General features: G+C 66.3%; 93 protein-coding genes, 1 other RNA gene and 2 riboswitches (2 of these 96 only partly in view). Of the genes, 29 read left to right on the forward strand and 65 right to left on the reverse strand.

Annotated features, from left to right (window positions below; all coding sequences use genetic code 11):
* The 5 genes from FHY18_RS10975 to FHY18_RS10995 form a co-directional block, all read left to right on the forward strand.
* Positions 1 to 276 carry the 3' portion of a TauD/TfdA family dioxygenase gene (locus tag FHY18_RS10975; protein WP_259154411.1) on the forward strand. 642 nt of this gene lie to the left of the window's left edge, so 276 of the gene's 918 nt are visible here — the last part of the coding sequence; the start codon falls outside the window, past its left edge; the stop codon is at positions 274 to 276.
* Positions 277 to 317: 41 nt separating this feature from the next.
* Entirely contained in the window at positions 318 to 1364 is a 1047-nt protein-coding gene (locus tag FHY18_RS10980) for an ABC transporter substrate-binding protein (RefSeq protein ID WP_259154414.1), read from the forward strand.
* Positions 1365 to 1367: 3 nt separating this feature from the next.
* The gene (locus FHY18_RS10985; protein ID WP_259154416.1) at positions 1368 to 2201 is read left to right on the forward strand and encodes an ABC transporter ATP-binding protein; all 834 of its coding nucleotides are present in this window, start codon (positions 1368 to 1370) and stop codon (positions 2199 to 2201) included.
* A complete protein-coding gene (locus FHY18_RS10990) occupies positions 2198 to 3082 on the forward strand; it encodes an ABC transporter permease (RefSeq protein ID WP_259154425.1) in 885 nt (294 codons plus the stop codon). Before FHY18_RS10985 ends, FHY18_RS10990 begins: the two co-directional genes overlap by 4 nt.
* Before the next feature lie 175 nt (positions 3083 to 3257).
* Positions 3258 to 3611: a DMT family protein gene (locus FHY18_RS10995; RefSeq protein WP_046962671.1), complete on the forward strand. Its 354-nt coding sequence runs from the start codon at positions 3258 to 3260 to the stop codon at positions 3609 to 3611.
* A 243-nt stretch (positions 3612 to 3854) separates the two neighbouring features.
* On the opposite strand, the gene FHY18_RS11000 is transcribed toward FHY18_RS10995, so the two are convergent.
* The 5 genes from FHY18_RS11000 to FHY18_RS11020 form a co-directional block, all read right to left on the reverse strand.
* Positions 3855 to 4784 carry a DUF6607 family protein gene (locus FHY18_RS11000; RefSeq protein WP_259154430.1) on the reverse strand — a complete coding sequence of 310 codons (930 nt, stop codon included), beginning with the start codon at positions 4782 to 4784 and terminating at the stop codon, positions 3855 to 3857.
* Between the two features lie 29 nt (positions 4785 to 4813).
* Positions 4814 to 5446 (reverse strand): Hemin transport protein, encoded by a 633-nt coding sequence (locus FHY18_RS11005; protein ID WP_259154438.1) that lies wholly within the window; start codon positions 5444 to 5446, stop codon positions 4814 to 4816.
* Positions 5447 to 5451: 5 nt separating this feature from the next.
* Positions 5452 to 7683 carry a TonB-dependent hemoglobin/transferrin/lactoferrin family receptor gene (locus tag FHY18_RS11010; RefSeq protein WP_259154441.1) on the reverse strand — a complete coding sequence of 744 codons (2232 nt, stop codon included), beginning with the start codon at positions 7681 to 7683 and terminating at the stop codon, positions 5452 to 5454.
* Positions 7684 to 7838: 155 nt separating this feature from the next.
* A complete protein-coding gene (locus tag FHY18_RS11015; protein WP_259155955.1) occupies positions 7839 to 8078 on the reverse strand; it encodes a hemin uptake protein HemP in 240 nt (79 codons plus the stop codon).
* Between the two features lie 262 nt (positions 8079 to 8340).
* Positions 8341 to 9324: an aldo/keto reductase gene (locus FHY18_RS11020; RefSeq protein ID WP_259155956.1), complete on the reverse strand. Its 984-nt coding sequence runs from the start codon at positions 9322 to 9324 to the stop codon at positions 8341 to 8343.
* A 153-nt stretch (positions 9325 to 9477) separates the two neighbouring features.
* Here FHY18_RS11020 and FHY18_RS11025 point away from each other — a divergent pair, with 153 nt between their 5' ends.
* The 4 genes from FHY18_RS11025 to dusB all read left to right on the forward strand — a co-directional run bounded on the left by FHY18_RS11025 (position 9478) and on the right by dusB (position 13653).
* On the forward strand, positions 9478 to 10776 hold the full coding sequence (locus FHY18_RS11025) for a nucleoside transporter C-terminal domain-containing protein (protein ID WP_259154444.1): 1299 nt from the start codon (positions 9478 to 9480) through the stop codon (positions 10774 to 10776).
* A gap of 80 nt (positions 10777 to 10856) precedes the next feature.
* The gene (locus tag FHY18_RS11030; RefSeq protein ID WP_259154446.1) at positions 10857 to 11810 is read left to right on the forward strand and encodes a ribokinase; all 954 of its coding nucleotides are present in this window, start codon (positions 10857 to 10859) and stop codon (positions 11808 to 11810) included.
* A gap of 99 nt (positions 11811 to 11909) precedes the next feature.
* A complete protein-coding gene (locus tag FHY18_RS11035) occupies positions 11910 to 12512 on the forward strand; it encodes a DUF4893 domain-containing protein (RefSeq protein ID WP_259154448.1) in 603 nt (200 codons plus the stop codon).
* Between the two features lie 142 nt (positions 12513 to 12654).
* Positions 12655 to 13653, forward strand: a complete 999-nt coding sequence (dusB, locus tag FHY18_RS11040) for a tRNA dihydrouridine synthase DusB (RefSeq protein ID WP_259154450.1) — start codon at positions 12655 to 12657, stop codon at positions 13651 to 13653.
* A gap of 209 nt (positions 13654 to 13862) precedes the next feature.
* Here the strand turns inward: dusB and FHY18_RS11045 are convergent, their stop codons facing one another.
* A complete protein-coding gene (locus tag FHY18_RS11045) occupies positions 13863 to 14951 on the reverse strand; it encodes a metal-dependent hydrolase (protein ID WP_259154452.1) in 1089 nt (362 codons plus the stop codon).
* Positions 14952 to 15426: 475 nt separating this feature from the next.
* Between FHY18_RS11045 and FHY18_RS11050 the strand changes: the two genes are divergently transcribed.
* Positions 15427 to 15912 (forward strand): OsmC family protein, encoded by a 486-nt coding sequence (locus FHY18_RS11050; RefSeq protein WP_259154454.1) that lies wholly within the window; start codon positions 15427 to 15429, stop codon positions 15910 to 15912.
* Positions 15913 to 16270: 358 nt separating this feature from the next.
* Complete coding sequence (gene metK, locus FHY18_RS11055; RefSeq protein ID WP_259154461.1) at positions 16271 to 17482, forward strand: methionine adenosyltransferase; 1212 nt, start codon at positions 16271 to 16273, stop codon at positions 17480 to 17482.
* A 751-nt stretch (positions 17483 to 18233) separates the two neighbouring features.
* On the opposite strand, the gene FHY18_RS11060 is transcribed toward metK, so the two are convergent.
* From FHY18_RS11060 to FHY18_RS11095, 8 genes are all read right to left on the reverse strand, one after another.
* Positions 18234 to 19730, reverse strand: coding sequence for a histidine-type phosphatase (locus FHY18_RS11060; RefSeq protein ID WP_259154464.1), 1497 nt, complete (start codon positions 19728 to 19730; stop codon positions 18234 to 18236).
* The gene (locus FHY18_RS11065) at positions 19720 to 22488 is read right to left on the reverse strand and encodes a TonB-dependent receptor (protein WP_259154466.1); all 2769 of its coding nucleotides are present in this window, start codon (positions 22486 to 22488) and stop codon (positions 19720 to 19722) included. The genes FHY18_RS11060 and FHY18_RS11065 overlap by 11 nt, the downstream gene beginning before the upstream one ends.
* Positions 22489 to 23038: 550 nt before the next feature.
* Positions 23039 to 24304 carry an OmpA family protein gene (locus FHY18_RS11070; protein ID WP_259154473.1) on the reverse strand — a complete coding sequence of 422 codons (1266 nt, stop codon included), beginning with the start codon at positions 24302 to 24304 and terminating at the stop codon, positions 23039 to 23041.
* 293 nt (positions 24305 to 24597) lie between these two features.
* Entirely contained in the window at positions 24598 to 26619 is a 2022-nt protein-coding gene (locus tag FHY18_RS11075; RefSeq protein WP_259155957.1) for an alpha/beta hydrolase, read from the reverse strand.
* A 2-nt stretch (positions 26620 to 26621) separates the two neighbouring features.
* Positions 26622 to 27659 carry a DUF4105 domain-containing protein gene (locus tag FHY18_RS11080; RefSeq protein WP_259154476.1) on the reverse strand — a complete coding sequence of 346 codons (1038 nt, stop codon included), beginning with the start codon at positions 27657 to 27659 and terminating at the stop codon, positions 26622 to 26624.
* Entirely contained in the window at positions 27656 to 28228 is a 573-nt protein-coding gene (locus FHY18_RS11085) for a TetR/AcrR family transcriptional regulator (protein WP_259154478.1), read from the reverse strand. The genes FHY18_RS11080 and FHY18_RS11085 overlap by 4 nt, the downstream gene beginning before the upstream one ends.
* Positions 28229 to 28308: 80 nt before the next feature.
* Positions 28309 to 31023 carry a phosphoenolpyruvate carboxylase gene (gene ppc / locus FHY18_RS11090; RefSeq protein ID WP_259154479.1) on the reverse strand — a complete coding sequence of 905 codons (2715 nt, stop codon included), beginning with the start codon at positions 31021 to 31023 and terminating at the stop codon, positions 28309 to 28311.
* A gap of 386 nt (positions 31024 to 31409) precedes the next feature.
* Positions 31410 to 33950, reverse strand: a complete 2541-nt coding sequence (locus tag FHY18_RS11095) for a prolyl oligopeptidase family serine peptidase (RefSeq protein ID WP_259154481.1) — start codon at positions 33948 to 33950, stop codon at positions 31410 to 31412.
* A gap of 137 nt (positions 33951 to 34087) precedes the next feature.
* Positions 34088 to 34202: riboswitch (S-adenosyl-L-homocysteine riboswitch) on the forward strand.
* A 31-nt stretch (positions 34203 to 34233) separates the two neighbouring features.
* Here FHY18_RS11095 and ahcY point away from each other — a divergent pair.
* Positions 34234 to 35676, forward strand: a complete 1443-nt coding sequence (ahcY, locus tag FHY18_RS11100; protein WP_259154483.1) for an adenosylhomocysteinase — start codon at positions 34234 to 34236, stop codon at positions 35674 to 35676.
* A gap of 302 nt (positions 35677 to 35978) precedes the next feature.
* A complete protein-coding gene (locus FHY18_RS11105; RefSeq protein WP_259154485.1) occupies positions 35979 to 36572 on the forward strand; it encodes a porin family protein in 594 nt (197 codons plus the stop codon).
* Positions 36573 to 36783: 211 nt separating this feature from the next.
* On the opposite strand, the gene FHY18_RS11110 is transcribed toward FHY18_RS11105, so the two are convergent.
* Positions 36784 to 37341 (reverse strand): DUF3228 family protein, encoded by a 558-nt coding sequence (locus FHY18_RS11110; RefSeq protein WP_259154492.1) that lies wholly within the window; start codon positions 37339 to 37341, stop codon positions 36784 to 36786.
* A 163-nt stretch (positions 37342 to 37504) separates the two neighbouring features.
* The gene (locus FHY18_RS11115) at positions 37505 to 38050 is read right to left on the reverse strand and encodes a DUF2058 domain-containing protein (RefSeq protein ID WP_259154495.1); all 546 of its coding nucleotides are present in this window, start codon (positions 38048 to 38050) and stop codon (positions 37505 to 37507) included.
* A gap of 169 nt (positions 38051 to 38219) precedes the next feature.
* Between FHY18_RS11115 and FHY18_RS11120 the strand changes: the two genes are divergently transcribed.
* The 3 genes from FHY18_RS11120 (at position 38220) to FHY18_RS11130 (ending at position 43091) form a co-directional block, all read left to right on the forward strand.
* Positions 38220 to 38858 (forward strand): hypothetical protein, encoded by a 639-nt coding sequence (locus tag FHY18_RS11120; protein ID WP_259154497.1) that lies wholly within the window; start codon positions 38220 to 38222, stop codon positions 38856 to 38858.
* A 575-nt stretch (positions 38859 to 39433) separates the two neighbouring features.
* On the forward strand, positions 39434 to 40804 hold the full coding sequence (locus FHY18_RS11125) for an alpha-amylase family protein (RefSeq protein WP_259155958.1): 1371 nt from the start codon (positions 39434 to 39436) through the stop codon (positions 40802 to 40804).
* 616 nt (positions 40805 to 41420) lie between these two features.
* The gene (locus FHY18_RS11130; RefSeq protein ID WP_259154498.1) at positions 41421 to 43091 is read left to right on the forward strand and encodes a histidine phosphatase family protein; all 1671 of its coding nucleotides are present in this window, start codon (positions 41421 to 41423) and stop codon (positions 43089 to 43091) included.
* A 142-nt stretch (positions 43092 to 43233) separates the two neighbouring features.
* On the opposite strand, the gene FHY18_RS11135 is transcribed toward FHY18_RS11130, so the two are convergent.
* Positions 43234 to 44169, reverse strand: a complete 936-nt coding sequence (locus FHY18_RS11135) for a Gfo/Idh/MocA family oxidoreductase (protein WP_259154499.1) — start codon at positions 44167 to 44169, stop codon at positions 43234 to 43236.
* A gap of 371 nt (positions 44170 to 44540) precedes the next feature.
* Here FHY18_RS11135 and FHY18_RS11140 point away from each other — a divergent pair, with 371 nt between their 5' ends.
* The gene (locus FHY18_RS11140; protein WP_259154505.1) at positions 44541 to 44939 is read left to right on the forward strand and encodes a VOC family protein; all 399 of its coding nucleotides are present in this window, start codon (positions 44541 to 44543) and stop codon (positions 44937 to 44939) included.
* Between the two features lie 91 nt (positions 44940 to 45030).
* On the opposite strand, the gene FHY18_RS11145 is transcribed toward FHY18_RS11140, so the two are convergent.
* Both FHY18_RS11145 and FHY18_RS11150 read right to left on the reverse strand, forming a co-directional pair.
* On the reverse strand, positions 45031 to 46008 hold the full coding sequence (locus FHY18_RS11145) for an NAD(P)H-quinone oxidoreductase (RefSeq protein WP_259154507.1): 978 nt from the start codon (positions 46006 to 46008) through the stop codon (positions 45031 to 45033).
* Between the two features lie 137 nt (positions 46009 to 46145).
* Entirely contained in the window at positions 46146 to 46274 is a 129-nt protein-coding gene (locus tag FHY18_RS11150) for a hypothetical protein (protein WP_259154513.1), read from the reverse strand.
* A gap of 310 nt (positions 46275 to 46584) precedes the next feature.
* Between FHY18_RS11150 and metF the strand changes: the two genes are divergently transcribed.
* Positions 46585 to 47412: a methylenetetrahydrofolate reductase [NAD(P)H] gene (gene metF / locus FHY18_RS11155; protein ID WP_259154521.1), complete on the forward strand. Its 828-nt coding sequence runs from the start codon at positions 46585 to 46587 to the stop codon at positions 47410 to 47412.
* A 53-nt stretch (positions 47413 to 47465) separates the two neighbouring features.
* The gene (locus tag FHY18_RS11160; RefSeq protein WP_259154523.1) at positions 47466 to 48143 is read left to right on the forward strand and encodes a hypothetical protein; all 678 of its coding nucleotides are present in this window, start codon (positions 47466 to 47468) and stop codon (positions 48141 to 48143) included.
* Between the two features lie 64 nt (positions 48144 to 48207).
* Here FHY18_RS11160 and FHY18_RS11165 read toward each other — a convergent pair whose 3' ends face one another.
* The 5 genes from FHY18_RS11165 to FHY18_RS11185 form a co-directional block, all read right to left on the reverse strand.
* On the reverse strand, positions 48208 to 48675 hold the full coding sequence (locus tag FHY18_RS11165; RefSeq protein WP_259154524.1) for a tetratricopeptide repeat protein: 468 nt from the start codon (positions 48673 to 48675) through the stop codon (positions 48208 to 48210).
* Between the two features lie 292 nt (positions 48676 to 48967).
* The gene (locus FHY18_RS11170; protein WP_259154525.1) at positions 48968 to 49915 is read right to left on the reverse strand and encodes a Nudix family hydrolase; all 948 of its coding nucleotides are present in this window, start codon (positions 49913 to 49915) and stop codon (positions 48968 to 48970) included.
* A 128-nt stretch (positions 49916 to 50043) separates the two neighbouring features.
* Complete coding sequence (locus FHY18_RS11175) at positions 50044 to 50412, reverse strand: VOC family protein (RefSeq protein ID WP_259154527.1); 369 nt, start codon at positions 50410 to 50412, stop codon at positions 50044 to 50046.
* 471 nt (positions 50413 to 50883) lie between these two features.
* Positions 50884 to 53622, reverse strand: coding sequence for a preprotein translocase subunit SecA (gene secA, locus FHY18_RS11180; RefSeq protein ID WP_259154529.1), 2739 nt, complete (start codon positions 53620 to 53622; stop codon positions 50884 to 50886).
* A gap of 165 nt (positions 53623 to 53787) precedes the next feature.
* The gene (locus FHY18_RS11185; RefSeq protein ID WP_259154531.1) at positions 53788 to 54732 is read right to left on the reverse strand and encodes a M23 family metallopeptidase; all 945 of its coding nucleotides are present in this window, start codon (positions 54730 to 54732) and stop codon (positions 53788 to 53790) included.
* Between FHY18_RS11185 and FHY18_RS11190 the strand changes: the two genes are divergently transcribed.
* Positions 54733 to 55179 carry a DUF721 domain-containing protein gene (locus FHY18_RS11190; RefSeq protein ID WP_259154532.1) on the forward strand — a complete coding sequence of 149 codons (447 nt, stop codon included), beginning with the start codon at positions 54733 to 54735 and terminating at the stop codon, positions 55177 to 55179. It begins immediately after the preceding gene.
* Between the two features lie 316 nt (positions 55180 to 55495).
* On the opposite strand, the gene lpxC is transcribed toward FHY18_RS11190, so the two are convergent.
* From lpxC to mraZ, 15 genes are all read right to left on the reverse strand, one after another.
* Positions 55496 to 56407 (reverse strand): UDP-3-O-acyl-N-acetylglucosamine deacetylase, encoded by a 912-nt coding sequence (gene lpxC / locus FHY18_RS11195; protein ID WP_259154535.1) that lies wholly within the window; start codon positions 56405 to 56407, stop codon positions 55496 to 55498.
* A gap of 230 nt (positions 56408 to 56637) precedes the next feature.
* Positions 56638 to 57873 (reverse strand): cell division protein FtsZ, encoded by a 1236-nt coding sequence (gene ftsZ / locus FHY18_RS11200; protein WP_259154542.1) that lies wholly within the window; start codon positions 57871 to 57873, stop codon positions 56638 to 56640.
* A 285-nt stretch (positions 57874 to 58158) separates the two neighbouring features.
* Positions 58159 to 59394 (reverse strand): cell division protein FtsA, encoded by a 1236-nt coding sequence (gene ftsA / locus FHY18_RS11205; RefSeq protein ID WP_003485272.1) that lies wholly within the window; start codon positions 59392 to 59394, stop codon positions 58159 to 58161.
* A complete protein-coding gene (locus FHY18_RS11210; RefSeq protein ID WP_259154618.1) occupies positions 59391 to 60227 on the reverse strand; it encodes a cell division protein FtsQ/DivIB in 837 nt (278 codons plus the stop codon). The genes ftsA and FHY18_RS11210 overlap by 4 nt, the downstream gene beginning before the upstream one ends.
* A 169-nt stretch (positions 60228 to 60396) precedes the next feature.
* The gene (locus tag FHY18_RS11215; RefSeq protein ID WP_259154621.1) at positions 60397 to 61353 is read right to left on the reverse strand and encodes a D-alanine--D-alanine ligase; all 957 of its coding nucleotides are present in this window, start codon (positions 61351 to 61353) and stop codon (positions 60397 to 60399) included.
* Complete coding sequence (gene murC, locus FHY18_RS11220; protein ID WP_259154622.1) at positions 61350 to 62783, reverse strand: UDP-N-acetylmuramate--L-alanine ligase; 1434 nt, start codon at positions 62781 to 62783, stop codon at positions 61350 to 61352. Before murC ends, FHY18_RS11215 begins: the two co-directional genes overlap by 4 nt.
* Complete coding sequence (gene murG, locus FHY18_RS11225) at positions 62780 to 64045, reverse strand: undecaprenyldiphospho-muramoylpentapeptide beta-N-acetylglucosaminyltransferase (RefSeq protein ID WP_259154623.1); 1266 nt, start codon at positions 64043 to 64045, stop codon at positions 62780 to 62782. The genes murC and murG overlap by 4 nt, the downstream gene beginning before the upstream one ends.
* The gene (ftsW, locus tag FHY18_RS11230) at positions 64042 to 65421 is read right to left on the reverse strand and encodes a putative lipid II flippase FtsW (protein ID WP_259154626.1); all 1380 of its coding nucleotides are present in this window, start codon (positions 65419 to 65421) and stop codon (positions 64042 to 64044) included. Before ftsW ends, murG begins: the two co-directional genes overlap by 4 nt.
* On the reverse strand, positions 65421 to 66506 hold the full coding sequence (gene mraY, locus FHY18_RS11235) for a phospho-N-acetylmuramoyl-pentapeptide-transferase (protein WP_259154630.1): 1086 nt from the start codon (positions 66504 to 66506) through the stop codon (positions 65421 to 65423). The genes ftsW and mraY overlap by 1 nt, the downstream gene beginning before the upstream one ends.
* Positions 66496 to 67989 (reverse strand): UDP-N-acetylmuramoyl-tripeptide--D-alanyl-D-alanine ligase, encoded by a 1494-nt coding sequence (gene murF / locus FHY18_RS11240; protein WP_259154631.1) that lies wholly within the window; start codon positions 67987 to 67989, stop codon positions 66496 to 66498. Before murF ends, mraY begins: the two co-directional genes overlap by 11 nt.
* On the reverse strand, positions 67986 to 69461 hold the full coding sequence (locus FHY18_RS11245) for a UDP-N-acetylmuramoyl-L-alanyl-D-glutamate--2,6-diaminopimelate ligase (RefSeq protein ID WP_259155959.1): 1476 nt from the start codon (positions 69459 to 69461) through the stop codon (positions 67986 to 67988). Before FHY18_RS11245 ends, murF begins: the two co-directional genes overlap by 4 nt.
* Positions 69462 to 69469: 8 nt before the next feature.
* Entirely contained in the window at positions 69470 to 71332 is a 1863-nt protein-coding gene (locus FHY18_RS11250) for a penicillin-binding protein 2 (protein WP_259154632.1), read from the reverse strand.
* A 67-nt stretch (positions 71333 to 71399) separates the two neighbouring features.
* Positions 71400 to 71663 (reverse strand): cell division protein FtsL, encoded by a 264-nt coding sequence (gene ftsL, locus FHY18_RS11255; RefSeq protein ID WP_005991913.1) that lies wholly within the window; start codon positions 71661 to 71663, stop codon positions 71400 to 71402.
* Positions 71660 to 72703, reverse strand: a complete 1044-nt coding sequence (gene rsmH, locus FHY18_RS11260) for a 16S rRNA (cytosine(1402)-N(4))-methyltransferase RsmH (protein WP_259155960.1) — start codon at positions 72701 to 72703, stop codon at positions 71660 to 71662. The genes ftsL and rsmH overlap by 4 nt, the downstream gene beginning before the upstream one ends.
* Before the next feature lie 14 nt (positions 72704 to 72717).
* Entirely contained in the window at positions 72718 to 73173 is a 456-nt protein-coding gene (gene mraZ / locus FHY18_RS11265; RefSeq protein ID WP_259154633.1) for a division/cell wall cluster transcriptional repressor MraZ, read from the reverse strand.
* A 314-nt stretch (positions 73174 to 73487) separates the two neighbouring features.
* Between mraZ and FHY18_RS11270 the strand changes: the two genes are divergently transcribed.
* Positions 73488 to 74255, forward strand: coding sequence for an NRDE family protein (locus FHY18_RS11270; protein WP_259154639.1), 768 nt, complete (start codon positions 73488 to 73490; stop codon positions 74253 to 74255).
* 672 nt (positions 74256 to 74927) lie between these two features.
* Here FHY18_RS11270 and rnpB read toward each other — a convergent pair.
* An RNA gene (gene rnpB / locus FHY18_RS11275) (RNase P RNA component class A) lies at positions 74928 to 75277 on the reverse strand.
* A 142-nt stretch (positions 75278 to 75419) separates the two neighbouring features.
* Positions 75420 to 76241 (reverse strand): 16S rRNA (cytidine(1402)-2'-O)-methyltransferase, encoded by an 822-nt coding sequence (gene rsmI / locus FHY18_RS11280; RefSeq protein WP_259154647.1) that lies wholly within the window; start codon positions 76239 to 76241, stop codon positions 75420 to 75422.
* Between the two features lie 82 nt (positions 76242 to 76323).
* Between rsmI and FHY18_RS11285 the strand changes: the two genes are divergently transcribed.
* Genes FHY18_RS11285 through FHY18_RS11300 form a run of 4 tightly spaced genes read left to right on the forward strand, consistent with a single transcriptional unit; the run spans position 76324 to position 80379 of the window.
* A complete protein-coding gene (locus FHY18_RS11285) occupies positions 76324 to 78054 on the forward strand; it encodes a penicillin-binding protein activator (protein WP_259154650.1) in 1731 nt (576 codons plus the stop codon).
* Positions 78055 to 78058: 4 nt separating this feature from the next.
* On the forward strand, positions 78059 to 78427 hold the full coding sequence (locus FHY18_RS11290) for a YraN family protein (protein ID WP_259154651.1): 369 nt from the start codon (positions 78059 to 78061) through the stop codon (positions 78425 to 78427).
* A 30-nt stretch (positions 78428 to 78457) separates the two neighbouring features.
* Entirely contained in the window at positions 78458 to 78997 is a 540-nt protein-coding gene (locus FHY18_RS11295) for a metal-dependent hydrolase (protein WP_259154652.1), read from the forward strand.
* Positions 78994 to 80379 (forward strand): FAD-linked oxidase C-terminal domain-containing protein, encoded by a 1386-nt coding sequence (locus FHY18_RS11300; RefSeq protein ID WP_259154663.1) that lies wholly within the window; start codon positions 78994 to 78996, stop codon positions 80377 to 80379. Before FHY18_RS11295 ends, FHY18_RS11300 begins: the two co-directional genes overlap by 4 nt.
* Before the next feature lie 13 nt (positions 80380 to 80392).
* On the opposite strand, the gene FHY18_RS11305 is transcribed toward FHY18_RS11300, so the two are convergent.
* The 12 genes from FHY18_RS11305 to FHY18_RS11360 form a co-directional block, all read right to left on the reverse strand.
* Positions 80393 to 81109 carry a response regulator transcription factor gene (locus FHY18_RS11305; RefSeq protein WP_259154665.1) on the reverse strand — a complete coding sequence of 239 codons (717 nt, stop codon included), beginning with the start codon at positions 81107 to 81109 and terminating at the stop codon, positions 80393 to 80395.
* Positions 81099 to 83759, reverse strand: a complete 2661-nt coding sequence (locus FHY18_RS11310; protein WP_259154666.1) for a sensor histidine kinase KdpD — start codon at positions 83757 to 83759, stop codon at positions 81099 to 81101. Before FHY18_RS11310 ends, FHY18_RS11305 begins: the two co-directional genes overlap by 11 nt.
* Positions 83760 to 83816: 57 nt before the next feature.
* Positions 83817 to 84446, reverse strand: a complete 630-nt coding sequence (kdpC, locus tag FHY18_RS11315; RefSeq protein ID WP_259154667.1) for a potassium-transporting ATPase subunit KdpC — start codon at positions 84444 to 84446, stop codon at positions 83817 to 83819.
* Positions 84447 to 84476: 30 nt separating this feature from the next.
* Entirely contained in the window at positions 84477 to 86525 is a 2049-nt protein-coding gene (gene kdpB / locus FHY18_RS11320; protein ID WP_259154694.1) for a potassium-transporting ATPase subunit KdpB, read from the reverse strand.
* A gap of 10 nt (positions 86526 to 86535) precedes the next feature.
* Positions 86536 to 88350, reverse strand: coding sequence for a potassium-transporting ATPase subunit KdpA (kdpA, locus tag FHY18_RS11325; protein ID WP_259154724.1), 1815 nt, complete (start codon positions 88348 to 88350; stop codon positions 86536 to 86538).
* A 15-nt stretch (positions 88351 to 88365) separates the two neighbouring features.
* Positions 88366 to 88458: a potassium-transporting ATPase subunit F gene (locus FHY18_RS11330; RefSeq protein ID WP_006452907.1), complete on the reverse strand. Its 93-nt coding sequence runs from the start codon at positions 88456 to 88458 to the stop codon at positions 88366 to 88368.
* A gap of 1045 nt (positions 88459 to 89503) precedes the next feature.
* The gene (locus tag FHY18_RS11335; RefSeq protein ID WP_259154796.1) at positions 89504 to 91084 is read right to left on the reverse strand and encodes a CocE/NonD family hydrolase; all 1581 of its coding nucleotides are present in this window, start codon (positions 91082 to 91084) and stop codon (positions 89504 to 89506) included.
* A gap of 605 nt (positions 91085 to 91689) precedes the next feature.
* Complete coding sequence (gene thiL / locus FHY18_RS11340; RefSeq protein ID WP_259154811.1) at positions 91690 to 92664, reverse strand: thiamine-phosphate kinase; 975 nt, start codon at positions 92662 to 92664, stop codon at positions 91690 to 91692.
* Between the two features lie 222 nt (positions 92665 to 92886).
* Positions 92887 to 93357 (reverse strand): transcription antitermination factor NusB, encoded by a 471-nt coding sequence (nusB, locus tag FHY18_RS11345; RefSeq protein WP_005997266.1) that lies wholly within the window; start codon positions 93355 to 93357, stop codon positions 92887 to 92889.
* Positions 93354 to 93818, reverse strand: coding sequence for a 6,7-dimethyl-8-ribityllumazine synthase (gene ribH, locus FHY18_RS11350; RefSeq protein ID WP_003490334.1), 465 nt, complete (start codon positions 93816 to 93818; stop codon positions 93354 to 93356). The genes nusB and ribH overlap by 4 nt, the downstream gene beginning before the upstream one ends.
* Before the next feature lie 243 nt (positions 93819 to 94061).
* Positions 94062 to 95201 (reverse strand): 3,4-dihydroxy-2-butanone-4-phosphate synthase, encoded by a 1140-nt coding sequence (ribB, locus tag FHY18_RS11355; protein WP_259154871.1) that lies wholly within the window; start codon positions 95199 to 95201, stop codon positions 94062 to 94064.
* Positions 95198 to 95800: a riboflavin synthase gene (locus FHY18_RS11360; protein ID WP_259154872.1), complete on the reverse strand. Its 603-nt coding sequence runs from the start codon at positions 95798 to 95800 to the stop codon at positions 95198 to 95200. The genes ribB and FHY18_RS11360 overlap by 4 nt, the downstream gene beginning before the upstream one ends.
* Positions 95801 to 95967: 167 nt before the next feature.
* A riboswitch (FMN riboswitch) is annotated at positions 95968 to 96141 on the reverse strand.
* A gap of 217 nt (positions 96142 to 96358) precedes the next feature.
* Between FHY18_RS11360 and FHY18_RS11365 the strand changes: the two genes are divergently transcribed.
* On the forward strand, positions 96359 to 96982 hold the full coding sequence (locus tag FHY18_RS11365; RefSeq protein WP_259154875.1) for a hypothetical protein: 624 nt from the start codon (positions 96359 to 96361) through the stop codon (positions 96980 to 96982).
* Positions 96983 to 97307: 325 nt separating this feature from the next.
* On the opposite strand, the gene FHY18_RS11370 is transcribed toward FHY18_RS11365, so the two are convergent.
* From FHY18_RS11370 to FHY18_RS11400, 7 genes are all read right to left on the reverse strand, one after another.
* Positions 97308 to 97814, reverse strand: coding sequence for an isoprenylcysteine carboxylmethyltransferase family protein (locus tag FHY18_RS11370; protein ID WP_326521209.1), 507 nt, complete (start codon positions 97812 to 97814; stop codon positions 97308 to 97310).
* A gap of 27 nt (positions 97815 to 97841) precedes the next feature.
* Complete coding sequence (locus FHY18_RS11375; protein WP_259154879.1) at positions 97842 to 98234, reverse strand: hypothetical protein; 393 nt, start codon at positions 98232 to 98234, stop codon at positions 97842 to 97844.
* Positions 98235 to 98463: 229 nt separating this feature from the next.
* A complete protein-coding gene (gene ribD, locus FHY18_RS11380) occupies positions 98464 to 99558 on the reverse strand; it encodes a bifunctional diaminohydroxyphosphoribosylaminopyrimidine deaminase/5-amino-6-(5-phosphoribosylamino)uracil reductase RibD (RefSeq protein WP_259154880.1) in 1095 nt (364 codons plus the stop codon).
* Positions 99555 to 100031: a GNAT family N-acetyltransferase gene (locus FHY18_RS11385; RefSeq protein ID WP_259154882.1), complete on the reverse strand. Its 477-nt coding sequence runs from the start codon at positions 100029 to 100031 to the stop codon at positions 99555 to 99557. The genes ribD and FHY18_RS11385 overlap by 4 nt, the downstream gene beginning before the upstream one ends.
* A gap of 4 nt (positions 100032 to 100035) precedes the next feature.
* Positions 100036 to 100560, reverse strand: coding sequence for a transcriptional regulator NrdR (gene nrdR / locus FHY18_RS11390; protein ID WP_005997276.1), 525 nt, complete (start codon positions 100558 to 100560; stop codon positions 100036 to 100038).
* A gap of 102 nt (positions 100561 to 100662) precedes the next feature.
* Positions 100663 to 101916, reverse strand: coding sequence for a serine hydroxymethyltransferase (gene glyA / locus FHY18_RS11395; RefSeq protein WP_259154887.1), 1254 nt, complete (start codon positions 101914 to 101916; stop codon positions 100663 to 100665).
* Positions 101917 to 102106: 190 nt separating this feature from the next.
* Complete coding sequence (locus FHY18_RS11400; RefSeq protein WP_259154888.1) at positions 102107 to 102616, reverse strand: RcnB family protein; 510 nt, start codon at positions 102614 to 102616, stop codon at positions 102107 to 102109.
* A gap of 225 nt (positions 102617 to 102841) precedes the next feature.
* On the opposite strand from FHY18_RS11400, the gene ettA reads away from it, so the two are divergent.
* Positions 102842 to 104503 carry an energy-dependent translational throttle protein EttA gene (gene ettA / locus FHY18_RS11405; protein ID WP_259154890.1) on the forward strand — a complete coding sequence of 554 codons (1662 nt, stop codon included), beginning with the start codon at positions 102842 to 102844 and terminating at the stop codon, positions 104501 to 104503.
* A gap of 106 nt (positions 104504 to 104609) precedes the next feature.
* On the opposite strand, the gene def is transcribed toward ettA, so the two are convergent.
* Positions 104610 to 105125, reverse strand: a complete 516-nt coding sequence (def, locus tag FHY18_RS11410) for a peptide deformylase (RefSeq protein ID WP_046963719.1) — start codon at positions 105123 to 105125, stop codon at positions 104610 to 104612.
* A gap of 338 nt (positions 105126 to 105463) precedes the next feature.
* Positions 105464 to 105886, reverse strand: coding sequence for an arsenate reductase (glutaredoxin) (gene arsC / locus FHY18_RS11415; RefSeq protein WP_259154891.1), 423 nt, complete (start codon positions 105884 to 105886; stop codon positions 105464 to 105466).
* 651 nt (positions 105887 to 106537) lie between these two features.
* Here arsC and FHY18_RS11420 point away from each other — a divergent pair.
* Entirely contained in the window at positions 106538 to 106951 is a 414-nt protein-coding gene (locus FHY18_RS11420) for a hypothetical protein (protein ID WP_259154894.1), read from the forward strand.
* Positions 106944 to 108602: a PA domain-containing protein gene (locus FHY18_RS11425; protein ID WP_259154895.1), complete on the forward strand. Its 1659-nt coding sequence runs from the start codon at positions 106944 to 106946 to the stop codon at positions 108600 to 108602. The genes FHY18_RS11420 and FHY18_RS11425 overlap by 8 nt, the downstream gene beginning before the upstream one ends.
* Positions 108603 to 108820: 218 nt before the next feature.
* Here FHY18_RS11425 and FHY18_RS11430 read toward each other — a convergent pair whose 3' ends face one another.
* The 3 genes in view from FHY18_RS11430 to bcsB are tightly spaced (each overlapping or abutting the next) and all read right to left on the reverse strand, a layout consistent with a single transcriptional unit that may run on beyond the window.
* Positions 108821 to 113350 (reverse strand): cellulose biosynthesis protein BcsC, encoded by a 4530-nt coding sequence (locus FHY18_RS11430; RefSeq protein WP_259154898.1) that lies wholly within the window; start codon positions 113348 to 113350, stop codon positions 108821 to 108823.
* Entirely contained in the window at positions 113332 to 114513 is a 1182-nt protein-coding gene (gene bcsZ, locus FHY18_RS11435) for a cellulose synthase complex periplasmic endoglucanase BcsZ (protein WP_259154899.1), read from the reverse strand. Before bcsZ ends, FHY18_RS11430 begins: the two co-directional genes overlap by 19 nt.
* On the reverse strand, positions 114510 to 115343 hold the 3' portion of the coding sequence (gene bcsB, locus FHY18_RS11440) for a cellulose biosynthesis cyclic di-GMP-binding regulatory protein BcsB (RefSeq protein WP_259154908.1). It continues 1482 nt past the right edge of the window; 834 of the gene's 2316 nt are visible here — the last part of the coding sequence; its start codon lies beyond the right edge, outside the window; the stop codon is at positions 114510 to 114512. The genes bcsZ and bcsB overlap by 4 nt, the downstream gene beginning before the upstream one ends.

Consider the following 115343-nt stretch of genomic DNA (forward strand, 5'->3'; position numbering starts at 1 on the left):
GTGCGGACGCACCCGGAAACCGGGCAAAAGGCGCTGTTTGTCAGCGAACACTTCACCACCCGTATTGTCGGGCTGCCCGAAGACGAAAGCCGTGCCCTGCTGCAGGTGTTGTTCGAACACAGCACGCGCGCGGCGCTGGTGTACCGGCATCAATGGCAGCCGTACGACATGGTGTTCTGGGACAACCGCTCGGTCATGCATCTGGCCGCCGGCACGCCCGATCACCTGCGCCGCCGGCTCAACCGCACCACCATCGAAGGCGATGCGCCGTTCTGAGCGCGCGCCTGTCCCTCCCCCTCTTTCGACTGGAGCGCCGCATGCGTTTGACCGTCACCTCTCACGCACCTTCCAGGCGCCGCACAGTCTCAAAGCGCGTCGCGGCATTGTTGCTGGCCGCAGTGCCATTGCTGCTGAGCGCCACTGCGCAGGCAGAAGGAAAGCTGCGCATCGCCAAGCAGTTCGGCATCGTCTACCTGCTGCTGGACGTGGCACAGGAGCAGAAGCTGATCGAGCAACAAGGCAAGGCCGCCGGCGTGGACATCGACGTGCAGTTCCTGCAGTTGTCCGGTGGCGCGGCGGTCAACGATGCCTTGCTCACCGGTTCTATCGATATCGCAGGTGCAGGGGTCGGGCCGTTGTTCACCATCTGGGACCGCACCCGTGGTCGGCAGAATGTGCGCGGCGTGGCCTCGCTGGGCAATTTCCCGTATTACCTGATCAGCAACAACCCGCGCATCAAGAGCATCGGCGACTTCACGCCGCAGGACCGTATTGCGGTGCCGGCCACCGGCGTGTCGGTGCAATCGCGGTTTCTGCAGCATGCCTCGCAACAGCGCTGGGGCGACAAGGGCACCCATCAGCTGGACCCGCTGCAGGTGGCATTGCCACACCCGGATGCCGCCGCGGCAATCATCCGTGGACGCAGCGAAATCACTGCGCATTTCGCCAGCCCACCGTTTCAGGAACAGGAACTGGCGCGCAACCCGGCCGCACATATCGTGACCAGTTCCTACGACATCGAAGGCGGCCCATCGTCGGCCACGGTGCTGTACGCCACCGAGAAGTTCCGCCGTGACAATCCCAAGACCTATCGCGCCTTTGTCGCCGCATTGGACCAGGCGGCGACATTCGTCACTGCACACCCGGAGCAGGCGGCGGACATCTTCTTGCGTCGTAACGGCTCGAGCATCGACCGCGCGCTGGTGCTGCAGATTCTCAAGGACCCCAAGGTGCAGTTCACCGTGGCGCCGCAGAACACGCTGAAGCTGGGCAAGTTCATGCAGCACAGTGGTGCGATCAAGCAGGCACCCGCCAAGGTGGGCGATTATTTCTTCGATGATCCGCTGATTGCGGGCGGGAGCTGAGCGATGCGTGTGCCGCTGCTGCAAGTCGATCATGTCAGCCTGGAATACGCCTCAGCGCAGCGCGTGGTGCGCGCCACGCACCGGGTGCGCTTCGATGTGCATGAAGCCGATCGCTTTGTGCTGCTGGGGCCGTCGGGTTGCGGCAAATCCACCCTGCTCAAGGCGGTGGCCGGCTTCGTCACCCCGCGCGAGGGGCAGATCCGTCTGGATGGCAACGCGGTCACCGGGCCGGGTCCGGATCGCGTCGTCGTATTCCAGGAATTCGACCAGCTGGCGCCCTGGAAGACCGTCCGCGAGAACGTGGTCTTCGGCCTGCGCGCAGCGCGCAAGCTCAGCCGCGCCGAAGCGCGCGAGCGTGCCGACGAAAGCCTGGCGCAGGTCGGGCTGAGCGCGTTTGCCGAGGCCTACCCGCACACCTTGTCCGGGGGCATGAAGCAGCGCGTCGCCATAGCACGCGCGCTGGCGATGCGTCCGCGGGTGCTGTTGATGGACGAGCCGTTCGCGGCGCTGGACGCGCTGACGCGCTCGCGCATGCAGGAGCAGGTACTGGAGCTGTGGGAGCAATTGCGCTTCACGCTGTTGTTTGTCACCCACTCCATCGAAGAAGCGCTGGTGGTCGGCAACCGTGTGTTGCTGCTGTCGCCGCATCCCGGCCAGGTGCGCGCCGAACTCAACGCGCACGCATTCGGCCCGCACAGCGCCGGCAGCGTGGCGTTTCAGCAAACCGCCCAGCGCATCCACCGTTTGCTGTTCGACCTGCCCGACGCCACGCTCGACGACGACAAGGTGGCGCCTTTGCGTCGTCCTGCCTTGCGTCAGCGCGAGGCGCTGCCATGAGCCGCAGCACTGCTGCCAGGCTGCCGCCGCTCCCGCCGGTGCGCGCCGAATACGAACTGGCCGTACAGCCCCTGGATCCTGCACTGGTCGCCACTGCAGTGCCCGCGCGCTGGCAGGCGCCGCCATGGCTGCGCAAGGCGCTGGTACTGGTGGCGCTGGTGGCGGTATGGGAGATCGCCGCGCGGGTGGTCGGTGACGATCTGATGCTGCCGAGCGCATGGCAGACCGCGCATGCGTTCTACGACGGGCTGCTGTCGGGCGAATTATTGCGCCGCGTGGGCGCCTCGCTGCGGGTGCTGGCGCAGGGCTATGTACTTGGCGTGGTGCTGGCTTTCGTGCTGACCGCACTGGCCGCGTCCACGCGCTGGGGCCGCGATGTGCTGGGCACGCTGACGGCGATGTTCAACCCGCTGCCGGCCATCGCGCTGCTGCCGCTGGCCCTGCTGTGGTTCGGGCTGGGCACCGGCAGCCTGGTGTTCGTGCTGGTGCATTCGGTGCTGTGGCCACTGGCGCTGACCACCTACGCCGGCTTCCAGGCGGTGCCGGAAACCCTGCGCATGGCCGGACGCAACTATGGCTTGCGTGGCCCACGCTACGTGGCACAGTTGCTGATCCCGGCCGCCCTGCCGGCGATCCTGTCCGGCCTGAAGATCGGCTGGGCGTTTGCCTGGCGCACCCTGATCGCGGCCGAGCTGGTGTTCGGCGCCACCTCCGGCCAGGGCGGCCTGGGCTGGTACATCTTCCAGAACCGCAATGAGCTCTACACCGACAAGGTGTTCGCCGGCCTGGCCATGGTGATCGTGCTGGGGCTGCTGGTGGAAGGCGTGGTATTCCAGGCCATCGAACGGCTCACCGTCAGGCGCTGGGGGATGCAGCGCTAGCGGGGTGGGCGCAGGCGCTGCGCTGCGTGGCCAAACGTTCTCCCTAGCCATGCCTCATGCGGGCGCTTCGCATCGGCTCGACGGCCTTAGCCCGCATGCCGGACTCATCGGCACGGTCGCGTGCGCTTAACGGCGCTGGCTTATGCTGCCGGCCCCTTTCCTGCCGTCCGCCGTCATGCCCACCGCCCCCTTCACTGCTTACCTGTACCCAATCCTGCTGCTGCTCGCCAGCAACGTCTTCATGACCTTCGCCTGGTACGGGCATCTGAAGTACAAGAGCACGCCGCTGATGATTGCGATCCTGGTCAGCTGGGGCATCGCGTTTTTCGAATACTGCCTGCAGGTGCCGGGCAACCGCCTGGGCAGCGCGGTGTATTCGGCACCGCAGCTCAAGGGCATGCAGGAAGTGATCACGCTGCTGGTGTTCGCAGGCTTCTCGACCTTTTACCTGGGCCAGGCACTGAAGTGGAATCACTGGGCCGCGTTCGGCCTGATCCTGGTGGCGGCGTTCTTGATGTTCAAGGAATAAACCGCTGCCTTGCCCGTAGGAGCGCACCCGGGCGCGGTGGGCATTTCCGGGAAAGCCACGTCGCGCCCGGGTGCGCTCCTACGACATCCGAGTGCGGCATTCGCCGGCGTGTCGCGCTTGTCCCTGGGCCAGGCGCTGAAAAGGACTAGGCAATTCCCTGTAGGAGCGCGCTGGCGCGCGATGGGGCGTTATCGGTAAGGCCTCATCGCGCGCAAGCGCGCTCCTACGCATCAGGGGATGTGTTTAATCTGCGCGCTCCACCCACTGCGCAAACACCGCGTCGATCTGCGCGTCCTTGACCCGCTTGCCCTTGTGCACGGTCTCGGCCTGTTCGAACATCGGCATGATCATCGCCATGCCATCGGGCTTGGTTTTCAGATGCAGGCCTGGCGGCGTGTCCAGGAATGCGGCCCAGCGGGTGCGTACCTTGGCCCAATAGCCTTGCGTGCCTTTCCAGTAGGCATAAGCCGGGGCGAAGTCGACCTCGGTGGTCTTGCGGTAATCGTTGAAGCCGAACTCGCGCGCGATGGCCTGCTGGCTGCCATCGGGTTTGCGCAACACCTTGGTGTTGAACTGTTCGTGGGTCCAGCCATTGGGTGTGAGCGTGTGGCGATTGATGACCGACAGCGCGTTGTAGTCGCTGCGCTTGGTGTATTCGCGGCGCGGCAAGGGACGCCAGCTCACGTCGCTGGTCCAGGTCGGGTGACCATCGGCGTAGTCCCAGCGTCCGGTGCCGCAATAGCGCGGCGCATCGCTTACCTCGAAGACGCATTGGGTCCAGGCACCGGCAGTCACCGCCGCCGGCACTGCGCGCACCTGCCAGGTCTGTTCGGAGCTGAATTCGAAGCGCTGCGGCGCTTCGTAGACCCAGTCCTGCCGCCAATGTTTGGTCACATGCTTGGTCTTTTCATCCACCAGCAGGTGCTGCAGCACGATCTTGCGTGGTGTGTCTTCCACCACGATCACCACCTCGTTGGCGCCGCTGCGCATCGCCGACGCGCGCTCGTAACCGGGCTTGAGCAACACGGTCTCGTCGAAGGCGAAATCCACAGCGTATTCGCCCTGCATCGCCAGGATGCTCTGGCGGTCGCGCTCGGGCTCTGCAGCCGCGGCGGCGACCGCCGGTAACAGGCTCAACATCACGGCAGGAAAATACGTAAACAATCGGCTCATCGGAACTCTCGGTCGTGGTCGTGGAAACGTCAGCGGCGCAGGCGCAGCAGCGACGTGGTCATGTCGGTGGGATCGGTACCGCGCGGGGCCGCCTGCGTGGCGCGCGCGGCGGCAGCGCGTGCGCAGCAGCAATCGTCCACGGCCACACGTCCGTCGATGCCTTCTTCGCGGGCCAGTCGTGCGGCAACCTCGGCGCCCAGCGCGGAAACGGTCGCAAGACTGGCGACCAGCGGCTGCTGGCGGTTGGCCGTGGACTGCAGGCGCAGCGCGCTCAACCGCCAGCTTTCACCGCGCATGCGTCCGGCCAGCCGGCGCCATAGGCGCTCGCCGATGCCCAGGCCGTGCGTTTCCGCCGGCAGTGGCGGCAAGCGCGAGACCAGGCGATCCCAACTCAAAAAATCGCTGTCCGGCAACAGGCACAGGCGCCAGCAGCATTGGCCGTCGGCACCGAAGAACCAGATGCTTTCGCGCACGCCATCGCTGTCCACCTGGCGCGAGGCGGCCGCATCGACCGCGTGCCGCCAGCCATCGAGTTCAGTGCCCAGCGCCGGACGATACAAGCACAGCACCGTACCCAGCGCCGACAGCTGCGCTGCGCGCGGCAACGCTGCGCGGTTGGCACGTGCACCCGAGGACAACGGCAGTGTGCGGGCGATGGGCATGGCCGCTACCAGCTCACCGCCAGGCTGACCGAGGCCGTGCGTCCGGCGCCGGTGAAGCGATCCAGCACCGTGCTGCTGGCCAGCGTGCCGTTGGGCAGCGCGTTCCAGTCCACATAGCGGCGGTCGGCCAGATTGAAGATGCCGGCGGTGACCTTGGCACCGGGCGCGAACTCCCAATGCCCCATCAGATCCAGCGTGGCGTAGCCGGCCGGGGTGTAGTAGCTGTCCAGCTGCGGGCGACGCTTGCGTGCGACAAAGGTGCCGATCAGTTCCGCACCCCAGCCATCGCTGTCGAAGGCCACGCCCAGCGTGCCGCGCAATGGGTCGACCGAATTCAGCGGCGTATCGTCGGTGAGGTTGTCGCCTTCCGAATAGGCCACCGCGCTGCTCAACGACCAGCCCTGCCAGCCGGCCAGCGCGCCAAGATCCAGCCCGCCACGCGCTTCGGCGCCCTTGATCACCACATCGTCGACATTGCGCGACTGGAACAGCATCAAGCCTTCCGCACTGACACCGGCCGGTGCGTAGGATTCGATGAAGTTGCGGTAGTCGGTGTAGTACACGCTCACGCCCAGATAGCCCACGGCATCGTTGAAGCGCAGCCCCAGCTCGCCGCCGCGACTGGTTTCCGATTTCAGATCCGGGTTGGCGATGGCGGTGTAGCGCGCCTGCAGATTGGTGAAGCCGATATTGACGTCGTTGTAAGGCGGCGCGCGGAAGCCGTGCGCATAGTTGGCATACGCCGACCAGGCTTGCGAGAACCGCCACACCGCGCCGAATTTGGGCGACACCTGGGCCTGGTCGATGGTTTCGACCGCCACACCCGGGTTGTCTTCGCGGAAGATGTCGTCCACCTGCGGCGACAGCCGGAAATAATCCACGCGCACGCCTGGCGTCAGCGACAGCCTCCCATCCAACAAGCCGATCTCGTCCTGCGCATACACCCCGAGCTTGGTGGTTTCGCTCTTCGGGAAATCGCGCACCGGAAACACGTCCTGCCCCACACGATTGGTGATCGCGCCATTGGCCAGGTTGACAGAGTAGCCATCGCGCTTGGCGCGGGTGTCGGTCCAGGTGCCGTCCAGGCCATAGGTGATGTCGTGATTGAGCGTGCCGGTGTCGATGGACTTGTGCGCGTTGACCAGCAAGCCGTAGACGCGCTGATCGAAGTTGTGTTCGTTATGACGGCGCGTGTTGTTGCCACGCAATTCGTCGGTGCGTTGCAGGCTTTCGCTGTCCTGGCGATAGAGCTGCCATTGCAGGTCGTCGGCCAGCGCCGCGTCCAGTGCGTCCAGCTCATGCCGCAGCGACACCCGCGTACGGGTCTGATGATCGCGGCCGTCCTGCGACAGGATGCGCAACGATGGCGTTGCCACGCGCGGGTCGATGCCGGTCAACGCCTCGATGCTGCCGTAGTCTTCGTTGCCCTCCACGGTAAGCTTGAAGCGCTGCTGCGTGCTCGGCGCGTACACCAGTTTGGTCAGCACGCTGCGGCCATCGATACGCTGCGGGTTGGCCGCGGTGCGGGTGAAATCGCGACTGCGGTTGTCGCCCTGGTTCTGCGCTTCCTGGCCCTGGCGATGCGCCACGGCCACCATGCCGCTCCAGCGATCGCCGCCGAATGCCGCAGTGGCACCGGCAAACAAGCCGTTCCAGTCGCCTTCGTACCCGAACTTCAGGCCGACATAGCTGCGCTTGTCGGCGCTCAGGTAATCGGCAGGGTCCTTGGTGACGAAAGCCACCACGCCACCCAGCGCATCGGAGCCATACAGCGAGCTGGCCGGCCCACGCACGACCTCCACTCGCTTGAGCGTTTCAAGATCGACGAAATTTCGGTTGGCATTGAGATAGCTGCCGAACGCGAAGGTGTCCGACACCGGTACGTTATCCACCAGGATCGCGACGCGGTTGCCGTCCAGCCCGCGGATGCGGATGCCGCTGTCGCCGGCAAAGCGGCCGCTGTTGCTGGTCACCGACACGCCGGGCGTGTAGCGGAACAGATCCCTGAGTTCGCGTACAAGCTGGTTGTCCAGTTGTTCGCGGTCGATGACATCCACCGTGCCCGGCACGTCGATCAATGCACGCTGGGTGCGCGTGGCGGTGACCTGCATACGATCGAAGTCGTGTACCTCACGCGCAGCATCGCCGCCAGCGTCTGATTCGGCAGCGTGGGCACACAACGGAACAGCAGGCAGCGCAAGCGACAGCGCGACCACCAGCGGATGCAGGCGAATCATCGGGAACCTTTGAGGGGAAGTTCCCGGCAGCACCTGCTGCAGACAAGGCCGACACCGGCCGCCGGGGAAAGAGCGTGGGAAGCGCGGACGGCGGCGGCAACGCCCGCGACAGACGGCCCGAGCCCCGCGCCAATGCGCGGGTCGGAGGGTGGAACTTACTTGGTCAGGATGAGCTTGTCGTTGCTGGTATGGCGCAGGCGGTAGACGCGGTCGCCGTGCTGGATCAGCACTTCGCGACGGCCCTTGAGCAGCGCCTCGCTGCTGATCAGGTCTTCGGCAGGAACGACACGTGGGACGGCGCGGTCGCGCAGGTTGACCGGTTCGGAGCGGAGCAGCACGGGATGAGCGGTCATGGTCTGGATCTCCAGTCGGTTGGCCAGACAAATAATAACCATTCTCATTTAATGATCAAGAGCCATTCTCATCTTCGCGACGCGAGCTTTGCATGGGTTTAACTATTTCGATTCACTAAATCTATCGAAAAAGTCCCTGTGGGGATTTCCGCAATGCAGTGGACAAACCGGGGGACCGCCGCGAGAGACGGCAGCGCCATGTAGGGAATCGGACCGGCGTGCACCAGCCAGTTGCGGCGTCTCGTTGGGTACAAGCGCCCGCCAAACCCGCGCAGCCACCCGTGCCCACCGCACTCGGCTGCCCTCAGCGGGTCGCGTCCTCCACCCGTGCCCAACCGGCGGCATCGACCTTGGTCAAGGTCTCCAGGGCGCCGAGATTTTCTTCCAGCTGCGCCACGCGGCTCGCACCCAGAATCACCGTGGACACGTGCGGGTTGCGCAGGCACCAGGCGATGGCCAGCCGGGCCGGCGACTGCCCGAGCTCGGCAGCCACTGCGCAGAACGCGCGGGCCCGTTCGAGACGGCGCGACTCCTGGGTGCCCAGCACTTCGTCCTGCAGCCAGTGATTATCCGGTTGGCCGAGGCGGCTATCGGCGTCTACACCGGCGTTGTACTTGCCGGTCAGCAGGCCCGACGCCAGCGGCGACCAGATGGTGGTACCGAGCCCGCCCTCGCACAGGGGCGCGTATTCGCGCTCCAGCCGGTCGCGGTGCAACAGGTTGTACTGCGGTTGCTCCATCGAAGGAGCGTGCAGGTGCTCCTGCCCGGCGATGGCGATGGCCGTCCGCAACTGCTCGGCGCTCCATTCGGAGGTGCCCCAGTACAGCACCTTGCCCTGGCGGATCAGCGCGTCCATCGCACGCACGGTTTCCAGGATCGGCGTGTCCGGGTCGGGCCGGTGGCAGAGATACAGATCCAGATAATCCACGCGCAGGCGCTTGAGCGCCGCATGGCAGGCGTCGGTGACATGCTTGCGCGAGAGCCCGCGCTGGGTCGGGCGCGGGCTGTCCACCGCACCGAAGAACACCTTGCTCGACACGCAGTAGCCATCGCGCGGCAGGCGCAGGTCGGCGATCACATCGCCCATCACCTCTTCGGCGCGGCCGCGTGCGTAGACCTCGGCGTTGTCGAAGAAATTGATGCCGTTGTCCCAGGCTGCGGCAATCAGGTTGCGCGCTTCGCCGCGCCCGATCTGCTTGCCGAAGGTCACCCAGGCCCCGAACGACAAGGCCGACAATTGCAGCCCGGTGGAACCCAGACGACGGTAAAGCATGGCGATCTCCTGCAACCTCCAGGGCACCTGCCCCGGACCGGCTTGCGCAGTTTACCGAGCTGGAGGCCTGCGCAAGCCTGCGACGGCCTTCTGAATGCCGTTCGCCTTGCCCGCCGACACCCCCTGCTCTAGGCTTCCCGTTTTGCCGTTGGCAGCCCGGGGATTGGAATGGTCGAAGGTTTGGGAAGGATCGGTTTCGGCCTGTTCGGTCTGGCGGTGCTCATCGGCATCACCTGGCTGTTTTCGACCAACCGCCGCGCGATCGACTGGAAGCTGGTCGCCACCGGCCTGTTGCTGCAGATCTCGTTCGCCTCGCTGGTGCTGCTGGTACCGGGCGGGCGCGACGTGTTCGATTCGCTGGGCAAGGGCTTTGTGAAGGTGCTGAGCTTCGTCAATGAAGGTTCCACCTTCATTTTCGGCAGCCTGATGAACATCGAAAGCTACGGCTTCATCTTTGCGTTTCAGGTGCTGCCCACCATCATCTTCTTCTCTGCGCTGATGGGCGTGCTGTACCACCTGGGCGTGATGCAACTGGTGGTGCGCGCGATGGCCTGGGCGATCACCAAGGTGATGCGCGTGTCCGGCGCGGAAACCACCAGCGTGTGCGCCAGCGTCTTCATCGGCCAGACCGAGGCGCCGCTGACGGTGCGCCCGTACATCCCCAAGATGACCCAGTCCGAATTGCTGACGATGATGATCGGCGGCATGGCGCATATCGCCGGCGGCGTGCTGGCTGCGTATGTGGGCATGCTCGGCGGCAGCGACCCTGCGCAGCAGGCGTTCTACGCCAAGCATCTGCTGGCCGCCAGCATCATGGCCGCACCTGCCACGCTGGTGGTGGCCAAGCTGCTGGTACCGGAGACCGGCACGCCGTTGACCCGCGGCACGGTCAAGATGGAAGTGGAAAAGACCACCAGCAACATCATCGATGCGGCCGCGGCCGGTGCCGGCGATGGCCTGCGCCTGGCGCTGAACATCGGCGCGATGCTGCTGGCCTTCATCGCGCTGATCGCCTTGATCAACGCCCCGCTGACCTGGCTGGGCGAAGTGACCGGCGCGGCAGCGGCGCTGGGCCGGCCGACCAACCTGTCGACGATCTTCGGCTACGTGCTGGCACCGGTGGCATGGGTGATCGGCACGCCGTGGGCGGACGCGACCACGGTGGGTTCGCTGATCGGCCAGAAGGTGGTGATCAACGAATTCGTCGCCTACACCGAGCTGTCGCAGATCGTGAAGGGCCAGGTCGCCGGCGTGAGCCTGAGCGAAGAAGGCCGCCTGATCGCCACGTATGCCCTGTGCGGCTTCGCCAACTTCAGCTCGATCGCGATCCAGATCGGCGGCATCGGCGGGCTGGCGCCGGAACGTCGTCACGATCTGGCCAAGTTCGGCCTGCGTGCGGTGCTCGGCGGTTCGATCGCCACCTTCATGACCGCTACCATTGCCGGCGTACTCTCGCACTTCGGTTGAGGCGGCGCGGGTTCATCGGTGTCGCGGTCTAATCGCCGGACGCCACGTTTCATTCAAGTCATTCAAGCAAGCAGGTATTTATGAGTTCGGTCGTCGTTGTCGGGTCTTTCAATGTCGATCACGTGTGGCGCTGCGATGTGCTGCCTGCGCCGGGTGCCACCATCGCCGGCCGCTACAGCACCGGCCCGGGTGGCAAGGGATTCAATCAGGCGGTCGCGGCCGCACGTGCCGGCGCCAAGACGCACTTCCTGTGCGCGCTGGGCGACGATGCCGGCGGCGCGCTGGCGCGCTCGCTGGCCGCGCACGACGGTTTTGCGCTGATCGCCGAGCCGAGCAATGAACCGACCGGCACCGGCGGCATCTATGTCGACGGCCACGGCCGCAACACCATCGTAATCGGTGCCGGCGCCAACTCGGTGCTGAGCACCGGTTTCGTCGAGAACCAGCGCGCGCTGGTTGCCTCGGCCCGCGTGCTGCTGGCACAGCTGGAATCGCCGGCCGAAACCATCGAGTCGGCACTGACCCTGGCGCACGAATGCGGCGTACTGACCGTGCTCAACGCCGCACCGGCCAACGCACCGACCTCGATCGGCCTGCTCAAGCTGTCGGATGTGCTGACCCCGAACGAAACCGAGTTCGCCGCCCTGCTCGGCCGCCACGTCGGCGAGCGCATCAATGCCGACGATGTGGCCGCACTGGATGGCAATACGCTGCATTCGCTATGCCGCAAGCTGCTGCCGGGCGGCACCGTCGTGGTGACGCTGGGCGCGGTAGGCGCCTTCATTTCGCATGCCGACGAGCAGTTGCGCGGCGATAGTGCGGCGCATTACCGCGTGGGCGCAGAAAGCGCGCAGACGGTGGACACCACCGGTGCCGGCGACGCCTTCAACGGCGCGCTGGTGGCCTCGCTGGCGCAGTCGCCGGGCGCTAGCTTCATCACCCATGTCCGCTTTGCCACCCGCTACGCCGCCCGCTCCACCGAAGTGGAAGGCGCCGCGGCATCGATGCCACGGCTGCTGCCGGACGCCGGCTAACCGCCTGCGCCGATGGCGACATCGGCTGGCATTCACTCGGGCCACCGCACTTCACCGCCCGTCGCCGCGACGGGCCTGCATCACGACAAGGAGTTCTCGATGCGTCATTTTTCCCTGATCCGGTTCGTTGCGCTGTGCGCCTGGCTTGTCCCGCTGTCGGCCGCTGCGCAGCGTTGCGACTGGAACGGCACTGCCAGCGATGCCGACCGCGCTGCGGTAACCGTGTCTGCGGACAGCCTGCAACAGGCGATCGCAGCGCATTACGACGATACCGACCAGGAAGACGGCGCCGCGCTGGCGCGCACGCTGCTGCAGCGCGCTGGGTCGCCGCAGGTGCCAGGCAAGCTGGACGGCCGCTGGCAGGTGCGCTCGATCCAGGTCGACCAGCGGTTCGCCTATGCCTACCCCTATTTCAAGGCCGAGATCAGCCGCAATGCCTGCGGCTATCGCTTCCGCAAGGTCAGCGGCTCGCAGCGTCGCAGCGGCACGTTGTATCCACTGGCCAAGGACAGCCGCGAGTTTGCCTTCCTCGGCGCCAGCACGGTCAACGACGAACCGGAAGGCCGCTACGCGCCCGGCAACATCTCCGACGGCACCAACGGCAACAGCGTCGGCCGGCTGGTCGCTCTGGGGCCGGACGAACTGCTGCTGATCCTGGACGGTGGCGCCAAGGGTTTCGAGCTGTACCAGCTGATCCGCTGACCTGCAGATCCCGGGTCCGGTCGCGTCGGTGCGATCCGGCCGGCGCGTGCTGGCCTGGCCCAGCACCGGTCCGCGCCTGTCGCCGCGCCCCTGTGGCGGCGCCCGAGTTGGCAGCAGCAGCAACCCCAGCGACAATGCGCGCATGCAGATCGGCCCTTACACCATTGCCCCCAAGGTGATTCTCGCCCCGATGGCGGGCGTCACCGACAAGCCGTTCCGGCTGCTGTGCAAGCGGCTGGGCGCCGGGCTGGCGGTATCGGAGATGACCATCTCCGATCCGCGTTTCTGGGGCACGCGCAAATCGCTGCACCGCATGGACCATGCCGGCGAGCCGGATCCGATCAGCGTGCAGATTGCCGGCACCGAGCCGCAGCAGCTGGCCGAGGCGGCGCGCTACAACGTGGACCATGGCGCGCAGCTGATCGATATCAACATGGGCTGCCCGGCCAAGAAGGTCTGCAATGCCTGGGCCGGCTCGGCGTTGATGCGCGACGAGGAACTGGTGGCGCGGATCTTGCGCGCGGTGGTGCAGGCAGTGGATGTGCCAGTGACCCTGAAGATCCGCACCGGCTGGGACTGCGACCACCGCAACGGCCCGGTCATCGCGCGCATCGCGCAGGATTGCGGCATCGCTGCGCTGGCGGTGCATGGGCGTACCCGCGACCAGCATTACACCGGCACTGCCGAGTACGCCACCATCGGCGAGATCAAGGCGGCGCTGCAGATCCCGGTGATCGCCAACGGCGACATCGATTCGCCGCAGAAGGCCGCGCAGGTGCTGCGCGCCACCGGTGTGGATGCGGTGATGATCGGGCGCGCGGCGCAGGGGCGGCCATGGATCTTTGGCGAAGTGGCGCATTACCTGGCCAGCGGCACGCTGTTGCCGCCACCGACGCTGGCCTTCGTGCGCGACACCCTGCTCGGTCATCTGGACGCGCTGCATGCGTTCTACGGCCAACCGCAGGGCGTGCGCATCGCGCGCAAACACCTGGGCTGGTACGCGAAGGATCACCCGCAGAGCGCCGACTTCCGCGCCGTGGTCAATCGCGCCGAAACGCCCGAAGCGCAGCTGGCGCTGACCCGCGATTATTTCGACGCCTTGATTGCCGGCGTGGCACCACCGCTGCCGAACGCCGCCTGAGGCATCTGGACGGCACCCGAACACGCGCAGCTGCGCTGCGCTGCGTGCTGGCATCCGCTGCGCACCATGGCCTGGCATGGCTCACGACACCTTGCAAGCAGCCGTCAGGCACGGCGCGCTGCGAACGCAAATGAAGTGCGCCTGGTGGATGCCGCACCGAGCACGGGCCGCGCCTAGCTGGCGGCGGCACGGTCGGATTGTTGGCGGCTCTAGTGTGTCGACGTCGCCGGCGTGTTGACCTGCTCCAGATCGCCGGTGAGCGCCGTGCCGGCGGGCGCATGCCAGATGCGGTGCCACATCTGCGCCAGCACTGCGCCGATCTGGTCGCGGGCCACCGGCGCGCGATAGGCCGCCTGGACCTGACGCGGCACGATCGGCTGCCATTGCCCGCCGTCGCGATGCGCGACGACGAAATTGAAGTTGTAGTCCGGCTCCAGGCCCATGCGCAGATCGCTGAGCATCAAGTCGTCATCGACCAGGCGTGCGCGCATGAAGCCGCGGTTGAACCAGGTCAGCCGACGCACCGAATCGAACGCGGCCACTTCGCCCAGCGCCTGGGTGTTGCTGGAAAAGCCGCGAAACTGCATCGGCCCGGTGTCGGCCACCAGCGAGCGCTCGCCGATCACATAGCCGCCGGGCGTCATCGCCACCACCCGCCATAGCAAGGTGTTGAGCGGCATCGGCACCGAGAAGCGCGGCGCATCGGCCAGCCCCATCGCTGCCAGCGCGCGGTCGGCTTCCTGATCGACCAGATGCTTGGCGATCAACGACCAGCCCAGATAGGCCGAACTTGCCACCAGCCCGATCACCAGCACGCGCTGGGCGAGTGGGCGCGCGCGCGCGAACCAGGCGATCGCGCAGGCCAGCAGCAGCCACAGCGTGTAGGCCGGGTCGACGATGAAAACGCTGGACCACATGGTCGGATGCGGCTGCAGCGGCCACCACAGCTGGGTGCCGTACACGGTGAAGGCGTCCAGCAGTGGATGGGTGATCAAGGCCAGCTGGATCGCCCAGAACCAGCGCCTGGGCGCGCTGGCCACCCGTCCATTGCCGTAGCGCCGGAACAGCCACCAGATCAGCCAGCCCAGCAGCGGCAGCACGAACAGCGAGTGGCTGACGCTGCGGTGCACCGTCATCAGGGTAACGGGGTCGTCGGTCAGTGGCAGCAAGGCCAGTGAATCGAGGTCGGGCAAGGTGCCCAGTGCCGCGCCGGCGAGCAAGGCGGCACGCCGCTGTCCGGGCGGCGCGATGGCGGCAGCGATGGCACCGCCAAGAACGATCTGGGTGAGGGAATCCATCGCCCGATGCTAGCAGGCCCCACATGCACGGACGGGCATCGCCCCACGCGCTTTCAGTCGGCACACAGCTGCGCTGGCGCGGAGCTGCAGTGAAGATCCGCGCCAGGGCGACCAGCGGCGCATTGCAGCGGCCGGCACGCTGCGCGGGTGCAGCGGATAGTGAGGCGCAAGCGCAGCCTTGACGAGCGGTCGCCGTACGTGTGGAACGCTACGCACCTGTCGCGGCTCGGACACAAGAAGACTCGCGACCGGCTGCATGGCAACGCTGCGCAAGTGACCTTTTGTTGTTTGAAGCAAACCGGGAAAGCGCCGCCTCTGCGTCACGGCCGGCGCAACAGCAACCGATGCGAAAAGACCTGGCACGGATGTTTCACCGCTGGGAAGCGCCTACCCCGGTGGAGGCCTAGGCAGTGGAGTCCCTTGCCAGCCCGGTCTGAAGGACGCATGGTGTGCGCCCAAGGCAAGGAGTGCGGGAATGCCAGACCAACAGCACCAGTACAGCGTCAGGGTCACCTGGACCGGCAACCAGGGCAGCGGCACCTCGGGATATCGCGCCTACAGCCGTGACCACCGTATCGAGGCGGAGGGCAAGGCCAGCGTGATCGACGGCTCGTCAGATCCAGGCTTCCGCGGCGACCCGGCACGCTGGAACCCCGAAGACCTGTTGGTCGCCTCGCTGTCGGCCTGTCACAAGCTCTGGTACCTTGGGTTGTGCGCCAATGCCGGCATTATCGTGCAGGCCTACGAGGACAACGCCGAAGGCGCCATGCTGGAGCAGGCCGATGGCGCCGGGCAATTCACCTCGGTGGTGCTGCGCCCGCTGGTGACCTTGGCACCGGGCAGCGACCTCGAGCAAGCCAGAGCGCTGCACCACACCGCGCATGAAAAATGCTTCATCGCCCGCTCGATGAATTTCCCGGTCAGCCACGAGCCCCGGCTGCAACTGGCCGAATCGAACTGAACGGCGGGTTGCTCGAGGCTGTGGCAAGTCCTGTCGTGGGTAGATGCCCAACGCCGACCACAGCGTTTGCAGCTCGAACCCAGTGTCGGCCAGGTGTTGGAGCAGCTCAGGCAGTGGCAGACGGCCCCATTGCATGCCGCGCCTTGGCAGGTACGGCGCTGGGCTGTGGGGATCGGCCCGCCTCGCTCACGCATGGCCGCCTTTGCCGCGATGCGGACACCTCATTGCCGGCTGCCGGAGCGCCTTGTCGGTCGCGCTTAACCCCACGGCATCGCGTTCAGGCGCACAATGCAACCGACACACGGGGCGTGTATCATCCGCACCCATCTTTTCATCCGAATTAAGGGATATAAGCCTGATGTCCAGCTACCTGTTCACCTCCGAATCGGTCTCCGAAGGCCATCCGGACAAGATCGCCGACCAGATCTCCGACGCCGTGCTGGATGCCATCCTGGCCCAGGACAAGCGTGCCCGCGTGGCGTGCGAGACCATGGTCAAGACCGGTGTGGCGATCGTTGCCGGCGAAGTGACCACCAGCGCCTGGATCGACCTGGAAGCCCTCACCCGCAAGGTGATCCTGGACATCGGCTATAACAGCTCCGACGTCGGCTTCGACGGCGAGACCTGTGGCGTGCTCAACCTGATCGGCAAGCAGTCGCCGGACATCAACCAGGGCGTGGACCGCAAGAAGCCCGAAGAACAGGGCGCCGGCGACCAGGGCCTGATGTTCGGCTATGCCACCAACGAGACCGACAGCTTCATGCCGGCGGCGATCCACCTGTCGCACCGCCTGGTCGAGCAGCAGGCGAAGATCCGCAAGAAGAAGAACTCGGCGCTGTCCTGGCTGCGTCCGGACGCCAAGTCGCAGGTCACCCTGCGCTATGAAGACGGCGTGGCGACCGCGATCGACGCGGTGGTGCTGTCGACCCAGCACGACCCGGGCATCAAGCAGAAGGACCTGATCGAAGCGGTGCGCGAGGAAATCCTCAAGCCGGTGCTGCCGGCCAAGTGGCTGCACAAGGGCACCAAGTTCCACATCAACCCGACCGGCAAGTTCGTGATCGGCGGCCCGGTGGGCGATTGCGGCCTGACCGGCCGCAAGATCATCGTCGACACCTACGGCGGCTGGGCCCGTCACGGCGGCGGCGCGTTCTCCGGCAAGGATCCGTCCAAGGTCGACCGTTCGGCCGCCTATGCCGCGCGCTATGTGGCCAAGAACGTCGTGGCTGCCGGCCTGGCCGACCGTTGCGAAGTGCAGGTTTCCTACGCCATCGGCGTGGCCGAGCCGACCTCGATCTCGGTCACCACCTTCGGCACCGGCAAGATCGCCGACGAGCAGATCGAAAAGCTGATCCGCAAGCATTTCGACCTGCGTCCGTTCGGCATCATCCAGATGCTCGACCTGATCCACCCGATGTACCAGCAGACTGCCTCCTACGGTCACTTCGGCCGCAAGCCGAAGGACTTCAGCTACACCGACGGTGCCGGCACGCAGCATTCCGCTACCTCGTTCTCGTGGGAAAAGACCGACCGCGCCGACGCCCTGCGCGCCGATGCAAAGCTGAAGTAAGCACGCCGCTCCTGCAGGAGCGAGCGCGATGCACGACGACCGGGCCGCTGATGCGGCCCGGTTTCGTTTTGAGGTCTGTCGGTGGGTTGTCCAACTCCAGGAAGTGGCAGGTTACGAAGGCTTCGGCTTACGGCGGACCCACACGCGGATGGGCGTGGCGAAATAGAGCCCCTTTCTCCGCAGGAGAGGGGTTGGGGTGAGGGTTCGGGCGAAGCCGCTCACCTGCCGAATAGCACGTGGCTGCGGACGTACCCTCATCCGCCCCTACGGGGCACCTTCTCCCGCCTTGCGGGAGAAGGAACAACGACGCCAACCGCTGCTCAAGCCCTTCTCCTGAGGAAGAGGGGTTGGGGTGAGGGTTCGGACGAAGCCGCTCAGAAGCCGCTCACCTGCCGAATAGCACGTGGCTGCGCACGTACCCTCATCCACCCCTATGGGGCACCTTCTCCCGCCTTGCGGGAGAAGGGACAACGACGCCAACCGCTGCTCAAGCCCCTCTCCTGCGGGAGAGGGGTTGGGGTAAGGGTTCGGGCGAAGCCGCTCAGAAGCCGCTCACCTGCCGAATAGCACGTAGCTGCGCACGTACCCTCATCTACCCCTATGGGCACCTTCTCCCGCCTTGCGGGAGAAGGGACAACGACGCCAACCGCTGCTCAAGCCCCTCTCCTGCGGGAGAGGGGTTGGGGTGAGGGTGCGGGGCGAAGCCACACGCCATGCAGACCACCGCAGGACAGCTGTCGCGATCGCGAAACTACCGATCGAGCTGCAACTGCTGTTCGAGCGCCGTAGCAAAGTCCGCCAACGGGCAGGCCATGCGTTGCTCCGGAGCGCACAAGCCCAGTGACAGCTCCTGCTGCAGCGGCGGATGGGCAAGATCCAGTGGTGCCAGCGTGCGCAGTTGATCCAGCGATTGCGCCAGGTAGAGGGCGCGCACAACCTTCGTGCCGTCTTGCTCGCGCCACAAGCCGAGCACCAACGCGCCCCCCGGCGGCGGGTCGTCGGCGCCGTAGCCGGGTAAGTGGAAATGCACGCCCAGCAGCCCGCTCAATGCAGCGATGTGCGTATCGCTGCCGACAAACAACGAGACCTTCGGCGCCTGCACATCGCCGAACCGCTGCAGCACCTCGCGTGCCAGCGGTGCGCCGGAGCGCTGCGCCATGTAGTGCGGGCGCGCGTAGATATCGAACAACAGCGCGTGCAGGCGCGAGACCTGCGCCAGTCGTTCGGGTGTGGCGCGGCCCCAGCCGACCTGCGACAGCGGCAGGCCGTCGGCGTACTGCAGCAACAGCACTTCGCCGGTGCCGGAGGTCAGATCGATCGGCCCGCCCAAGGCCAGTCCACGCCCATTGGCCGATGGCGCCAACGTCGAGGGCATGCGCGCAAAGTCGCAAGGCGTGCGCGTGCAACCCAGGATCTGCTGCATCGCCTGCAACTCGTCCGCATGGCCTTGCAGCACTGCGGCAGGGCCACCGGTCTGCCGCTGGATCGATGCCACCGCGGCTGCCGCATCGAACGCCACCACGCCCGCCTCGATCGGCCGGAACAGCGGGTCGTTACTGCCCGCCTCGCGGTGCCCGGCGACGATGCCGCAGCCCGGCGCCAGTGCGTCGGCCAGCAAGGCACCGCTGTCGATGGTGCGCTGATCGGTATTGGCCCAGACCGACACGCTCCCCGGTGCCGGGCATCCGGTGCGCGGCAGCAGCGCCTGCTGGGCCAACCACTGACGCAGATACTCGCCGCTCAATCGCACTGCCTTGCGGCCGCGCGGAGTGAGCAGGCTGGCCGGGGTGGACCACTGCGGCCAGGCTTGGTCGGCGTAGCGCGCGGCAGCCGCCTCGCCCTGCAGCGGCGCACGCACACCGTGGCGGAACACCACCACCACGCGCTCCAGCTGCTCGGTTTGCCGGTCTGCGCCACCAGCGTCGTGGTCGCGATCATTCGCACGACCATGCGATGCGCTGCGCGAGGGCAATGCACAGCCGCCCAACAGCGCGGCAAGCGCCATCAGCAGGCAGGCAGCGGCGATCGCAGGCGCGATTCCGCGCCGCCGCACTTGCGCTGCGCGTAGCGGAGGCGACGCGATCCCCATCGCATCGCCTCCGGCCCCTTTGCATCGCCCAGACTGCGGCGGCTCCCCACCGCCAGTGAGTGCCCCGCACTGCGATGCGCCCTGCTCCGCAGCCTTGCGGTTGCGCTGCTGCACACCTGCCGACACGCCCCACCCTGCACAATCCGACTCAGAACACATATTTGGCGGTCACCAGGCTGGTCATGCCCGAATCGACGATGTCGGAAATGGCCGTGGTGTCGTGCCCCACATGCGCCCAATAGCTGTGCTGCCTGGTGAGATTGGCAACCGACAGATCCACACGCAGGTGATCGCCCGGCGCATAGCCCAGATGCAGATCGACGCGGGTGATCGGCTTGATCCACAGGTTGTCCCAGCGCGCGCCCTGGTTGAGATAGTCGTAGACCGACACGTATTCGCCGGAATAGTGGTAGCTCAGGTTGATCGACCACGGCCCCTTTTCGTAGAACACTTCCGCGTTGGCGAGCAGGTTCGGTGCATTCTGGATGCGTTCGTGCGCAAAGCCTGCTTCGCCCAGATCCACGCGTGTGGTCTGGCGGGTGACATTGGCGCCGATGCCGACGCCATCCAGCGGCGCAGGCAAGCCCTGGAAGGTCTGCCGCACGGCGGCCTCCAGGCCCAGCACGCGGCCGTCGCCACCATTTTGCGGACGCACGAAGCGGGTGCTGGCGGTGCCGCTCTGCCCGGCGTTGGCCGCCTCCGATCCACTCTCGTAGATGTAGTCGGTCAGGCGCTTGTAATAACCGGCCAGCATCGCGTGGCCGCCAGCGTCGTTCTGCCATTCGCCCGACAGATCCACGTTGAGCGACTTGATCGGTTTCAGATCCGGATTGCCTTCGGTGATGATGGTCTGGCCATCGCTGGAAATATCCGTGGAGCGGCCACCTCCCAGTTGCACGAATGCCGGGCGTGTGTAGCTGGTCCACACCGAGCCGCGATACACCGCGCTGTCGCCGGCGGGCCGGTAGTTCACGAAGACGCTTGGCAAGACCACGTTGTAACGGGTGCGATTGTTGGCGAATGCACCGACCTGCTCGGCCCCGTTGACGGCCGCCGGCTGCGCCCAGAAGGTGTTGGTGATGGCGGTATGTTCCAGGCGCACGCCCGGCAGGATTTCCCAATCGCCGCTATGCAATGTCGCCATCGCATAGGCAGCGCTGACCGCTTCGGTGGCGCGCATGGTATTGCAGTTGAGGTTATTGATCGCCAGTTTTCCGCAGCTGTCGAAACTGGCTGGCGTCAGCGTGCGTGCGATCAGGTCGTTGAGCGCGGCATTGCTCAGCCGCACCGTGGGCAGTGCGTATTGCCCCGGATAGACAGCGTCGTAGCGCTGCGCGATCAGCCCGGTGTCGCGCAGCAAGGTGCCGTCGGTGTACTTGGCATTGGTCCAGTCGCGATCGGTGAAGCTGCGCGAGCTGTCGACATACTTCACGCCGAACGCGATGCGGCTGAGCAGGCCGTCATCGAAATCGTAGCCCACATCGAATTTGCCGCCGCCCTTGTCCTGGCCGCTGTACTGCCTGGAAAGCTGCCCGGTACGTCGCGCGAACAGGCTGCCCACATCGGAGGCCTGTGCCTGCATCGCAGAAGTCAGCAGCGGGATGGGAAAGCCGTCGCCGTCGTAACTGATGAAGTGGTTCGCGCCGTAGGCGAAGTTGCTCGAGGTGTATTGATCGTTGCGCGCGGAAATTTCCACGTGGTCCGGGCGATCGTTGTTGCCGGTGCCGTAAAAGATGTTCGGCGCAAACGTCCAATGGCCGAGCTGTTTTTCCGCACCGAACTGGAGGGTGGCAAGGTCGGCCTGCTCGGGGTTGGTTTCGTACCAGTAGCGCACCGCGATGCGATTGATCTGCGGCTGGTACACGCCACTGCTGCCGATCTGGGTGAAGCTGACATTGGCCGGCACGAACTGCGTGTAGCCGGTGTTCTGCTCGGTCTTGGCGAAGGCGTAGGTCATGCGCGCATAGAGATGCAGACTGGGGTCCACACGCCAATCGAACGCCGCATTGCCGCCGTAGCGGCGGGTGTCGCCTTGCGAATACCCGATGTTGACGCCAGTGCTCTGCAGCACCTGTTGCGGGTCGCTGCCTGCAGCCAGATTGCCGCCGGCATCGGCGCGCGCAAACTCCCACGAACCATCGTTGCGCGCGGCCGACGCGCCGGCCACTTCGCTGTTCACGAAATGGCGTTCGTCGTAATACGCGCTGACCGCCACGCCGAGCTGCCCGGCGTCGCCAAAGCGTGCATGCCAATCGCCGGCTGCGCCGCTTCCCAGCCCGGAATCGCCGTAATCGCGCGCACGACTCTCCATGCGTCCGCTCAAGGTCACGCTGCCGCCCTGGCGATCGGGCGAATCGAAGGCGCTGGGCGTGCGGTAGTCGATGGTGCCGCCGATCGCATCGCCATCCATATCGGCGGTGGACGTCTTGTTCAACACGATGGTCTGCAGGCCCGAGGGCGGCAGCAGGCTCAATTGCACACCACGGCTGTACGGCATGCCCTGCGCGACGTTGATGCCGTTGATCAGGTTGACGTTGTACTCGGCATTGAGGCCGCGCACCGACGAAAACATGCCTTCGCCGCGCGCGGCGCCATCGATGCCGCCGAAGTACGATTGCCCGGTATTGATGACATTGACGCCCGGCATCAGCCCCAATGCTTCGGCCACGTTGTGCACGGCGGTGGTCTTGAGGTCGTCGGCCGACAACACGTTGACGGTGTTGGTCGCGGCCATCTGCATGTCAGTCGCGTTGTAACGGGTGGCGGCGACGGTGACCTTGTCCAAGGTCGCCATCTCGCCTTGCGCAGGCGTTGCTGCGGCAGACTGCGCGGCTGCATGGCCGCACACGATCGACAACGACACGCACAAGGCCTGCGACAGGCGCGAAGGACGCGACAACGTACAACGAACGATCATGATCAAATCCGATGCGTGCAGCAACGCGCCATGGACTCATGCCACGGCGGCGCCACGGTGATGTGTGGGAGAGCGACGCGGCCTGCAGCGGCGGACCTGCGTCACACCTGCAAGCAGGCGCCGCGCATGGTGGTGACGGCATATTTCAATGCCGTGACGCGAGCTGCCGACATGACAAATGCGCGCAGCGAGCGCGCAAGTCGGCATAGTCGCTGGCGTATGGAAGCGCGGATCGCTGCCGGCATGCGCATACGGCCGCTTGCGCGGGTGCGCACGCATCTTCGCAGGGCGCGACACGACCACGCATGACGCGGTGGCGTCATGGTTCCAGCCGTGTGTCTCGCAGCAAAGCGGCCCCTTCTGCGAAGAAGATGCCCACAGCGCGCTTGAAGGTCCGACGTACGCGACGACGCGTCGTGACGCATCGCGACTCGCGAGGCGACAATCCGCTCGCGACAGCGCCCAAGGCCTGCGTCAGCGTGATCGAGATCTGTGCCGACGCAGCACGCAGCTGCAGCCGATCGCGCTCACCCCATCCTGCGTATCCCACTCATGTGCGCAGGAAGATCTCGACGCGGCGATTGAGTTGACGACCGCCCGGATTGTCCTGGCCGTTGACCGTGTTGGGCGCCACCGGTTGCGATTCGCCATAGCCTTTTGCGCCGGCGGCCTGTGCGGCGCCGCGTGTGAGCAATGCGGCCAGCACCGCGTTGGCGCGGCGCTCGGACAGGGACTGGTTGTAGGCGTCGTCGCCCTTTGCATCGGTGTGCCCGCGCACTTCCAGCTGCTTGGTGGTCACCTTGCCCAGCGCGGCAGCCAGCGTGTCGAGGACGCGTGCGGCATCGGTGCGGATGTCGGACTTGTCGAAGTCGAACAGGATGCGGTCGTTCAAGCTGATCAAATAGCCACAAGGCGCCCCGGGCGGAGCGAACTTCTGCAACGGCGGGAAGCGGCCGGCCGGCGGTACCTTCGGCAGCGGCGGCATGCGCACTTCGCGCGGCGGGATGCCGACCGTGCCGGTCCCGTCGCCGCGGTTCTGCACCAGGCCATCCGGCCCGTTCCAGGTGCCGGAACCATCGGCATTGACGGTGACCAACCCGCGCGGCCCATTCCAGGTGCCGCTGCCATCGCCGTGATTGTCGATCAGGCCGCTCTTGTCGCTGTTCCAGGTGCCTGCGCCCTTGCCGTTCAAACTGATCAAGCCGGCCGGGCCGTTGTAGGTGCCGCCCCCGTTGGATTGCACATCGATGAGGGCATCGTCGCCGCCCTGCCCGGATGCGTTGATGGTGCCGCTGCCATCGGCGTTGACGTTGACCAGGCCGCCCTCGAAGTTGGCGGTGCCGCTGCCGTCGGCCTTGAGGTTGAACAGGCCGTCGCCGCCGTTGCGCAGCAGGTTGCCGTCGGCGTCGACGCTGGTGATGCCGGCATCGTTGATCAACGCGCCGCCATCGCCGCAGCGCGCAGGTGCGACGCTGACGCCTTCGATCGGGTCGAGGATGTCCTGCAGCGAGGCTTCCAGCGCGCGTTGGGCCGGGGTAACGCCGACGATCTCGGGGATGACGATGGTGGGGATGGCCGGAAATTCCGGCACGGTTTCATCCGCTGCTGCGGACGCGTCCGGCGCGCCGTTGGCCTGCGCCGCCTGCGCTGCTGCGGGCGCTGGATCGGCAGCCGCCGCTGCATCCTTCGCACCTTCGCCACGTCCGCAACCGACCAGCAACAGCGGGACCCACAGCACTGCCGACAGCTTGCGCATCGCCTCTTCCTTGTTCGAGCCTGTACGAGAGCTGCCTGATAGCACGCGCACGGTAAACAAGGCGCTAAGGGCCGGTCCGGATGCTTGCCGACGGCACTGCCGGCGCTAACGGCAACGTGCTTGCAGATGACGGCTGCGCGTCGAGAAACAGACCGATCGAGCAGGGTACGGCAGCGTGGCACGCGGCAACACGAGGATGCCGTCAGCGGGCAACCTGCTGGATGCAAGGCGAGCCGCGCCCCCCATGCGCGCGGCGCGGCCGTCACCAGGCGCGGCGCGCGTATCTGCATGCCAGCTCCGCCGCGCTTTCCGGCAATCGTCCTCGGCATCCAGCGATCGCGCGGGCCGCAGCCTCACAACATCGCGGGCGTCGCCGCAGCCGCGGGCGCGGCACCCTGCGCAGGTGCCTGCCCGGCCTCGGCCTGCAATTGCGCATGCAGGATGCGGCGGATCTCCAGGATCGCCTGCGGGGTTTCCTGCACGCTGTGCCAGGAGGTCACCACCAGCTCGGAGGCGGCACCGTCCAGATGCGCGCTACGATACGGCACCAGGCCGTCGTCGGAATCGGCCAGCGGCACCTGCGGCTTTTCGCGGCCGACGATGGTGTGGTACCGCACCTGCGGCGAGATCGGCAGATCCATCGTGGCACGCACGAACGGGTCGGTATCGCGCAGGTTGTCGATGCTGGTGGGCGGCAGCAGGCGCCCCTTGCGCCGGTAGTCACCGCCGTGCCCCTCGCGCTCGCTGTTGGCGAGATCCTGCAGAACGTCGCCGAAGCGATCCAGCAAGGCCACCGGCAGCCGCACCAGGCGGCCGACGAAGCGCCCGAGCCCACCTTCGGCCAGTGGCGTGCCGCGGTGCGGTGCGGCGATGAAGATGGCGCGGTCGATTTGCGGCATTGGCGAAAAATGCAGCAATGGCGACAACGTCGCACGCACCCGTGCGCCGCGCTCGCCGTCCAGCCGATAGTCCTGCAGCAGCGCGTTCCACAGCTGTTCGCCGGACGCAGACACCAACAGGCGCCCGATCACCCCGCCCATGCTGTGGCCGATCAACACCATGTCCTGCGAGGCGATCGCCGTGCCGGATGGGTCGAAGTGGCGCAGGCTGCGCTCCACCAATGCCTGGATTTCCGCACGATTGACCGCAATCGGCGCATTGGTGGGGTAATACACTTGCCAGATCTGATACCGCTGACGCAGGGTTTCGTCGCCCATCACTTCATTGGCCACGTTGACCCAGGCTTCCGGGCTGCTGGCCAGCCCGTGCAGCATCAGCAGCACGCGGCGGTTGGGGTCGTAGGGCTGCATCAGATACAGATGCGGGCGATCGATGCCGCGCGCGCTGCCCAGCATCGAGCGCAGCGATTGCGCGGCAAAGCCCGACTTGGCCAGCCACAGCCCGTAGGCGGCGGTGAAGTTGGCTGCCAGCGGTACACGCTGACCATGCAGCACCACCTCGTTCTGGCGATACGGGTCGTACGGCACCACGGTGACCACATCGGTCCGCAGCACCGCATCCAGGGTATCGCCATCGAAACGCAGCAGCAGCGTTGCCGGTGCGTACGGCATCTCGCTGAAGGTCGGTATCGGGCGCTGTGGCGGCGCACTTGCGGCGGCGGCTTGCTGCAGGGCCAGCCCGGCCGGGTCGCCGACCACCTGCGGGTCCACTTCGGCCACCAGTTCGGCACCGAAGCCATCGCGTCGATAGGTGCTGCGCAATCCATTGAAGCGTAGCGCCGAGGCGGCAAAGATCGCGCGCGGCGTGTTGCCGCCACCCGGCAGCCGATACGCGGACATGTCGATGGCCACCTGCCAGCGGCCCACCTGCGTCGGCGTAGGCACCGTGTCGCCGGCCTGTTGCGCGCGCGCGAACAGCCGTTCGACCACCTGCTGCACGGCATAGTTGTAGTAGTCGCGCACCTGCGTCTGGCGGTTTTCGAACGCGCGCGCACTCGGGGCCCGCGCGGTGAAAAACAGATAGGCATAGGCGTGCCGCGCGGCCTCCAGCCAGGCCTGCACCGCCGCGTCGCTCATCTGTGCCGGGTTGCGGCCGCTCAGGTCGGTCGCGTGTGCCGTCCACAGCTCGGCTTGCGTGGCCAGGCGGCGCTCATCGCCGACGCCTGCCACCGTGGTGAGCTGCTGCGCGCACGGCAACGGCTGCTTGCGGCAGGCCTTGGGGTGCAGCCCGGCCACCTGCAAGGTCTCGCTGCCGGCCTGGCTGAGCGCACCGGTGCTGAGCACATCGCCACGCGTGCGCGCGATGTAGTCGCCGCTGTTGCGCGCTTGCACCGTGACCATCGCGCAGCCGCTCAGCCACGTGCAGGCGAGCAGCGCCGCCAAGACCACGGTGACGCGACGCGGATGCCCGTGCATCATCACCGTGATGCGCTCGTCGATACGCCGGGCGCAGGCGCCTGCGGCATGCCGGCGCGGATGCGTTCGGAGAAGTCGGCCGCGGTGTCGGCGGCGATGGCTCGCGCGGTGAAGTGCCCGCGCTGCTTCAAGGTCGCAAAGTCATAGCCCGGCATCAGGCCATGATGGTCGTACGCGTACTGATCGGCGTAGCCGGACAGCAGCAAGCGGTGATCCAGCGGCAAGCTGGGCTGCAGCTGGCGCACCAGGGCATACACGATCGTGGTGCAGTTGCTGGTCAGCGTGTTGTAGAAGGCCGGCTTGCGATTCAAGTCGTTGGCCAGCGCCACGTAGCCCATGAACATGCGCCGCAGACCCGCCCTGGGAATGGCCAGGCGATACAGGTACATGTCTTCGCCACGCACGTTGGTGCGCACGCGCAGGATGTCGCGCTCGTCGGCGGCCACCAGGGTTTCTTCGAAGCTGCGGAAGAAGCCGCCCACCGCAGAAAACGATTCGCCGCGTTCCTTGCGGATTTCCAGCGAGAACACCACGTGCGAGCCATCGTCGAAGCCGAACGACACCAGCGTGTGCGCAATCGCCGGGCCCATCCAGTACGACAGGGCCAGATCGGCGCTGACCAGGCGATCCAGATCGTACTGGCGGGTCTCCCAGCGTGGGACGTAGTTGGTTTCGCTACGCCAATCGAAGTTGCGCACGTTGTGCAGGGTGACGATGTTGCCGCGCACCTGCGGCTGCAGGCGCTGGGCGACATCGTCGGCCCAGTCGCGGTCCTGGCTGGGCTGCATCAACCCCCACGACACCGCCAGCGCCACGAACGCGGCACCGAAGATGCCCACCAGGGCCCAGTTCTCGCGGCCACGGCGCAAGCCCCATAGCGCGGCCAACGCCATCGCGCACCACGAGGCCACCCAACCGCCACGCACCAGGGCGTTGCCGGTGAGCGCGAAATAGATCGCCAGGCCGCCCCACAGCGCCGCCAGCACCAGCAGCGCGCGCAGCGCCCAGCGGCCGATCGCCGCGCGGGTGGCTGGTGTCATCGCGTGCCGCCTTGCGGCACCTGCATGCCCAGCGCGTGCATCAACAGGTCCGCCGAGCGATGCGCCAGGCGCTTGCGCTCCGCTTCGTCGTTACCGCGCAGGCAACTGCCCAGCATGTCGATCACCAGCAGCAGTTGCTCGTCGTCGACATCGGCCCGGCACAGGCCGGCATCGCGGGCGCGGTGCACGAACGGCAAGAAGATCGCCACAACCCGCCGGTCGGCCGCTTCCACCGCCGGATTTGCGCGTTCCATCGAGCGCCAGAAATCCACCAGCGGCGCAGACTGGGCGATGTGCTCGGCCACGTCGTGCAGCAGCACGGCCAGGCCGTCCGCTCGGTCGGCCAGATCGGCGGCCAGCCGCTCCAGGCCATCCAGACCACGCGCCATCAGCGCGGTCATCAACGCCACCCGATCCGGAAAATTGCGGTACAGGGTGGCGCGGCCGAGGCCGGCACGTTCCACCACCAGTTCCAACGGGGCATTGACGCCGTGTTCGCTGAACACTTCGTCGGCGGCATCGAGAATCTGCCGGCGGCGTAGCGCGGCATCGGGGCGGGGAGTCGTCATGCCGGCATTATCGGACAGATTTGTCCGCTAATGCCAGAGTCCGCTTGCCGCTTGCGCGCCCTCTCCGACCAACGGTCGGATCAGCCGGTGTTCTGCACGCCTTGCGAGACGCCGTTGACGCAGGCGACCAGCGCACGCAGCAGGTCCTCGTCTTCGCCACCGGTGGCGCGCCAACGTTGCAGCAGGTCGACCTGCAATACGCTGATCGGGTCGATGTAAGGGTTGCGCAGGCGGATCGACAACGCCAGGCGCGGGTCGTGCTGCAGCAACGATTGCTGTTGCAGCAGCGCCTTGACCCAGTGCTTGGTCAGCGCCAGTTCGTCGCGAATCTGCGGAAAAAACCGCGCATGCAGGTCGCCCGACAAGCGCGAGAACAGCTCGGCGATGTTGAGGTCGCCCTTGGACAGCACCATGGCGATGTCGTCCAGGAAGGTGCGGAAGAACGGCCAGTCCTGCGCCATCTCGCGCAGGCTGTCCTCATGCCCGGCCTCCACCGCCGCCTGCAAGCCGCTGCCCACGCCGAACCAGCCCGGAATCACCGCGCGCGCCTGGCTCCATGCAAACACCCACGGGATCGCGCGCAGATTCGACAGCGCCGCGTCCTGGCCCAGCCGACGCGAGGGGCGCGAGCCCAGCGTCATGCGTTCGATCACATCGATCGGCGTGGCCAGGCGGAAGTACTGCATGAAATCCGGTGCACCGACGAAGGCGCGATAGGCCACGCTGCTGCGTTCGGCAACCAGATCCATCACCGGACGCCAGGTGTCCTCGCGCGGCTCGGGCATACGCGGGCGCAGGCTGGACAGCAATACCGCGCCGGTCATCTGCTCCAGCGAGCGCAAGGCCAGTGCGCGAATGCCGTACTTGCGATGGATCACCTCGCCCTGCTCGGTGACGCGCAAGCGGCCGTCGACGCTGCCGCGCGGCGCCGCATCCAGCGCGCGGCTGGTCTTGCCGCCGCCGCGGGCGATCGAGCCGCCGCGCCCGTGGAAAAAGGTCAGCCGCACGCCGAGTTCGGCGGCCGCTTCCAGCAGTTCCACCTGCGCGCGCTGCAGGCCCCAGCGCGACGCCGCGATGCCGCCGTCCTTGCCGCTGTCCGAATAACCCAGCATCACCATCTGCGTATCGCCGCGCGCCGCCAGATGCTGGCGATACACCGGGTCGGCCAGCAAGTCCTGCACGGTGCCGGTGCCGCCGCGCAGATCGTCCACGGTTTCGAACAGCGGCACGATATCCAGCGGTACGGCACCAGCGTCATCGACCAGGCCACCGCGCCGCGCCAGGGCGAGCACGGTGAGCACGTCGGCGCGGTTATGCGCCATCGAAATGATGTAACTGCCCAGCGCATCGGCGCCGTGGCGCGTGCGTGCATCGGCAAGTGCGGCGAACACCGCGTCCAGCCGCGCATTGCCGTCGTCCTGCACACGCGGCAACGCCTGCTCGCCAGACGCGTACGGGCCCAGCAGCGCGGCGCGCTGGGTGGCGTCCTGCGCGTCCCAGTCGCCCTGTTCCAACGCATCGGCAACCGCGCGCGCATGCACGCTCGATTCCTGACGCACATCCAGACGCGCCAGATGGAACCCGAAGCTGCGCACGCGCCACAACAGCCGACGCACCGCAAACCAACCGGCATGCAGCCCCTTGTTGGCCTGCAGGCTGTCCAGGATCACCTGCAGATCGTGCTCCAGCTCCGACGGTGCGCTGTAAGCGCCATCGGCATCGTCCAGCGTGGCCTGCAGCCGTGCACGCATCAGGTCGTTGAGCAGCCGGTACGGCATGTCGCCGTGGCGCGGGCGCGAGCGCGCGGCTGCGTCCGGCAGCAATGCGCGGTAGCGCTCCAGTTGCGCATTCAATGCCGGGCTCGCCGCCACCAGCGTGGTCGACTGGCTGAGCAGGCTGGCCAGTTGCCAGAGTTCCTTCTGGTAGCGGTCCAGCACCGCACGGCGCTGCGCATCCAGGGTGCCGGCGATGGTGGTGGCATCCACGTTGGGATTGCCGTCCATGTCGCCGCCCACCCAGGTGCCGAAGCGCAGCAGCCGCGGCAGGGTCGGCACGCTGCCGTAGGTTTCTTCGATGGCGTGTTCGAGGGTTTCGTACATCACCGGGATGACGCGATAGAGCACCTGGGTGAGATAGAACCCCACGTGTTCGCGTTCGTCGTCCACTGTGGGACGCACCGGCGAGGAATCGGCGGTCTGCCAGGACGCGGTCAGGGCCATGCGGAAGCGCGCCGCATCGCTGGCGCGCTCGTTGGGGGTGCGCATGCCGTCGAGGTTGTCGACCAGGCTGGCGACCATCAGCTGTTCTTTTTCCAGCAGCGCGCGGCGCACCGCTTCGGTGGGGTGCGCGGTGAACACCGGCTCCACGTCGATGCGCGGCAACCACTGGCTGAGTTCTTCCAGGCTCACGCCCTGCGCCTTGAGCCGGCGCAGGGCATCGTGCAGGCCATCGGGCTGCGGCGTATCGGTACCGCTGCGCTGGTACTCGCGGCGGCGGCGGATGCGATGCACGCGCTCGGCGATGTTGACCACCTGGAAATAGGTGCTGAAGGCACGCACCAGCGATTCGGCATCGCGCGGCTCACGGCCGGTCAGCTGCTCGCTCAACGTGGAAGGCGGCGCATCGCTCTCGCGACGCGCAATGGCGGTGGTACGGACGCGTTCGATTTCGTCGAGGAATTCTGCAGACACCTGCTCGGCGAGCAGATCGCCGACCAGTGCACCCAGGCGACGCACATCGTCGCGCAAGGGAAGATCGGGGGTAGCGAACACAAGACTGCTGCGGTACTCGTTCATCGGAAACGCACACCCTCATCAAGCGCAAAGTCGTCGAAGACTAACCCAAAAGGATTAGATGATCGCGACCATCACGACGGTTTCAACACCAACCATCGTGTGCGCCTACCGACGACCTGTAGGAGCGGGCTTGCCCGCGATGGGCGTTGCCGGCAACGCCCATCGCGGGCAAGCCCGCTCCTACGCGACGTGGCTTCCCTGGCAAGGCCCTCGCGGGCAAGCCCGCTCCTACGGGTGATCGCGCAACCATCCACGCGGCTCAGCAGACGTTGCCGGCAGCGCAACAGCCGCATCCGCTGTAGGAGCGCACCAGGGCGCGACGAAGCTTCACCGGTAACGCCGCATCGCGCGCAAGCGCGCTCCTACCGGTGCCAGCGCACCATCGATCAACGCGCGCGTGTCGCACCGGTCTCCTTCACCGGCTCGCCAAGATTGCTCTTCAACCACTGTTCGCTCTCGGCCAGCATCTGCAGGATCGATTGCCGCGCGCGATACGCATGCGATTCGTTGGGCAGCATCACCAGCTTCGCGGTGCCGCCCAGACCCTTGATCGCGGCGAACATGCGCTCGCTCTGGATCGGGAAGGTGCCGGTGTTGTTGTCGTCCTGGCCGTGGATCAGCAGCAGCGGGTCCTTGATCTTGTCGGCGTAGTTGAACGGTGACATCGCCTGATACACCGATTGCGCCTGCCAGTAGTTGCGTTCCTCGGCCTGGAAGCCGAACGGCGTGAGCGTGCGGTTGTAGGCGCCGCTGCGTGCGATGCCGGCCTTGAACAGCCGCGTGTGCGCGAGCAGGTTGGCCGTCATGAACGCACCGTACGAATGCCCGCCGATGGCGATGTGCTCGCGGTCGGTGACCCCGCGCCGTACCACTTCATCCACCGCCGCCTGTGCGTCGGCGATCAGCTGCGGCACATAGGTGTCGTTGGGTTCGGCATCGCCTTCGCCGACGATCGGCATGGTCGGGTTGTTGAGCACCACATAGCCGATTGCCAGGAACGCCTGCGGCCCCCAGTAGCTGATCGCATTGAAGCGATACGGCGAGTCGGTGACCTGGCTGGCGGTGTCGGCACTCTTGAACTCGCCCGGATAGGCCCACATCAGCAGCGGGCGTGGGCCGTCGCGTTTGGGGTCGTACCCCGGCGGCAGCAACAGCGTGGCGGTGAGGTCCACGCCATCGGCGCGCTTGTAGCGGATCTGCTCCTTCTGCACGCCGCGCAACTGTGGCAACGGGTGCGCGAACTGCGTCAGCGCACGCGGTGCCGGCGCCGCATCGCCCAGCGACTGCACGAAATAATTGGCGGGTTCTTCAGGCGATTCGCGGCTGAGCAGCAACTGCGTGCCCTGCGCATCCAGCAATGCCAGCGGCGCGGAATAGGTAGGCGCCTGCGAATGGAACAGCCGTGTGACGCGCTTGCTCTGCAGATCGAAGCGATCCACGAACGGGCGGTCGCCTTCCGGCGAAGCACCCTTGCCGAGCAGGAACAGGCTGCTGCCATCGGCACCGGTCTGCAGCAACGCGCGGCCCTTGCCATCGGCCACCGTCGCCGGCGTGCCGGGATCGTTATAGCGGTCCTGCGAGGAACGATCCCACAGCAGTTCCGGCGCGCGCTGCGGCTGGTCTGGCGCAATGCGCCACTGCTTGGTGCGCCGGGTCTTCCACCAGCTCTCGCTGAGGATGGCCAGATCGCCGCGGCCCCACTGGATGCCCTCGAACCGGCTGCCCAGCTGCGCCAGCGTCACCGGCCCACGCGCGAATGGCGCCGCCTGCATCCGGACCACATCGCGCACCTTGCTCTCGCGTGCCGGGTCGCCGCCATCCTGCGCCTCGGCCCAGACCAGGGTGGCCGGCGCATCGTGCCGCCAGGCGATGTCACGCACGCCGGTGGGCACGGCGTCGTTGCCGGTCGGCAAGCCTTCCACCAATGGCAACTGGGCAATCTGGCGCACCAGCTTGCCCTGCAGGTCCAGCACCTCGATGCGGCGCGCGAAATTGTCTACCGGCACCAGGTAGGAAAACGGCCGCTCGCTGCGTTCGCTCAGGATGTAGCGCCCATCCGGGGACACCGACAGGTTGAGGTAGATGCCGGGCGTGGCGATCGGGCGCACCTGCCCGGTGACGCTGACGATGACCGGCTGGCCGGTGGCGTAGTACTCGAACACGCGCGCATCGGCCTCGTTGCGCAGCAGGTCCTGATAGGTCGGCAGCGAGCGCACGCCGGCGGCGGCACTGGTCTGCTGGGTCGCCGGGCCGTCCGGCACCGCGTCGCGGGGCGGCGGCGCGCCCTGCCCTGCCACTTGCTGTTGCAACAGCAGGCCGCTGCCGTCGGGCAACCAGTGCAACTCGTCGTCGACGCTGGTATTCAAGCCAGCGACCAGGCGCCTGGCCTGCCCGGCCGCCACGTCCACCAGCCACAGCTCGTTGGCACCGCTGGTCGCGTCCTCGCGCCGGAACGCCAGGTAGCGCTGGTCCGGCGACCAGCTCAGCGTGGCCAGCGACAACGGCGTCGGCAGCCCGGCGATCTGCCGCTCGCTGCCATCGGCTACCGACAGCAGCCACAGCCTGCCGGCGAAGGCAAACCGGCTGCTGGCGAAGGTCTTGGGATGAATGCGCAGGCCGGCCAGCTTGAGCTCGGGCTGGGCCACCTCGGCGATGTCCGGCAATGCCGGCAACTGCAGCATCGCAGCCAGATCGCGTTTGGGCGAGAGGTGCAGCAGCGGCGCGCGCGGTGCGTCGACCACTGCCTGCAGCGCCTTGGAGGGCAGTTGATACCCGCTACTTGCTGCCGCGGCGGTGGGTGTCGCTGGTGAGCTGGCCGCCGATGCCAGCAACGGCGCGCTCAACCCCAGCGCTCCTGCGCCTGCCCACGCCAACGCCACCGCCCATGTGTGCTGCCGCCAGCCTTGCGCATTCCGTTTCGCCTGCATTGTCCACTCCCGGTCTCGATCAACCCTGGACCTTAGCAGCCGCTCGTCGGCGACTCCCCTGCCGTTGGTTGGGGGTCGTGCCACTTCATGCCGGCCAATTCATGCCGGAGGGGGGTGCTGCCGATATACTCGGCGCTCTCGTCGAGGGGCGCTGCGACCGGTATGGCGGACTGATCCGCCAACTACACCAAAAGGTGCAGGAAATACGGCCAGGCTCGACAAGCACCCATCGTTCAACGGCGCCCGGAATTGCAGACATCGATCTGCCTACCGGAGCTATTGCATGAACGCTGTCACGAAAATCGCCCCACACAACGACTACAAGGTCGCCGACCTCTCCCTGGCCGATTGGGGCCGCAAGGAGCTGGACATCGCCGAGCACGAGATGCCGGGCCTGATGTCGATCCGCCGCAAGCATGCGCAGAGCAAGCCGCTCAAGGACGTGCGCATCACCGGCTCGCTGCACATGACCATCCAGACCGCCGTGCTGATCGAAACGCTCAAGGACATCGGCGCCAACGTGCGCTGGGCCTCGTGCAACATCTTCTCGACCCAGGATCACGCCGCAGCCGCCATCGCGGTCAGCGGTACGCCGGTGTTCGCCTGGAAGGGTGAGACGCTGGAAGAGTATTGGGACTGCACCCTGGACGCGCTGACCTTCACCCTGGCCGACGGCACCCAGACCGGCCCGGAGCTGGTGGTGGACGACGGCGGCGACGTCACCCTGCTGATCCACAAGGGCTATGAGCTCGAAAACGGCAGCACCTGGGTCGACGAGCCGGCCTCCTCGCACGAAGAAGGCGTGATCAAGGCGCTGCTCAAGCGCGTGGCCGTCGAGCGTCCGGGTTACTGGACCCGCGTGGTCAAGGACTGGAAGGGCGTCTCCGAAGAGACCACCACCGGCGTGCACCGCCTGTACCAGATCGCCGAAGCCGGCAAGCTGCTGATCCCGGCCATCAACGTCAACGACTCGGTCACCAAGAGCAAGTTCGATAACCTCTACGGCTGCCGCGAGTCGCTGGCCGATGGCCTCAAGCGCGCGATGGACGTGATGCTGGCCGGCAAGGTTGCCGTGGTCTGCGGCTATGGCGACGTCGGCAAGGGCAGTGCCGCCTCGCTGCGCGCCTACGGCGCCCGCGTGATCGTCACCGAGATCGACCCGATCTGCGCCCTGCAGGCGTCGATGGAAGGCTTCGAGGTCAACACCATCGAATCCACCCTGGGCCGCGGCGACATCTATGTCACCACCACCGGCAACAAGGACATCATCACCGTCGAGCACCTGCAGGCGATGAAGGACCAGGCCATCGTGTGCAACATCGGCCACTTCGACAACGAGATCCAGGTCGATGCGCTGAATGCACTCAAGGGCGTGGAGAAGATCAACATCAAGCCGCAGGTGGACAAGTATGTGTTCGCCAACGGCAACGCGATCTTCCTGCTGGCCGACGGCCGCCTGGTGAACCTGGGCTGCGCCACCGGCCACCCGAGCTTCGTGATGTCCAACTCGTTCGCCAACCAGACCCTGGCGCAGATCGACCTGTGGGAAAAGCGCGACAGCTACGAGAAGAAGGTCTACATCCTGCCCAAGCACCTGGACGAGGAAGTGGCCCGTCTGCACCTGGAAAAGATCGGCGTCAAGCTGACCACGCTGACCAAGGACCAGGCCGAGTATCTGGGCGTGGACGTGGCTGGTCCGTACAAGCCGGATCATTACCGCTACTGATCCATCGGGCGAGCCATCGCCCAGGCAAGGACGTGCAGAGAAAACGGGCGCCGCAAGGCGCCCGTTTTGCATGCGATCGGCGAACCGAACGCGCCTTGATGGTGCTGGCTGCAACGCTGTCTTGCGTCGAGGGAGTACCGCACCACCAGTGCAGTGCCGCGCTTGGGAAGATCGGGTGCTGCACACGTCTGCGGCTAACAACTTTCCAAACTCCGCCGACCAACATGGCGCGCAACGCTTGCGCCGCTCATGGCGTGCGTTGGTGATTCCTCGCCGCATTCGCACTTTCAAGAGAACTCGTCATGAACAAATGCATGCTCACGTTGGCGCTTTCGGCGCTGGTACTGGCGGCTGCACCCGATGTCTTCGCGCAGTCCGCATCCGGCGACGGTGCGGGTTGGTTCGTCAACGGCGGGGTCGGCCGCACTTCGCTCAAGAGCGGGCCTTACGATGGCAGCGATACCGGCCACAACGTCTCCGCCGGGTATCGCTGGAACGCGCTGTTTCCGTGGCTATCGATTGGCCTGGAAGCTGGATACAACGATCTTGGCAATATCCAGGCGAAAAACCTGTTCAGCGGTGATGCGGTCGTGGAAGACGAGAGCCAGCTACGTGGATGGACGGTCGGGGTGAGCCAGCGCTTCGCACTGGGCGACAAGTGGTACGCAAGCATGCGTGGCGGGCTGTATGGCTGGAAGGGCCAGGGCCTGCGCAATGACACCGTGTCGGACCGCTCCGACCTGGACAAGCTCTCGTGGTACGCGGGCGCCGGCGTGGGCTACAACCTGGGCGAGCACTTCAGCATCGGCGCCAACTACGACCATTACAACGCCAAGAAATTCGATGTCGATCTGAGCACCGACATGGCATCGGTGAATGCCGAGTACCGGTTCTGACAGTCATCGGAATGTCGAGCTGCGGTGCGTTCGGAAAACCGCAGACGCAGCTCGGCTCTACAGCCGCACGTGCAATCCGTTCAGGCCAGGCGAAAGGATGCGCTTGCGGTGGCGCAGCGATGCTGCGCCGCCGACACGCATGAGTTCACGCGCGGCGCTTCTGCTTGCCCGCGCGAACGAATCGCACGATACGCCCGCGGCTAGCTGCCTGCTACGGCCGCCAATTCGCATTGTGTTCCCAGAACGCAACGCTGCGCCGGTAGGCCTCGCGGTCCAGTGGCACGCCGGAGCCGCCCTCTTCCACGCCCAGCGCATTGCGCAACATCGTGATCGGTGCCATCGGGATGTCGTCGGGCTCGGCGGTGTACAGGCAGCCCACCACGCCCCAGTCCGCATCGATCGGCGCGCCTTCCTTGGCCAGCTGATCGCGGCTGTACAGGATCGGCACCATGTACTGCGCAACCGGCGACTCGACGCCTTCGAACCAGCGCACCAGAACGGGAAGCTCCTGCGTGTTGCGCGCCTCATAGCCCGAGCGCAGCAGATGCCGGTTGTCGGCAGTGATCGGCACCGTCAGGCAGCGCGTGCTGGTCCAGTTGCGGTGTACATGCAGCTGGCAGAACGGGGCGTAGCCTTCGATCACGCGCAACGGCGGGGTGTCATTGAGATGCTGGATGAACTGCTCGGGCGTGCAGTCCTGGATGGCATTGCGCCGGCCATCGCGTGGAAACAGACGGGGGCGGGCAAACGCAGTAAGAACGATGGACATGGCAGTGCGGGCAGCGGCTAGGCCCTCAAGGGTAACCTCTGTCTGCGGCCGTTACCCGCAGGCCTATGCTGACGAGCAAGCGGCATTGCACGGCATGCGTCACTGCTGTTGACGCACCGCTGCGGGCAGCGAGCAACAGGCAGCGACAGCGCCCGTCGCGGCCTCACCAGATCAGATCGTCCGGCACCTTGAACTGGCTGTAGTAGTCATCGTCGCCATCGCTGGCGGCCGGTGCCGTGCTACGGCCGTGATCCAGCACCACGGTCGCTGCGTCGCGGCTGTAGACCTTCTCGGCCGCAGCGCGCGGGATCAGCTCGAATCCCTCGCCATGCCGCACGATCACCAGCGCGCCGCTGGCCAGCTGGCTGCGCAAGATGGAATTGACCAATACGCTGCGAATGACGCTGCCATCGTTGAACCGATAGTCGATCTCGCCTTCCCGCTTGACCTTGCTGGTCTCCACGATCTGCCGCACCTGCGCCAGCACTTCCTGCTTGCGCAGCTGCGCGTTGCGCTCCTCGGCCAGCGCACGATCGCGCTCGGCACGCTCGGCCTGCAGCCGCGCCGCATCCACCTTGTCGGCATCGGCAGGCGTTACCGCCCCGCCCTTGGCGTGCCGCTGCTTGACCTGCTCGCGCGCAATCTTGTCCACCTGGGCTTTTTTGACCAGGCCAGCCTTGAGCAGCTGTTCTTGCAGTGGATTACGCATGGGAGACATCGGCAGTGGACCAGCGTCTAGTTTAACGCGACAGCCGCCAGGCACCTTTGCCGCCGGTCCGGGCCGCCGCGCATCCGTCGCCGCGGAGCGCCCGGGTAGGTGCGCCACCGGCCACGCAGCGCTTATGATGCGCCACTTCCATACAGTTCAAGGACGAATGATGATCATCTGGGGATCGGGCGGCGACGCCATCGCACTCGGAGCCGCCGACGGCGCGCAGTGCGACCAATGCGCGCAACAGCGCAGTTTTCGCAATGTCCTGCATTACCGCTATGCGCACCTTTGGTACATCTTCAGCTGGGTCACCAAGAAGCAGTATCTGCGCGTGTGCGACGGCTGCAACCACAGCACCCCGCTGGACACCAAAACCTTCGAAGCGTCCCGGGGCAAGCCGCCGATTCCTGCCTACCGCCGGTTTGGCGGCCTGGTGCTGCTGGGGCTGATTGCGCTGCTGGTGCTGTTTGGCGCCTATAGCGCATCGCAGGCATCCAAGCAGGACAACGCGCTGCTGGCGCAGCCTGCGGCAGGAGACCTGTACACCGTGGACCTGCAGACGTTAGCGCCCGGCGCCTACGATGGGCATGCCTACGGTGTGGTGCGGGTACACAGCGTCAATGGCGACACCATCAGCTTGGCGCTGCCGCAAAAGGGCTTCAGCAAGTGGAAAGGCGCCGAGCGCGATGCCGGCGGCAGCGCCGCCAAGCAGCCGGCGTACTACACCGACGAGCACATCGACCTAGCGCTGACCAAGCTGCAGGAATTGCATACCCGCGATGAGCTCCGCCACGCGTATCGTTGAGCGCTGGCGGCCAGCCGGTGCGGCGTAGGCTGCACCGGCGCAGTGCGTGGCAGCCGCTGTTGCCTGCGACGTTTCTCCTTGAGGCTGGTGCATAGACCGCTCAAGGCAGCTTCAAAACGCGTAGCAACGTCGAGCGCGCGCTCGTTGCATGGCGAACATCGACAGGGCGCTGCCTGCCGCATTCCAGTCCTGCCACGGCCCCCGTCGATGGCAATACGTCGCTGACCACGCGCGTTAGCCGCCCAAACGCGCCAGCCCGATGCCCTGCGCTCCAGCCGCAGCGGATGCGGCGCAAGTTGTGCGACCGATCGCGCTGTTGCCGTCGAACCCCGCACGCAGTTTGGCGGTCCGCCGCATTGAATACGTATGCACAACACCGATGTTGCGGCGCGATACGCGCTTAGCATCGCCACGCGCTGCACGCCGTGCGCGCGCTTTCCGGAACAGGGGCCGGAGGCCTTGATGCGGGCATCGCGGACTGCGCGGATGCTCGCGCTTACCGACTGGAGAATCATCCGATGCATAGCACGCCTGCTCATGCTCCACCCTCGCTTACGCAGCGATACGGCCGCCTGCTGCTGACGGCGGCGGTCTTGCTGCTTGCCACCGCCAACGTGCAGGCCGATGTCATCCTGCATGCCTTCAACTGGCCCTATGCCACCGTGGAAGCACGCGCCAAGCAGATCGCCGATGCCGGCTATCGCAAGGTTCTGGTGGCGCCGGCCACTCGTTCGCAAGGCAGCGCGTGGTGGGCACGCTATCAACCGCAGGATTTGCGCGTGATCGACGGCCCGCTTGGCGATACGGCCGCGTTCTCGCGCATGATGCAGGCACTGGCCAACAACGGCGTGGAAACCTATGCCGACGTGGTGCTCAACCACATGGCCAACGAAGCGGCGACCCGCCCGGACCTCAACTACCCAGGCAGTGCGGTATTGTCGCAGTACGCAGCCAACCCGGGACGTTACGATTCGCTGCGCCTGTTCGGCACCTTGCAGTCGAACTTCCTGAGCGCCAGCGACTTCGGCCCGGCGCAGTGCATCACCAACTACAACGACGCCTTCCAGGTGCGCAATTATCGTATCTGCGGCGGCGGCAGCGACCCGGGCTTGCCGGATCTGGTCGGTAACGACTGGGTGGTGCAACAGCAGCGCGCCTATCTGCAGGCGCTCAAGGGTCTGGGCGTGACCGGCTTCCGCGTGGATGCGGCCAAGCACATGACCTTCGATCATCTGAACCGCGTCTTCGATGCCGGCATCCGCTCCGGTGTCTATGTGTTCGGCGAAGTGATCACCGGCGGCGGCACCGGCAATGGCGATTACGACCAGTTCCTTGCGCCGTATCTGCAATCCACGCCGCATGCTGCATACGATTTTCCGTTGTTCAACGCAGTGCGCAACGCCTTTGCCGTGGGTGCCAGCATGCAGCAGCTGGTGGACCCGGCCAGTACCGGGCAGGCGTTGCCAGGCAATCGCGCGGTGACCTTCGCCATCACGCACGATATCCCCAACAACGCCGGCTTCCGCTACGCCATTCTCGACCCGGTCGACGAAACCCTGGCCTATGCCTATCTAATCGGTCGAAACGGCGGCATGCCGATGGTCTATACCGACAATAACGAGAGCGGCGACAACCGCTGGGTCAACGCCTACCAGCGCGACGACCTGCGCCGCATGATCGGCTTCCACAACGGCGTGCAGGGCACCGACATGCAGGTGCTGTCGTCCAGTTCCTGCCACATCCTGTTCCGTCGCGGCAGCCTGGGCATCGTGGGCATCAACAAATGCGGCAACCCGGTCACCACCACCGTGGGAATGAACAACAGTGTGCTGTACTGGAACGCAGACTACGTGGACGCGCTGGGCTCGGGCAACGTGGTGCGCATCACCAGCGGCTCTTACACGTTCACCCTGCCGGCACGTGGCACGCGGATGTGGCGGCGCTGATCCCGAGCGCAGCAATGCACCCCATCGGCACTGACAGCATGAGCAGGTAATGTAAATCGCACCTGCACACCAGGCAGTGCCCGGATCTCGCACGCACGCCGCCAACACCACACCGGCGTGATCGCCACGCGTGTTGACCGCATCAGTCAACGCCTGCGCCGCATGTAGCGTGCGCAGGCGTTGTGCGTGTGCGCGCGGCGAAATCGCCGCGCTTGATCCAACCACACGGTGCGCATGCGATCACGCACGGACATGATGCACCCGGATGCGATCGATACATTCTTGGCCCGCGAATGAATCGATCGACAGAAACAGCGCGCGCGTCGCAACGAAATGCTCGGTTTGCCGGACCTACTGGCAACCGGCTGCATGCGGGTCCATTTTCCTGGCATGCAGCCGGCTGACCGCGAGCCGATGGCATCGCCGCCTGAGCAATGATCGACCCAACGTCGCGCGCAACCGTCCAGCGGGATGACGGGGCGAGGCACCGACGGATCCGCGGCCCATACCGCATCCATCGGTGCTCGCCTGACAGCTGCGCAGGCGCCGTGTCGGCAACTCGTGTTGCGGCGCTGTCGGTCTCACCGACCAGTGGTGCATTACCGGAGCACAGCCGATGCCTTTGTACTTCGTCCGTCATGGCGAGTCGCTCGCAAACGAACAGAACTATTTTGCAGGCGCGCAGAATTCGCCACTCACTGCGCTGGGCCGTCGCCAGGCGCGTCAGGCAGCCGACTACGTCCGCCAACGCGGGCTGCACTTCGATCAGGTCCACGTGTCCACGCTCGAACGGGCGCAGGCAACCGCAGCCATCATCCTGGAAGGCGTCACCGCAACACCGCAGATGATCTCCAGCGCCGCATTGGTGGAACGCGATTTCGGCATCTTCGCCGGCAAGAACAAAACGCTGATCAAGAAGTCGATCGGCCATCGCCTCTACGACGCCTGCTTCCACGATGCCGACGGCGCACCACCCGATGGCGAACACTGGATGGACATGTACGCCCGCTGCAAGCATTACTACGACACCGTGCTTGCGCCGCTGGACCGGCAAGGCAAGCAGGTACTGGTGGTGGCGCACAAATACATCGTCGAGGTATTTGCGCTGATCGCCTCCGGCCTGCCACCTGCCGACTATATCGACTTCCGGCTGCCCAATTCCCGGCCGCTGTCGTGGGACGAGCTCAGGCAGATGACGGCGCGCAGTTCCTCGCGCATGAACTACCTGGGCGAGCAGACCGAAATCCATCTCCTGCAATGGATGCTGATCGCCGCGCTAGGCGGCTTCGCGCTGGCGTGCGCGGGCGTGCGCTTGCCGCATATTGCCAGCACCACGGCCATCGTCGTATTGCTGGCAGTCAATGCGTTCTTCCTGTCGGTACGCATCGAGGCCGGCGCCTTGCGCCTGACCCAGGGGCCGGAAAACATTGCGCTGTGCGTGATCAGCGTGGCACGCGCGTTCTGCGCCATGCTGTTGCTCACACAGTTCCAGAACGAATGGATCCACGTGATCGGCCTGTTGCTGATCGTGCCGCCGGCATTGTCGGTGCCGACCTTGTCGCTCGCGCGCGGCGGCGATTATTTCTTCGCAGCGCGCTACACACTCGTCTTGTCGGTGCTATTGCCGCTGCTCCTGCTGGCGTTGTTTGTGGATCACCGCGCGCTGCTGGGAAGCGCGCATGCGTTGGAGCGGTTCTTCGTGGTGCTGCTGCTTGCATTGGCGCTGCCCTCGCTGGCCGCACAGGGGTGGCGGCGGGCGCGCCCGATCGCGGCTGGCAAGCTCGCGACCAACTGGGGCTGGGTGGGCGCATTGACGATGGTGCCGATGGCCTTGCTGGTCGGGCTACGCACCGAAGGAACCGCGCTCGTCCACGCGTTGACGCATGGCGGTTGGCAGGCCTGGGGAGCGCTGCTGCTGCCGTTCACGCTGCTGCTGGCTTGCCGCGTGGGCAGCGCCGTGTACTTACGCGCACACCAGAGCGTGACCGGCAAGCGTATCGATGCCGGCATCGCGGCGGACATTCACCTGCTGCAGACCTCGCCCAACATCTTCCTGTGGCTCAGTCTGTTGTTGCCGGGCACGTTCACGCATGCGCCCACACTGGTCGCCGGCACCTTGCTGGGCTTCTTCGTGTTTGCCCTGCTCGATGAGACGTGGGTGGTCAGGCGCTTCCGCGCGCAGATCGCCCCAGCGTTGCGCAGGCCGGCGAATGCAAACATGCCGGCGAAGGATGTGCGCAATGCCGAAAACATCGAGCAAGACGACGAGGCACTGGAAAGCCGTTGATCGGCATCGTCGGCAGCCAGGCTGCCGACGAACGTGTAACGCCATGGCGGATGCGGCAACCGTGCAGACACGCGATTGCGGCAAGACAACACCGACCGATGGCTGGTGTTCGTCATCCCGGCTGCCGGGATAGTGCCATCGATTACCAGGCGAACGGTGCGGTGACCGTGCGTGCCCCGAGCAGGAACGCATCGGCCACATGCACGAACGGAGCGACATCCACCTCCGATTCGCCGGCACGCACCAGCCGTACAAACCGCCGGTACAGGCCATCGTACTCGCTGGACGCGGGCACGGTCTGCGCCTGCCCGTCGATATGCAGCTTGGCGCCGCCTTCGCTGAGCATGAGCACGCCCTGGGTGGTTTCCACTTCGATATCCCAGCGCTGATGGCCGGTCTGCAGGAAGTCGAATTCGGCCGTCACCGGCACGCCGGCGGTATCGACAAACGCAAGCCTGGCGTACAGCGGCGCCTGGCGGTTTTGCGGCGTGTGCAGCTCGGCCTCGCGCAGTGCGAAGCTGCGCGGCAGCAGGTGGGTGGCAATGGACAACGCATTGATGCCGGGATCAAACACGCCCATGCCGCCGGGTTCGAGAATCCAGTCCTGTCCCGGATGCCAATGGCGGATGTCTTCCTTCCAGGTGATATGCGCACGCATGACCTGCTTGTCGGCCAACCATGCGCGCGCGGGCTCCACACCGGCCGCGCAACGCGAATGCCAACTGGTGAACAGGCTGCGCTGCGCGTGCTGCGCCACCTTGCGCAGGTCGTCGATCTCGGCAAGCGTGGCGGCTGGAGGCTTTTCCAGAAAGACATGCCGGCCAGCGTTCAATGCCGCCTGTGCCAATGCATGCCGCCCCACCGGTGGCGTGCACAGCGCGACGGCTTCAAGCTCCGGATGCGCGGCGAACGCCTCATCCAGGGTGTGATACGCCGGGACGCCGTCGACCGTGCCATGCCGGCTCACCGTGGCCACCAACTGCACGTCCGCACGCGCGGCGATGGTCGGCACGTGCTGGTCGCGGGCGATCTTGCCGATACCGACAAGGGCAATGCGCAATGCGTCTGGATGCTTCATCGAAACCTTCGTGCTGGTGAGGAGGGGCGTGCCCGCCGCGCTGCGCTGCCTGCGGCAAAGGCGTCGGGCCGACGCAACGTGTAGCCAGACCTGCGACCACACACCTGCGACGGCGCAGTGTACGGTCAGGCCATGGCCCGCTGCGAGACATCGCTCCTGCTTGTTTTGCTATACCTGCACGGGTGCCATGCAGCGGTTCCGCCAGCGCTGCGCAGCTGCAATGCTTGCCGGCCGCTGCGATACAGGCCGCCACGCCGATTGCGACGCGCGTCTTGACCGGCCGCGCCCACGGCAACGATTGACGCACGGCATGCGCACGGCCCAGGATCGCCGGCCGGCACGCAAGTGCCCCTCGTCGCAGGACTGCATCGATGCTGCATCACGTATCCATTGGCGTTGGCAACATCGCGGCCTCGGCCGCGTTTTACGACGCCGTGCTTGGCGCACTCGGCTATGTGCGGGTGTGGTCGGACCTGGAACCGGGCACGCACGATCAGGCCGTCGGCTACGGCCACCCCGGCGGCGAAGACTGCCTGGCACTGAAACAGCAACAGGCGACGCAATGCGCACCCGGCCGCGGATTCCATCTAGCATTCGCAGCCAGCACTGCTGCAGCAGTGGACGCCTTTCATCTGGCTGCACTGCAGCACGGCGGTCGCAGCAACGGCGCGCCCGGTTTACGACCCGACTACGGCGATGGGTATTACGCCGCATTCGTCATCGACCCCGACGGCCACCACATCGAAGCGGTGCTCGACCCTACGGCATGAACACCTGCAGGTGATATCGGCCCGCGTCGCCCTGCCGCCGCGTTCGGTAATCGTGGGTCCGCACAGATCGCAGCGACGATCAACCGGACGCTCACATTTCCAGCACCACCTTGCCCAGATGGCTGCCCTGCTCCAGATAGCGATGCGCCGCAGCCGCCTCGCCAAGCGGGAAGCGTCTGTCGATCAGCACGCGAATCCGGCCTTGTTCAATCCATGGCCACACCACGCGCTCGACTTCTGCAGCAAGGCGGGCCTTCTCGTCGGCAGTGCGCGGACGCAACGTCGATCCGGTCAGGATGGCCTGCTTGCGCATCAGCTGCGGAATCGGTACCTCGATGGTCGAACCGGCCTGCGAGGCGATATAGACGATGCGCCCGCGCGGGTTGAGCGCTTCCAGCGTATCGGCAAACACCGCGCCGCCCACCATGTCGAGCGCCACGTCCACGCCGCCATGCGCCTTGGCCACGTCCACAAACGATTCGCTGGTGGAATCGATCGCCACATCGGCGCCCAGCTCGCGCGCCTGCGCCGCCTTGCCGGCCGAGCGCGCAGTGGCCAAGACATGTGCACCGGCCGCCTTGGCCATCTGGATCGCGGTGACGCCAATCCCTGAAGTTGCCCCATGCAGCAGCAGCCACTCACCGGCCGCCAATCGGCCATGCTCGAACAGATTGGTGTAGGCAGTGAAGAGGGTTTCCGGCAATGCGGCTGCATGCACCAGGTCCATGCCGGCGGGAATCGGCAGCACATGCCGCGCATCGACCGCGGCATATTGCGCATAGCCACCACCGCCAAGTAGCGCGCATACACGGTCGCCCACCTTCCAGCGACCGGCCGGCTCCACGATCTCGCCTGCCACTTCCAGACCCAGCGTTTCCGGCGCGCCGGGCGGCGGTGGGTAATGCCCGGCGCGCTGCAGCAGATCCGGGCGATTGATGCCCGCCGCATGTACGCGGATCAGCACCTGCCCGGGCGCCGGACGCGGGCGCGGTTGCTCGGTGGCATACAGCGCATCGGCATCGCCCTTGCCATCGCGGATGGCGATGGCGGTCATCGTGGTATCGGACATCAAGGCGCTCCGTCAAAGGGGCGCCCAGTGTAGGCAGGCGGATGTAAATGCCCGGCGTAGGGCGCGCGATGCCACTGCCGCTGCACGCCATGCCTGCATCATGCGCGCCTGCATGCAGCAGACACGCTTGGCAATGCTCACTCCTGCTCGGAAGCGACGCCCTGGTCGATGCACGGGCGGATCGCTTCGAACACCTTGGAGGTGCCATCGTCCTGGCGCGATCGCAGCCGAGCCGCAAAGTCGCCCAGCAACTTGCTGCCATCCACGCCGGGCTGTTCGGCCAGGGCAACAGCCAGATCGCCGACACTCGCGCCAACGCAACCCGGATGCGGCCCAACGATTCGGCGATGACATCCATTTCCTGCGCTTGCATGACGCGCTCCGGTCAAGTGGCGCGGAGTGGCCGAGCTTGGCGCGCACGCCGCGCCGCGCTGCGGGCGCATGCAAGCAGCCCCGGCCATGCGGTCGTGCCTGCACGCTGGCATCGCCCGCAATCGATCGGCACACCCGCAACCAAATATGCATTCATCGCGATGAAGCGATATTATGCGGAAACGATCCGCCGGACCCGCCGCGATGACGCATCTCAGCTTCGAGTTTTACCCGCCCAAGACCGACGACCAGCGTGCGCAGCTGGACCGCACCGCGACCCGGCTGAAGGGCTATGCGCCCGAATATGTGTCGTGCACCTTCGGCGCCGGCGGCTCCACGCTCAGCTACACCTCCGAGACAGTGCGCCATCTCAAGCAGAAGCACGGCTTCGAGGCCGCGCCGCACCTGTCCTGTGTCGGAGGCAGCCGCGAGGAGATCCGCGAACTGCTCAAGCTGTATCGCGCCATAGGCTGCACCCGCATCGTTGCGCTGCGTGGCGACCTGCCCTCGGGCATGGGACACCCGGGCGACCTGCGCTATGCCTCGGACCTGATCGCCTTCATCCGCGCCGAGCACGGCGACGCCTTCCGGATCGAGGTCGGCGCGTATCCGGAAACCCATCCGCAAGCGGTCGATGCCTTGAGCGACCTGCGCTATTTCAAGGCAAAGGTCGATGCCGGTGCCGATGCGGCGATCACCCAGTATTTCTACAACGCCGATGCCTACTTCCATTTTCGCGATGCGGTGCAGCGCATGGGCGTGGAGGTGCCGATCGTTCCCGGCATCATGCCGATCTCCAATTTCTCGCAGCTGCGGCGTTTTTCCGAGCAATGCGGCGCAGAGATCCCGCGCTGGATCGGCAAGAAGATGCAGTCCTACGGCGACGACGCCGACGCGGTGCGCGCCTTCGGTGCAGAAGTGGTGGCCAGCCTGTGCGAGCGCCTGATCGCCGGCGGCGCACCGGCCCTGCACTTCTACACGCTCAACCTGGCCAAGCCGACCACGCAGGTGCTGCAGCTGCTCGGGCGCTGAGCGCGGCCACAGGCTCGGCCCACTTGCGGCAACCTGCCGGTACACACGATTCAATGCACGCGGGTGCACCCGGCCACACCACGTACGCGCGCGCGACCCTCACGTTTCTCGCCAGCTCACGCGTGCCCGGCTACGCTGCGCCGATGTTTCGCTTCCTGCCAATGATGGTGTTGCTGCTCTGCCTGCCTGCTGCCAATCGCGTGCAGGCACAGGAGATCCGTCGCTGCGTCACGCCGGACGGCCAGACCATGTTCACCGACCGCCGTTGCGAAGACGTGGGCGCCGCAATGCGCGCGCCACCGGCCCCGCGCACGCAAGGCAATACCGGGCTGCACCGCTATGGCTGCCCGCGCCGGCTGAGCGAATTGGTGTCGCTGCTGCAAAGCGCCGTGGAGAGTCGCGACGTCAATCGACTGTCCAGCCTGTACCTGTGGAGCGGGCAATCCGACGCGGCGGCCAACCAGGTACTGAGCCGGCTGGAAGCCATCGTGCAACGCCCGCTGCTGGACATCGCACCGATGTATCCGCAGACCGAGACACCTACCTGGGATGCAGACACCGCCGCGGCAACTCCATCGCTGGACGGCAGCGCGATCGATGCGCCATTGCCCGCGCCCACACGCCCGCGCCCATGGGGCCTGCGCCTGGAACAGAACCTTGCCAGCGGCACCCCCGCGCGCAGCGTGTTGCGCCTGCGCCGGCAATACAACTGCTTTTGGGTGACGTTTTAAGCCCGACCGAGGCCTGCGGTGGGCCGCTCCCCGAAACGGCATCGGCGTGAGGGATGGCGAGCACTCACTTCCAGAACTTCCAGCTGGATGTCTTGCGAGGCAATTCAATCCCGTTTGCACGCGTCCTCAGGAACTCCAGATGCTTGGGATCCTCGCTGGCGAAAACGTCAGGACCGTCCCCCATGTAAGCCCGCATGAGCTCATCTGCCGAGCGATCAAGATTGCCAGGCTCAAGCTGGCACTGCCCAAGTCGCAGATGGATGAACGGGTTCCCAAGTGCGCCAGGGCACTGCATGGCATGTGACAGGTTGTCGCGACCTGCCGTGAAATCTCCACTGCGAAAATTGGCATCGCCGACCGCAGCGAGTATCCACGTCGCCGCCCGCCAGTCCTGCTTGGGATCGGGCAACACGTTCCAGGCCGACCAATACGCCTCCAGCGCCGAAGGAAAATCGCCCGCTTCGGCATGCCGATCGCCCAGCGCGCACAGACGGTCGAGTTCCGCGCTCGTTTCCAGCGAGAGTTCAAGCACCTGGTGATCTCCGGTCGGCCCTGACAACACTCAGGTGGGGCAACACTGTTTCACTGCAAGGCGGGCCTAGCCGATGTCGGGGGATCGGTATGCCCACCCTGACTCCACCGTTCCATCAGCACTGCCCGCACCCTCCGATGGCTGCTCAGCGCGTTTGTCGGCCGCTCCTGGCGCAGAGTCACTGCGATGACGGCAGTCGCCCACACACCACGTGAGGTCATTGTCCAGCCGATGCGACTGCTTTCGACAATGTCATCAAGCGATAGACGCTAGCGCGCGGATGCTGACACGCTCACTGCGGCCAAAGCGAGCGAATTGCCGCAATGCCTTGCGCGCCATGCGAGCGTGCTTCGCGCAGATCGGCCACCTGCATGCCGCCGAGTGCGTAGATCGGCAACGACACCTGCTCGCGCAGGGTTTCGAAGCCGTCCCATCCCAGCGGAGTCGCATCCGGATGCGATGCGGTGGCCTGCACCGGGCCCAGCACCGCAAAATCGCAGCCCAGCCGCTGCGCATGACGCAAGTCCTCCAACCCATGGCAAGAAGCGGCCACCGGTTGTTCTGCGGGCAGCGGACGTTCCTGCAAACCGGCCAACTGCTCCGATCCCAGATGCACGCCGATTCCAAGTTCCGCGGCCAGTGCGACATCGCGATTGAGCAACAGCTGTGCGCGTGCACGGCCGCGCAGGGTCAGCACCTGATGCAACAACGCCTGCCAACGCGCCGGCGCGACCTGGCGCCCGCGCAGCTGGATGCGGGTCACACCGTCCTGCAGCGCGCGCTCCAGGCCCTCCAGCCAGCGCGCATCGTCGTCGGGCTCGGGCGTGATCAGATAGCGGTCGGGCTGACGCAGCACACCCACTACCGGCACATCGGCCGGCGGCATCGAATAGCGGGTGAGCTTGTCGGCGGCCACCCAGGTCATCGCCTGGCCCTCGCGCCCGCGCGGGCTGCCTTTCCAGGACGTGATGTGACGCACCTCCAGGCGCAGGCGCTTGTCCGGATACAGCTGCGGCACGTCCATGATCCATTCGCCGACCTGGGCCTCGATGCCGAGTTCTTCATTGAGCTCGCGCACCAGCGCCTGCTCGGAGGTTTCGCCGGGCTCGCGCTTGCCGCCAGGGAATTCCCACAGGCCGGGCATGTCGCGGGTTTCGGTACGACGCGTCAGCAGGATCCGGCCGCGCGGGTCGGTGATCACGCCGGCGACGACGTGGATGGAGCGAAGGGAATCGGGCATGCAACAAGAGTGCCGCGAGTGAGCGGTTCAACGCAATCGCTTGGGGGCTGGGATTGGGGAGTGGGGATTCGGGATTGGTCAAAGCGCAGCACGTGTGCTTCTGCCAATCCCCAATCCCCAATCCCGCCCTACAGCGGCTGCCCGATCCGCCACAGCACGCCACTGGGATCGTGCAGGGTGAAATCGCGCGCGCCCCAGGGCCGGTCTTCCGGCGCGCTAAAGCTCACACCGAACTGCTCATCCAACCCCAGGTCATGCACGTGCTGCCACCACCCATCGGCATCGTCCACCCACAGATGCAGCATCAGGTTTTCGGCCAGCTCACGCACATAGAAATCCTGCAGCAGGAACGCGCAGTGCGCACCGTGCCGAAAGCAGGTCACGTTGCCCACCTCGTCCTCCTGCACGAAGCCCAGCGCACGATAGAACCGCTGCGACAGCGCGTAATCGCGCGCAGGCACGAACACTTTCAATTGCTGGCTGGACAGCAGCGTCATGACCGCACTCCCCGCAGGATATGGATCGAGCATACGCCCCGCGGTGGCGCAGGCGGGGAAGCTTGCATGCAGCGGGGCGCAGTTGGCACCCGTGCGCGATGGACAAGCGGGTAACGAACCTGCCAGGCCGAGGCGCACCGGGACAGAACTCATCGAGCTGCTCGAACTCTTCTGGCGTCTGTGCCGTGGTTTCCAGGCATGACCTGGCAACGATGCAGGCCACGCCGTTGGCAAAGAGGCCGTTGGCAGAAATTTGGCCAAAGGCACGAAACCTGAGTGTGGCCTCGGATCCGGCCTGCGACATCCCCTTTCCTGCTTCAAGCGCCCCCAGGGATCCCATCCGTAAGCAGAGCCCCTTTGGTAAGGGGGCGCGCCAACGGCGCGGGGATCGGAAGCAAGGACCGTGCACCCAGCGTCCGCGCAGCGGACGCTGGGTGTGCAGCCCGCCAAGCGGGCTGCACCACGGTCAGCTCAGCTGAGCTGACCGTGGCAGTGCTTGTACTTCTTGCCGCTGCCGCAGGGGCACGGATCGTTCCGGCCCACCTTGGGCTCGTCGCGGGTGACCTGCGACACCGGCACCGGTGCGTTGCCGCCCTGCATCTGCTCCACTTCCTCGTCGGCGCCGTAGCCGCCGGCATCCTGGTGCTGGAACTGCGAGGCCATCAGGCGTGCTTGCGCCTGCAGACGCTCCTGTTCTTCGAGCTCGGCCACTTCCTCTTCGCTACGGATGCGCACGCGTGCCAGCAGGTTCACCACTTCGCGCTTGACGTTCTCCAGCATCTCGGAGAACAGCTCGAAGGCTTCCTTCTTGTATTCCTGCTTGGGCTGCTTCTGCGCGTAACCACGCAGATAGATGCCCTGGCGCAGGTAATCCATCTTGGCCAGATGCTCCTTCCAGCCCTGATCGAGCACGGTCAGCATCACGTGCTTTTCCAGCGCGCGCATGGTGTCGTTGCCCACCGCCGCTTCCTTCTCAGCGAAGTGCGCATCCACCGCCGCCTGTACCTTGGCGGCGATCTGCTCGGCGTCCAGTTCTTCCTGCGTGCGCGCCATTTCGCGCAACGCCATCGGCATGCCCAGCTCCGATTCCAGCGTGGCTTCCAGCCCCTGCAGGTCCCACTGCTCGTCCACCGAATTGGGCGGCACGAAGCGGGCGACCAGGTCATAGATCACATCGCCGCGGATGCCATCGACGTTGTCCTTCACCGACTCGGCATCCAGCAACTCGTCGCGCTGCGCGTAGATCACCTTGCGCTGATCGTTGTTGACGTCGTCGAAGTCCAGCAGGTTCTTGCGGATGTCGAAGTTATGCGCTTCCACCTTGCGCTGGGCCTTCTCGATCTGCCGGCTGACCAGGCGATCTTCGATGACGTCGTCTTCCTTCATGCCCATCATGCGCATCGCCTTCTGGACCCAGTCCGAGGCGAAGATGCGCATCAGGTTGTCTTCCAGCGACAGATAGAAGCGCGACGAACCCGGGTCGCCCTGACGGCCGGCGCGGCCGCGCAACTGGTTGTCGATACGCCGCGATTCGTGACGCTCGGTACCGATGATGTGCAGGCCGCCGGCCGCCTTGACCGCGTCATGCCGACGCTGCCAATCGGTCTTGATCGTGAAGCGCGCGTCCTCGGTCGCATCCTCGCCCAGCGCGTGATACTCCGACTCCAGCGAACCGCCCAGCACGATGTCGGTACCGCGACCGGCCATGTTGGTGGCGATGGTCACCGCACCCGGCTGGCCGGCGTTGGCCACGATGGTCGCTTCGCGCTCGTGCTGCTTGGCGTTGAGCACTTCGTGCTTCACGCCGGCCTTGCGCAGATGCTCGGACAGCATCTCCGAGGTCTCGATCGAGGTGGTACCCACCAGCACCGGCTGGCCGCGCTTGGCGCAGTCTTCGATGTCGGCCAGCACCGCATTGAACTTGCCCTTGCGGTTGAGGAAGACCTGGTCCGGATGGTCCTTGCGCACGGTCGGGCGGTTGGTCGGGATCACCACCACTTCCAGGCCGTAGATGCTCTGGAATTCGTAGGCTTCGGTGTCGGCCGTACCGGTCATGCCGGACAGCTTCTTGTACATGCGGAACAGGTTCTGGAAGGTGATGCTGGCCAGCGTCTGGTTCTCGCGCTGTACCGGCACGCCCTCCTTCGCTTCGACCGCCTGGTGCAGGCCGTCGGACCAGCGACGCCCGGACAGGGTGCGGCCGGTGAATTCGTCCACGATCACCACTTCGCCATCGCGCACGATGTAATCCACGTCGCGCTGGTAGATCGCATGCGCACGCAGTGCGGCGTTGAGGTGATGCACCACGCTCAGGTTCTGCGCGGCGTACAGGCCGTCTTCGGCGTTTTCCAGGATGCCGGCCTGCATCAGCAGTTCTTCGGCGTGGCCCATGCCCGCCTCTGACAGATGCACCTGCTTGCCCTTCTCGTCGATCCAGTAATCGCCCTCGCCTTCTTCGCTTTCCTGCTTGGTCAGCTGCGGCACGATGCGGTTGACGCGGATGTACAGCTCCGGCGATTCGTCGGCCGGGCCGGAAATGATCAACGGGGTGCGCGCTTCGTCGATCAGGATCGAGTCGACTTCGTCGACGATCGCGTAGTGCAGATTGCGCTGGTAGCGATCGGCGCGCGACAGCGCCATGTTGTCACGCAGGTAGTCGAAGCCGAATTCGTTGTTGGTGCCGTAGGTGATGTCGCTGCCATAGGCCTCGCGCTTGTCACTATGCGGCATGCCCGGATACACCACGCCCACGCTCAGGCCCAGCCAGTTGTACAACTTGCCCATCTGCGCGGCGTCGCGGCGCGCCAGGTAGTCGTTGACCGTGACCACATGCACGCCTTCGCCCTGCAGCGCGTTGAGGTACACCGGCAGGGTCGCCACCAGGGTCTTGCCTTCGCCGGTGCGCATCTCGGCAATCTTGCCCAGATGCAGCACCATGCCGCCGATCAGCTGCACGTCGTAGTGGCGCATGCCCAGCACGCGACGGCTGGCCTCGCGGCACACCGCAAAGGCTTCGGGAAGAATCTTGTCCAGGGACTGCCCGGTGGCAAGCCGCTGCTTGAACTCCGGGGTCTTGGCTTGCAGCTCGGCGTCGGAGAGCTTCTCGATCGTCGGCTCCAGCGCATTGATCTGGGCGACGAGGCGGGTGAGCTGGCGCAGCTGGCGTTCGTTACGACTGCCAAAGACACGGGTAAGCAGACTGTTGATCATTGAAGAAACCGGTTGAAAAGGAACGGTTTGACCGACGCCGGTCCCAAGACCCGACCGCCGTAAACGAAACAGGGCGCACTGCGCCCTGTCATGGCAACACCCTATTGTAGCTTGGGGCGAGCCTTCACGAATCAAGCACCTCCGCCGGAGCGTGCCGTGCCTTCGTCAACCGCGCCCTCGGCGCCCTACCGGCGTGTTGGTGTCGCCCAGGAACTTGCGCGGATTGACCACGCGACCATCGGCCCAGACCTCGAAGTGCACGTGCGCACCGGTGGAACGACCACTGGAACCGGCCCTGGCCACCTGCTGCCCGGCGCGCACCAGATCGCCTACCTTCACCACCAGGCGCGAGTTGTGCGCGTAGCGGGTCACGTAGCCGTTGCCATGGTCCACTTCCACCACGTTGCCGTAGCCGCCACGCACACCGGCGTAGCTGACCACGCCATCGGCGACCGACATCACCGGATCGCCCACGTTGGCGTGGAAGTCCACACCCTTGTGGAAGGCCGAGCCGCCGTCGAACGGATCGGCGCGGCCACCAAAGCCCGAGGTGATATAGGTGTTGCGGATCGGCATCCGCGAGGGCACCGAATTCTGCTCGAGCTGATGATCGAACATCAGCGAAGCCAGCACGTTCAGTTGCTGGCCGGAGGCGGAGAACTGCTGTTCGACCTGCCCCAGCGTCTGCTTGAGCGTTTCCACCGGCATGTCGCTGACCGGCTCGTCGCCGCCACCGACGCCGACCGGCGCGTCAAAGTCGAACTCGCCATCCTTCAACTTGCCCATTTCGGTCAGCCGCTCGCCCAACGCGTTGAGGCGGGTGGCCTGCGCCTGCAGCTCGCCCATGCGTGCGGCCAGTGCATTGACCTGCGCCTGCGAGGCGCGCTGCGCCTGGGCCAGCTCGGCCTGTTGCTGCGCGACCTTGGCCTGCAGCGCGGAATTGGTCACCATGCCGGTGGCGGTGCTTGCGCCGACGCCAATCAACATGCCCAGCCCAAGCACGGCGCCGAGGACGACCATCGGTCGATCCGCGGCAAAGCCCTGGAACTGTCGGGCTACACGCTGTACCCGGGTTTCGCGAGATTTGATTACAACTTTCTTCAACGCCATATGAGTGTCATGTCCAAGCCCAAGTCCAACGCACGCAACCCTTCCGCTCCGCAGCAGGCCATCGAGGCCGCGCTGGGTGAAAAGGCTGGCGACCCCTTGCGTCGAGCCTTGTGGCTCGATGCGCTGGACCGGCAGTTGCGCCCCCTGTTACCGCCCCATCTGGCGACCCGTTGCCGGTTGGCCAATGTCCGAGGCGAACAGCTCGTTTTTCTGGTTGATTCACCGATCTGGCATGCCAAGGTGCGGCTCGCCGAGACCCAACTTCTTGATGCCGCCCGATCCATCGGGTTGAAGGCCACCGCAGTGACCGTCAAGACGGCAAGCACTCCGCTGCATTCCCCAACACAGCAGAACCGCGACCGTCCACGGCCGGTGTCCGAAGCCACGCACAAGGGTCTGCGCGAGGCACTGGCATCCTTGCAGGACGTCTTGCCGACCAAGCGGTGACATCCTTGCCGTCGTCTCCGGGCGGCCAGCAGCGCGTGAAAAGATTGCGAAGACCACGCACGACCCGACGCATCCTAGCGGTCATGGCGCCCGCAGGAGTTAGAGAAGTCTTAAATAAAAGTTAAGCCGCGGGACGAAATTCGAGCGGGTTCACACTTTTGATGCCAATTGCGGCATTCCCTGACACATCGTCAGGCAGTGAGCGCAGTCGGCGAGCGGTCGTCAGGCAAGTGCAGGGGTTGGCCGAACGCAGGCGGGGCCAGCGCCGCCTGGCAGGGCCGCACCAACCCGAAAGCGACGCGGCAGGGTGGCGTTCTCAGGCGTAGACGGGGCTGGCGTAGGTCACCGGCGGTTGCTCGGTGCCTTCGGGGAAGCTGACCCATTCCCAGGCGGCCTGATCCGCCAGCAACGCGCGCACCAGCTTGTTGTTGAGCGCATGGCCGGATTTGAAACCTTCATAGGCGCCCAGGATGGCGCCGCCAGCCAGATACAGGTCGCCGATGGCATCCAGGATCTTGTGGCGCACGAATTCGTTGGTGTAGCGCAGGCCATCCTCGTTGAGCACGCGGAACTCGTCCAGCACGATGGCGTTGTCCATCGAACCGCCCAGGCCCAGATTGCGCTCGCGCATGTACTCAAGGTCGCGCATGAAACCGAAGGTCCGGGCGCGCGAGATTTCCTTGACGTAGGCCGAGGTGGAGAATTCGATTTCCTGGCGCGATTGCTTGGCCGGGATCATCGGGTGATTGAATTCGATGGTGAAGCCCAACTTGTAGCCGTCGTACGGCTCGAAACGCGCAACCTTGTCGCCCTCTCGCACTTCCACCGTCTGCTTGATGCGGATGAAGCGCTTGGCCTTGTTCTGCTCGACGATCCCTGCAGACTGCAGCAGGAACACGAACGGGCCGGACGAACCGTCCATGATCGGCAACTCGGCCGAGGACAGTTCGACGATGACGTTGTCCACACCCAGGCCGGCCAGTGCCGACATCAGGTGTTCGACGGTCTGGATCTTGGCGCCGTTGCAGGTCAGGCCTGTGCACAGCGTGGTCTCGGTGACCAGCTCGGCATCGGCGGGGACTTCGACGACCGGTTCCAGGTCCACACGCCGGAACACCACGCCATGATCGACCGGGGCCGGTCGTAGCGTCATGTACACCTTGTCGCCGCTATGCAGGCCGACGCCGGTGGCGCGAATGGTGTTCTTGAGAGTGCGTTGCTGGGTCATGTGCGAAGTCTGGGGGAACGATGCAGACAGACGCTGAACAGACTGTCTAATCCAGTGAGATTATCCGAATTTTAACAAGTTGCGCGTGAGGAAAGGTGTCATACCGCTGTCTTGCCACTGCAAAAGCTGCCGGATCGTGACCGATCCGGCAGAAAAGGACATGACATGGCAGCCCCGACAGCTGTCGGGTCGGACGGGCTACGCCGCCGTAGCGACGTAGCCGACGCCCATCAGTCGGCCTGGCGGCGCAGGAACGCCGGGATATCCAGGTAATCGTTGGGCAGGTCTGCAGCCGGCGGTGCGGCATTGCCGGCACTGTGGCTGCTGCCGACCGAGTCGCTGCTCGGACGGCGCAGGCCCAGGCCCATGCTGCCGCCGACGGCCTTGGACACCGCGTCGCCGCTGGTGGTGTCGAAGTCGCCGAATTCCGGCTGGCCGGTGGTGGCGTTGCGCACCAGCTTGATCGGCGCGCGCTGGTCCGGACGCTGGGTCTGGCGGGCGACGGCACGGTTCAGGCCGGTGGCCACCACGGTCACGCGCACTTCGTCCTGCATGTCCGGGTCGAGCACGGTGCCGACGACCACGGTGGCATCTTCGGATGCGAAGGCTTCGATGGTGCGGCCGATCTCGTCGAACTCGGACATGGTGAAGTCCGGGCCGGCGGTGATGTTGACCAGGATGCCGTTGGCACCGGCCAGGTTGACGTCGTCCAGCAGCGGGTTCTGGATGGCGGCTTCGGCAGCGGCCTGTGCGCGATCGTCGCCGCGAGCCGAACCGGTGCCCATCATGGCCAGGCCCATTTCCGACATCACGGTGCGCACGTCGGCGAAGTCGACGTTGATCAGGCCCGGACGCACGATCAGGTCGGCGATGCCCTGCACGGCGCCCTGCAGCACGTCGTTGGCAGCGCGGAAGGCCTGGATCATGGTGGCGTTGCGGCCGAGCACGGTGATCAGCTTTTCATTGGGGATGGTGATCAGCGAGTCGCAATGCTGGCTCAGTTCCTCGATGCCCTTCAGCGCGACCTGCATGCGGCGACGGCCTTCGAACGGGAACGGCTTGGTGACCACGGCCACGGTCAGGATGCCCATTTCCTTGGCCAGCTGCGCAACGACCGGTGCAGCACCGGTGCCGGTGCCGCCGCCCATGCCGGCGGTGATGAACACCATGTCCGCGCCCTGCAGCGCGTCCATGATGCGCTCGCGATCTTCCAGCGCGGCCTGGCGGCCGACCTCCGGATTGGCGCCGGCGCCCAGGCCCTTGGTGACGTTGGTGCCGAGCTGCAGCTGCAACTTGGCGCCGCAGTTCTTGATCGCCTGCGAGTCGGTGTTGGCGGTGATGAATTCCACGCCATCGACATTGGTGTTGACCATGTGCGCAACCGCGTTGCCGCCGCCGCCGCCTACGCCAACGACCTTGATGACCGCGTTGGGAGCCATCTTTTCGATCAGTTCAAAATGTGCCATGTCAGTGTCCTCTTGAGCCGGGATTGGGGAGTGGGGAGTGGGGATTCGCAAAAGCGAGGCTCCCTGCCCACTCCGCATCACGGCGAGTGTTGTTGTTTGAAAGTCGGGATTCGTGTGCCTGGGCCATGGATGCGCTGTTGCGCTCCACGACTCACCGCACCTACTCCTCGACGCAATGCCTGCAAAAAAGTTTACCGCCTACCCGCTCACCGCTCTCCACTTATCTTCGCCGCTGCCCTGCTTTTCTTTCGCTCTTGCCAATCCCAAATCCCGAATCCCGGCTCCTCAGAATTCGCCGCGATACCAGTTCTTCAATTTCTTGAACAAGCTGCCCGCGCGTCCGGTCGGGATCGACGGGCGACGCGGGTGTTCGATCTGACTGCCCATCAGCAGCAGGCCCACGCCTGAGGCGTGCACCGGGTTGCCGACGACCTCACCCAGGCCGGTGACGTGCTGCGGAATGCCCACGCGCACCGGCATCTGCAGCATTTCTTCGGCCAGTTCGACCACGCCTTCCATCTTCGAGGCGCCGCCGGTGAGCACCATGCCGGCGCGCACCATTTCCTCGAAGCCGGAACGGCGCAGTTCGGCCTGCACCATCTCGAAGATTTCTTCGTAACGGCCCTGCACTGCCTGCGCCAGCGCATGCCGCGGCATGCGTCGCGGCGGGCGGTCGCCCACCGACGGCACCTGGATGCTTTCTTCAGCGGTGGCCAGCTGCGCCAGTGCGCAGGCGTAACGCACCTTGATCTGCTCGGCTTCCGGCGTGGGCGTGCGCAGCATGTGCGCGATGTCGTTGGTGACGTGGTCGCCGGCGATCGGCAGCGAGGCGGTATGGCAGATCGCGCCCTGCACGTAGACCGCCAGGTCGGTGGTGCCAGCGCCGATATCCACCAGCACCACGCCCAGTTCGCGTTCGTCGGCGGTCAATACCGCCACGCTGGAAGCCAGCGACGACAGCACCAGGTCGTCCACCTGCAGGCCGCACTTCTGCACGCACTTGGTGATGTTGGCCGCGGCCGACTGCGCGCACACCACCAGATGCGCGTGCACCTCCAGGCGCACGCCGGTCATGCCGACCGGATTGCGGATGCCTTCCTGCGAATCGTCCAGCACGTATTCGCGCGGGATCGCATGCAGGATGCGCTGGTCGGCGGGAATGGCCACGGCCTTGGCCGCATCCAGCACGCGCTCCAGATCGCTCCAGGTCACTTCGCCGTCGCGGATCGGCACGATGCCGGGCGAGTTCTTGCACTGCACGTGGTTGCCGGAAATCGACGCATACACCGAACGGATCTCGCAGCCGGCCATCAGCTCGGCCTCTTCGACCGCACGCTGGATCGACTGCACGGTGGATTCGATATCCACCACCACGCCGCGCTTGAGACCGCGCGATTCATGCGAACCGATGCCGATCACTTCGATCGGATTGCCGGGCGAGTACTCGCCGACCAGCGCGACGACCTTGGAGGTGCCGATATCCAGTCCAACGATGAGGGATTTGTCGCCTTTGCGGTTCATGTCTTAAAGCCGGGATTCGGGATTTGGGATTCGGGATTGGAGAAAAGCGGGGTATGGGTGCGAGGGAGTTGCAGCACGACCGTGTGGTGTGCGGCGGGCGTGGCCGGCGGAGGTTTTTTCTTGGTCTCGGGCGCCGCGTTTTCCATATTCCGTTCGACCGTGAAGCCGTTGGTGTAACGCAGGTCGGCGCGCGCGATCGGGCGCTGCGGGTCGGCCAGCTGCGGCAGCACGCGGGCGAACCGCTGCAGGCGCGCGCGCGCATCGTCGCGGCCGATCACGATCTGCACGCCGTTGCTCAGGCCCAGCGACCAGCTGCCGCGCGCGTCCATCTCCAGGCGATCCACATCCAGCCCGGTCGGCGCAAACAACGCGCGCGACTCGTTGTACAGCGCAACCACATCCTGGGTCTTGCTGTCCGGGCCGCCGAGTTGCGGCAACTTGAAATCCTTCAACAACGGCGGGGTGCGGAACAGCCGGCCCTGCTCGGACAGCATGCGGTCGGTACCCCAGCGCGCGAACGGCTTGTGCTCGGTCACGCGTACTTCCAGCACGTCCGGCCAACGCTTGCGCACCTGCGCGCTTTCCACCCACGGCAGCCGCGCGATGGCGTCTTGTGCGTTCTGCAACTTCACTGCGAAAAAGCCCGAGCGCGCATACGGCAACACCACCGCGCGCAATTCTTCGGCCGGCACCCGCTTGAAATCGCCGGACACCCGCAACTTCGCCAACGGCCACCGCTCCGCACCCACCCACCCGTTGAGCACGGCCACCACCGGCAACGCGACCAGCGCTACCGCGATCAACCAGGCCAGGATGCGCAGGGTGGCGTTCATGGGTGTGCTCCGCACACGGGATTCGGCATTGGGGATTGGGGATTCGCAACGGCGCGCGCTGCGCTCGCGGGATTGGAAATTCGGGATTGGGGATTCGCCACAGCAACGGCAACGGCGCGCGTGGCGTCGCTGTTGGCCAATCCCCAATCCCGAATCCCCAATCCCGGCTTCACAGCGTCTGCTCCAGCACGCGCCAGACCAGTTCTTCGAAATCGATGCCGAGCTGGCGGGCGGCCTTGGGCACCAGCGAGTGGCTGGTCATGCCGGGAGCGGTGTTCACTTCCAGCAGGTAGAGCTGGCCGCTGTTGCGATCGCGCATGACGTCCACGCGGCCCCAGCCGCGGCAGCCGGCAGCACGGAAGGCGTCGAGGGCGAGCTGGCGGATCTGCGCTTCGGCCTCGCCGTCCAGCCCCGGGCACAGATACTGGGTGTCGTCGGCCAGGTACTTGGCGTTGTAGTCGTACCACTGGCCCTTGGGCACGATGCGGATCGACGGCAGCGCAGTCTCGCCCAGAATGGCCACGGTCAGCTCGTCGCCTTCGATCAGTTGTTCCATCAACAGTGCGCCGTCGTAGCGCGCGGCCAGCAGCACGGCTTCTTCGAGCTGCGCCTGATCGAACACGCGGCTGACGCCGACGCTGGAGCCTTCGTTGGCCGGCTTGACGATCACCGGCAACCCGATCTGCCGTGCAGCGGCGTGAATCTGGTCTGCGCTGGCGCCGGCAGCCAGACGCGCGTAACGCGGCGTCGACAGACCCAGCGACAACCACACCTGCTTGGTGCGGATCTTGTCCATGCTCAACGCCGAGCCAAGCACGTCCGAGCCGGTGTACGGGACGCCGAAGGCTTCCATCAGGCCCTGCACGATGCCGTCTTCGCCGCCGCCGTTATGGCCGTGCAACACGTTGAACACGCGATCGAAGCGCTGCGCGACCAGCGCCTGCGCCAATGCGGGAATGCCGTCGACCGGCTGCGCATCGACCCCACGCGCGCGCAGTGCGTCCAGCACGTTGCTGCCGGAATTCAACGACACTTCGCGCTCGGACGAGGTGCCGCCAAGCAGCACTGCGACGCGTCCGAACGCGGCCGGATCGTTGCTGCGTGCAGCGGCGATCGGCGCGCTCATGCCTGCTCTCCGACAAAACCGTGATTGATGATGTGCTGGGCGACGTACCCGATATCGCCGGCGCCCATCATCAACAACAGGTCGCCGTCCTGCAGCACGTCCGGCAGCACTTCGGCCAGGCCGGCGATCTGGCCGACCACCACCGGCTCGCTGCGGCCGCGCGCACGGATGGCACGCGCCAGTGCGCGCGAATCGGCGCCGGGAATCGGCGCTTCACCGGCCGGGTAGACCTCGCTCAACACCAATGCATCGACAGTGCTCAGCACGGCGGCGAAGGCATCGAACTGATCGCGGGTACGGCTGTAACGGTGCGGCTGGAAGGCCACCACCAGACGCTTGTCCGGCCAGCCGCCGCGGGCGGCAGCGAACACCGCTTCCAGCTCGCGCGGATGGTGGCCGTAGTCGTCGACCACGCGCACACGCGCGCCATTGCTGGTGGTGACTTCGCCCAGGTCGTTGAAACGGCGACCGATGCCGGCGAAGTTTTCCAGCGCGCGCGCAATGGTCTGCGGCTCCACGCCGAGCTGCCAGCCGATCGCGGCGGCAGCCAGTGCGTTGAGCACGTTGTGCCGGCCCGGCAAGGCCAACGTCACCGGGGTGGTGGTGCCTTCGGGCAGGCGCAGCGTAAAGCGCATCCGCGGGCCGTCCTGCACCACGTCTTCGGCGCGCACGTCGGCGTTTTCGCTCATGCCGTAGCTCATCACGTGGCGCGGCGTCTTGCCGGCCAGTGCAGCCACTTCCGGGTCGTCGATGCACAGCAGGGCCAGCCCGTAGAACGGCAGGCGCTGCAGGAATTCGGCAAAGGCGGCCTGCACGCGGGCGAAGTCGTTGCCGTAGTTTTCCAGGTGATCCGCATCGATGTTGGTGATCACCGCCATCAACGGATTCAGGCGCAGGAAGCTGCCATCGCTTTCGTCGGCTTCGGCCACCAGCCACTGCCCGCCACCGAGCTTGGCATTGGCGCCGGCCGCCAGCAGTTGCCCGCCGATGACGAAGGTCGGGTCCAGCCCACCTTCGCTCAACACGGCCGCAGCCAGGCTGGTGGTGGTGGTCTTGCCGTGCGTGCCGGCCACCGCGATGCCGCGACGGAAGCGCATCAGCTCGGCCAGCATCGCCGCACGCGGCATGATCGGAATGCGCTGGCTGCGCGCTTCCATCAGCTCGGGGTTGTCTTCGCGGATCGCGCTGGACACCACCACGCAATCGGTACCCAGCACATTGGCCGCCGAATGCCCGCGCATCACGCGTGCACCGAGTTTGGCCAGGCGGCGCGTGGCCGCATTGTCGGCGTTGTCCGAACCGGAGACCTCATAGCCCAGCGTCAGCATGACCTCGGCAATGCCGCTCATGCCGGTGCCGCCGATGCCGACGAAATGCACGCGCGGAAACGCGCGCACCAGATCGCCGCTGTCCTGCAGACGGCGGATCACGCTGCACCTCCTGCGGAGGTGCCGGGATTGGGGATTCGGGATTGGGGATTGGTGGCGATCAACTGTGCCGAAGGGTCGCCATTTACGGATGTCTGCATGCTGTCCTGCTTGTGCGTTTGCTTGTTACGAATCCCCAATCCCGAATCCCCACTCCCGGCTTCCTGAAGAATGATGTCGGCGATACGCTCGGCGGCATCCGGCTTGGCCAGGGTGCGGGCGGCTTGCGCCATCGACAGGCGGCGTGCCGGGTCGGTCAGCAAGGTCTGCAAGACCTGCTGCAGGCGCACGGCCAACGTGTCGTCCTGCTTGAGCAGCACGGCGGCGTCGGCGCCGACCAGGTATTCGGCATTGCGGGTCTGGTGATCGTCGACGGCGGCGGCGAAGGGCACCAGCACGCTGCCGATACCGGCGGCGCACAGCTCCGCCAGCGTCGAGGCACCGGCGCGGCACACCACCAGGTCGGCCCAGGCGTAGGCGGCGGCCATGTCGGCAATGAACGGTTCGACGCTGGCATTCACCCCGGCCTGCGCATAGGAAGCCTCGGCTTCGCCGCGCAGCTTCTCGCCGCACTGATGGCGCAGCTCGACATCCGGATGCCCGAGCGCCGCCAGTGCCGCGGGCACTGCCTGATTCAAGACGCGTGCGCCCTGGCTGCCGCCAAGCACCAGGACGCGCACCGGCCCACCACGCCCGACCAGGCGTGCGGCCGGTGCAGGAAGCGCGGCGATTTCCGCACGCACCGGGTTACCCACCGCTTCCTCGCCAGCGAAGCTGCCTGGAAAACCGGTCAGCACACGCCGCGCAAAACGCGACAGCACCTTGTTGGTCATGCCGGGCGCGCGATTTTGTTCGTGGACGAGCAACGGCACGCCGAGCAGGCGTGCAGCCAGGCCGCCGGGGCCTGCCGCAAAGCCGCCAAAGCTGATCACCGCGCGCGGCTGCCGCTTGCGCAATACGAAGCCGGCAGCGCGCACGGCGCGCATCACTCGCACCGGTGCACCAAGCAACTTGATGACACCCTTGCCACGCAGACCGCTGATGGCCAGCGTGTCGATCTGGAGATCGTGCTGCGGCACCAGCCGCGTTTCCATCGCACCGTCGGCGCCCAGCCAGGTCACCGGCACGCCGCGCGCGCGCAGCACCTTGGCCACGGCCAGGCCCGGGAAAATATGCCCACCGGTGCCGCCAGCCAGGATCATCACGGGGCGGCTGCCCGCAGATGGCCTGGCCGAGGCTTGCGAGGGAGCCGTCTGCACGCTCATGCGATTCTCCCGAAGGTCGGTTCCACACGCGGCTGCATCCGGCTGGTGCCGCGCAGGATGGCCGATGCCGGCGCCACCGAAGGCGGCGCAGCTGGCGTCGCTGCCACCGGTGCCGGTGCTGCAGCGGTCTCGCGCTGCGGCTTGCGCCCCGCTGCATACGCCGGCGGTACGGGTTCGACCACCGGCTCGGCCGGCTCCGACGCTGCGGTGCCCGCACCCTGCGGCGACAACTTGCTGCGCAGGCGCTCGGCGCGATCCATTTCGTAGGACACGCGCAGCAGCAGGCCCATGGCCATGCAGGTCATCAGCACCGACGAACCGCCGGAGGAAATCAGCGGCAGGGTCAGGCCCTTGGTGGGCAGAATCCCCAGGTTCACGCCGATCGACACGAAGCTCTGCATCGCCACCCACAGCCCGATACCGAAGGCCACGTAGCCGGAGAAGTGACGCTTCATTTCCACGCAGCGCATGCCCACCCAGAACGCACGGCCGACCAGCAGCGCGTAAAGGCACACGACACCGCAGACGCCGATGAAGCCCAGCTCTTCGGCGATCACCGAGAAAATGAAGTCGGTATGCGCTTCCGGCAGGTAGTTGAGCTTCTGCACCGAGGCACCCAGGCCCACCCCGATCCACTCGCCACGGCCGATGGCCATGAGCGCATTGGACAGCTGGTACCCCGAGCCAAGCTGATCGACCCACGGGTCCATGAAGGAGGTCACGCGCCGCATGCGATACGGCTCGAAGATCACCAGCGCCACCAGCGCCGGCAGCAGCAGCAGGATCGGCAGGATGATGCGTCCGATCGGGGCGCCACCGAGCACCAGCATGCAGGCAGTGACACCCAACAGCAGCATCGACGAGCCGAAGTCCGGCTGCAGCAACAGCAGCGCCACCAGAAAGCCGACCACAAACACCGGCTTAAGCATCGCCTGCCAGGTCGCGTTGACCTCGTCGCGAAATCGCACCAGGTAACTGGCCAGCCAGATGATGTAGAGCACCTTGACCGCTTCGACGACCTGGAACCGCGACACGCCCAGGTTGATCCAGCGCCTGGCGCCATTGACGGTGCTGCCCAGGCCAGGCACGAACACCACGATGAGCAGCAGGAAACAGGCCAGCAGCAGCATCTGGTTGTGCTGCTCGATGGTCTTGAGCTCGGTGCGCATCGCCCAGAACGCCAGCCCGATGCCGACACCCAGGAACAGCAGGTGGCGGGTCAGGTAATAAAAAGGGCTGGCTTCCAGCTCGATCGAACTGGACGCCACCATCACCACGCCCAACGAGGCGAGCGTGACCGCCGCACCGAGCAGCCACGGGTCGTAACGGCCGCCGATGGCGTCCAGTCGTGTGGCCTGTCGGGACATGTCGTTCATCAGCGCACCTTCAACGTGGCAAGGCCGATCAGCACTAGCACCACCGAAATGATCCAGAAGCGCACGATCACGCGCGGCTCCGGCCAACCCTTGAGTTCGAAGTGGTGATGGATCGGCGCCATGCGGAACACGCGCTTGCCGGTGAGCTTGAAGCTGGCGACCTGGATCATCACCGACAGCGTCTCGATCACGAACACGCCGCCCATGATCACCAGCACCAGCTCCTGGCGCACGATCACCGCGATGGTGCCCAGCACCGCACCCAGCGACAGCGCGCCGATGTCGCCCATGAACACCATGGCCGGATAGGTGTTGAACCACAGAAAGCCCAAGCCTGCCCCGGCGATCGCCGAGCAGATGATGATCAGTTCGCCGGCGCCCGGAATCAGCGGGATTTTCAGGTATTCGGCAAACACCACGTTGCCCGAGGCATAGGCGAACACGCCCAGTGCGCACGCCACCAGCACGGTGGGCATGATCGCCAGGCCGTCCAGGCCGTCGGTGAGGTTCACCGCGTTGGAGAAACCGACGATCCAGAAGTAGGCGATCACCACGAAGCTCACCCCGGCCAACGGCAGCGCGATCGATTTGAACATCGGGATGTAGAAGGTGATCGCCGCCGGTACGTCGGCGGTGTAGTACAGGAACAGACCGGCGGCCAGGCCGAAGATCGACTGCAACAGATATTTCCAGCGCGACTTCAAACCGTTGGGATCGCGGCGCACGATCTTGATCCAGTCGTCGTACCAGCCGATCGCGCCGAAACAGAGCATCACCGCCAGCACCAGCCACACGTAGCGATTGCGCAGGTCGCCCCACAGCAGCACCGACAAGGTCACCGTCAACAGGATCAGCGAGCCGCCCATGGTCGGCGTACCGGCCTTGGAAAAATGCGTCTGCGGGCCGTCCTGGCGGATCGGCTGGCCGCCCTTGAACTGGGCCAGCTTGCGGATCACCGCAGGGCCCATCCACAACGACAGGAACAACGACGTCAGCGCCGCCAGGATGCCGCGGAAGGTCAGATAGTTGAACAGCCCGAACAGGCTCTCCAGTTGCTGCAGCCAACGCGCCAACTCAAGCAGCATGGGATGCGCCCTCCGCCGGTGCGAGCAGCGCGGTGACGATGCGGTCCATGGCGCTGCCGCGGGAGCCTTTTACCAGCAGCGTGGGCGGGGTGTGCGCCGTGGTGGCGGCAGTCTGCGCCGCCGCACCGGTGTGTTCGTACATCGAAGAAGATTCCTGCGTTGGAGTCTGCGAAACGGCGAGCTGCGCCAGATCCGCCTGCAAGGCCGCGATCAACGCGGCATGGGTGGCGAACACGCGGCCGCCCTCGCCGAATGCCTGCGCGGCGGCGGCACTGAGTTCGCCCAGCGCGTACAGGCGCTGCAGCTTGGCCGCGCGTGCGCGACGGCCGGCGGCGGCATGCAGGGCCGCGCCTTCCGGACCGAGTTCGCGCATGTCGCCCAGAACCAGCCAGCCATCGCCCGGCGCGGCGGCCAATGCATCGATGGCCGCATCCAGCGAGCCGGGGTTGGCGTTGTAGCTGTCGTCGATCAGCACCGCGCCATCGGGCAGGCGATGGGCGATCTGCCGGCCGGCTACCGCACGCGCCTTAGCCAGGCCAGCGGCAATGATCGGCAGTGCGATCCCGGCGCCCAGTGCCAATCCGGTGGCAGCCAGTGCATTGAGGACGTTGTGGCGACCCGGCAATGGCAGCGCAACCTGCGCCTCGCCCTGCGGTGTCACCAACGTGAACTGTGCGCCATCGGCCTGCAGTCGCAGCTGACGGGCACGGATGTCGGCGCTGGCCTGCAAGCCGTAGCGCAACACCCGACGGCCCTGTACCGGCTGCGCATGCAGTTGCTGCTCGAACCAGGCGCCGAACGCATCGTCGGCATTGATCACCGCCACGCCATCGGACGGCAGCGCGGTGTAGATCGCGCCCTTGGTCTGCGCGACGCCGAGCAGGCTGCCCAGACGCTCCAGATGCGCCGGCGCGATGTTGTTGACCAGCGCAACATGCGGCCGCGCGATGTCGGTGAGGTAGGCGATGTCGCCCGGCTTGCCGGCACCCATTTCATAGATCGCGACATCCGCGTCGTCGGGCGCTGCGATCACCGCCAGCGGCAAGCCGATTTCGTTGTTGCGGTTGCCCGGGGTGGCGTAGACGGTCGTACCGTCGACCCGCCCTACTTCGGTCAGGATGGCCAGCAGCAGCGCCTTGACGCTGGTCTTGCCGTTGGAACCGGTCAAGGCGATCACGCGGGTGGCGCGATCGCGCTGCATGCCGGCGGCAATGCGCGCCAGCGCCAGCTCGGTGTTGTGCACCAGCACCTGCGGCACGCCCAACGTCGGCAACAGGCGGTCCACCAGCAAACCGCTGGCGCCTTGTGCGAGCGCATCGGCAGCGAAGTCGTGCCCATCGAAACGCTCGCCGCGCAGCGCCACATACAGGCTGCCGTGGGACAACGTACGCGTATCGTTGCCGACCGCATCGATCATGGCATCGTCGCCATGCAGCTCGCCGCCGGCCCAATGCGCAATCAACGACAACGGGGTGAGCTTCATGCGCGCACTCCCAGCACGGTGCGCGGCAGCAAGGCCTGCGCCGCTACTGCTGCATCGTCGAAGGCGTGCTGCACGCCGGCCACTTCCTGGTACGCCTCGTGGCCCTTGCCGGCGATCAGCACGATATCCGACGCGCTGGCCATGGCGATGGCCTGATGGATCGCCGCGGCGCGGTCGCGCTGCACGATGGCAGCATCCGGGCGCGCAAAGCCGCGCACGATATCGGCAACGATGACATCACCATCTTCGCCGCGCGGGTTGTCGTCGGTGACGATCGCCACATCGGCATTGAGTTCGGCGATGGCGGCCATCTGCGGGCGCTTGCCGGTGTCGCGTTCGCCACCGCAACCGAACACGCAGATCAGCCGGTCCTGCGCGTGCGAGCGCAGGCTGGTCAGCGCCTGTTCCAGCGCGTCGGGCGTGTGTGCGTAGTCGACCACCACCAGCGGTGCGCCATGCGCGCCGCCGAGACGATTCATGCGGCCGTGGATGGGCTGCAGCTGGCCCAGCACCTGGGCGATCTGCACCGGCGCATAGCCCAGCGCGTGCAAGGCACCGGCCACCGCCAGCAGGTTGTCCACGTTGAAGCGGCCCAGCAAGGGCGAATGCACGGCGTGCACGCTGGCATCGATCCGCAGCGCAAAGCTGATGCCGTTGTGATCCAGCTGCAATGCATCGGCGCGCACCGTGGCGCCACCCTGCCCGCGCGAACTCAGACCGATCGCGCGCAGCGCAGGATCGAGCGAGGCCAACAGCGTGCGGCCGAACGCATCGTCCAGATTCACCACCGCAGCCTGCAACCCGGCACGCGTGAACAGCCTGGCCTTGGCCGCGCCGTACTGCGCCATGTCGCCGTGGTAATCGAGATGATCGCGGGTGAGATTGGTGAACACCGCCACGTCGAAATGCACCGCATCCACGCGGCCCTGATCGAGTGCGTGCGAGCTCACTTCCATCGCCGCGGCCTGCGCGCCTTCGTCGCGCAATTGCGCCAGCAATGCATGCGTGGGCAGCACCAGCGGCGTGGTGAACCCGGTCGGTACGGTCGCGCCGTACAGACCCACGCCCAGCGTGCCGAGCGTGCCGGTGGGCGTACCGAGCAGGGTCAGCGCCTGCGCCAGCAGCTGCACGGTAGAGGTCTTGCCGTTGGTACCGGTAACGCCCACCATCCGCAACGTGCGCGACGGATGACCGTGGAACTGGTCGGCCATGCTGCCGAGCCGCGTACGCAGGCCGGGCACGGCGATGGCGTCGGCCGGTGCCGGCAACGCGTCCGGTGCGGGCGGCTCGAACAGCACCGCCACCGCGCCATTGGCGCGCGCCTGCTCGACAAAGCCAAGCCCATGCGCGCCGAAGCCGGCGATCGCCACGAATGCATCGCCCGGGCGCACCGCACGGCTGTCCATCACCAGGCCGGACACCTGCACATCACGCGCAAGCGTCAGTTCCGGCAACAGCTGCGACAGCGGCATGCTGCGGCTCACTGACGGCTCTCCTGCAGCGGGGCAGGCTGCGCAGGCGCAGGCGGCGGCGCGATCGCGGTCGGAATGCCGGCCGACACTTCGTCCACCGGATCCGGCACCAACGCCGGATCCAGATCGGCCGGCTGCGGCTTGACGATCGGTTGACCGGTCTTGCCGGCGGCCTGCGCGGCCAGCCACGACTGGATATCGTCCGGCGGCACGTCCATCAACCGCAGCGCGCCTTCCATCACCTTGTGGAACACCGGCGCCGACACTAGGCCGCCGTAATACACCTTGCCCTGCGGATCGTTGATGACGATGACGGTGGCAAAGCGCGGCCGCGTGGCCGGCACCAGACCGGCGAACAGCGCGTTGTAATGCCCGCGCTCGTAGCCGTTGGCGCCGTTCTTGCGCGCGGTACCGGTCTTGCCGGCGACGTGATAGCCCAGGATCGCCGCGCCCTTGGCGCCGCCCTGGGTGACCACGGTTTCCATCATGTCGATGACCTGGCGCGCTACTTCCGGAGTGACCACCTGGCGGGTTTCATTGTGCTGGCCGCGCACGAAGGTCGGCGGGGTCAGCTTGCCGCCGTTGCCCAGCGTGGCGTACGCCTGCGCGATCTGCAGCGGCGTCACCGACAGGCCGTAGCCGTAGGACATCGTGGTCTTGGACGGGCCGCTCCAGCGCGCCGGCTGCAGCACCACGCCGGCTGATTCACCGGGAAAACCGCTGTGCGGGGCAGCGCCGTAGCCGAAGTTGCGGATCGACTGATAGAAGGTCTGGTCCGGCACCTTGGCCGCGATCTTGGCCGCACCGATGTTGGAGCTGCGCGTGATCACGCCGGTGACGTTGAGCACGCCGTTGTTGCGCGGCACATCGCGGATGGTGAAGCGCCCCACCGACATATAGCCGGGGTTGGTATCGATGACGGTGTCCTTGGTCACCACACCGGCGGTCAGCGCGGTGGCCACGGTCAGCGGCTTCATCGTCGAGCCCGGCTCGACCAGATCGGTGACGGCGCGATTGCGTCGTGCCGACGGATTGATGCCGGTGACCGAATTGGGGTTGTAGGTCGGCAGGTTGACCATCGCCAGCACTTCGCCGGTGGCCACGTCCATCACCACCATCGACCCGCCGGCAGCATTGTTTTCAACCAGCGCGTTGCGCAGTTCCTTGTAGGCCAGAAACTGGATGCGGCGGTCGATGCTCAGCGTCAGGTCCTTGCCCGGTTGCGCCGGACGCACCAGGTCCACGCTCTCCACGATCGCGCCGCGCGCATCGCGCACCACTTTCTTGGAGCCGGGCTTGCCGCGCAGCCATTCGTCGAAGGCCAGCTCCAGCCCTTCCTGGCCGCGGTCGTCGATATTGGTGAAGCCCAGCACATGGGCCATCGCCTCGCCTTGCGGATAGAAACGACGGAACTCGCGCTGCGAGAACACACCCGGGATCTTCAACGCCACGATCGCATGTGCCTTGTCCGGGTTGATCCGGCGCTGCAGGTACATGAATTCCTTGCCGGCCTTTTGCGCCAGCCTGGCGTTCAACTCGTCCAGCGGCTGCCCGAGCGCCTTGGCCAACTCGGCAATGCGGTCGGGGTTGCGCAGCAGTTCCTGCGGATTGACCCAGATCGACTCCACCGGCGTGGACACTGCCAGCGGCTCGCCATTGCGGTCGGTGATCATGCCGCGCGAGGTGGCGATCGGCAGTTCGCGCAGATAACGTGCTTCGCCCTGGCGCTGGTAGAAATCGCGGTTGACCAGCTGCACGAATGCCGCGCGGCCGATCAGCGTCACCGAGCACAGGCCCAGCGCGATGCCGACCAGCGTCAGGCGGCCACGCAGGTTGAAGTTGCTGCGGGGGCGGTTGCGGCCGGCTTTCATGGCGCACCTCCATGTGCGCCACCCTGCGGGCGGCTACGCCGTGCAAAACGGCTGTCCTGCCGCTGCGTCATGGGCGCACCACCACGATGTCGTTGGTCTCCGGGAACTTCATCCCGATGCGCGCACGCGCGACCTGATCGACCCGATTGCTTTCGGCCCAGGTGGCCTGCTCCAGCTGCAGCCGGCCGAACTCGATATTCAACTCGTCGCGCGTGTGTTCGAGCTTGGACAACTGCACGAACAACTTGCGATGCATGTGGCGCATGTACACCACCCCGATCGCCGAGGCGATGCTGCAGGCCAGCAGCACGATCAGCAGCAGGCGGCTCATGCGGCGTCTCCTTGAGACGCCGGGATTGGGGATTCGGGATTCGAGATTCGCTCAGAGCGCTCCTCCAATCCCGAATCCCGACTCCCGAATCCCAGCTTCTCAGCCACCCGCAACACCGCGCTGCGGGCGCGGGGGTTGACGTTCAACTCGGCATCGTCGGCCTTGATGGCGCCGCTGATCAGCTGCAGGGTCGGCACGAACGGCTGCGCTTCGGGCAGGCGGCGGTTGCTCGGCGGGGCCTTGGCGTAGCGGGCCATGAACTGCTTGACGATGCGGTCTTCCAGGGAATGGAAGCTGATCACCGCCAGGCGGCCGCCCGGCTTGAGCGCGCCCAGGGCAGCGTCCAGGCCGGCTTCCAGATCGTCCAGTTCGCGATTGATGTAGATGCGGATCGCCTGAAAGCTGCGCGTGGCCGGATGGGTCTTGCTGTCGCCACGCGGCATCACCGAGGCGATCAGCTCGGCCAGCTGCGCGGTGCGCAGCAACGGCTGCTCGGCGCGGCGTGCCACGATGGCGCGTGCGATACGGCGGCTCTGGCGCTCTTCGCCATAGGTCCACAGCACATCGGCGATCTCGCGGTCGCTGGCCTGCGCCAGCCACTGCGCCGCGCTCTGGCCGCTGTCCGGGTCCATGCGCATGTCCAGCGGGCCGTCCTTGCCGAAGCTGAAACCGCGACCGGCCACGTCCAGCTGCGGCGAGGACACGCCCAGATCCAGCAGGATGCCGTCGACGCTCGCAGTGGCGACCACCTGGCCGAGCCCGGCGAAACTGCCGCGATGGATGGACACGCGCGCATCGCCACCGAACGTCTGTTCGGCCACCGCGATCGCTTCAGGGTCCTTGTCCATCACCAGCAGTCGACCTCCCGGGCCGAGGTGTTGCAGCACGCCGCGTGCGTGTCCGCCACGCCCGAACGTGCCATCGAGATAGGTTCCGCCTTCGGTCACCTGCAGGCCATCCAGAACCTGCGTGTACAGCACCGGCACATGGGCCGCCGGCGGCTGCGACACCGGGTGACCGGGCTGCGCTTCACCGCGCATCCGGGCACCCCGGCTCACAACCTGAGATCGAGCAATTCATCGCCCAGATCCCCGTCAGACAATGTCTGCTGGATCAGTGCGCGATGTGCCTGCTCGCTCCAGAGTTCGAATTTGTCGCCCATGCCCAGCAGCACGGCCTTCTTCTCGATGCCGACCGCGTTGCGGTGGCTGGCTGGAATGCTCAGACGGCCATTGGCGTCCAGCTCCAGCACGGCGGACGAACCCACCAGTTTTTGCTGCAGCGTGCGGACCACGCGCTGGGTGTTGGGCTTGGACATCACATCGTCGCGCACCCGCTCCCACTCCTTCTCCGCATACAGCCACAGGCAACCGGCTTCGAACGGGTTGTAGGTGAGCACAAGGCGGTTGGCACTCACGCGCGCGACCAGGTCGCGATACGCGGTTGGTACCGCCATGCGCCCCTTGTCGTCCACCGTGATGGCAGTCTCGCCCTGAAACACCGAATGCAACCTCGAATACCCGCTGGGGGATCATTGAACCACGAAAAACCACAAAACACCTGGTTTTCCCTCCGATGCCCACCTTAGCAGCGCGCCAAAGGTTGTCAACAGTTTTCAGGGTCACAAATCGCCAGTCGCATCAATGAGTTGCAGCACTCTTTAGAGACTTGTTCAAAGCTTATCCACAAGTTGCTGTTTCGTCTGAGATTTTGAGATTGAACGAAAATTCAGGGCCGTGAAGGCCATGTAAACCTGACCCCCGTCTCACTTCACGCTGCGCCAGCTGCACCCGGCCACTGCGCAAACGGGCGACAATCGTAGGCATGTGCCTGGTCGCTCTTGCCTGGAAAACCCACCCGCGCTGGCGCCTGCTACTGGCCGGCAACCGCGATGAATTCCACGAACGCCCCACCGCCCCGCTCGCGCAGTGGGCGGCGCCTGCCGATACCGTGCTGGCCGGTCGCGACCTGCGCTCGGGCGGGAGTTGGGTCGGACTGGGCAGCGACGGCCGTGTGGCCGTGGTTACCAACGTGCGCGACCCGCTGGCCAGCATGTCCGGGCGCTCGCGCGGGCATCTGATTGCGGACTATCTGTCCGGCAGCCTGGACGCGGCCGGCTACGCCCACGACCTGGCAGGCGCCGGGCACGAATTCCCGCCGTTCAATCTGTTGCTGTGCGACGCAGACCGCTGCGAACATCTGAGCAACCACCCGCCGCTGGCGCGCCAGCTGGAGCCGGGCATCCACGGCATGTCCAACGGCCCGCTGGACATGCCGTGGCCAAAGACGCGTGCATTGACCGGCGCCCTGCACGACTGGTGTGCCCACGGCGACGACGACCTGCAACCCCTGTGGGACGCGCTGGGCAACCCCGCCACCGCGCCTGACCACACCCTCCCGAGCACGGGTGTGGATCTGTCAACCGAACGCCTGCTCTCGGCCGCCTTCATTGCCGGCCCCAGCTACGGCACCCGCGCCAGCACCATCGTGGCGGTGGACCATCACGGTGGCGGCTTCATCCACGAGCGCCGCTTCGGCCCGGATGGCATCTTCCAGGGCGAAACACGGCTGGACATCGCTGGCACGCGCTGACACCCCAAATTCATGCGCATCAAGAGGGTACGAAATGCTCGCCCCCATCCGCCCTTCGGGCACCTTCCCCCGCAAGCGGTGGAAGGAAGTGGATCAGGTAGCGCGCAAGCACCCCAGCCAACCACCTATCTGCAGGCCCCCTTGAGTCAAGGGGCGCGCGGCGACAGCCGCAGGGTTGTGGCGTGCCCGGAGCGGGACCCGCGGTTTGTAACGCCGTAGGCGGTACGAAGCGTGGGCGCCTTTTGACCAATCCGCCCTTCGGTCACCTTCCCAAGCACGCGGTGGAAGGGAGTGGATCAGGTAACGCGCGAGCACCCCAGCCAACCACCTATCTGCAAGCCCCCTTGAGTCAAGGGGCGCGCGGCGACAGCCGCAGGGTTGTGGCATGCCCGGAGCCGGGACCCGCGTTTTGTACCGCCGTGGGCGGTACGAAGCGGGGGCGCCTTCTGACCAATCCGCCCTTCGGGCACCTTCCCGGCACGCGGTGGTAGGAAGTCGATCAGGTAGCGCACAAGCACCCAGCCAACCACCTATCTGCAAGCCCCCTTGAGTCAAGGGGGCGCGGCGACAGCCGCGGGGTTGTGGCATGCCCGGAGCGGGACCCGCGCTTTTGTACTGCCGAAGGCGGTACGAAACGTGGGCGCCTTTTTTTGGGCCTACGCCCAAAAAAGGCGGCGGAGCCGGCCGATAAGCCGGGTTCTGTCGTGGACAGTCATTCGTCTAGGCGCTACGTCACCGCAGCGCTCAAGCAACCTACCCGGATCCAGCGCGGGCCACGCCAATGGATCCCTATTTGGTCTTGCTCCAGGTGGGGTTTGCCGTGCCGGTCCGTTACCGGACTCGCGGTGCGCTCTTACCGCACCATTTCACCCTTACCGGCTCCCCGAAAGGAACGTAGGCGGTATCTTTCTGTTGCACTGTCCGTCGGCTTGCGCCGCCCAGGCGTTACCTGGCACCTTGCCCTATGGAGCCCGGACTTTCCTCGGCACTCTTACGAGTGACGCGACTGTCTGGCCGACTCCGCCGGGGCGCACTATACGCTATCGCCACCGTGCAAAACGGCGCCGCACCAGCCCTGCCATCGCCGGTAGGAGCGCACCTGGGCGCGAACCGGCCTTACCGAGACATCCCACGCGCACGCACACCCGCTCCCGCGATCGCCCCCTACCCGCCATACAACGCCTTGCGCGGCGCACCGGTCAGTTCGGCGGCCAGCTTGGCGGCGGTGGATGGCGGCAGGTGTTCGGCGAGTTTGGCGTAGACGCGGCGGCCTTCGGCCAACTGGCCGTCGGCGGCGTCGGCAGCGCCCTGCACCATCACCACGAACTCGCCCTTGCGCTGGTTGTCGTCGGCTTCGACCCTGGCCTGCAGCTGCGCCAGGGTGCCGTCGAGCACGGTTTCGAACAGTTTGGTGAGCTCGCGGGCGATCACCGCCGGGCGCTCGTCGCCGAAGGCACCGCGCAGGTCGGCCAGCGACTCGACGATGCGGTGCGAGGACTCGTAGAACACCAGGGTGCGGGTTTCGCCGGCCAGGTGCGCCAGGCGCTCGCGGCGGGCGGCGCTCTTGGCCGGCAAAAAGCCCTCGAAGCCGAAACGGTCGCTGGGCAGGCCGGCCACGCTGAGCGCGGCAATCGCCGCACAGGCGCCGGGTATGGGGCTGACCTTGATGCCGGCCGCGCGGGCGGCGCGCACCAGTTTGAAGCCGGGGTCGCTGACCAACGGGGTACCGGCGTCGCTGACGATGGCCAGCGATTCGCCCTCGCGCAGGCGCGCCACGATGCGCTCGGACATGGCCTCTTCGTTGTGGTCGTGCAGGGCCAGCAGCGGGCGGTCGATGCCGAAATGACTGAGCAATTGGCGGGTATGCCGGGTGTCTTCGGCGCAGATCGCGGCCACGCCACGCAACACCTCCTGCGCGCGCGGCGACAGGTCGGCCAGGTTGCCGATCGGCGTGGCGACCACGTGCAGGGTTCCAGGGGACATCATCAGCGGTCTTCCGGAGGCAAAGGGTAGAATCGTAGCGGTTTTCAACGGACCGCCCTGGCGGCCCCTGTCCAATGGATCTGAAATGAACAAGCGTGTTGCAAGGATCTCCGCCCTGTCGTTGCTGGTCATGCTGGCGGCCGGTTGCGCCACCAGCAGCGTCACCCAGACCGCCTCGCCGACGCAGAGCGCTGCGTTGGCGTTGCTGGACCAGGGCAAGCCGCGCGAAGCGGCGCAGCAGCTGGAAGCCGAAGCCGCCGGTGCCAGCGGTGCGCAGCGCAGCCGTCTGCTGGCCGCCGCCGCGTTCGGCTGGCACGACGCCGGCGATGATGCCCGCGCACGCACGCTGCTGGCGCAGGTCAACGCACGCCATCTGAGCGGGGAAGAACGCGCCCGCTTCGGGCTGCTGACCGGCGAGCTGGCGGTGATCGACAAGCAGGCCGCGCAGGCGCTGCAGGCACTGGGCGACAGCCCGCAGGGGCTGACCCAGCCGCTGCAGACGCGCTGGCTGCTGGCACGCGCCGCCGCGCTGGAAGCCACCGGCGACCTGTTCGGCGCCGCCGGCGACCGCGCACGCGCCGATGCCAGCCTGGCCGGCACGCCCCGCAGCGAGAACCAGCGCGCCATCGTGCGTCTGCTGGCGGCGCTGGACGATGCCTCGCTCAAGGGCCGTACCGCCGCGCTGCCGGCCGGCGACCCGCTGTACAACTTTGCCGGCCGCGCGTTGATCAGCCGCGGGTTGGCGCTGCCGCGCGCATTCGATCGCGATGCGCAGTGGGGCTTCGACACCAGCAAGCGCCCGCCGGCCGAGCGCGATGGTTACCGCCCGCCGATCAAGCTGGCCGTCCTGCTGCCGCTCACCGGCAATCTGGCCACCGCTGCCGCGCCGGTGCGCGACGGGCTGCTGGCCGGCTACTACGCCGAAACCCGCCGCCGCCCGGAGCTGCAGTTCTTCGACACCGCCGGCACCGCTGCCGGCGCCAACGCCGCCTACGACAAGGCGGTGAGCGCCGGTGTCGATTACGTGGTCGGCCCGCTGGGTCGCGACGAAGTCAGCGCCCTGTTCGCGCGCGGCCAGCTTGCCGTGCCGGTGCTGGCGCTCAACCGTCCCACCGACAACAAGGCGCCGCCCAGCGGCAGCGCGGGTTTCTCGCTGGCACCGGAAGACGACGGCATCATGGCCGCCGAATACCTGCTCTCGCGCGAACGCCGCAACGTGCTGATCGTCGGCACCGGCGACGACAACGGCAAGCGCACCATCAAGGCCTTCCGCGACCGCTTCACCGAACGCGGCGGCACGGTGGCCGGCAGCATCAGCGTGGCCGATGCGCCCGGCGACATCGGTGCGCAGCTGCGCAACTATGGCACTGCCGATGCGGTGTTCCTGGCGGTGCGCGGCAACACCGCGCGCGCGTTGGCCCCACAGCTGGCGTTGAGCGGATTCGCCGGCAAGTCGCGCGTGGGCACCTCGCAGCTGGTCGCCGGCACCGGCAAGGTCGAAGACGACCTGGCGCTGGACGGCATCGTCTACCCCAGCGAAACCTGGACCGCGCTGGGCGTCTCCGGCCTGCCGGCGGCCAGCCAGGTCGCCAGCACCCTGCCCAGCGCGCGCGGCCCGGCCGCACGCCTGTTCGCCTTTGGCTATGACGCCTGGAAGATCAGCGCGTACCTGGAAAAGCTCGCCACCGGCACCGATGGCGGCCTGCGTGGCGCCACCGGCACCTTGCATCTGGACGGCTTCGGCAATGTGCTGCGCACGCCGGCATGGTCCACCTTCAACGGTGGACGCGCGGTGCCGATCGCCGACGGCCGCTGAGCTCATGCCGGCAGCGCGCCAGCAACGGGGTGCGGCGGTGGAAGCGGCCGCACGCGTCATGCTGGAGCAGGCCGGTTTGCGCCTGGTGACAGGCAATGCCAACTATCGCGGCGGCGAACTCGACCTGGTGATGCGCGACGGGCAATCGCTGGTCTTCGTGGAAGTGCGTTATCGCCGCGATAGCCGCTTCGGTGGCGGCGCGGCCTCGGTGGATGTCCGCAAACGCCGCAAGCTGGTGTTGGCCGCGCAGTTGTTTCTTGTTTCTCATCCTGCATTGGCAGCGCTACCGTGTCGCTTCGACGTGGTCGAGGCCAGCGGCGAGCCGCCGCTGCTGCACTGGATCCGCGACGCCTTCCGCGCCGACGATTGCTGAGTGCTCAGAAAGCTCGACTAACGAGATTCGATGCCGACCATCCTGACCCACGCCGCAGTGCCACTGGCGCTTTGGTGCGCCAGCGAACGCGGACGCATTTCCCCGCGACTGCTCGCTGCCGGCATCGTGGCGGCGATGCTGCCCGATGCGGATGTGCTGGCATTTGCGCTGCACGTTCCGTATGCCGATGCGTTTGGCCACCGTGGTGCCAGCCATTCGTTGTTGTTCGCCAGCGTCGTTGCACTGTGCGGCGCGTTGGCGCATCGCAGCCTGCGTGCGGATGTCGTGCAGGCCGCAGTGTGGCTGTTTGTCTGCACCGCCTCGCACCCGCTACTGGATGCGATGACCTCCGGCGGGCTTGGCGTTGCGCTGGCGTGGCCATGGAGCGAGGCGCGCTGGTTCGCGCCGTGGCGGCCGATCCGCGTGTCGCCGTTCGCCAACGGGTTCTTCAATGCGCGCGGCCTGGCCACGCTGCTCTCCGAGCTGCGCTGGGTCTGGCTGCCGCTCACCGTCGCAGCGCTGGGATTTAGATGCATCCAGCGCGCCGCACCACAGGATCACCCGCAATGACCGACGTACTTCCCACCCCGCTGGCCGAGCTGTTGGCAGCGCGGCTTGGATCCGATGGCTGGTTGACCGGTGCCGATGCGCGCCGCCGTTACGGCGAAGACGATTCGCATCGCTGGGCATTGCCCGCTGCCGTGGCGCTGCCGCGCGATACTGACGACGTAGTGGCGATCGTGCAGGCCTGCCGCGCGCATGCCGTGCCGATCGTGGCGCGCGGCGCGGGCACCGGCACCACCGGCGCGGCGGTGCCGTTCTCCGGCGGCGTGGTGGTGTCGATGGCACGCATGAACCGCATCCTGGCATTGCGCCCGCAGGACCGCTGCGCCGTGGTGCAGCCTGGCGTGCTCAATGGCGATCTGCAGCAGGCCTTGCAGCCGCATGGTTTGTTCTGGCCGCCGGATCCGTCCAGTGCGGAGATTTGCAGCGTTGGCGGAAATTTGTCCACCAACGCCGGCGGCCCGCGCGCGGTGAAATACGGCGCCACCCGCGACAACGTACTCGGCCTGGTGGCAGTGACCGGCACCGGCGACGTCATCCGCTGCGGCGGCGCATACACCAAAAATTCCACCGGCTACGACCTCACCCATCTGTTGGTCGGCAGCGAAGGCACGCTGGCGATCATCGTCGAAGCGACGTTGAAGCTGACACCGCGCGCAGTCGCGCAGGCCGGACTGCGCGCGTTGTACCGCGATGCCGCCAGCGCTGCGGCAGCGGTGTCGCGGTTGATGGCGCAACCCACCACGCCGACCATGCTGGAATTCATGGATGCCAGTGCGATCGCACTACTGCGCCGCAATGGCAGCGACGTGCCCGAGGCTGGCGCGATGTTGTTGATCGAAGCCGATGGCGATCACGACACGCTGCCTTACGCATTGCAGGCCTTGCACGATGCCGCCGATGGCGAGGGCGTCATCAGCCTGGACATCGCCGCCGATGGCAGTGCGCGCGACAAACTGTGGGCGGCACGCCGTGCGTTGTCGCCGGCGCTACGCACCATCAAGCCCGGCAAGATCAACGAAGACGTGGTGGTGCCGGTGTCGCGCATTCCTGCACTGGTTGCAGGCGTGGAAGCGCTGGCGGCGGAGTTTGCCCTGCCGATCGTCGCCTTCGGCCACGCCGGCAACGGCAACCTGCACGTCAACATCATGTACGACCCGGACGATGCCGATGAACACGCGCGCGCGCATGCGGCATTGCCGCGCGTGTTCGCGTTGGTGTTGTCGCTGGAAGGCACACTTTCCGGCGAGCACGGCATCGGCGTGGCCAAACGCGACTTCATGACCCAGGCCTTCAGCGCGCCCACGCTGGCGGCGATGCGTGCGATCAAGGCCGCACTGGATCCGGACGGGATCCTGAATCCGGGCAAGGTGTTGCCGCCGCTCTAGTGGTGCTGTCGCCTCAGCGCGTCACCCCGATAAAGCGCAGCCCCACGCCGGGCTCGGTGACGATGTAATGCGGGGCAGCGGCATCGTCGTGCAGTTTCTGGCGTAGCTTGCCGACCAGGATCCGCAGGTAGTGGGTGTCTTCCTCGTGGGTGGGGCCCCACACTTCGCGCAGCAGCTGCGGTTGCGTCACCACGCGGCCGGCATGCTTGAGCAGCAGCGCGAGCAAGGCGTATTCCTTGCGGCTCAAGGGCACCGCTTCGCCATTGAGGGTGACTTCGCGCAGCCCCAGATGGATATGTAGGCGGCCGTCGTCGAACACGCTCTCTTCCAGCGTGCTGCCGGCGCCGGCCTGGCGCAGCAGCGCACGGATGCGCGCCATCAGTTCCTGCACGCCGAACGGCTTGGTGACGTAGTCGTTGGCACCGGCATCGAGTGCGGCGACCTTTTCGGTTTCGCCGGCGCGCACGGTGAGCATGATCACCGGCACGTTGGACCATTGGCGGATCTCGCGCAGCACCTCATGGCCATCGCGGTCGGGCAGGCCGATATCTAGCACCACCAGTTCGGCGCCCTGCCCGGCCAGCATGGCCAGGCCTTCCTCGGCGGTGCCGGCCTGCAGCACGCGATAGCCTTGGGCGCGCAGGCTGATGTCGAGAAAGCGGCGGATCTGCGGCTCGTCGTCGACGATCAGCACACGGGCGGGCGGGATGGCAGTGGGGTCAGTCGGCATCGGGGCGAGGTGGCGCGGCGGGAACGAGCAACGGCAGCGTAATGCGGATCGTGGTGCCGTGACCATGCGTCCCGGCCAGCGCCTCCACGCTGCCGCCATGCGCACCGATCATGCCCTGGCAGATCGTCAGGCCCAGCCCGGTGCCATGACGGCCGCGGTCGCCGCGTTCGACGCTGTAGAACATGTCGAAGATCCGCGCGCGCTCGTCTTCGGGAATGCCGGGGCCCTGGTCGCCGATGTCGATCTGCAGCGCGCCGCTGCGCAGCTGCGCCTGCACGGTGACGGCCATACCGGGTGGCGAAAATTTCGCCGCATTCTCCAGCACGTTGAAGATGGCCTGCTCCACCAGCGCCGGGTGCACCCAGATCGCCGGCAGGTCGGCGGCCAGCTCCAGCTGCAGGCGCACCTCCGGTTGGTAGCGCTGCAGGCGGCGCGTGGCCGAGCCGACCAACTCGTCCACGCCGATCCAGTCGCGATTCAAGGTCAGCCCGGTGTGGCCGAGCTTGGTCATGTCGAGCAGGTTCTGGATATAGCGATCCAGCCGCTCGCCTTCGAGCTGGATGGTGTCGAGCAAGGCATGGCGATCCTGCGCATCCATCGCGTCGCCGTAGCTGGCCAGGCTGCTGGCCGAGCCGATCATCGAGGCCAGCGGCGAGCGCAGGTCATGCGAAACGGACGACAGCAAGGCAGAGCGCAGGCGCTCGGTTTCGCCACTCACGCGTGCGCCTTCCAGATCGGCGACCAGGCGCGTGCGCAGCGCCGCCTGGCCGATATCGTCCACCATCGCTTCGGCCAGCCGGCGTTGCTCCAGCCCGGGGCGCTGTACGCTCTGCCGGAAGCGCAGCGCCGCCACGCCGAGCGTGCCGCGCTCGTGGCGTACCGGCAGGCACCACCACTGCGCACCGGCCAGGGTGTCGGTGAAGCGGCCCGCAGCTTGCCCATGGCGCTGCGTCCACTCCGCCGCGCTGCGGTCAAGTGCGCCGAAGCTGGCCGGTGCGTCGCTTTCGCGCTGCTCCAGGCGCAGCCAGACCTCCGCATCCAGCGCGGTGCTCAATGCACGGCGACCGGCTTCCAATACCTGGCCGAGATCGGCGGCCGTGCTGAGCTGGCGGCCCAGTGCCTGCAGCGCGTTGGCGTGCGCATTGGCGGCGCGCAACGCCAGCACCTGGCTACGCAGACGCGAGGCCAGGCGCCCGGCGACCAGGGCGGCGATCAGGAACAGGCACACCGTCACCACGCCCTGGCGCGCGCTGATGTGCAGGGTGAAGCGCGGTTCGATGAAGAAGAAGTTGTAGGCGACAAAACTCAGTAACGCCGCGATCACCGCTGCGGCCATGCGCGTGCGCGAGGCGACCAGCACCACGGCGACGATGAACACCATCGACAGATCGTCGATATCGGTCCAGCGCTGCAATAGCCACGCCACGCCCACCGCACCGGCGGCGGCGATTGCGGCAAAGGCCAGGTCATAACCTTGCAACCAATGGCGCGGATTGCGCCAGCGTTGCCGCGCGCGCGCGCGTGCATCGGCTGAGCTGACGATGACCAGTTCGTAATGCGCGCCACGCTGCAGCAATTGCTGGGTCAGGGTGCGGTTGAACATGCGCGCCAGGGGGCGTTCGCGGGTGCGCCCGAGCACCAGGGTCGACACACCGTTTTGCGATGCGAAATCCAGCAAGGCCTCGGCGACATTTGCGCCATGCAGCAACGCGGTGTCGCCCCCCAGTCGACGCGTCAATGCAAAGGCGCGGTCGATCTCCAGCTGCCAGCCGGCATCGGCCACGGTACGTGTCTGCACGGTGACCACGGTCCATGGCGCATCGCGGCGTTCTGACAGTCGCCGTGCCACCCGCACCAGATACTCCGAACTGCCACGCCCATCGATGGCCACCACTACGCGACGGCGCAGCGCGGCGGTGCCGGGCAACCCGCGTGCGGCCTGGGTGTCGCGCAGGTCGCTGTCGACGCGGTCGGCGGCGGTCTGCATCGCCAACTCGCGCAGCGCGGTCAGGTTGGATGGCGAAAAAAACGCCTGCAACGCCTGTGTCGCCTGTTCGGGCAGATACACCTTGCCCTGCTGCAGGCGCTCGATCAGTTCGCGTGGCGGCAGATCCACCAGCACGATGTCGCGCAGGCGATCGAACACCGCATCGGGCACGGTTTCGGAAACGCGCACGCCGGTGATGCGCAGCACGATGTCGTTGAGGCTTTCCAGGTGCTGGATGTTGACCGTGGTGTAGACATCGATGCCGGCATCGAGCAGCTCGACGATGTCCTGCCAGCGCCGCTCGTGCCGGCTGCCGGGCACGTTGCGATGGGCCAGCTCGTCGATCAGGGCCAAGCGCGGCTTGCGCGCCAGCAGCGCATCCAGATCGAGCTCTTCCAGCGTGCGGCCCTGGTAGCTCACGCGGATGCGCGGCAACAGCGGCAAGCCGTCCAGCAACGCGGCGGTTTCGCTACGCCCGTGGGTTTCCACAATGCCGGCCACCACGTCCATGCCCTGCCGCAGGCGCTCTCGCGCCCGCGACAGCATGGCGTAGGTCTTGCCCACCCCGGGCGCCGCGCCGAGGAAGACCGTCAGGCGCCCGCCGTGCTCTCGCTGCAGTTCGCCGATCAGCGCATCGGCTTGTTGGGTGCGGGCGTCGGACATGGAGGCCGGGATTGGAGATTCGGGATTGGAGATTCGTAAAGGCTACAAGCATCGCTCCTAGTGCGGGTGCTTTGCTTCGCCGTCGATTCCAGCTCCCCCGTTTCCTGCAGCATCCAATGCCAGGTTCAGCGCCAGCACATTCACCCGTGGCTGCCCAAGCAGGCCGAACTGGGGGTGTTCGGTAGCGGCCTGCAGGAGCGCGGCGACGCGTTGTTCCGGCCAGCCGCGGGCGGCGGCGACGCGGCGCACCTGTACCTGGGCGCCGGCCGGGCTCAGGTGCGGGTCCAGGCCGCTGCCGGACTGGGTCAGCAACTCGCCCGGAACCGCATCCGGGGCGATGCCGTCGCGTGCGGCAACCTCGGCACGTGCTGTGGCGATGCGCGACTGCAGGTCCGGATTGGAGCGCGCCTGATTGCTGCCGGCGGCAGCGGTGAGGTCGTACTTGGCCGCGGATGGGCGCGGCTGGAAGTAACGCGCATCCGTAAAGGGCTGCGCCACCAGTGCAGAGCCGACCACCTTTGCCTCCGCACGCAGCAGCGAGCCCTGCGCCTGCGCCGGAAACAGCGCGCCAGTGATGCAGGTGGCGACCAGCGAATAGGCCAGGCCCAGGCCGAGCAGCGTGAAAGCGGCCAGGCCAATGGAGGCACGCAGGACGCCATCATCGCGCAATGGCACGGAGGTGGACATGGCAGTGCTCTTGGAAGACGTGGTCATGACTCAGGTACCCAGGGTGGCGACAAGCGCCAGATCGATCAGTTTGATGGCGGCAAACGGCAGCAAGACGCCACCCAGGCCGTAGATCAGCATGTTCCGGCGCAGCAAGGCCGTGGCGCTGGACGGACGAAAGCGCACGCCGCGCAAGGCCAGCGGAATCAACGCCGGAATGATCAACGCATTGAAGATCAGCGCCGCCAGCACCGCATGGCGCGGGCTGGACAACTGCATCACGTTGAGCGCGGCCATCGAGGGAATCGCGGCCGCAAACAGCGCGGGCAGGATCGCGAAGTACTTCGACACATCGTTGGCCAGCGAGAAGGTGGTCAAGGCACCGCGCGTGATCAACTGCTGCTTGCCCACTTCGACCACCGCCAGCAGCTTGGCCGGGTCAGAATCCAGATCCACCATGTTGCCGGCCTCCTTGGCCGCCTGCGTCCCGGAGTTCATCGCCAGGCCCACGTCGGCCTGTGCCAATGCCGGCGCATCGTTGGTGCCGTCGCCGACCATCGCCACCAGCCGCCCGCCGGCCTGCTCGGCACGGATGCGCGCCAGCTTGTCTTCCGGGCGCGCCTGCGCGATGTAATCGTCCACGCCGGCTTCGGCGGCAATCGCGGCGGCGGTGAGCGGGTTGTCGCCGGTGATCATCACCGTCTTGATGCCCATCGCACGCAGCTGCGCAAATTTCTCCTTGATGCCCTGCTTGACCACGTCGCTCAACTCGACCACGCCGAGCACATGGCGGCCTTCGGCCACCACCAGCGGCGTGGCACCACCGCGCGCGACTTCTTCGATACGTCCGTTCAATTCCGGCGAGACCGTCGCGCCCATTGCCTGTACATAGGCGACGATCGAGTCGCCGGCGCCTTTGCGGATGCTGCGCCCGGCGATATCGACGCCGGACATGCGGGTTTGCGCAGTGAAGGCGATGAAATGCGCGCCGTCCGGCTCGACCGCAACCGCACCCTGCTGACGTGCCAGCTTGACGATGGATTTACCTTCCGGCGTCGGGTCGGCCAGCGAGGCCAGCATCGCGGCATCGCGCAGTTGCGTACGATCGATGCCGGCCAGGGGATGGAACGCGGTGGCCTGGCGGTCGCCGTAGGTAATGGTGCCGGTCTTGTCGAGCAGCAACACGTCCACGTCGCCCGCCACTTCCACCGCCTTGCCGGACTTGGCCAGCACATTGGCCGACAGCGCGCGGTTCATGCCGGCAATGCCGATCGCCGGCAACAGGCCGCCGATGGTGGTCGGGATCAGGCACACCAGCAATGCGATCAGCAACAACGGATCCAGCGTGACGCCGACGAAGCCGGCAATCGCCGGCAGCGATGCCACCACGATCAGGAAGGTCAACGTCATTGCGGCCAGCAACAAGGTCAGCGCGATTTCGTTGGGCGTCTTCTGCCGGTTGGCGCCTTCCACCAGCGCGATCATGCGATCCAGAAAGCTGTGGCCCGGCTCGGCCGTCACCTTGAACACGATCTCGTCGGACAGCACCCGCGTGCCGCCGATCACGCCACTGCGATCGGTGCCGGCCTCGCGCAGCACCGGTGCCGATTCGCCGGTCACTGCCGCTTCGTTGATGGTGGCAAGACCGCGCACGATCTCGCCGTCGGCCGGGACGAACTCGCCTTCGGACACCATCACGTAGTCGCCCGGGCGCAGCTCGGCCGCCGGCACGCGGGTCTCGCGGCCGCCGAGTGCGGTTTCCACCCGGCGTGCGACCAGATCCTTGCGCGCACGGCGCAGCGATGCGGCCTGTCCACGCCCGCGCGCTTCGGCGATGGCCTCGGCAAAATTGCCGAACAGCACGGTGACGAACAAGATCACCGTGATCGCCCAGCCAAAGCCGGCATTGCCGTAGCCGCTGGCGGTGATCACCGCCGCCAGCAGCGTGCCGCCCATCACCACCGCCATGACCGGGCTGCGCAGCAGATGCCGTGGCGACAGCTTGATAAAGGCCGCACGCATCGCTGCGATCAGCACCGCAGCATCGAACAACGCTGCGTCACCGCGCTCGCGTTTTTCAGTTGTATCGATCGTAGACATTGCTCAATTCTCAGTACGCCGCCAGGGCGAGGTGTTCAGCGATGGGACCCAGCACCAGTGCCGGCATGAACTGCAGCACGGTCAGCACGAGCACGATCGCCATCAAGGTCAGCGCAAAGGTGGGCGTTTCGACCTGCAGGCTGCCGGCCGACTCGGGCGCACGCCGCTTTATCGCCATGCGCGCGGCCACCATCAACGGCAGGATCAACGCCGGGTAGCGGCCCAGGACCAGCACCACCGAGCAACTCAGGTTCCACCAATACGTGGCATCGCCCAGCCCTTCGAAACCCGAGCCATTGTTGGCGAAGGCCGAGGTGTACTCGTAGAACACCTGGCTGATGCCGTGAAAGCCCGGATTGGAATTGGCTGTCAATGCCGGCACCGCCAATGCCACCGCGGTAAAGCCCAGCACCACCAGCGGCTGCAACAGAATCAACAGCGCCAGCAATTGCACTTCGCGCGCTTCGATCTTGCGGCCGAACAATTCGGGCGTGCGCCCGGTCATCAACCCGGCCAGAAACACGCTCAATAACAGGTACACCACAAACTGCTGCAGGCCGCAGCCGACGCCGCCCCAGATGGCGTTGATCAGCATATCCACCAACGTGACCAGGCCACTCAGCGGCGCTAGCGAGTCGTGCATTGCATTGACCGAACCGTTGGAGGTTTGCGTGGTCAACGCTGCCCACAGTGCGGACGCATCGGCGCCGATGCGCACTTCCTTGCCTTCCATCAAGGCCGGCGAGGCGGCACTGGCCGAATGCGCTTCGGACCACAGCAACAACGCAGTGGAGGCAGCCGACATCGTCAACATGGTGCCGAACACCAACGCGGTGAGTCGCTTGCGCCCGGTCAGGTAGCCGACCATGAACACCACGCTCATCGGCAGCAGCACCAGCGCCAGGGTTTCCAGCAAATTGCTCAACGGCGTGGGGTTTTCCAACGCCACCGAACTATTGGGGCCATACCAGCCGCCGCCATTGGTGCCGAGCTGTTTGACCGCGACCATCGCCGCCACCGGGCCGACCGGAATGGTCTGCTTGGGCATGCCGGCACTGCTGTCCAACGGTGTGGCGGTGGCGGCACCCCGCAATGTGGAGGGAACGCCTTGCCAGCCAAGCAGCACTGTCCACAGCAGGCACAGCGGCAGCAACACACGCACGCTGGCGCGGATCACATCCGCCCAGTAATTGCCGACGTCTGCCTCCGGCAGTGCCTCCAATCCCGCAGCCGACTGCTGCCGTCCCTGGTGTGGCGTGTGAATCTCCGCATCGTACGGCCCGTCCACCGGTGGCTTGGCGCTCGCCGTCGCAATGGATGCCAGCGAAGCATCTGACACGGTTGCGGCGGCTCGCCCACCGAACAATGCACGCAAGGTCGCCACCGCCAAGGCCAGGCCCATCATCGGCGTCACCACCTGCAGGCCGACGATGCCGGTCATCTGCGCCAGGTACGACAACTGCGCCTGGCCTGAGTAGTGCTGCTGATTGGTGTTGGTGACGAACGACACCATGGTGTGCAGCGCGGTATCCCAGCGCATGTTCGGGATGGCGTCCGGGTTGAACGGCAGCCATGCCTGGGTCATGAACACCGCCCAGGTCAGCAGGCCGACAACCAGATTGCTGAGCAAGAACGCCACTGCATAGCCGCGCCACGACATGCCCTGCTGCGGGCGGGTACCGAGCAGTGCATACAAGGGCCGTTCGATCCAGCCGAACAGCGCATCGCCGCGCATCGATGCACCACGCATCACTGCCGCCAGATAACGGCCCAGGGGCCACGCCAGCACGATGGCCAGCGCGTAGACAAGAAAGGTTTCACTCATTGGAGCGCACTCGCATCAGAAGTCTTCGGGCCGCAGCACCACGTACAACAGGTAAGCCGCAGCAACGAGTACGGCCACGCCGCACAGCAGGGACAACCAGGCAGGCATGACGGTTACTCCCCGTCATGCGCGCAACGCGGCGCGATGGATGCGATGTGCAACGGCGCATGCAGCGTCTGCAGGCCAACAAGGCAAAGCGCTGCCACACCGCGCGCACAGCGCCGATGGAGCAGACAGGTCAAGGGATGCATCGGAATCGTCCAAGGCGGAACCGCTCCGCCAACCTGGGCAGTGTCTTCCCGGGCTGCGTAAAGTCGCTATGGACCTGCGACAGACGCCGCGTAAATTCCGCATAAATGCTGCGCAGCGACGGTGTGCAGTCACGCCATGCAGTCATTTCCGGGCAACCGCGACCTTGCCCTCACAGTCCAGTCCCCGCTCAGGACAACCAGGTTTTGGATCAGTGCGTTATGAAGCCGTAGCAACGCTCTACTGGTCGAGGGTCCGGCGCCCTCACCGCTCGCGGGACACGCCGTGAACCAGTCCCAGGGGCGCATCCATGCCGCCACACGGTCCCGCAAGCGGCAAGCACGCCGCACCAGACTGTTTGCTGGCTGCTTTAGTGAAAGCCATGCACACCGACCATCTCGACGGGTCCTTGCCGGCTCACCGTCGCGGGACCTTACGCGGCATGAATGCCGCGTAAGAGCTTACAAGGATGTACTTGCAGCGTGTCCCGTGATGGTGGGCGGGCAAGGGCCCTGCAGCAAACTCACAGCGTCTAGGGCGCAGTGCCCTCACCGCACCAGACAGCTTCCTGGCTGCTTTGTTGAAAACCATGCACACCGACCTTCTCGACAGGTCCTTGCCCGCCCACCGTCGCGGGACCTATGCGGCTTGCATGCTGCGTAAGAGCTGCACGGACGTCCTGGCAGCGTGTCCCGCAATGGGGGGGCGAGCAAAGGCCCTGAGCCAGGCTGCAGGACTACCGCCCTAAAAATCTCCCGGAAACGGGAATGACATCCTGCCCAGCCTGTCGGCTGTGTCTGGATGCACATGCAGTTGCGCACTAATGGACAGGCGATGATTGCCGCGTGCACCCGCTCGGATGCACGCGACCTGCAACTCACCGCGTCGTCAGCTCAGCACAACGTCATCGCAGCGGCACGTTCAATACTGATGGCGTTGCCAGCGGCGATGTAAAGGTCACCGTGCCGCCGCCGTCACTGGCATCGGTATAGCGCACGTCGTGCGTGTCGATCACCAGCACCAGACGCTGCCCGGCCGGAATCTCCGCAGCGGCCGCCTGCAGCGGCCAATCCAGCGTCACTGCGCGGCCCGGCGTGGCTCCGCGAAGCGAGTACGGCGCATGCGTGATCAACTGTGCCACGCCCAATGCATCCATGCGATAGAGATAGGCGAACAGGCTCACGTTCGGTTGACTGGGCACCACGGTCACGCGCAAAGATGGGCTGCCCGCCAGCCGTTGCGTGCTGCTTGACGGCGTACCCATCCACACCGCGGCGCCGATGCGATTGACCAATGGAATGGACGTGGTGACCGGCACACCGATGCCTTGCAACAGACCGCTGACCAGCACCACGCCGGAGTCGGCCAGTGTCGGCACATCGGTGGCAATGCGCGACTGCCATCCGCTGGCGGTGCCGGCAATCAACCCACCGGTAGGGCTGAGCAACCCGGACGGTGCAGACAGACCCAGGCGCGTGCTGCCCTGCTGCACCGATGTCCAATCCGGATACGCCAGCCATTGCCCGGCGCGCGGCGACAGTCGCACCGGCGCTTCGGTATCCACGCCATTGCGTACTTGCTTGAGATGGCGATCGAACCAACGCGTGGCGGCGGTGTAGACCTCGTTGGGCAGGCCCAAGGCACCGGGTAGTTCCGTGGTGGCGTGATCGCCCTGGCTCAGCAGCAATTGCTTGGGCCCGCGCAGCTGATTGAAGAAGGCGATGGTCTGATTCGGCGGGAACAAGCCGTCGTTGAAGGCATTGCCCAACAGCACTGCGGTACCGCGCACGTTGAGTGCAGCCTCGTCGGTGAGCGGGCTGCGCGAGGCGGCCTTGGGCAGAAATCCCTGTACCGCACCGTCGAAATCGCCCTGCGCCACTTTCGTACCGATCTGCGCCAGATCCGGGCCAGCGCGTCCGGTCAACGCGCCTGCGCCGACCAGCAACCCGACGCCTTGCTGGCTGACGGTACGATTGGAATACAGCGAAGCCTCAAGATCGGCCCAGCCACTGAGCGCGGCCACCGCCTTGATGCGCGGGTCGCGCTCGGCGGCCAGCAAGCTGATACCCGCGCCGTAGGAGATGCCGGACGCGCCGATCGCATTCGGATTGGCCGGCGTGTGCGCCAGCGCCCAATCGATGACCGCACTGACGTCTTCCACGGTGTCCGGACCGGCGATGTCGATCTGCCCGGCCGAATCCCAGAACCCGCGCGAGGTGTAGCTGACGACAACATAGCCATCGCTGGCCAGCTGGGTGGCGCGGCCCAGATATTCCAGATTGGGCAACGACCAGCTGGCCGGCATCACGATCAGCGGAAACGGCCCGCTTCCCTGCCCTTGCGGCACGAGCACCAGCGCCCCCATCGGCGCGCCGTCCCAGCCGGGGATGCGCTCATAAGTCTTGCTGAAGGCGCCCGCCACGGCCGACGCCGACGACACCAGCAACGCAACCGCGGCGATGCCACGGATCCAAGCCTTGTTCATGCTGCTTTCTCCCACGCGGAGCCGGGCCGGGATAGCCCAGCGGCAACTGCCATGCATCCGTGGTTCGGGGGAGAACCTGGCGAACGTACCAGACGGTACGGTATGGCTCAAGGGCGGGGATTCGGGATTCGGGATTCGGGATTCGGGATTCGGGAGTCGGGAGTCGGGAGTCGGGATTCGGGATTCGGGATTCGGGATTCGGGATTCGGGAGTCGGGAGTCGGGAGTCGGGAGTCGGGAGTCGGGAGTCGGGAGTCGGGAGTCGGCGGCGAGCGGCGAGCGGCAATTGGAGGCCATCAGTGGAGATGCGGGCTGAGCTGCAGCCGGACACATGTCCCGCTGGCATCACCGAGACCCACGTTTCGAGGGGACCGCCGTGCTGCAGACACGGCAACACCGCTTGGCTGTCTATCCCTTCAGGACACCATTAGACCGCCAAAGCCAAGCAGGCGCTGCGCAGCCAAGCGCTCACCACAAGATGCAGTGCACAGACCCGCAATCCACGTCCATCGATGCGCCTGGCGCGGCTGGCCCTGCAACAACGCACGCAGCGCCTAGGCAGCGGTCGTCACGACCCGCCAGCGCCGCGGCACCAGCCGCCAATCCTCAACCCACGAAGTGCTGATAGCCACGTTGGGGCGGTTGCCAAGGATGGCCGTCGGCGTCGTGCACCACCACGCCCGGTGCGGCAACGATCTGGCCGATGCGCGTGGCAGCCACTCCGGCAAACGCCATCGCCTGCAGCACGGCATCGCGGTGCTGCGGCGCGGCGGTGAAACACAGCTCGTAGTCGTCGCCGCCGCCCAATTGCCAGCCGATGCACTGCACCGCGCTGATTGCATCGCTGCGTGGCATCTGCGGCAAGTCGGTGAACGCCAGCTGCGCGCCCACACCACTGCGTTCGCACAGATGGCCCAGATCGGCCAGCAGGCCGTCGGAGACATCAACACAGGCATGCGCAAGCCCACGCAGACGCAAACCCGCCTGCACGCGCGGCTGCGGACGCAGCAAGCGGAGGCGCCATGCTTCATGCAGCCGGTCAGCCGCCACATGCGTGACATCCAACGTACCGGCCTGCCAGAGCGACAAGGCCGCCGCCGCTTCGCCAAGCTGGCCAGTCACCCACACATCATCGCCCACGCGCGCGCCATCGCGACGCAGCGCAGCCCCCGGCGGCACGCTACCGATCGCGGTGACCGCGCACGACAACGGACCGCGCGTGGTATCGCCGCCGACCAGCGCAATGCCGTGCGCATCGGCGAGCGCGAAGAACCCATCGGCAAATGCGTCCACCCACGCCAGATCGTCGTGCGGCAGGGACAGCGACAAGGTGCACCAGCGCGGTTGCGCGCCCATCGCCGCAAGGTCGGACAGATTCACCGCCAGCGTCTTCCAGCCCAGATCGTCGGGCAGCGTTTCGTGCGGAAAATGCACCCCGGCATTGAGCGTGTCGGCAGTGATGGCCAACTGCTCGCCGGCCGGCGGCTGCAGCAGCGCTGCGTCGTCGCCGATGCCCAACGGCACATCGGCACGCGCAGCGATGCGCGCGCGCAGACGAGCAATCAGATCGAATTCGGGCATTTGAAGGGCCGGGAATGGGGATTTGGCATTCGGGATTGGTAACAGCAGGCGGTGTGAAGTGCGACACGACAGCTGGCCAGCCATCCTATCGAAGGATGCGACAGCGCAGACATAGCGGATCAACTCAAGGCTGCGTCACTCAAGCGAAGGCGCTCGCACCTTGCATCAGCAGGACCTGCGCTCGCTGCCAATCCCTAATCACGAATGCCGAATCCCGGCGCCTCAGGCGCCGGACTCGACCTTGCGCCACTCCACGGCAGCGCGATCCAGCACGCCGTTGACGTAGGTGTGACCGTGTTCGGAGCCGAAGCGCTTGGCGGTTTCGATCGCTTCGTTGATCACCACGCGGTAGGGCACGTCCTGGCGATACAGCAGCTCGTAGGCAGCCAGGCGCAGCACCGCGCGTTCGATCGCGTCGACCTCTTCCACGCCACGATCCAGGTACGGCGTCAACGCGGTATCCAGTTCGGCGCGATGGGTGAGCACGCCTTCCACCAGGCTTTCGAAGTACGCCAGGTCGGCCACTTCGTGCGCCTGCTCATGTGCAAACTGGCCGATCACCTGCTTGGCAAAGCCGCCGGAGATCTGCCAGGCATACACCGCCTGCAGCGCACGGCGGCGTGCACGCGAGCGCAGCACCGGGTCGATGCCGTCGCGACGGCCGTGGCGGGCATGTCCACCGGACTTGCTCATGGCAACAACTCCATCAAATTCACCAGTTCCAGCGCGGCAAGCGCGCATTCCTCGCCCTTGTTGCCATGGCTGCCGCCGGCGCGTGCCTCGGCATCTTCCACCCGCTCGACCGCCAGCACACCGTTGAGCACCGGCACGCCGGTCTGCAGCTGCACGCTCATCAGGCCCTCGGCGCACAGGTCGGCCACGTGTTCGTAGTGGCGGGTATCTCCACGGATCACGCAGCCCAGCGCAATGATCGCGCCGTGCTGGCCAGACTGCGCCACCCGGTTGGCGGCGATCGGAATTTCCCAGGCGCCGGGCACGCGGATCACGTCGATGGCGTCCTCGCCGATGCCGTTGCCGGCCAGGCTCTGGCGCGCGCCGGCAACCAGCACGTCGGTGATACGGGCATTCCAGCGGCTGGCGATGATCGCAAAGCGCGCGGTGGTGGGGCGAAGATCGCCTTCGTAGTGGGTCATGCGGGTCGGCAACTCGAGGGGGCGGGAAGTTTAACAGCTGCCGGGCCCGGGCCCGGCCGACATGCACGGCAGCGGCCCACCGAAGCAGGCACTGCCGGGGCGTCCGGGACGCCAGGGCGCATCACCTGCAGCGCATGGTTGCCAGCGGCAGGCGGTTGGCGATGGGCCACGGGCGACGTCACCGCCCGCATCTTCGACACCCGCACCTGCTGGCAACCATGCGCTGCCGGCACTGGATTGCGCTTACGGCACCGCTGTCGGCGGCACCGAACGCAGCGCTTCGCCCGGGTGGCATTCCAGATACTCCACCACCTCCAGCCCGAAACCGGCCAGGCCGATCTGGCGGCGCGGGGTCCCCAGCACGCGCAGCTTGCCCAGACCGAGCTCGGCCAGGATCTGCGCGCCGGCTCCATTGCGCCGCCACTGGCTGACGTCCTTGGCATTGGCGGCAGCTTCGGGCTGCTGGCGCAACCGCGCCAACAGCGATTCGCTGTCGCGCGGGGCCGACAGCACCACCATCACGCCCTGTCCTTCGGCGGAGATCGCACGCAAGGCATCGGTGGCGGCCACGCCAAAATCATCGCGCTGCCAATGCAGCAGATCGGCCAACGGGTTTTCCACCTGCACGCGCACCAGCGTGGGCGTATTCGGCTCGGCCACGCCGCGCACCAGGGCAAAGTGCAGGTCGTGCGCGATGCGGTCGCGGTAGGTCACCAGTTTGAACGGGCCGAACTCGGTGGTGATGTCGCGCTCGTCCACCCGTTCGACGGTGTGCTCGTTGGCCAGCCGGTAGGCGATCAGATCGGCGATCGAGCCCATCTTCAGCCCGTGCTCGCGTGCGAACACTTCCAGCTGCGGGCGGCGCGCCATGCTGCCATCCGGGTTGAGCACTTCCACCAGCACGCCGGCCGGTTCCAGCCCGGCCAGCATCGGCAGATCGCTGGCGGCTTCGGTATGGCCGGCGCGGGTCAGTACGCCACCGGGCTGCGAAATCAGCGGGAAAATATGCCCTGGCTGGCTCAGATCCTGCGGTTTGGCATCCGGACGTACCGCGGTCCGCACCGTATGCGCACGGTCGTAGGCCGAGATACCGGTGGTAACGCCTTCGGCCGCCTCGATGCTGACGGTGAAGTTGGTCTGGAACTGCGCGGTGTTATTGCGCACCATCGGCGCAAGACCAAGCTGGGCGCAGCGCTCGCGGGTCAGCGACAGGCACACCAGTCCACGCGCGTGGGTCACCATGAAATTGATGTCCGACGGCTTGACCAGCTCGGCGGCCATGATCAGATCACCTTCGTTTTCGCGGTCTTCGTCGTCGACGATCACCACCATGCGCCCGGCGCGCAACTCTTCGATCAGCTCGGGAACCGGCGCGAAATTCATGCTGCACCCCGCGTGCCGAGCAGGCGCTCGACATAGCGCGCCACCAGATCGATTTCCAGATTCACCGCAGCGCCCACGGCAGTGGCCGCAAACGCGGTATTGGCGACCGTGTGCGGAATCAACGCCACTTCAAAGCCGGCCTCGTCCACGTCGTTGACGGTGAGGCTGACGCCGTCCACGCAGATCGAGCCCTTCTTGGCGACATAGCGCAATACGGCAGGCGAAGCGGCAAACCGCCAGCGCTGCGCACGCGCATCGCCGTGCACCGATTGCACCTGACCCAGTCCATCGACGTGGCCACTGACAAGATGCCCGCCCAGGCGATCGGTCGGGCGCATCGCACGCTCAAGGTTGATCACCGCGCCTTCCGGCAACGTACCCAAGGTGGTCAGCGACAGGGTTTCGGTGGACGCATCGGCTTGAAAACTGGCTGCGTCGAACGCGATCACGGTCAGGCAGACGCCGTTGACGGCGATGCTTTCGCCGAGCTGCACCGCCTCGAACGGCAAGTTGCCGACAGCGAAGCTAAACCGCACATCGCCGCCCTGCGGCTGGCGCGCCGCCAGACGGCCCACGCCTTCAATGATTCCGGTGAACATCAGCGCACCCCCGTTTGCAGCAACGATCGTGGTGGCTTGGCGCAGTGGAGGGTCGCGATGCAACGCGACAGGTGATGCAAAGACATAGTCGTTTCTCGCAGAAGTTGAGCGAAAAACGCCGCAAGGCAAAGCAAACAGGCGCGCGCGCAGCCGCAAGGCTGCGCGTTGGCCGTCTTCTTTCATCCGGACTATACCGTCGGCTCCGGCATCGGACCGGATCTGCTGACCTTCGCACCACCCCCGCAATGAACTGCCGGGCGCCGCCGCGAAGCGCTCGCGGGCTCGCACGTTTGCACGTGCCTACCGCCGGTGGGGAATCGCACCCCGCCCTGAAGACGTTCGTGAGTACCGGCGAACCGGCCGGCGCAGTTTAACAGCGTGCACCGGCGCCGTTGCTGACCACCGGCTAAGGCCGGCAGGACGCTGTGTCGTGTCAGGAATTTCCCCATAGCAAGTTTTGTGAAGAGTCTGTTAAATTGCGCGCCGCGGCGGGAGACGTCGCGCTCTTTTCCAGCCCGTCGGCCGGAAGACACGGACATCAATTCAGAGAGAACACTCATGCGCACCACCCTGATTCTGGCTGCCCTACTGGCCGCCGCCCCGTTTGCCGCCGCTGCTGAAGGCCTGAGCTACAGCTATGTCGAAGGCGGCTGGAACCGCACCGAAATCACCGTGAACGGCGATTCGGACGACCTGGACGGCGGCTACCTGCGCGGTTCGTGGCAGATTGCCGAGCCGGTCTACCTGCTCGCCGGCTACCAGCGTGCCACCAAGGATTTCAACCTCGGCTCCGGCTTCGTGCTCGAAGGCACCTTGCAGCAGGCCAGCGTCGGTATCGGCTATCGCCAGGAAATGACCGAGCGCGTCGAGTTCATCGCCGACATCAGCGTGCTGCGATCCAAGGTCGAATCCGACCTGCGCCTTCGTGGCCGCTCGGTGGACGACTCCTCGGACACCAGTAGCCTCGGCTTCGGCAACCTCGGCCTGCGTGGCAAGCCCTCGCCACGTACCGAAGCTTGGATCAAGGCCGGCTACATCGACGGCAGCGACGTGGACGAAGGCGAATTCGTCGGCACCCTCGGCGGCCAGGTCAATTTCACCAAGACCTGGGGTATCGTTGCCGAAGCGCAGTTCATCGACAACGCCAACCAGTACCGTGTCGGCGTGCGCGCAAGCTTCTGATCGACGCGCTGCAGCTACAAAAAAGGCTCCGCTTGCGGAGCCTTTTTTATGTTCGGCCCTTCCTGGCACGATCGGCCCGACCTGACGGAAAAACGCTTCAACAAGCAACTGGGTACCGATGCTCTATCGTCCGATCGGAACGCTGCTTGTACACCATTCGCAGCTGGAACGTGCGCCCCTGCGAAACGCAGCACATCAGGTTTGAAGCGCCCGACGACACTCCAGCGGCGGCGGCACCCGCCAATGTCCAATGTCGACAGGAACACAGGGCGAATCGCAGGGCGCCAGGTCAAACGCACCATTGATCGACGTGCGTGACGCGGGTTCAGAGCCAGCGACGCACCGCTGCGCGGTACACCGCATAGTCGGCCTGGAAGCGTGCCGACAGGCAGCGTTCCTCGGGCAGTATCTGAAAAACCGTGACATAGCCGATAAACAGCGCCACTTCGAACAGGCCAAGCAGCTGCCCGTGGCAGATGACCCAGCCCAGCAATGCCAGGGCATAGCCCAGGTACATCGGGTGACGCGAGTACCGATACAGCCCGGATGTCACCAAGGCAGAAGATCGCTCCGGGTGCAGTGGATTGACCGTGGTACGCGCAGACCGAAACATGACTTTCGACCACGCGTTGATCGAAAGGCCAAGCACAACGCACGGCACGCCAATGGAAATGCATACCCCCGAGGAGACAGCCCCCGGCAATCGCCACACCACTGCTGCAAGCACCACCAGCAGAATGGGCGGTGGAAGCCGCGTTTCTAGAGCGTGCAACATCGCACGCCCGCTTGCTGCCGTTTGCAGCAGGAAATGCCCATAAACCGGACCACGCATTCGCCCCTCACATCGCCTCGCATCCTGCTACTGATTGATGGTGGTTTCGATGACATCGACGATCTCACTCACGGGGAGTGTGAAGACGCCGGCGTCGCCGTCGTCAAAGGCCGCACGCCATGTCGTGTAGCCCTCCAGATACTCCGGATTTGCCGGGGCATGCCCCACCAGCGTGGTCACGGAGCTTTCGAGTGTCGTTCTGGACACCGGAAAATGCGGCAACTCCGTCGAAACGGCATTGGGAGCATGCACGTTCCTGACCCGCACGTCGCGGACGCTGATATGGAACACCTCGCCAATGTTCGATTCGACCTCGATCCTGTTGATCAGCAGCGTCGAACCCGGCTCCTCGGCCCGGTTGCGGTACTCCCAGACTTGTCCTTCCGCAAACTGCCGGGCATGTGCAGCGAGCATGGTCATAACGAGAAATCCGATACGTGAAGAAAGGTGGGTTTCGTCCGTAGAGGCCTGAGAGCACATATTGGTCGGCAGTGTGTTCAACCGTCGCCTGCATCGCTGCCCTCCTTCGCACCTGCGCTGCCCGGGCAGGCCAGGCATTGGGTAACGCCCCCTCGGGCTTCAGCGCTGGCAGAACACGTGCACTACGGGAACAGCATCCCGTAACGTTCCCTTGCGCCAGAGCCAGCATTCATTCGACGACACCAGGCAGGTAGCGCAGCCGCAGATCCTGGCCAAGCTGGCGCACATCGGCCAGATGCAGAGCGCGACGTTGCGCCATGGTATCGATGCCAAGCCCGGCCAGCAGCGGTCTGGCGGTATCGCCCAGCAGCACCGGTGCCATGTAGACCAGCAGTTCGTCGACCAGGCCGGCTTGCAGCAGCGCGCCGCTCAGCGTTGCGCCGGCCTCTGCATGTACCTCGTTGATCCCGCGCTCGGCCAGCAGCGCCAGCACCGCTCCCGGATCCAAACGCCCTTCCTGCAGTGGCATCCCGACGAATTCGGCACTCTGCAGCGACGGCGCTTGCAGCGCATGGCCATGCAGATAGAGCGTCGGCGCATCGCCCTGGCGAATGTTCCCGCACTCCAGGGTGCGCAAGCGCGCGTCCAGCACGACCCGCAACGGCGGCACGAAGGGCGTGTCATCGCCCAAGCGCACCGTCATCGCCGGATCGTCCGCCAGTACCGTGCCGGCACCGGTCAGGATGGCGCCGGCACGCGCGCGCCAGCGTTGCACGTCGGCACGTGCGTGCGCACCGGTAATCCACTTGGAGTGCCCGTTGGCCAGCGCAGTGCGCCCATCCAGGCTGGCGCCCAGCTTGACCCGCAGCCACGGGCGCCCACGCTCTACCCGCGAGAGGAACCCACGATTGAGTTCGCGCGCCTGCGCCTGCAGCACACCTGCGACCACTTCGATCCCGGCCTCGCGCAGCAGTGCAAAGCCACCGCCGTTGACCTGCGGAAATGGGTCGGCCATCGCCGCAACCACGCGCGCCACGCCTGCTTCGATCAAGGCCAGTGCGCACGGCGGCGTGCGCCCGTAATGCGCGCACGGCTCCAATGTCACGTATGCAGTCGCCCCACGTGCCTGCTCGCCGGCGGCGCGCAGCGCGAACACTTCCGCATGCGGGCCACCGGCCCGCTGATGGAAGCCTTCGCCCACGCACGCGCCATCGCGCACGATCACGCAGCCCACCATCGGATTGGGCCGCGTGGTGTAGGCACCACGTTCTGCCAGGCGCAGCGCCTGTGCCATCCAGCGGTGGTCGTCGGCCGTCACCTTCATTGCCTTGCTCCTTCGGGCGCGATGGCCATCACCACGATCTGCATCGGGCCAAGCAACAGCTCGGCATGCGCGTGCCAGCCCAGTCGCCGATAAAACGACATCAACGCCGGCTGGCAATACAGATACAGCAGCGGCACACGCAATTGCGCGGCGGCGCGCACGCAGTGCGCCACCAGTGCTTGGCCGATGCCCCGCCCGCGCGCCTGCGGCTGCACGTACAGTGATGCCAGCCAGGGCGACCATTGACGGATGCGGTCGTCGTCGTTCTCCAGCAGGCTGACCGAACCGAGCCAGTGCGACGGATCGAGCGCGACCCAGGTGGTGGGAATCACGCCATCGCGCGTATGCCTGCGCAGTTCGCTCAACGCTTCATCGATCGTCCAGTCCGGCAACAGGCTGCCGAAGGCCTGCAGATGCGCCTGTGCGATGGCGGGCAGATGCTCTGGCGTGTCCGCCACGCAGGCGATGCGCATGCGCTCAGCGCTTGCCGGGTTTGCCGGCGCGTTCCAGCGCCGCTTCCAGCAGCGGCAGTTGCTCGCTGCCTACCGGAAGCTCGCGCTCGAGCTTTTCGATTTCTTCGCGGAAGTCGGCCACGTCCTGGAAGCTGCGATACACCGAGGCGAACCGCACATAGCCCACATGATCGAGTTTGCGCAGCTCGACCATGACGTATTCGCCCACCCGCAGCGAGCCGACCTCGCGCTCGCCTGACATGCGCAGCTGATGCACCACCGCGCGGACCGCCGCTTCGATCTGTTCTTCGGACACCGGGCGTTTCTGCAGCGCGCGGTCGAAACTGGTGCGCAGCTTGCGCGCATCGAATGCCTCGCGCCCGCCGTCGCTCTTGACCACGGTGGGCAGCTTGAGCTCGATGGTTTCCAACGTGCTGAAACGCTCGCCGCACGCCTCGCACTCGCGACGCCGACGAATCGTCGTGCCGTCTTCGGACACCCGCGAATCGATCACGCGGGTGTCGTTGTGCTGGCAGAAGGGGCAGTGCATCAGGGCGCCGGGATTGGAGAATGGGGATTGGGGATTGGCAACAGCAGGAGCAAGGACGCGCTTGCCGCGCATCCCCAATCCCGAATCACCAATCCCGGCAGCTCAGCCATACACCGGATACTTCTTGCACTGCGCGGTCACTGCGTCACGCACCTTGGCCAGCACGGCTTCGTCGCTGGGGGCGTCGAGCACGTCGGCGATCCAGTTGGCCAGGTCGATGCTGTCCTGCTCCAGGTAACCGCGCGTGGTGATCGCCGGGGTGCCCAGGCGCAGGCCGGAGGTGACGAACGGCGAGCGCGGGTCGTTGGGCACCGAGTTCTTGTTGACGGTGATGTGAGCCTTGCCGAGCGCGGCCTCTGCATCCTTGCCGGAAACATCGCGGCCAATCATGTCAACGAGCATCAGGTGATTTTCGGTGCCGCCGGACACGATCTTGTAGCCGCGCGCGATCAGCGTGTTGGCCATCGCCTGGGCGTTCTTGACCACCTGCTGCTGGTAGGTCTTGAACTCCGGCTCCAGCGCTTCCTTGAACGCCACCGCCTTGGCCGCGATCACGTGCATCAGCGGGCCGCCCTGGATACCGGGGAACACGATCGACTGCAGCTTCTTCTGCAGTTCTTCGCTGGCGCCCTTGGCCACGATGATGCCGCCGCGCGGGCCGCGCAGGGTCTTGTGGGTGGTCGAGGTGACCACGTGCGCATGCTCCAGCGGGCTGGGGTACACACCGGCGGCGACCAGGCCGGCCACATGCGCCATGTCCACGAACAGATACGCACCGACGCTGTCGGCGATGGCGCGGAAACGCGCCCAGTCGATCTTCTGCGAATAGGCCGAGAACCCGGCCACCACCATCTTCGGCTTGTGCTCGGTCGCCAGGCGCTGGACCTCGTCGTAATCGATCAGGCCCTGCTCGTTGACGCCGTACTGCACCGCGTTGAACAGCTTGCCGGAGACGTTGACCTTGGCACCGTGGGTCAGGTGACCGCCGTGGGCCAGGCTCATGCCCAAGATGGTGTCGCCGGGCTGCAGCAGCGCCAGATACACCGCCTGATTGGCCTGCGAACCGCTGTGCGGCTGCACGTTCGCATAGTCGGCGCCGAACACCTGCTTGATGCGGTCGATCGCCAGTTGCTCGGCAATGTCGACGAACTCGCAGCCGCCGTAGTAGCGCTTGCCCGGATAGCCTTCGGCGTACTTGTTGGTCAGCTGGCTTCCCTGGGCTTCCATCACCAGGGCGCTGCAGTAGTTCTCGCTGGCGATCAGTTCGACGTGATCCTCCTGGCGGCCGACTTCAGCGGCAATGGCCTTGGCCAGTTCGGGGTCGTAGGTTTCCAGTCGGACGTCGCGCGAGAACATTCGAAACTCCGGGGCAGCTGCAGCCAGTAGGGCCGCCGATTGTAAGCCCCCGCCGCACGGGTGACCAATCGCGCCGCTGGCGGGCATGGGCCCGATCGGTCGGCACGCCACGCATAACGACAAAGGCGCACCGAAGTGCGCCTTTGCGTGATGACTGGCCCGATTGCTCGGCGAGCGGCCGGCGGCCTGCTCAGTTGTTGAGGACCAGGTCGGCAATCACACCGGTGGCGATGGCGACCAGCAGCAGATTGCCGGTGTTGTCGCGTTGCCAACGGTAGCCATACGGCGGGCGGCGCAGATTGTAGCGGTCGTAGTCGTTGATCACATAGACCGGGCCGTGGTAACGCTGGCCGCGGGCCCAGTACGGGCGCGGCGGCGGGCCGGCGCGGTAGTAACTGGGGCGATCGTAGACATAGACCCGGTTGCGGTCGTAGCGACGGTCCTGATAGCGGGCATCGCGATAGCCCTCGCGGTAGCCGCTGCTGTAGTAACGGCGATCGTCGTGACGATCGTCCCGCCAGTCGCGGCGATCGTTGCGCCAGTCGCCACGGCGATCGCGGCCATGGTCGTGACGATCGTCGCGGTCGTGGCCACGACGATCGTGGCCGCGGCCCCAGTCGTCGGCAAACGCTGCCGGAGCCACGGAGCCCAGCGCCAGGATGGAAGAAAGCACAACAGTGACAATGCGTTTGCGGTTCATGACCAGCTCCTGTTTGCGATGTCGCAATTTCATTAAGACGCTGCCCGCCTTAACGCATTCTTGCTGGAATCGGTTACGAAAATCCCTATTCAGGTAATAGGTAGGCTGCCGTTTAGCTAGATCCCACCCGGCGCGGCCCCGGGCGCTTGCCCGTATAATCGGCGCAATCCCTTTTCCGCTGCCTCCGGCCCCGGCCGGTGGGCTGCCTGCGTCCACGGAGCACCCATGTCGCAATACATCTACACCATGAACCGCGTCAGCAAGGTGGTCCCGCCCAAGCGGCAGATCATCAAGGACATCTCGCTGAGCTTTTTCCCGGGCGCCAAGATCGGCCTGCTGGGCCTGAACGGCGCGGGCAAGTCCACGGTGCTGAAGATCATGGCCGGCGTGGATACCGATTTCGAGGGCGAAGCCCGTCCGCAGGCCGGCATCAAGGTCGGCTACCTGGCGCAGGAGCCGCAGCTCAACCCCGAGCACACCGTGCGCGAGGCGGTCGAAGAAGGCGTAGGCGACGTGTTGCAGGCCCAGGCCGCGCTGGATGCGGTGTACCTGGCCTATGCCGAAGAAGGCGCCGATTTCGACGCCCTGGCCAAGGAACAGGAACGCCTGGAGGCGATCCTGGCCGCAGGCGATGCGCACACCCTGGAAAACCAGCTGGACGTGGCCGCCGACGCGCTGCGCCTGCCGCCGTGGGACGCGGTGGTCGGCAAGCTGTCCGGTGGCGAAAAGCGCCGCGTGGCATTGTGCCGCCTGCTGCTGCAGAAGCCGGACATGCTGCTGCTGGACGAACCGACCAACCACCTGGACGCCGAATCGGTGGAGTGGCTGGAACAGTTCCTGGCGCGCTACACCGGCACCGTGGTGGCGGTCACGCATGATCGCTACTTCCTCGACAACGCCGCCGAGTGGATCCTGGAACTGGACCGCGGCCGCGGCATTCCGTGGAAGGGCAACTACACCGACTGGCTGACCCAGAAGGACGAGCGCCTCAAGCAGGAAGACAACCAGGAAAAGTCACGCCAGAAGGCGATCCAGAAGGAACTGGAATGGTCGCGCCAGAACGCCAAGGGCGGGCGCACCAAGGGCAAGGCGCGTCTGGCCCGCCTGGAAGAGCTGCAGTCGGTGGATTACCAGCGCCGCAACGAGACCAATGAAATCTTCATCCCGCCGGGCGAGCGCCTGGGCAATTCGGTGATGGAGTTCAAGAACGTGTCCAAGAAGTTCGGCGACCGCCTGCTGATCGACAACCTGTCGATGATCGTGCCGCCCGGCGCCATCGTTGGCATCATCGGCCCCAACGGTGCCGGTAAGTCGACCCTGTTCAAGATGATCACCGGCCAGGAAAAGCCCGATTCCGGCGAAATCGTGGTCGGCCCTACCGTGCAGCTGTCCTATGTGGACCAGAGCCGCGACGCGCTGGAAGGCAACCACAACGTGTTCCAGGAAATCGCAGGCGGCCTGGACATCCTCAACATCAACGGCGTGGAGATCCAGTCGCGCGCCTACATCGGCCGCTTCAACTTCAAGGGCCAGGACCAGCAGAAGATGGTCGGCTCGCTCTCCGGTGGTGAGCGCGGTCGTCTGCACATGGCCAAGACGCTGCTGCAGGGCGGCAACGTGCTGCTGCTCGACGAACCGTCCAACGACCTGGACATCGAAACGCTGCGTGCGCTGGAAGATGCATTGCTGGAGTTCCCGGGCAACACCTTCGTGATTTCGCACGATCGCTGGTTCCTCGACCGTATCGCCACGCACATCCTGTCGTTCGAAGGCGAGTCGCACGTGGAGTTCTTCCAGGGCAACTACCGCGAGTACGAAGAAGACAAGCGCCGCCGCATGGGCGATGACGCAGGCCCCAAGCGTCTGCGCTTCAAGGCGCTGAAGTAAGTACGACAAGGGCGCCGAACGGCGCCCTTGTTACATCCGAGGTGCAGTGCCGTCTCGCCTCCACCGTGCCGCCGCCGAAGATGAGACGCGCAGCGCGAGCGCTGCGCTACAGGTCGTAGGACAACACGTCTTCGAAACCGAAGGTGTCGAAGTTTTCGATCCGCGAGGGGTACAGGCGGCCAACCAGGTGGTCGTATTCGTGCTGCACCACTCGCGCGTGGAAGCCTTCGGCCTCGCGTTCGATCGGGCTGCCGTCGGGGGCGAAACCGCGATAGCGGATGTGGCGGTAACGCGGGATCACCGCGCGCAGGCCGGGAATCGACAGACAGCCTTCCCAGCCGTTTTCCATCTCGTCCGACAGCGGCTCGATCTGCGCGTTCGCCAAGGCCGTGCGCGGCACCGTGGGCGCGTCCGGATAACGCTCGCTGACTTCGAAACCGAACACCATCAATTGCAGGTCCACTGCGATCTGCGGAGCGGCCAGACCGACGCCGCGTGCGTCGTCCATGGTTTCGAACATGTCGGCCACCAAGGCATGCAAGTCGGCACTGCCCAGGTCGGTCACCGGTGGCGCCACGCGCAGCAGGCGCTTGTCGCCCATGCGGATAATCTCGCGAATCATGTCGATGCTCCTCAAAACGATACGGCGATCTTAGAACGGCCACCACACGCTGGCGAGCGGCTGCCAGGCAGGTGTGGACGGCGCCAGTCGGAGTGTACGAGCGCTACCTGACGCCCTGGCACCGGCCGCGTCTGCCTGTGGTCAGACAGTCGCTCCGTTGGTCGCTTCCAGCGCGGTAGACACGGGGTGGTAGCGGTGCAGTCCATGCCGGCGATGGCGTCGACGTCAAGCGCCGATCGGTTGTGCGCGGTCATGGCGCTACCGATTCAGTGGATGCGCTTAGCGCGGCAGACGCAGGACCGGTAGCGGCGCAGTGATGACCACGATCGCTGCCGCGCTCAGGCGCCGATGCGCTGGCCGGTTTCGTCCAGCACGCGTTCGCCGTCTTCCTTGACGAATGCGCCGGTGGCCGCTGGCAACAGGTCGAGCACCTGCTCGGATGGACGGCACAGGCGCGTACCCAACGAGGTCTGCACGAACGGGCGATTGATCAGGATCGGATGCGCGAGCATCGCGCTCAGCAGTGCGGCGTCATCCAGCGCGGGATTGTCGAGTCCCAGCTCCAGATACGGCGTGCCCTTCTGGCGCAGGGCATCGCGCACCGACAGGCCGGCATCGGCAATCAGCGCCTGCAGCGTCTGCCGGTCTGGCGGGTACTGCAGATACTCGATGATCTGCGGTTCGATGCCGACATGCCGGATCAGCGCCAGCGTGTTGCGCGACGTGCCGCAAGCGGGGTTGTGATAGATGACGGCGTACATGGGGACTTGGTGCGCGGAGTAGCCGAGACTGTAACGCGTCGAGGTCCAATGCAACGCGCTGTCGCAGAATCAGCGCAAGGCACGCACAGAAAGCGCTGATGCCGATGCGGGTGCAGTGCAGGTGCAGGTGCAGGTGCAGGTGCCGGCATGAGCATCTCTCCGGCAACGCACAAACGCACGGCTTGCGGGCGTCGGTGCAACCGCACTATCTGCGCGGACCGAGCCGCTGGCCGGGGTGGACTACGGCCCTCCCCCGTCGGTAGCGGGGTGGGGTGAGGTTCCGGAGCGAAGCGCGAATGCACTCCAATCCCTGCCCTCACCCACCACCTGGCCTCGCTCGTACCTCATCCGCCCCTTCGGGGCACCTTCTCCCGAGGGGACAAGGGTGGCTTCCGGCTCAGTTGGCTCGCGTCAAAAATCTGACCGATCCGGGTACCAGCCACCGCTGAATCCCTAAGAATTCCCCCGACGCAAGTGCACCGATAACCGTTTCAGGCTATCGCTTCGCATTCAGCGCGCCACATGTCAAAAGATTGACACACATCACGGATTCATGATTCAGTCATGAACAGACTGAAACGGAAGGATTCCCCCGATGCCGGTGTCTGCACGGCGTCCCTTTTCCCTGTTGGACTCAAGGAAACCCCAACGATGATGAGCGTTCGTAAGCCCGGATGGATGCTGTCCGGTGTGTTGTGCGTCCTCTGCCTGCCGGCCTTGGCCATGGCGCAAGAGGCTGCAACCAGCAGTTCCAAGGTCGGTATCGATCCCGTCACCGGCAAGCTGCGCCCGCTGACCGACGCCGAGAGCGCGGCGCTGGACCAGCAGGCCGGTTCGGCTGCCCGCAGTGCGGCAACACGCACGACGGTGCCGCAAACCGAGGCGGCCGCCCGCGCCACCGAGCGCCGCCTGCCCAATGGCACCGTGGCGCGCAAGTTGCCGGCCACGCAAATGAGTTCGCTGACCGCGACCCGCCAGGCCGATGGCCGCATCGTGATCGAGCACAGCGACGACGCCGACACCCAACCCGCCCACGCCGAGCACGGAGCGCTGCCGCATGAATAAGCCCTTGTTGCTGTTGTCTCTGGCCGTGGCTGCGGCGATCGCGCCGCTGCATGCAAGCGCCGCCAACGTCACGCTGATCAATGGCGATGCCGGCACCGTGGTTGGGTTGAACGACCCCACCGCCGCCGCACCGTTGGGCGGCAATCCCGGGCGCTCGGTCGGCGAACAGCGTCGCATCGCCTACCAGTACGCCATGGACCTGTGGGGCGCGGTGCTGCAGAGCAACGTCGAGATCAAGGTCTATGCCTCGTTCGCGCGACTGACCTGCACCGCCACCGGCGGCACGCTGGGCCAGGCAGGGCCGAACTGGATCGTCAACAACTTCCCCGGCGCCAAGGCCAATACGCTGTATCCGTCCGCGCTGGGCGACGCGATCGCGGGCCAGGACCTGGTACCGGATCCGGCCGATCCGGCCGACGTGTTTTCGCAATTCAACGGCGACCTGGGCAAGGACGACTGCCTGGCCGGTTCGGGCTGGTACCTGGGCCTGGACGGCAAGACCCCGGAAGGCCAGATCAACTTCCTCAACGTGGTGATGCACGAAATCGGCCACGGCTTGGGCGCTGCCGGGTTCCTCAACAAGACCACCGGCGTGCTCGGTTCGGGCAGCGGGCTGACCGACGTGTACACCTCGCAGGCCTTCGATAACGTGCAGAACAAGCGTTTCGACGACCCGACCATGACCAATGCCTTGCGCGCCGAAGCGATGCGTACGCCCGGCCGCACGGTGTGGGCCGGCACGCGGGTCAACCGCGAGGCAGCCTTGATCCTGGACCCGCGCACGCTGCTGCAGGTCAGCGCGCCGGCCGCTGCGGCCGGCAAGTTCGAAGTGGGCTTTGCCAGCTTCGGGCCGCTGGCCACCGCCGGTAATTTCCCGGCGCGCGCAGTGGTGACCATCAATGACGGCGCTGCGGCCCCCTCGGCCACCGATGGCTGCGAAACCCCGTTCGTCAATGCGGCCGAGGTGGCCGGCAAGGTGGCGCTGATCGACCGCGGCACCTGCGCGTTCGCGATCAAGGTCAAGAACGCCCAGCTCAACGGTGCGGTCGGCGTGATCGTGGCCAACAACGCCGCCGGCGTGCAGACCATGGGCAATGCCGCGCCGCCGATCACCGACATCACCATCCCGGCGATCATGGTGTCGCAGGCCGATGGCGCGCGACTCAAGGGTGCCAGCGCAGTGGTGGCAGGCCTGTACGAGGACCCGGACCTGCTGCAGGGCACCGACACCGCAGGCCGCACGCGGTTGTATTCACCCAGCGTGGTGGCCGGTGGCTCGACGTTCTCGCACTTCGATACCGACCTGCAGCCCAATGCGCTGATGGAGCCGTTCGATACGCCGGAAGTGCAAGCGCATCTGAACATCGACCTGACCCCGGCGATGTTCGCCGATATCGGTTGGACCTTGAACCGCGGCCTGACCCGGCTGGGTAACTGCAACACGCTGGTGCCGACGGTGGAAACCGGCGGTCTGATCGTCGGTGCAAACCTGACCGCCGAGAGCAGCCTGTGCAAGACGCAGAATGCCGGTAACCGCTTCGGCTATCTGACCTGCATGAACGATCACATCCGCGAACTGGAAGACCAGGGTGCGATCAGCCGCGTGCAGCAGGCGGCGACTTTCATCTGCGCCACCAAGGTTCGCCCCTGAGGCGAGCGCGCGCCACTTGATGGGGATGCGAACGGCGCCGAAAGGCGCCGTTCGTTTATGTGGTGCGGGGCGGTGCGCCGCTCGCCGCACGCCGCTCGCAAGATCGATGCACGACCGTGACAGGCGTGCGCCCACACAGCAGGCCGCAGGCATGCATCGCCCGGCCCGCATGCAGCGGCAACTGCCCGCTGCGAGAGCGAACCGCCAGTGCCGCCGCCTCAGCGATCCGCCGCGTACGGCGAGGTCAGCACCTGCGGTGCGCGGCCCAGTGCGGCGCCCAGGCGATCCATCACAAAGCGCAGATAGAGATTGCTGCTGAACTGGTTGTAGTCGCGTGCGTTATTGAAGGTCATGCGCCCACCCAGGAACAACTGAGGTGCCACCTGCCATTCGGCCGCGCCACTGAGGTTGTACGACACGCCGGTGCGGCTCTCGCCCGCATATACCGGGTCGGTGTAGCGGTCGACCAGGCCCAGCAGCGCCGCCAGCGATGCGGCATCGTAAGCAGCCTGTTGCAGGGTCGGGTCGGTGGGGAAATACGGCGTTGGATCGGTCTTGAAATGCTGCACGCCCACACTGGCATCGACCTTCCAGTTGACGCTCTGCCCCGCGCTGCGGCCGCTCCAGTGCACCGGGAAGCCAAGGTCCACATACTCCTGCGGGCTGAAGTAACCGCCGTGGCCGTATGTGAAGCCGCTGAGATTCTTGTCGTACTGCATGGCGGTCAGGTTGACGCCGGCGGTCAGCGATTGATTCTGCGTTTCCAGCGCATGCACGTAGAAGCCCAGGTCGGCCTGGCGGTGGTCGTTGTCGGCCACGTTGTGACCGGTCAAGCGGTGCGCGGCGAGATTGGCATATCCACCGAGCAGGCCGTTGTCGGCGGTAGCCGAGAGCGCGATGCCGTTGCTGGCGACGCCGCCCCATTCGCGGCCGCTGCGCGCATCCTGCGCGCCGGCGAACGACAGCACGCTGTCGGTCACCGCGCGCCGCGACGCATCGGCCGACCAGCTCACCGTCTCGCCGAGGTCGCCGCGATAGCCGACGCCACCGACGATGTTCTGCTCCTGGAACCCGATCGGCGTGCTGCCCACGTCGGCGCTGAAACCGCCGTTGCGATAGCGCACGCCCACACCCACGCCGGTGTCGTCCTGGCTGAGCCGGCGCGCACCGTTGCCGGTGGCGGCCATGCTGTTGAGCGTGGCCGCCAGCGAAGTCGGCGTCTGTTGCGCGGCGGCGGAGCTGCTGGCCAGCGCCTGCAACGCGGCACCATCGCCAGCGGCCAGCTGTTCGCTGATCGCGGTATTGCCGAGGATGTCGCGCGCCAGCTGCGCAATCGGCGTGTTGGACGCGTTGACGCTGAGCAGATACGCCGGCAGCGGTTCGTTGGCCAGCGCGGCCAACGCAGCCGGCGTGCTGTTGTTGTTTTCGGTCAGCAGCTCGCCGAACAGCCCGGTATTCAAGGCATAACGGCGCAGGCGTTCGCGCGTGGCGACGTTATCGCCCTGGGTGGCGAGCAACTGATACACCGCCGAACCGGTCAGCGTGTCGATCGGGCTGCGGTCGGCGGCAAGCGCGTCGTTGACTGCTGTCTGCGGGCCGGCGCCGAAGCGACTGGCAGTGGCGTAATCGGTGGTCAGCGTACCGGCATCCACCACGGTAGGGGTCAGCGTGACGCCGAGTTTGCCTTCGCCCACCGCGAACTCGGCCTGCACCGGCATTTCGATGTCGTCCAGGCGGCCCAGGCCGTCTTCGCCATCGCGCGAGCGGTACAGCGCGCCACCGGCGAGGTTGTCGCTGTTTTCCGATTGCACGGCGCGCAGTTCGTCGAGCACGCTGTTACCGCTACCGGCCGGCGGTAGCGCCTGGGCGGCAGGTCTTGTCAGGCGCGGACCGGCATCCGCGCCGATCGGTGCGGCAGCGCGCGTGGCAAGCAGCCTTTCGTCGCGTACCGATCCGCGCGGGCGGCTGCCGGGCACAGGCAGCATGGCCGGCGCGACGCTGGCGCTGACCGGTTGCGGCAACACATCGCCGCCGGTGTCCACGGATGCACCGGCCGGCGCAACCGCGGCGAACCGGGCCGAGGCCGGCGACGCGGCGAGCGGCGCAACCTCGCCATACGTGCCAGCGCCATCCATGCGCTCGGACAGCACCGCCGGCGAGCGCGGCATGGCGCCGGTCATGCCGGAAAACGGATTGAGCGGCCGGCCGGCCGAGGCCACCGCTGCCGGGCCACGTGCGCCCGGCAGGCCGTTATCGAGCTGACCGGCCTGGCGTTGCTGCGCAGCCAGCGCCGCGCGGAAATACTGCTCGGCCTTGCGGTTCTTGCCGGCGCTGCGATACACGCGTCCGGCAGCGGCCAGCACCTCCGGCGACTCCGGCGCCTGCGCCAGCGCGCGCTGCAGATAACTCTCGGCGTTGCGCAGATCCGACTGCGCGGCGGCGCTGTTGGCGGCGGCAGTGAGCGTGTCCAGATCGTTGGGATGGCGCTGCAGGATCTGCTGATAGATCGCCAGCGCCTGGCGCTGATCGCCGGCGGCGGCATACAGCCGTGCCAGTGCCGCCTGGGCGTCGCGGTTGTCCGGTTGCTGTGCCAGGATCGGCGACAGCGCATCGTAGGCGCCTTCCAGATTGCCGAGCTCGCGCAAGGCATCCACCTGGCGCAGCGTGTAGGCGCTGCGCAGGGTTTGATAGCGGCGCAATTGTTCCGGCGTCATGGTGGTGGATTGCAGCTGGCGCAGCACTGCCGACAATTCCGCATCCTGGTGCGCGCGCAGCAGCACGCCGGCATATTGCAGGCGGTCTTCGGTGCGCGGATTGGCGCCGGTGACCAGGCGCTGCGCCAGCACCAGCGCGCGCGGGGCGTTGCCGGCGTCGGCATGCGCGCCGGCCAGGCTGGCCAGCAACTGCGGATCGTCGAGCTGGTTGCCCAGCGCAGTTTCGGTGCGCGCGAGCAACTGCTGCGCCTCGCCAACCCTGCCCTGCTCCACCAGCAGCCGCGCCTGACGTGCCTGCAGTTCGATCCAGGCGATGGTGCGCAGCTGGGTCATTTCCGGCGTGCGCGCGGCCGCCGGAATGCGATCCAGGCTGTCGTACGCGCCCTGCCAGTCGCCGCTTTCCTGCGCGAGCAAGGCGTTGGCGTGCAGCGCTTCGGGCTGGTCCCCGTGCACGGCAAGCAGGCCATCCATGACGCTGCGCGCCTGATCGGGGCGGCCGGCCTGTTGATACAGACGGGCCAGATCCAGGCGAATCCAGGCGTCGCCGGGACGTTCGACCATGGCCGCTTCCAGCTCGGCCTGCGCGCTGACCGCATCGCCGGCCTCCAGCGATTGCCGCGCGCGGGCGCGCTGCACGTTGGAACGCAGCAAGGCTTGCCCGCCGGACTTGGCGCGCTCGGCAGCCGGCAGGCGGTTGAACAATTCGCTGGCTTCGGTCATGCGGCCCTGGCGGCTGTACAGCCCGACCAGGCCCTGCAAGGCGCCGGGGTTATCGGCATCGCGCGACAGCGCCTTGCGATAACTGGCTTCGGCCGCGACGGGATCGCTGGCGCTTTGCAGACCGCCCAGCGCGACATGGCCTGCCGGCTCGTTGGGCAGCAACTGCACCGACTGCTCCACCAACTGGCGTGCCTGCGCGATGTCTCCGCGCGCGCGCGCGGCTTCGGCTTGCTGCAGCTGTTGCCAGTAGCGCGCGCTGTCCAGCGCACCTTTCCATTTGCCGCTGCTGGCCGCGGCCGCGCGCAGCAGCTCCTGCGCTTCGGCAAAGCGTTGCTGACGCAGCCGCACCGAGCCCAGGCCGCCCAATGCTTCCGGGTCGCGCGAGCGGGCGCGCAGCACCTGGGTGAAGCGTTGTTCGGCCGTGCTCAGATTGCCGGCATTGAGCGCGCGAAAACCTTCGCTGAGCGCGACGCCGTTGGGGTCGGCGGGCGCAGCGGCAGCAGCCGCGCGTTGTTCGCGCAATTGACCGAGCTTGGCGGTCACGTCGGCATCGGTCGGCGTACCGGCCAGAAATGCCTGGTACAGCGGTGCATCGGCGGTGCTGGCGTTGAGCCACAGCAACGCCTGGCGCCAGCTGGTGCGTGCCGGGCCGCCGACATCGGCGCGTTGGGCCAGCGTGCGCAATTGCGCGATGCCTTCGCGACGGGTGGGCTCGCGGTAGCTCAACACCTGGGCCAGCGCCAGCTGCACGGACGGGTTGGCCGGGTCGCTGGCCTGCAGCCTGCGCAGCCCGTCGCGCGCACGCTCCCAACCGGTTGGCGTGCCGGCCAACGATTGGTAGTACTCCAGCGCAAGATTGGGCGGCGGCGCCTTGCCGGCAAACACGGCTTCATAGCTGCGCGCGGCTTCCACATAACGTCCTGCCGCGGCGGCGCGGCGTGCATTGCGCAGGTTGGGATCTTCGCCGGCAGTGGCGCTGCCGCGCGCACCGATCGCCACACGCAGGCGCTGCGCCTGCGGCGATTGCGGATGCGCCGCTTCCAGTTGCTGCAGGCGCTTGCGCGCTTCGGACTGGCGGCCCTGCGCCAGGTCGATCTGCGCCAGGCCGAGCAAGGCATCGGGCTGGTCCGGGTCGATGCCGAGCAGCTTTTTCCAGGTGTCGGCGGCCAGGTCGTCGCGACCCTGGTCGTGCCAGTAGTTGCCCTGCCCGACCAGTTGCTGGGTCGCGCTGGTCTGCGCGTGCACCGGGCAGGCAAGCAGGCACAGGTCGATCATGCCGGCCAGATAGAGCGGCGTCAGGTTTTTGCGGAGCATGCAGGCGTTCTCCAGGCGGGCAGCAGGCGCCCGTCTGCGGCAAAGCGGTAGCGGTTCTCAAGCCAGCCCTGTCCGAACAGGGCCAGCGTGCGTTCGAAATACGGCAGCGCTGCGGCGGCCGGTGTGGCGGCCAGCGGAATCCGCTGCGCCTGCGCCTTGAGCAGCGCAGGCTGCCGCAGCGCGCTCAGATACGGCAGCAACGCGGCGGAAAACCCCACCGGCACGGTGCCAGTGCCCACGCCGCGCGCGGTGTCGATCTTTTCGGCAAACGCGGTGCCTGCGGCGAGCAGGTCGGCCGGGCCGGACAAATCCTGCAGCAACTTCGCGCGCAGCGGCTCGCCGGCGTCCAGCATGCCGGCCCACAGGTACACGCGGATGGCATCGTAGCTGCCGAGATTGCCGCGCTTGGGATCGGCACCGAAGGCCTTGCCGTCCCACACGGTCCAATCCGGCGCAAAGCCGACCGGCGCACTGTCGCGCAGCACGCGCGCCGCGTTGGCGGCGATCGCCGCCCACGGCCCCTTGGGGTCGGCGTTGGCGCAGCGGCGCAGCACCTGGATCGGCAGATAACTGGGATTGAGCGTCCAGCGGCCGGGTTCGACAAAGCCGCTGCGGCCGGGCAACAGCATCGGCCCCAGGCCAGGCAGCGCAGCCACTTCCTGGGTGCGCATCAGTTGCAGGATCTGCTGGCCGGCCTTGCCGTAACCGGGGCGGTTCCACAGCCGGCCGGCTTCCAGCAAGGCGTAAGCGATCCACAACTCGCCATCGCTGGCGGTATTGGCATCGAGCACGCGCCAGTCGCCGCTGCCATCGCGGCCCCACAACCAGGCAGGCAGATTGAGATCCGGGCGGCCACCGCACAGGTTGTGCCGGGTCCAGCCCAGTACCTTGTCGAACAGCACCTGGTCATTGGCCACCAGCGCGAAGAACAGCGCATACGACTGGCCTTCGGAGGTGGAGCGTTGATCGGCGTTGAGGAAGTCCACCACCCGGCCGTCGGGCTGGATGTGCTTGGACACGAATGCGTTCCAAAGCGGCCAGGCGCCGCACTGTGCGGGTGCCGCCGTCGCGCCGGCCGGCAACAGCGCGGCCAGCGACGCCAGCGCACCGGCGCGCAGCAGGCTGCGGCGCGTCATGACACTGCCGCGCGTGTGCGCGTTCATGCGCCGTGGCCGTCGTTGAGGCGCTCGGCGGTGTGCCGGCGCAGCAGTACGCGCGCGGCCAGTGCCAGCAGCAGCGCCAGCAGCACCACGGTCAAGGCCAGCCAGACCGGGTGATGCGAGAAGTACCAGCGCAGCCAGGTCGGCAACGGCAGGTGGCCCACGTAATAGGTCTGGTTGCCGACCAGGCTGGTGACCTTCTTCTGCTGCAGCAACACCACGCTGCCCTGGAAATCCTTGAGCAACGCCGGGTCGAACCAGGCATCGAACAGACGACTCATGTTGGCCGGGTCTTCGGTCTGAAACGCGACCACGCTGCGGCCGGATTTCAACGGCGATTCGAAGCCCATCAGCAACACGTCGTCGGGCTGCGGCTGCAACGCGATGTCGGTGGTGGTCGGCAGGTCGGTGCGGCGCGCGTCGAACGACAGAAAACCGGGCAGTTTGTCGAACAGCCAATCGGTCAGGCCGATGCGGCGATTCTGCCCGTCCTGGCCTACCGGCAGCTGAGCGCGCCACTGCTTGAACAGCGGTTGCGACTCAGCGCTGCCCAGCAGCAACAGATCGCGATCGGCATGCTGCTGCACCGCGCTGGCGGCGATGATCTGCACATGCAGCGCCGGGTAGCCGGTGGACGCACCGAACCGGCCGAGCAGGGTCAGCACATTGCCCAGATCCTGGTCGCCCGGGTTGTTGGGCAGAACGATCGCCGATTCGGACAGATCGGCCAGCCGCGTGAACGGGTAGCCGGCATTGGCGAACGCAGCCAGATTCGGCATCGCCATGTAGTGGTGGAAGCCGCTCAGGTCGATGGTGGAATCGGCATCGATGGC

The organism is Xanthomonas sp. 3793 (genome assembly GCF_024806835.1).
In the GTDB taxonomy this organism is placed as follows: Bacteria; Pseudomonadota; Gammaproteobacteria; order Xanthomonadales; family Xanthomonadaceae; genus Xanthomonas; species Xanthomonas arboricola_F.

Excerpts from the sequence above, each read along its gene's own strand:
- FHY18_RS10980 (WP_259154414.1), top strand. The coding sequence starts at position 318 with ATGCGTTTGACCGTCACCTCTCACGCACCTTCCAGGCGCCGCACAGTC.
- FHY18_RS10985 (WP_259154416.1), top strand. The coding sequence starts at position 1,368 with ATGCGTGTGCCGCTGCTGCAAGTCGATCATGTCAGCCTGGAATACGCC.
- FHY18_RS10990 (WP_259154425.1), top strand. The coding sequence starts at position 2,198 with ATGAGCCGCAGCACTGCTGCCAGGCTGCCGCCGCTCCCGCCGGTGCGC.
- FHY18_RS10995 (WP_046962671.1), top strand. The coding sequence starts at position 3,258 with ATGCCCACCGCCCCCTTCACTGCTTACCTGTACCCAATCCTGCTGCTG.
- FHY18_RS11000 (WP_259154430.1), bottom strand. The coding sequence starts at position 4,784 with ATGAGCCGATTGTTTACGTATTTTCCTGCCGTGATGTTGAGCCTGTTA.
- FHY18_RS11005 (WP_259154438.1), bottom strand. The coding sequence starts at position 5,446 with ATGCCCATCGCCCGCACACTGCCGTTGTCCTCGGGTGCACGTGCCAAC.
- FHY18_RS11010 (WP_259154441.1), bottom strand. The coding sequence starts at position 7,683 with ATGATTCGCCTGCATCCGCTGGTGGTCGCGCTGTCGCTTGCGCTGCCT.
- FHY18_RS11015 (WP_259155955.1), bottom strand. The coding sequence starts at position 8,078 with ATGGTTATTATTTGTCTGGCCAACCGACTGGAGATCCAGACCATGACC.
- FHY18_RS11025 (WP_259154444.1), top strand. The coding sequence starts at position 9,478 with ATGGTCGAAGGTTTGGGAAGGATCGGTTTCGGCCTGTTCGGTCTGGCG.
- FHY18_RS11030 (WP_259154446.1), top strand. The coding sequence starts at position 10,857 with ATGAGTTCGGTCGTCGTTGTCGGGTCTTTCAATGTCGATCACGTGTGG.
- FHY18_RS11035 (WP_259154448.1), top strand. The coding sequence starts at position 11,910 with ATGCGTCATTTTTCCCTGATCCGGTTCGTTGCGCTGTGCGCCTGGCTT.
- dusB (WP_259154450.1), top strand. The coding sequence starts at position 12,655 with ATGCAGATCGGCCCTTACACCATTGCCCCCAAGGTGATTCTCGCCCCG.
- FHY18_RS11045 (WP_259154452.1), bottom strand. The coding sequence starts at position 14,951 with ATGGATTCCCTCACCCAGATCGTTCTTGGCGGTGCCATCGCTGCCGCC.
- FHY18_RS11050 (WP_259154454.1), top strand. The coding sequence starts at position 15,427 with ATGCCAGACCAACAGCACCAGTACAGCGTCAGGGTCACCTGGACCGGC.
- metK (WP_259154461.1), top strand. The coding sequence starts at position 16,271 with ATGTCCAGCTACCTGTTCACCTCCGAATCGGTCTCCGAAGGCCATCCG.
- FHY18_RS11060 (WP_259154464.1), bottom strand. The coding sequence starts at position 19,730 with ATGTGTTCTGAGTCGGATTGTGCAGGGTGGGGCGTGTCGGCAGGTGTG.
- FHY18_RS11065 (WP_259154466.1), bottom strand. The coding sequence starts at position 22,488 with ATGATCGTTCGTTGTACGTTGTCGCGTCCTTCGCGCCTGTCGCAGGCC.
- FHY18_RS11075 (WP_259155957.1), bottom strand. The coding sequence starts at position 26,619 with ATGCACGGGCATCCGCGTCGCGTCACCGTGGTCTTGGCGGCGCTGCTC.
- FHY18_RS11080 (WP_259154476.1), bottom strand. The coding sequence starts at position 27,659 with ATGACACCAGCCACCCGCGCGGCGATCGGCCGCTGGGCGCTGCGCGCG.
- FHY18_RS11085 (WP_259154478.1), bottom strand. The coding sequence starts at position 28,228 with ATGACGACTCCCCGCCCCGATGCCGCGCTACGCCGCCGGCAGATTCTC.
- ppc (WP_259154479.1), bottom strand. The coding sequence starts at position 31,023 with ATGAACGAGTACCGCAGCAGTCTTGTGTTCGCTACCCCCGATCTTCCC.
- FHY18_RS11095 (WP_259154481.1), bottom strand. The coding sequence starts at position 33,950 with ATGCAGGCGAAACGGAATGCGCAAGGCTGGCGGCAGCACACATGGGCG.
- ahcY (WP_259154483.1), top strand. The coding sequence starts at position 34,234 with ATGAACGCTGTCACGAAAATCGCCCCACACAACGACTACAAGGTCGCC.
- FHY18_RS11105 (WP_259154485.1), top strand. The coding sequence starts at position 35,979 with ATGAACAAATGCATGCTCACGTTGGCGCTTTCGGCGCTGGTACTGGCG.
- FHY18_RS11110 (WP_259154492.1), bottom strand. The coding sequence starts at position 37,341 with ATGTCCATCGTTCTTACTGCGTTTGCCCGCCCCCGTCTGTTTCCACGC.
- FHY18_RS11115 (WP_259154495.1), bottom strand. The coding sequence starts at position 38,050 with ATGCGTAATCCACTGCAAGAACAGCTGCTCAAGGCTGGCCTGGTCAAA.
- FHY18_RS11120 (WP_259154497.1), top strand. The coding sequence starts at position 38,220 with ATGATCATCTGGGGATCGGGCGGCGACGCCATCGCACTCGGAGCCGCC.
- FHY18_RS11130 (WP_259154498.1), top strand. The coding sequence starts at position 41,421 with ATGCCTTTGTACTTCGTCCGTCATGGCGAGTCGCTCGCAAACGAACAG.
- FHY18_RS11135 (WP_259154499.1), bottom strand. The coding sequence starts at position 44,169 with ATGAAGCATCCAGACGCATTGCGCATTGCCCTTGTCGGTATCGGCAAG.
- FHY18_RS11140 (WP_259154505.1), top strand. The coding sequence starts at position 44,541 with ATGCTGCATCACGTATCCATTGGCGTTGGCAACATCGCGGCCTCGGCC.
- FHY18_RS11145 (WP_259154507.1), bottom strand. The coding sequence starts at position 46,008 with ATGTCCGATACCACGATGACCGCCATCGCCATCCGCGATGGCAAGGGC.
- metF (WP_259154521.1), top strand. The coding sequence starts at position 46,585 with ATGACGCATCTCAGCTTCGAGTTTTACCCGCCCAAGACCGACGACCAG.
- FHY18_RS11160 (WP_259154523.1), top strand. The coding sequence starts at position 47,466 with ATGCACGCGGGTGCACCCGGCCACACCACGTACGCGCGCGCGACCCTC.
- FHY18_RS11170 (WP_259154525.1), bottom strand. The coding sequence starts at position 49,915 with ATGCCCGATTCCCTTCGCTCCATCCACGTCGTCGCCGGCGTGATCACC.
- FHY18_RS11175 (WP_259154527.1), bottom strand. The coding sequence starts at position 50,412 with ATGACGCTGCTGTCCAGCCAGCAATTGAAAGTGTTCGTGCCTGCGCGC.
- secA (WP_259154529.1), bottom strand. The coding sequence starts at position 53,622 with ATGATCAACAGTCTGCTTACCCGTGTCTTTGGCAGTCGTAACGAACGC.
- FHY18_RS11185 (WP_259154531.1), bottom strand. The coding sequence starts at position 54,732 with ATGGCGTTGAAGAAAGTTGTAATCAAATCTCGCGAAACCCGGGTACAG.
- FHY18_RS11190 (WP_259154532.1), top strand. The coding sequence starts at position 54,733 with ATGAGTGTCATGTCCAAGCCCAAGTCCAACGCACGCAACCCTTCCGCT.
- lpxC (WP_259154535.1), bottom strand. The coding sequence starts at position 56,407 with ATGACCCAGCAACGCACTCTCAAGAACACCATTCGCGCCACCGGCGTC.
- ftsZ (WP_259154542.1), bottom strand. The coding sequence starts at position 57,873 with ATGGCACATTTTGAACTGATCGAAAAGATGGCTCCCAACGCGGTCATC.
- ftsA (WP_003485272.1), bottom strand. The coding sequence starts at position 59,394 with ATGAACCGCAAAGGCGACAAATCCCTCATCGTTGGACTGGATATCGGC.
- FHY18_RS11210 (WP_259154618.1), bottom strand. The coding sequence starts at position 60,227 with ATGAACGCCACCCTGCGCATCCTGGCCTGGTTGATCGCGGTAGCGCTG.
- FHY18_RS11215 (WP_259154621.1), bottom strand. The coding sequence starts at position 61,353 with ATGAGCGCGCCGATCGCCGCTGCACGCAGCAACGATCCGGCCGCGTTC.
- murG (WP_259154623.1), bottom strand. The coding sequence starts at position 64,045 with ATGAGCGTGCAGACGGCTCCCTCGCAAGCCTCGGCCAGGCCATCTGCG.
- ftsW (WP_259154626.1), bottom strand. The coding sequence starts at position 65,421 with ATGAACGACATGTCCCGACAGGCCACACGACTGGACGCCATCGGCGGC.
- mraY (WP_259154630.1), bottom strand. The coding sequence starts at position 66,506 with ATGCTGCTTGAGTTGGCGCGTTGGCTGCAGCAACTGGAGAGCCTGTTC.
- murF (WP_259154631.1), bottom strand. The coding sequence starts at position 67,989 with ATGAAGCTCACCCCGTTGTCGTTGATTGCGCATTGGGCCGGCGGCGAG.
- FHY18_RS11245 (WP_259155959.1), bottom strand. The coding sequence starts at position 69,461 with ATGCCGCTGTCGCAGCTGTTGCCGGAACTGACGCTTGCGCGTGATGTG.
- FHY18_RS11250 (WP_259154632.1), bottom strand. The coding sequence starts at position 71,332 with ATGAAAGCCGGCCGCAACCGCCCCCGCAGCAACTTCAACCTGCGTGGC.
- ftsL (WP_005991913.1), bottom strand. The coding sequence starts at position 71,663 with ATGAGCCGCCTGCTGCTGATCGTGCTGCTGGCCTGCAGCATCGCCTCG.
- rsmH (WP_259155960.1), bottom strand. The coding sequence starts at position 72,703 with ATGCGCGGTGAAGCGCAGCCCGGTCACCCGGTGTCGCAGCCGCCGGCG.
- FHY18_RS11270 (WP_259154639.1), top strand. The coding sequence starts at position 73,488 with ATGTGCCTGGTCGCTCTTGCCTGGAAAACCCACCCGCGCTGGCGCCTG.
- rsmI (WP_259154647.1), bottom strand. The coding sequence starts at position 76,241 with ATGATGTCCCCTGGAACCCTGCACGTGGTCGCCACGCCGATCGGCAAC.
- FHY18_RS11285 (WP_259154650.1), top strand. The coding sequence starts at position 76,324 with ATGAACAAGCGTGTTGCAAGGATCTCCGCCCTGTCGTTGCTGGTCATG.
- FHY18_RS11290 (WP_259154651.1), top strand. The coding sequence starts at position 78,059 with ATGCCGGCAGCGCGCCAGCAACGGGGTGCGGCGGTGGAAGCGGCCGCA.
- FHY18_RS11295 (WP_259154652.1), top strand. The coding sequence starts at position 78,458 with ATGCCGACCATCCTGACCCACGCCGCAGTGCCACTGGCGCTTTGGTGC.
- FHY18_RS11300 (WP_259154663.1), top strand. The coding sequence starts at position 78,994 with ATGACCGACGTACTTCCCACCCCGCTGGCCGAGCTGTTGGCAGCGCGG.
- FHY18_RS11305 (WP_259154665.1), bottom strand. The coding sequence starts at position 81,109 with ATGCCGACTGACCCCACTGCCATCCCGCCCGCCCGTGTGCTGATCGTC.
- FHY18_RS11310 (WP_259154666.1), bottom strand. The coding sequence starts at position 83,759 with ATGTCCGACGCCCGCACCCAACAAGCCGATGCGCTGATCGGCGAACTG.
- kdpC (WP_259154667.1), bottom strand. The coding sequence starts at position 84,446 with ATGTCCACCTCCGTGCCATTGCGCGATGATGGCGTCCTGCGTGCCTCC.
- kdpB (WP_259154694.1), bottom strand. The coding sequence starts at position 86,525 with ATGTCTACGATCGATACAACTGAAAAACGCGAGCGCGGTGACGCAGCG.
- kdpA (WP_259154724.1), bottom strand. The coding sequence starts at position 88,350 with ATGAGTGAAACCTTTCTTGTCTACGCGCTGGCCATCGTGCTGGCGTGG.
- FHY18_RS11330 (WP_006452907.1), bottom strand. The coding sequence starts at position 88,458 with ATGCCTGCCTGGTTGTCCCTGCTGTGCGGCGTGGCCGTACTCGTTGCT.
- FHY18_RS11335 (WP_259154796.1), bottom strand. The coding sequence starts at position 91,084 with ATGAACAAGGCTTGGATCCGTGGCATCGCCGCGGTTGCGTTGCTGGTG.
- thiL (WP_259154811.1), bottom strand. The coding sequence starts at position 92,664 with ATGCCCGAATTCGATCTGATTGCTCGTCTGCGCGCGCGCATCGCTGCG.
- nusB (WP_005997266.1), bottom strand. The coding sequence starts at position 93,357 with ATGAGCAAGTCCGGTGGACATGCCCGCCACGGCCGTCGCGACGGCATC.
- ribH (WP_003490334.1), bottom strand. The coding sequence starts at position 93,818 with ATGACCCACTACGAAGGCGATCTTCGCCCCACCACCGCGCGCTTTGCG.
- ribB (WP_259154871.1), bottom strand. The coding sequence starts at position 95,201 with ATGAATTTCGCGCCGGTTCCCGAGCTGATCGAAGAGTTGCGCGCCGGG.
- FHY18_RS11360 (WP_259154872.1), bottom strand. The coding sequence starts at position 95,800 with ATGTTCACCGGAATCATTGAAGGCGTGGGCCGTCTGGCGGCGCGCCAG.
- FHY18_RS11365 (WP_259154875.1), top strand. The coding sequence starts at position 96,359 with ATGCGCACCACCCTGATTCTGGCTGCCCTACTGGCCGCCGCCCCGTTT.
- FHY18_RS11370 (WP_326521209.1), bottom strand. The coding sequence starts at position 97,814 with ATGCGTGGTCCGGTTTATGGGCATTTCCTGCTGCAAACGGCAGCAAGC.
- FHY18_RS11375 (WP_259154879.1), bottom strand. The coding sequence starts at position 98,234 with ATGACCATGCTCGCTGCACATGCCCGGCAGTTTGCGGAAGGACAAGTC.
- ribD (WP_259154880.1), bottom strand. The coding sequence starts at position 99,558 with ATGAAGGTGACGGCCGACGACCACCGCTGGATGGCACAGGCGCTGCGC.
- FHY18_RS11385 (WP_259154882.1), bottom strand. The coding sequence starts at position 100,031 with ATGCGCATCGCCTGCGTGGCGGACACGCCAGAGCATCTGCCCGCCATC.
- nrdR (WP_005997276.1), bottom strand. The coding sequence starts at position 100,560 with ATGCACTGCCCCTTCTGCCAGCACAACGACACCCGCGTGATCGATTCG.
- glyA (WP_259154887.1), bottom strand. The coding sequence starts at position 101,916 with ATGTTCTCGCGCGACGTCCGACTGGAAACCTACGACCCCGAACTGGCC.
- FHY18_RS11400 (WP_259154888.1), bottom strand. The coding sequence starts at position 102,616 with ATGAACCGCAAACGCATTGTCACTGTTGTGCTTTCTTCCATCCTGGCG.
- ettA (WP_259154890.1), top strand. The coding sequence starts at position 102,842 with ATGTCGCAATACATCTACACCATGAACCGCGTCAGCAAGGTGGTCCCG.
- def (WP_046963719.1), bottom strand. The coding sequence starts at position 105,125 with ATGATTCGCGAGATTATCCGCATGGGCGACAAGCGCCTGCTGCGCGTG.
- arsC (WP_259154891.1), bottom strand. The coding sequence starts at position 105,886 with ATGTACGCCGTCATCTATCACAACCCCGCTTGCGGCACGTCGCGCAAC.
- FHY18_RS11420 (WP_259154894.1), top strand. The coding sequence starts at position 106,538 with ATGATGAGCGTTCGTAAGCCCGGATGGATGCTGTCCGGTGTGTTGTGC.
- FHY18_RS11425 (WP_259154895.1), top strand. The coding sequence starts at position 106,944 with ATGAATAAGCCCTTGTTGCTGTTGTCTCTGGCCGTGGCTGCGGCGATC.
- FHY18_RS11430 (WP_259154898.1), bottom strand. The coding sequence starts at position 113,350 with ATGCTCCGCAAAAACCTGACGCCGCTCTATCTGGCCGGCATGATCGAC.
- bcsZ (WP_259154899.1), bottom strand. The coding sequence starts at position 114,513 with ATGAACGCGCACACGCGCGGCAGTGTCATGACGCGCCGCAGCCTGCTG.